At 65.3% G+C, this 112,764-nt stretch carries 104 protein-coding genes, 5 tRNA genes, 1 other RNA gene and 2 pseudogenes (1 of these 112 cut by a window edge); 61 read left to right on the forward strand and 51 right to left on the reverse strand.

The window, feature by feature from the left end; all coding sequences use genetic code 11:
• Positions 1 to 207 precede the first annotated feature (207 nt).
• Positions 208 to 1,782: a hypothetical protein gene (locus E5554_RS11315; protein ID WP_247594445.1), complete on the forward strand. Its 1,575-nt coding sequence runs from the start codon at positions 208 to 210 to the stop codon at positions 1,780 to 1,782.
• A gap of 340 nt (positions 1,783 to 2,122) precedes the next feature.
• A complete protein-coding gene (locus tag E5554_RS11320; RefSeq protein WP_136188320.1) occupies positions 2,123 to 2,911 on the forward strand; it encodes a LytTR family DNA-binding domain-containing protein in 789 nt (262 codons plus the stop codon).
• 10 nt (positions 2,912 to 2,921) lie between these two features.
• Here E5554_RS11320 and E5554_RS11325 read toward each other — a convergent pair whose 3' ends face one another.
• A complete protein-coding gene (locus tag E5554_RS11325) occupies positions 2,922 to 3,698 on the reverse strand; it encodes a sulfite exporter TauE/SafE family protein (RefSeq protein WP_136186840.1) in 777 nt (258 codons plus the stop codon).
• Positions 3,699 to 4,052: 354 nt separating this feature from the next.
• On the opposite strand from E5554_RS11325, the pseudogene E5554_RS23480 reads away from it, so the two are divergent.
• Together E5554_RS23480 and E5554_RS23485 are read left to right on the forward strand one after the other, a co-directional pair.
• Positions 4,053 to 4,211 (forward strand): annotated as a pseudogene (locus E5554_RS23480) (short-chain dehydrogenase); the annotation flags it as partial.
• Between the two features lie 151 nt (positions 4,212 to 4,362).
• Complete coding sequence (locus E5554_RS23485; protein ID WP_281729020.1) at positions 4,363 to 4,848, forward strand: hypothetical protein; 486 nt, start codon at positions 4,363 to 4,365, stop codon at positions 4,846 to 4,848.
• 66 nt (positions 4,849 to 4,914) lie between these two features.
• Here the strand turns inward: E5554_RS23485 and E5554_RS11335 are convergent, their stop codons facing one another.
• Entirely contained in the window at positions 4,915 to 6,192 is a 1,278-nt protein-coding gene (locus E5554_RS11335) for an MFS transporter (RefSeq protein WP_136186841.1), read from the reverse strand.
• Positions 6,193 to 6,223: 31 nt separating this feature from the next.
• Complete coding sequence (locus tag E5554_RS11340) at positions 6,224 to 7,021, reverse strand: 2-keto-4-pentenoate hydratase (RefSeq protein ID WP_136186842.1); 798 nt, start codon at positions 7,019 to 7,021, stop codon at positions 6,224 to 6,226.
• Positions 7,022 to 7,141: 120 nt separating this feature from the next.
• Here E5554_RS11340 and E5554_RS11345 point away from each other — a divergent pair, with 120 nt between their 5' ends.
• The 5 genes from E5554_RS11345 to E5554_RS23035 all read left to right on the forward strand — a co-directional run bounded on the left by E5554_RS11345 (position 7,142) and on the right by E5554_RS23035 (position 11,819).
• Positions 7,142 to 8,191, forward strand: coding sequence for a LacI family DNA-binding transcriptional regulator (locus E5554_RS11345; protein ID WP_004207757.1), 1,050 nt, complete (start codon positions 7,142 to 7,144; stop codon positions 8,189 to 8,191).
• Positions 8,192 to 8,266: 75 nt separating this feature from the next.
• Entirely contained in the window at positions 8,267 to 9,106 is an 840-nt protein-coding gene (gene kduI / locus E5554_RS11350; protein ID WP_017500956.1) for a 5-dehydro-4-deoxy-D-glucuronate isomerase, read from the forward strand.
• A gap of 49 nt (positions 9,107 to 9,155) precedes the next feature.
• Positions 9,156 to 9,911: a 2-dehydro-3-deoxy-D-gluconate 5-dehydrogenase KduD gene (gene kduD, locus E5554_RS11355; protein ID WP_136186843.1), complete on the forward strand. Its 756-nt coding sequence runs from the start codon at positions 9,156 to 9,158 to the stop codon at positions 9,909 to 9,911.
• A gap of 88 nt (positions 9,912 to 9,999) precedes the next feature.
• A complete protein-coding gene (locus E5554_RS11360; RefSeq protein ID WP_136186844.1) occupies positions 10,000 to 11,568 on the forward strand; it encodes a carboxylesterase/lipase family protein in 1,569 nt (522 codons plus the stop codon).
• 74 nt (positions 11,569 to 11,642) lie between these two features.
• The gene (locus E5554_RS23035) at positions 11,643 to 11,819 is read left to right on the forward strand and encodes a hypothetical protein (protein WP_164488846.1); all 177 of its coding nucleotides are present in this window, start codon (positions 11,643 to 11,645) and stop codon (positions 11,817 to 11,819) included.
• Between the two features lie 9 nt (positions 11,820 to 11,828).
• Here E5554_RS23035 and E5554_RS11365 read toward each other — a convergent pair whose 3' ends face one another.
• Positions 11,829 to 12,215: a cupin domain-containing protein gene (locus E5554_RS11365; protein ID WP_136186845.1), complete on the reverse strand. Its 387-nt coding sequence runs from the start codon at positions 12,213 to 12,215 to the stop codon at positions 11,829 to 11,831.
• Entirely contained in the window at positions 12,212 to 13,615 is a 1,404-nt protein-coding gene (locus E5554_RS11370) for a pectate lyase (RefSeq protein WP_136186846.1), read from the reverse strand. The genes E5554_RS11365 and E5554_RS11370 overlap by 4 nt, the downstream gene beginning before the upstream one ends.
• Before the next feature lie 367 nt (positions 13,616 to 13,982).
• On the opposite strand from E5554_RS11370, the gene E5554_RS11375 reads away from it, so the two are divergent.
• From E5554_RS11375 to E5554_RS11390, 4 genes are all read left to right on the forward strand, one after another.
• Positions 13,983 to 16,865: a TonB-dependent receptor gene (locus E5554_RS11375; RefSeq protein WP_136186847.1), complete on the forward strand. Its 2,883-nt coding sequence runs from the start codon at positions 13,983 to 13,985 to the stop codon at positions 16,863 to 16,865.
• 188 nt (positions 16,866 to 17,053) lie between these two features.
• Positions 17,054 to 19,351, forward strand: coding sequence for a TonB-dependent receptor (locus E5554_RS11380; RefSeq protein WP_136186848.1), 2,298 nt, complete (start codon positions 17,054 to 17,056; stop codon positions 19,349 to 19,351).
• The gene (locus E5554_RS11385; RefSeq protein WP_136186849.1) at positions 19,345 to 19,911 is read left to right on the forward strand and encodes a hypothetical protein; all 567 of its coding nucleotides are present in this window, start codon (positions 19,345 to 19,347) and stop codon (positions 19,909 to 19,911) included. The genes E5554_RS11380 and E5554_RS11385 overlap by 7 nt, the downstream gene beginning before the upstream one ends.
• The gene (locus tag E5554_RS11390) at positions 19,908 to 21,401 is read left to right on the forward strand and encodes a PepSY-associated TM helix domain-containing protein (RefSeq protein WP_136186850.1); all 1,494 of its coding nucleotides are present in this window, start codon (positions 19,908 to 19,910) and stop codon (positions 21,399 to 21,401) included. Before E5554_RS11385 ends, E5554_RS11390 begins: the two co-directional genes overlap by 4 nt.
• A 375-nt stretch (positions 21,402 to 21,776) precedes the next feature.
• On the opposite strand, the gene E5554_RS11395 is transcribed toward E5554_RS11390, so the two are convergent.
• The 9 genes from E5554_RS11395 to E5554_RS11435 all read right to left on the reverse strand — a co-directional run bounded on the left by E5554_RS11395 (position 21,777) and on the right by E5554_RS11435 (position 31,942).
• Entirely contained in the window at positions 21,777 to 23,381 is a 1,605-nt protein-coding gene (locus E5554_RS11395; protein ID WP_136186851.1) for a family 43 glycosylhydrolase, read from the reverse strand.
• 53 nt (positions 23,382 to 23,434) lie between these two features.
• Positions 23,435 to 23,827: a VOC family protein gene (locus E5554_RS11400; RefSeq protein WP_136186852.1), complete on the reverse strand. Its 393-nt coding sequence runs from the start codon at positions 23,825 to 23,827 to the stop codon at positions 23,435 to 23,437.
• 39 nt (positions 23,828 to 23,866) lie between these two features.
• A complete protein-coding gene (gene mprF, locus E5554_RS11405; RefSeq protein ID WP_136186853.1) occupies positions 23,867 to 26,410 on the reverse strand; it encodes a bifunctional lysylphosphatidylglycerol flippase/synthetase MprF in 2,544 nt (847 codons plus the stop codon).
• A gap of 6 nt (positions 26,411 to 26,416) precedes the next feature.
• Entirely contained in the window at positions 26,417 to 26,827 is a 411-nt protein-coding gene (locus tag E5554_RS11410; RefSeq protein WP_125988174.1) for a DUF2147 domain-containing protein, read from the reverse strand.
• A gap of 3 nt (positions 26,828 to 26,830) precedes the next feature.
• Positions 26,831 to 27,568 (reverse strand): AcvB/VirJ family lysyl-phosphatidylglycerol hydrolase, encoded by a 738-nt coding sequence (locus tag E5554_RS11415; protein WP_136186854.1) that lies wholly within the window; start codon positions 27,566 to 27,568, stop codon positions 26,831 to 26,833.
• A 224-nt stretch (positions 27,569 to 27,792) separates the two neighbouring features.
• Positions 27,793 to 28,551 (reverse strand): TIGR02186 family protein, encoded by a 759-nt coding sequence (locus E5554_RS11420; protein WP_136186855.1) that lies wholly within the window; start codon positions 28,549 to 28,551, stop codon positions 27,793 to 27,795.
• Entirely contained in the window at positions 28,548 to 29,462 is a 915-nt protein-coding gene (locus E5554_RS11425) for a sulfite exporter TauE/SafE family protein (protein ID WP_004207740.1), read from the reverse strand. The genes E5554_RS11420 and E5554_RS11425 overlap by 4 nt, the downstream gene beginning before the upstream one ends.
• A gap of 57 nt (positions 29,463 to 29,519) precedes the next feature.
• Positions 29,520 to 30,560: a hypothetical protein gene (locus E5554_RS11430; protein WP_247594432.1), complete on the reverse strand. Its 1,041-nt coding sequence runs from the start codon at positions 30,558 to 30,560 to the stop codon at positions 29,520 to 29,522.
• The gene (locus tag E5554_RS11435) at positions 30,557 to 31,942 is read right to left on the reverse strand and encodes a glycosyl transferase family protein (RefSeq protein ID WP_136188322.1); all 1,386 of its coding nucleotides are present in this window, start codon (positions 31,940 to 31,942) and stop codon (positions 30,557 to 30,559) included. Before E5554_RS11435 ends, E5554_RS11430 begins: the two co-directional genes overlap by 4 nt.
• A 195-nt stretch (positions 31,943 to 32,137) precedes the next feature.
• Here E5554_RS11435 and nhaA point away from each other — a divergent pair, with 195 nt between their 5' ends.
• Together nhaA and E5554_RS11445 are read left to right on the forward strand one after the other, a co-directional pair.
• On the forward strand, positions 32,138 to 33,352 hold the full coding sequence (nhaA, locus tag E5554_RS11440) for a Na+/H+ antiporter NhaA (protein ID WP_136186856.1): 1,215 nt from the start codon (positions 32,138 to 32,140) through the stop codon (positions 33,350 to 33,352).
• Positions 33,353 to 33,465: 113 nt separating this feature from the next.
• Positions 33,466 to 33,648 (forward strand): hypothetical protein, encoded by a 183-nt coding sequence (locus tag E5554_RS11445; protein ID WP_010336659.1) that lies wholly within the window; start codon positions 33,466 to 33,468, stop codon positions 33,646 to 33,648.
• Between the two features lie 24 nt (positions 33,649 to 33,672).
• Here the strand turns inward: E5554_RS11445 and E5554_RS11450 are convergent, their stop codons facing one another.
• Positions 33,673 to 34,071, reverse strand: a complete 399-nt coding sequence (locus tag E5554_RS11450; RefSeq protein ID WP_097384051.1) for a low affinity iron permease family protein — start codon at positions 34,069 to 34,071, stop codon at positions 33,673 to 33,675.
• A gap of 38 nt (positions 34,072 to 34,109) precedes the next feature.
• Positions 34,110 to 34,280 carry a hypothetical protein gene (locus E5554_RS23335; protein WP_247594462.1) on the reverse strand — a complete coding sequence of 57 codons (171 nt, stop codon included), beginning with the start codon at positions 34,278 to 34,280 and terminating at the stop codon, positions 34,110 to 34,112.
• Between E5554_RS23335 and E5554_RS11455 the strand changes: the two genes are divergently transcribed.
• From E5554_RS11455 to E5554_RS11470, 4 genes are all read left to right on the forward strand, one after another.
• Entirely contained in the window at positions 34,228 to 34,464 is a 237-nt protein-coding gene (locus E5554_RS11455; protein WP_235682112.1) for a hypothetical protein, read from the forward strand. The genes E5554_RS23335 and E5554_RS11455 overlap by 53 nt on opposite strands.
• Positions 34,465 to 34,611: 147 nt before the next feature.
• On the forward strand, positions 34,612 to 35,811 hold the full coding sequence (gene sucC / locus E5554_RS11460; protein ID WP_099233848.1) for an ADP-forming succinate--CoA ligase subunit beta: 1,200 nt from the start codon (positions 34,612 to 34,614) through the stop codon (positions 35,809 to 35,811).
• Positions 35,812 to 35,923: 112 nt separating this feature from the next.
• A complete protein-coding gene (locus tag E5554_RS11465) occupies positions 35,924 to 36,673 on the forward strand; it encodes an electron transfer flavoprotein subunit beta/FixA family protein (protein ID WP_004207731.1) in 750 nt (249 codons plus the stop codon).
• Positions 36,670 to 37,602, forward strand: a complete 933-nt coding sequence (locus tag E5554_RS11470; RefSeq protein WP_136186857.1) for an FAD-binding protein — start codon at positions 36,670 to 36,672, stop codon at positions 37,600 to 37,602. Before E5554_RS11465 ends, E5554_RS11470 begins: the two co-directional genes overlap by 4 nt.
• Before the next feature lie 56 nt (positions 37,603 to 37,658).
• Here the strand turns inward: E5554_RS11470 and E5554_RS11475 are convergent, their stop codons facing one another.
• Positions 37,659 to 38,042 carry a glycine zipper 2TM domain-containing protein gene (locus E5554_RS11475; protein WP_029547555.1) on the reverse strand — a complete coding sequence of 128 codons (384 nt, stop codon included), beginning with the start codon at positions 38,040 to 38,042 and terminating at the stop codon, positions 37,659 to 37,661.
• 179 nt (positions 38,043 to 38,221) lie between these two features.
• Positions 38,222 to 38,428 (reverse strand): hypothetical protein, encoded by a 207-nt coding sequence (locus E5554_RS11480; protein ID WP_136186858.1) that lies wholly within the window; start codon positions 38,426 to 38,428, stop codon positions 38,222 to 38,224.
• 136 nt (positions 38,429 to 38,564) lie between these two features.
• On the opposite strand from E5554_RS11480, the gene E5554_RS11485 reads away from it, so the two are divergent.
• The gene (locus tag E5554_RS11485) at positions 38,565 to 39,167 is read left to right on the forward strand and encodes a hypothetical protein (protein WP_037491660.1); all 603 of its coding nucleotides are present in this window, start codon (positions 38,565 to 38,567) and stop codon (positions 39,165 to 39,167) included.
• A gap of 61 nt (positions 39,168 to 39,228) precedes the next feature.
• Here E5554_RS11485 and E5554_RS11490 read toward each other — a convergent pair whose 3' ends face one another.
• From E5554_RS11490 to E5554_RS11500, 3 genes and pseudogenes are all read right to left on the reverse strand, one after another.
• Complete coding sequence (locus E5554_RS11490) at positions 39,229 to 39,444, reverse strand: cold-shock protein (RefSeq protein WP_136186859.1); 216 nt, start codon at positions 39,442 to 39,444, stop codon at positions 39,229 to 39,231.
• Positions 39,445 to 39,555: 111 nt separating this feature from the next.
• Positions 39,556 to 40,753 (reverse strand): annotated as a pseudogene (locus E5554_RS11495) (hypothetical protein).
• A 242-nt stretch (positions 40,754 to 40,995) separates the two neighbouring features.
• Positions 40,996 to 41,247 carry an addiction module antitoxin gene (locus E5554_RS11500; protein WP_348769749.1) on the reverse strand — a complete coding sequence of 84 codons (252 nt, stop codon included), beginning with the start codon at positions 41,245 to 41,247 and terminating at the stop codon, positions 40,996 to 40,998.
• Here E5554_RS11500 and E5554_RS11505 point away from each other — a divergent pair.
• Positions 41,246 to 41,479: a DUF433 domain-containing protein gene (locus tag E5554_RS11505; protein WP_210729820.1), complete on the forward strand. Its 234-nt coding sequence runs from the start codon at positions 41,246 to 41,248 to the stop codon at positions 41,477 to 41,479. The two genes, E5554_RS11500 and E5554_RS11505, sit on opposite strands and share 2 nt — an antisense overlap.
• Before the next feature lie 140 nt (positions 41,480 to 41,619).
• Here E5554_RS11505 and E5554_RS11510 read toward each other — a convergent pair whose 3' ends face one another.
• The 4 genes from E5554_RS11510 to uvrA form a co-directional block, all read right to left on the reverse strand.
• Complete coding sequence (locus E5554_RS11510; RefSeq protein ID WP_099233843.1) at positions 41,620 to 41,799, reverse strand: hypothetical protein; 180 nt, start codon at positions 41,797 to 41,799, stop codon at positions 41,620 to 41,622.
• Between the two features lie 3 nt (positions 41,800 to 41,802).
• The gene (locus E5554_RS11515; RefSeq protein ID WP_168708702.1) at positions 41,803 to 42,369 is read right to left on the reverse strand and encodes a hypothetical protein; all 567 of its coding nucleotides are present in this window, start codon (positions 42,367 to 42,369) and stop codon (positions 41,803 to 41,805) included.
• Between the two features lie 107 nt (positions 42,370 to 42,476).
• Positions 42,477 to 43,118, reverse strand: a complete 642-nt coding sequence (locus E5554_RS11520) for a hypothetical protein (protein ID WP_136186861.1) — start codon at positions 43,116 to 43,118, stop codon at positions 42,477 to 42,479.
• Positions 43,119 to 43,175: 57 nt separating this feature from the next.
• Positions 43,176 to 46,091 carry an excinuclease ABC subunit UvrA gene (gene uvrA, locus E5554_RS11525; protein WP_136186862.1) on the reverse strand — a complete coding sequence of 972 codons (2,916 nt, stop codon included), beginning with the start codon at positions 46,089 to 46,091 and terminating at the stop codon, positions 43,176 to 43,178.
• Between the two features lie 219 nt (positions 46,092 to 46,310).
• Here uvrA and E5554_RS11530 point away from each other — a divergent pair, with 219 nt between their 5' ends.
• From E5554_RS11530 to E5554_RS11545, 4 genes are all read left to right on the forward strand, one after another.
• Positions 46,311 to 49,589, forward strand: coding sequence for an autotransporter domain-containing protein (locus E5554_RS11530; RefSeq protein ID WP_136186863.1), 3,279 nt, complete (start codon positions 46,311 to 46,313; stop codon positions 49,587 to 49,589).
• Between the two features lie 123 nt (positions 49,590 to 49,712).
• Positions 49,713 to 50,528: an aminoglycoside phosphotransferase family protein gene (locus E5554_RS11535; protein WP_136186864.1), complete on the forward strand. Its 816-nt coding sequence runs from the start codon at positions 49,713 to 49,715 to the stop codon at positions 50,526 to 50,528.
• Between the two features lie 566 nt (positions 50,529 to 51,094).
• Complete coding sequence (locus tag E5554_RS11540) at positions 51,095 to 51,439, forward strand: UrcA family protein (RefSeq protein WP_004207717.1); 345 nt, start codon at positions 51,095 to 51,097, stop codon at positions 51,437 to 51,439.
• Positions 51,440 to 51,600: 161 nt separating this feature from the next.
• Positions 51,601 to 52,899 (forward strand): porin, encoded by a 1,299-nt coding sequence (locus E5554_RS11545; protein ID WP_247594433.1) that lies wholly within the window; start codon positions 51,601 to 51,603, stop codon positions 52,897 to 52,899.
• Positions 52,900 to 53,063: 164 nt separating this feature from the next.
• On the opposite strand, the gene E5554_RS11550 is transcribed toward E5554_RS11545, so the two are convergent.
• Together E5554_RS11550 and E5554_RS11555 are read right to left on the reverse strand one after the other, a co-directional pair.
• Positions 53,064 to 53,813: a LytTR family DNA-binding domain-containing protein gene (locus tag E5554_RS11550; RefSeq protein WP_136186866.1), complete on the reverse strand. Its 750-nt coding sequence runs from the start codon at positions 53,811 to 53,813 to the stop codon at positions 53,064 to 53,066.
• 5 nt (positions 53,814 to 53,818) lie between these two features.
• Complete coding sequence (locus E5554_RS11555; RefSeq protein ID WP_069338686.1) at positions 53,819 to 54,928, reverse strand: histidine kinase; 1,110 nt, start codon at positions 54,926 to 54,928, stop codon at positions 53,819 to 53,821.
• A gap of 158 nt (positions 54,929 to 55,086) precedes the next feature.
• Here E5554_RS11555 and E5554_RS23040 point away from each other — a divergent pair, with 158 nt between their 5' ends.
• From E5554_RS23040 to E5554_RS11570, 4 genes are all read left to right on the forward strand, one after another.
• Positions 55,087 to 55,251, forward strand: a complete 165-nt coding sequence (locus tag E5554_RS23040) for a hypothetical protein (protein WP_164522474.1) — start codon at positions 55,087 to 55,089, stop codon at positions 55,249 to 55,251.
• Between the two features lie 104 nt (positions 55,252 to 55,355).
• Positions 55,356 to 55,607 (forward strand): hypothetical protein, encoded by a 252-nt coding sequence (locus E5554_RS11560; protein WP_004207712.1) that lies wholly within the window; start codon positions 55,356 to 55,358, stop codon positions 55,605 to 55,607.
• Positions 55,608 to 55,666: 59 nt separating this feature from the next.
• Positions 55,667 to 56,041, forward strand: a complete 375-nt coding sequence (locus tag E5554_RS11565; protein ID WP_136186867.1) for an STAS/SEC14 domain-containing protein — start codon at positions 55,667 to 55,669, stop codon at positions 56,039 to 56,041.
• 156 nt (positions 56,042 to 56,197) lie between these two features.
• Complete coding sequence (locus E5554_RS11570) at positions 56,198 to 56,746, forward strand: hypothetical protein (protein ID WP_004207710.1); 549 nt, start codon at positions 56,198 to 56,200, stop codon at positions 56,744 to 56,746.
• 863 nt (positions 56,747 to 57,609) lie between these two features.
• Here E5554_RS11570 and E5554_RS11580 read toward each other — a convergent pair.
• Positions 57,610 to 58,266 (reverse strand): alpha/beta hydrolase, encoded by a 657-nt coding sequence (locus tag E5554_RS11580; protein ID WP_004207708.1) that lies wholly within the window; start codon positions 58,264 to 58,266, stop codon positions 57,610 to 57,612.
• A 152-nt stretch (positions 58,267 to 58,418) separates the two neighbouring features.
• On the opposite strand from E5554_RS11580, the gene E5554_RS11585 reads away from it, so the two are divergent.
• The 11 genes from E5554_RS11585 (at position 58,419) to E5554_RS11635 (ending at position 68,066) form a co-directional block, all read left to right on the forward strand.
• Positions 58,419 to 59,453, forward strand: coding sequence for an aminotransferase class V-fold PLP-dependent enzyme (locus E5554_RS11585; RefSeq protein ID WP_136186868.1), 1,035 nt, complete (start codon positions 58,419 to 58,421; stop codon positions 59,451 to 59,453).
• Complete coding sequence (locus E5554_RS11590) at positions 59,420 to 60,538, forward strand: cysteine desulfurase family protein (protein ID WP_136186869.1); 1,119 nt, start codon at positions 59,420 to 59,422, stop codon at positions 60,536 to 60,538. The genes E5554_RS11585 and E5554_RS11590 overlap by 34 nt, the downstream gene beginning before the upstream one ends.
• A gap of 19 nt (positions 60,539 to 60,557) precedes the next feature.
• Positions 60,558 to 60,893 (forward strand): 2Fe-2S iron-sulfur cluster-binding protein, encoded by a 336-nt coding sequence (locus tag E5554_RS11595; RefSeq protein ID WP_010337134.1) that lies wholly within the window; start codon positions 60,558 to 60,560, stop codon positions 60,891 to 60,893.
• Positions 60,894 to 60,896: 3 nt separating this feature from the next.
• Positions 60,897 to 61,877, forward strand: coding sequence for an SGM family class A beta-lactamase (gene blaSGM / locus E5554_RS11600; RefSeq protein WP_136186870.1), 981 nt, complete (start codon positions 60,897 to 60,899; stop codon positions 61,875 to 61,877).
• Positions 61,878 to 61,940: 63 nt separating this feature from the next.
• Positions 61,941 to 62,038: signal recognition particle sRNA small type (gene ffs / locus E5554_RS11605), an RNA gene on the forward strand.
• Positions 62,039 to 62,145: 107 nt separating this feature from the next.
• Entirely contained in the window at positions 62,146 to 63,771 is a 1,626-nt protein-coding gene (locus E5554_RS11610) for a DNA polymerase III subunit gamma/tau (protein ID WP_136186871.1), read from the forward strand.
• Positions 63,768 to 64,091, forward strand: coding sequence for a YbaB/EbfC family nucleoid-associated protein (locus E5554_RS11615; protein ID WP_004207701.1), 324 nt, complete (start codon positions 63,768 to 63,770; stop codon positions 64,089 to 64,091). The genes E5554_RS11610 and E5554_RS11615 overlap by 4 nt, the downstream gene beginning before the upstream one ends.
• Before the next feature lie 155 nt (positions 64,092 to 64,246).
• Positions 64,247 to 66,646, forward strand: a complete 2,400-nt coding sequence (lon, locus tag E5554_RS11620) for an endopeptidase La (protein WP_136186872.1) — start codon at positions 64,247 to 64,249, stop codon at positions 66,644 to 66,646.
• Positions 66,647 to 66,808: 162 nt separating this feature from the next.
• Entirely contained in the window at positions 66,809 to 67,081 is a 273-nt protein-coding gene (locus tag E5554_RS11625; RefSeq protein WP_004207699.1) for an HU family DNA-binding protein, read from the forward strand.
• A 241-nt stretch (positions 67,082 to 67,322) separates the two neighbouring features.
• Positions 67,323 to 67,907: a septal ring lytic transglycosylase RlpA family protein gene (locus tag E5554_RS11630; protein ID WP_210729821.1), complete on the forward strand. Its 585-nt coding sequence runs from the start codon at positions 67,323 to 67,325 to the stop codon at positions 67,905 to 67,907.
• An 82-nt stretch (positions 67,908 to 67,989) separates the two neighbouring features.
• A tRNA-His gene (locus E5554_RS11635) sits at positions 67,990 to 68,066 on the forward strand.
• A gap of 192 nt (positions 68,067 to 68,258) precedes the next feature.
• Here the strand turns inward: E5554_RS11635 and E5554_RS11640 are convergent.
• The gene (locus tag E5554_RS11640) at positions 68,259 to 70,535 is read right to left on the reverse strand and encodes a TonB-dependent receptor (RefSeq protein ID WP_136186873.1); all 2,277 of its coding nucleotides are present in this window, start codon (positions 70,533 to 70,535) and stop codon (positions 68,259 to 68,261) included.
• Between the two features lie 240 nt (positions 70,536 to 70,775).
• Here E5554_RS11640 and hisI point away from each other — a divergent pair, with 240 nt between their 5' ends.
• Together hisI and E5554_RS11650 are read left to right on the forward strand one after the other, a co-directional pair.
• Entirely contained in the window at positions 70,776 to 71,162 is a 387-nt protein-coding gene (hisI, locus tag E5554_RS11645; RefSeq protein WP_004207696.1) for a phosphoribosyl-AMP cyclohydrolase, read from the forward strand.
• Positions 71,149 to 71,682 carry a hypothetical protein gene (locus E5554_RS11650; RefSeq protein ID WP_017500916.1) on the forward strand — a complete coding sequence of 178 codons (534 nt, stop codon included), beginning with the start codon at positions 71,149 to 71,151 and terminating at the stop codon, positions 71,680 to 71,682. The genes hisI and E5554_RS11650 overlap by 14 nt, the downstream gene beginning before the upstream one ends.
• A 50-nt stretch (positions 71,683 to 71,732) precedes the next feature.
• Here E5554_RS11650 and E5554_RS11655 read toward each other — a convergent pair whose 3' ends face one another.
• The 4 genes from E5554_RS11655 to E5554_RS11670 form a co-directional block, all read right to left on the reverse strand.
• Complete coding sequence (locus E5554_RS11655) at positions 71,733 to 73,037, reverse strand: M20/M25/M40 family metallo-hydrolase (RefSeq protein WP_136186874.1); 1,305 nt, start codon at positions 73,035 to 73,037, stop codon at positions 71,733 to 71,735.
• A 72-nt stretch (positions 73,038 to 73,109) separates the two neighbouring features.
• Positions 73,110 to 73,769: a YitT family protein gene (locus tag E5554_RS11660; RefSeq protein ID WP_004207693.1), complete on the reverse strand. Its 660-nt coding sequence runs from the start codon at positions 73,767 to 73,769 to the stop codon at positions 73,110 to 73,112.
• A gap of 93 nt (positions 73,770 to 73,862) precedes the next feature.
• Positions 73,863 to 74,999 (reverse strand): aspartyl/asparaginyl beta-hydroxylase domain-containing protein, encoded by a 1,137-nt coding sequence (locus E5554_RS11665; RefSeq protein WP_136186875.1) that lies wholly within the window; start codon positions 74,997 to 74,999, stop codon positions 73,863 to 73,865.
• Positions 75,000 to 75,039: 40 nt separating this feature from the next.
• Complete coding sequence (locus E5554_RS11670; protein WP_037521766.1) at positions 75,040 to 76,236, reverse strand: MFS transporter; 1,197 nt, start codon at positions 76,234 to 76,236, stop codon at positions 75,040 to 75,042.
• Positions 76,237 to 76,420: 184 nt separating this feature from the next.
• Between E5554_RS11670 and E5554_RS11675 the strand changes: the two genes are divergently transcribed.
• Positions 76,421 to 77,293 (forward strand): EamA family transporter, encoded by an 873-nt coding sequence (locus E5554_RS11675; protein ID WP_136188326.1) that lies wholly within the window; start codon positions 76,421 to 76,423, stop codon positions 77,291 to 77,293.
• A gap of 9 nt (positions 77,294 to 77,302) precedes the next feature.
• On the opposite strand, the gene E5554_RS11680 is transcribed toward E5554_RS11675, so the two are convergent.
• From E5554_RS11680 to E5554_RS11690, 3 genes are read right to left on the reverse strand one after another with little or no spacing between them, the layout of a single operon-like run.
• Positions 77,303 to 77,983, reverse strand: coding sequence for a L,D-transpeptidase family protein (locus E5554_RS11680; protein ID WP_010337124.1), 681 nt, complete (start codon positions 77,981 to 77,983; stop codon positions 77,303 to 77,305).
• 60 nt (positions 77,984 to 78,043) lie between these two features.
• The gene (locus E5554_RS11685; RefSeq protein WP_004207688.1) at positions 78,044 to 80,311 is read right to left on the reverse strand and encodes an NADP-dependent malic enzyme; all 2,268 of its coding nucleotides are present in this window, start codon (positions 80,309 to 80,311) and stop codon (positions 78,044 to 78,046) included.
• Positions 80,312 to 80,338: 27 nt separating this feature from the next.
• Positions 80,339 to 81,256 carry a LysR family transcriptional regulator gene (locus E5554_RS11690; protein WP_136186876.1) on the reverse strand — a complete coding sequence of 306 codons (918 nt, stop codon included), beginning with the start codon at positions 81,254 to 81,256 and terminating at the stop codon, positions 80,339 to 80,341.
• A gap of 96 nt (positions 81,257 to 81,352) precedes the next feature.
• Here E5554_RS11690 and E5554_RS11695 point away from each other — a divergent pair, with 96 nt between their 5' ends.
• The 7 genes from E5554_RS11695 (at position 81,353) to E5554_RS11725 (ending at position 90,503) form a co-directional block, all read left to right on the forward strand.
• Positions 81,353 to 83,467: a malate synthase G gene (locus E5554_RS11695; RefSeq protein WP_136186877.1), complete on the forward strand. Its 2,115-nt coding sequence runs from the start codon at positions 81,353 to 81,355 to the stop codon at positions 83,465 to 83,467.
• 65 nt (positions 83,468 to 83,532) lie between these two features.
• Positions 83,533 to 84,159 (forward strand): glutathione S-transferase, encoded by a 627-nt coding sequence (locus tag E5554_RS11700; RefSeq protein WP_136186878.1) that lies wholly within the window; start codon positions 83,533 to 83,535, stop codon positions 84,157 to 84,159.
• The gene (locus E5554_RS11705; protein WP_136186879.1) at positions 84,146 to 85,405 is read left to right on the forward strand and encodes a Xaa-Pro peptidase family protein; all 1,260 of its coding nucleotides are present in this window, start codon (positions 84,146 to 84,148) and stop codon (positions 85,403 to 85,405) included. The genes E5554_RS11700 and E5554_RS11705 overlap by 14 nt, the downstream gene beginning before the upstream one ends.
• A gap of 204 nt (positions 85,406 to 85,609) precedes the next feature.
• Positions 85,610 to 88,264 carry an alanine--tRNA ligase gene (alaS, locus tag E5554_RS11710; RefSeq protein ID WP_136186880.1) on the forward strand — a complete coding sequence of 885 codons (2,655 nt, stop codon included), beginning with the start codon at positions 85,610 to 85,612 and terminating at the stop codon, positions 88,262 to 88,264.
• Between the two features lie 40 nt (positions 88,265 to 88,304).
• Positions 88,305 to 88,859 carry a nucleoside 2-deoxyribosyltransferase domain-containing protein gene (locus E5554_RS11715; protein ID WP_136186881.1) on the forward strand — a complete coding sequence of 185 codons (555 nt, stop codon included), beginning with the start codon at positions 88,305 to 88,307 and terminating at the stop codon, positions 88,857 to 88,859.
• Positions 88,860 to 88,901: 42 nt separating this feature from the next.
• Complete coding sequence (locus tag E5554_RS11720; RefSeq protein ID WP_136186882.1) at positions 88,902 to 89,408, forward strand: hypothetical protein; 507 nt, start codon at positions 88,902 to 88,904, stop codon at positions 89,406 to 89,408.
• A 153-nt stretch (positions 89,409 to 89,561) separates the two neighbouring features.
• The gene (locus E5554_RS11725) at positions 89,562 to 90,503 is read left to right on the forward strand and encodes a glutaminase (protein WP_136186883.1); all 942 of its coding nucleotides are present in this window, start codon (positions 89,562 to 89,564) and stop codon (positions 90,501 to 90,503) included.
• 259 nt (positions 90,504 to 90,762) lie between these two features.
• Here E5554_RS11725 and E5554_RS11730 read toward each other — a convergent pair whose 3' ends face one another.
• Positions 90,763 to 92,547: a cation:proton antiporter gene (locus E5554_RS11730; RefSeq protein ID WP_004207677.1), complete on the reverse strand. Its 1,785-nt coding sequence runs from the start codon at positions 92,545 to 92,547 to the stop codon at positions 90,763 to 90,765.
• A gap of 186 nt (positions 92,548 to 92,733) precedes the next feature.
• On the opposite strand from E5554_RS11730, the gene E5554_RS11735 reads away from it, so the two are divergent.
• Positions 92,734 to 93,033: a hypothetical protein gene (locus tag E5554_RS11735; protein ID WP_099233156.1), complete on the forward strand. Its 300-nt coding sequence runs from the start codon at positions 92,734 to 92,736 to the stop codon at positions 93,031 to 93,033.
• 18 nt (positions 93,034 to 93,051) lie between these two features.
• Here E5554_RS11735 and E5554_RS11740 read toward each other — a convergent pair.
• The 5 genes from E5554_RS11740 to aroA form a co-directional block, all read right to left on the reverse strand.
• Positions 93,052 to 93,137, reverse strand: a tRNA-Leu gene (locus E5554_RS11740).
• Positions 93,138 to 93,184: 47 nt separating this feature from the next.
• Complete coding sequence (locus E5554_RS11745; protein WP_004207675.1) at positions 93,185 to 93,475, reverse strand: integration host factor subunit beta; 291 nt, start codon at positions 93,473 to 93,475, stop codon at positions 93,185 to 93,187.
• A gap of 181 nt (positions 93,476 to 93,656) precedes the next feature.
• Positions 93,657 to 95,369 (reverse strand): 30S ribosomal protein S1, encoded by a 1,713-nt coding sequence (gene rpsA / locus E5554_RS11750; RefSeq protein ID WP_004207674.1) that lies wholly within the window; start codon positions 95,367 to 95,369, stop codon positions 93,657 to 93,659.
• 175 nt (positions 95,370 to 95,544) lie between these two features.
• Positions 95,545 to 96,174 (reverse strand): d(CMP) kinase, encoded by a 630-nt coding sequence (locus E5554_RS11755; RefSeq protein WP_136186884.1) that lies wholly within the window; start codon positions 96,172 to 96,174, stop codon positions 95,545 to 95,547.
• Complete coding sequence (gene aroA / locus E5554_RS11760) at positions 96,171 to 97,565, reverse strand: 3-phosphoshikimate 1-carboxyvinyltransferase (protein WP_136186885.1); 1,395 nt, start codon at positions 97,563 to 97,565, stop codon at positions 96,171 to 96,173. Before aroA ends, E5554_RS11755 begins: the two co-directional genes overlap by 4 nt.
• Before the next feature lie 146 nt (positions 97,566 to 97,711).
• Here aroA and E5554_RS11765 point away from each other — a divergent pair, with 146 nt between their 5' ends.
• The 4 genes from E5554_RS11765 (at position 97,712) to E5554_RS11780 (ending at position 98,508) form a co-directional block, all read left to right on the forward strand.
• Complete coding sequence (locus E5554_RS11765; protein WP_004207671.1) at positions 97,712 to 98,050, forward strand: TIGR02300 family protein; 339 nt, start codon at positions 97,712 to 97,714, stop codon at positions 98,048 to 98,050.
• An 88-nt stretch (positions 98,051 to 98,138) separates the two neighbouring features.
• A tRNA-Ala gene (locus tag E5554_RS11770) sits at positions 98,139 to 98,214 on the forward strand.
• 71 nt (positions 98,215 to 98,285) lie between these two features.
• A tRNA-Ala gene (locus E5554_RS11775) sits at positions 98,286 to 98,361 on the forward strand.
• A gap of 71 nt (positions 98,362 to 98,432) precedes the next feature.
• Positions 98,433 to 98,508, forward strand: a tRNA-Ala gene (locus E5554_RS11780).
• 348 nt (positions 98,509 to 98,856) lie between these two features.
• Here E5554_RS11780 and E5554_RS11785 read toward each other — a convergent pair.
• Positions 98,857 to 101,133 carry a UvrD-helicase domain-containing protein gene (locus tag E5554_RS11785; protein WP_136186886.1) on the reverse strand — a complete coding sequence of 759 codons (2,277 nt, stop codon included), beginning with the start codon at positions 101,131 to 101,133 and terminating at the stop codon, positions 98,857 to 98,859.
• Positions 101,134 to 101,246: 113 nt separating this feature from the next.
• Here E5554_RS11785 and E5554_RS11790 point away from each other — a divergent pair, with 113 nt between their 5' ends.
• Positions 101,247 to 101,642 carry a GFA family protein gene (locus tag E5554_RS11790; protein WP_136188327.1) on the forward strand — a complete coding sequence of 132 codons (396 nt, stop codon included), beginning with the start codon at positions 101,247 to 101,249 and terminating at the stop codon, positions 101,640 to 101,642.
• A gap of 108 nt (positions 101,643 to 101,750) precedes the next feature.
• Complete coding sequence (locus E5554_RS11795; RefSeq protein ID WP_010336087.1) at positions 101,751 to 102,092, forward strand: hypothetical protein; 342 nt, start codon at positions 101,751 to 101,753, stop codon at positions 102,090 to 102,092.
• On the opposite strand, the gene E5554_RS11800 is transcribed toward E5554_RS11795, so the two are convergent.
• Entirely contained in the window at positions 102,049 to 102,543 is a 495-nt protein-coding gene (locus tag E5554_RS11800; RefSeq protein ID WP_136186887.1) for an Rrf2 family transcriptional regulator, read from the reverse strand. The two genes, E5554_RS11795 and E5554_RS11800, sit on opposite strands and share 44 nt — an antisense overlap.
• 107 nt (positions 102,544 to 102,650) lie before the next feature.
• Here E5554_RS11800 and E5554_RS11805 point away from each other — a divergent pair, with 107 nt between their 5' ends.
• On the forward strand, positions 102,651 to 103,097 hold the full coding sequence (locus E5554_RS11805; protein ID WP_010336090.1) for a globin domain-containing protein: 447 nt from the start codon (positions 102,651 to 102,653) through the stop codon (positions 103,095 to 103,097).
• Between the two features lie 15 nt (positions 103,098 to 103,112).
• Here E5554_RS11805 and rsmD read toward each other — a convergent pair whose 3' ends face one another.
• Together rsmD and E5554_RS11815 are read right to left on the reverse strand one after the other, a co-directional pair.
• Positions 103,113 to 103,667 (reverse strand): 16S rRNA (guanine(966)-N(2))-methyltransferase RsmD, encoded by a 555-nt coding sequence (rsmD, locus tag E5554_RS11810; protein ID WP_004207665.1) that lies wholly within the window; start codon positions 103,665 to 103,667, stop codon positions 103,113 to 103,115.
• The gene (locus E5554_RS11815; RefSeq protein WP_136186888.1) at positions 103,664 to 105,091 is read right to left on the reverse strand and encodes a pseudouridine synthase; all 1,428 of its coding nucleotides are present in this window, start codon (positions 105,089 to 105,091) and stop codon (positions 103,664 to 103,666) included. Before E5554_RS11815 ends, rsmD begins: the two co-directional genes overlap by 4 nt.
• A 174-nt stretch (positions 105,092 to 105,265) precedes the next feature.
• On the opposite strand from E5554_RS11815, the gene E5554_RS11820 reads away from it, so the two are divergent.
• The 3 genes from E5554_RS11820 (at position 105,266) to E5554_RS11830 (ending at position 107,977) form a co-directional block, all read left to right on the forward strand.
• Positions 105,266 to 105,748, forward strand: a complete 483-nt coding sequence (locus E5554_RS11820) for a response regulator (protein ID WP_026109123.1) — start codon at positions 105,266 to 105,268, stop codon at positions 105,746 to 105,748.
• Between the two features lie 141 nt (positions 105,749 to 105,889).
• On the forward strand, positions 105,890 to 107,182 hold the full coding sequence (locus E5554_RS11825) for an MFS transporter (protein ID WP_136186889.1): 1,293 nt from the start codon (positions 105,890 to 105,892) through the stop codon (positions 107,180 to 107,182).
• A 39-nt stretch (positions 107,183 to 107,221) separates the two neighbouring features.
• On the forward strand, positions 107,222 to 107,977 hold the full coding sequence (locus E5554_RS11830) for a tetratricopeptide repeat protein (RefSeq protein WP_136186890.1): 756 nt from the start codon (positions 107,222 to 107,224) through the stop codon (positions 107,975 to 107,977).
• On the opposite strand, the gene E5554_RS11835 is transcribed toward E5554_RS11830, so the two are convergent.
• From E5554_RS11835 to trpB, 5 genes are all read right to left on the reverse strand, one after another.
• Positions 107,974 to 108,414, reverse strand: coding sequence for a DUF6628 family protein (locus tag E5554_RS11835; protein ID WP_069338132.1), 441 nt, complete (start codon positions 108,412 to 108,414; stop codon positions 107,974 to 107,976). The two genes, E5554_RS11830 and E5554_RS11835, sit on opposite strands and share 4 nt — an antisense overlap.
• Positions 108,415 to 108,482: 68 nt before the next feature.
• Positions 108,483 to 109,817 (reverse strand): folylpolyglutamate synthase/dihydrofolate synthase family protein, encoded by a 1,335-nt coding sequence (locus E5554_RS11840; protein WP_136186891.1) that lies wholly within the window; start codon positions 109,815 to 109,817, stop codon positions 108,483 to 108,485.
• 33 nt (positions 109,818 to 109,850) lie between these two features.
• Positions 109,851 to 110,699, reverse strand: coding sequence for an acetyl-CoA carboxylase, carboxyltransferase subunit beta (accD, locus tag E5554_RS11845; protein ID WP_004207658.1), 849 nt, complete (start codon positions 110,697 to 110,699; stop codon positions 109,851 to 109,853).
• A complete protein-coding gene (gene trpA, locus E5554_RS11850) occupies positions 110,696 to 111,517 on the reverse strand; it encodes a tryptophan synthase subunit alpha (protein ID WP_136186892.1) in 822 nt (273 codons plus the stop codon). The genes accD and trpA overlap by 4 nt, the downstream gene beginning before the upstream one ends.
• Before the next feature lie 8 nt (positions 111,518 to 111,525).
• On the reverse strand, positions 111,526 to 112,764 hold the 3' portion of the coding sequence (gene trpB / locus E5554_RS11855) for a tryptophan synthase subunit beta (RefSeq protein WP_004207656.1). 3 nt of this gene lie beyond the right edge of the window; 1,239 of the gene's 1,242 nt are visible here — the last part of the coding sequence; the start codon falls outside the window, past its right edge; it ends in the stop codon at positions 111,526 to 111,528.

Raw genomic sequence — 112,764 nt, forward strand, 5'->3', positions numbered from 1 at the left:
ATTTTCGGGATATTTTGTCGGATTGGATATTATTGCAGCCTTGAAATGCAAATTCACAAGTGCCCCTTTTGTTCCTAAGGAAAATCGCAAAATTGGCATGGTTTGAGTGCATCGCTGGTGTGATTGGTTTGTCCAAATTGGTCATGCCAACTTGTGAGGTTACAGTCGCCGGGTTAGCCTCCCTCAAAATCGAGGGAGGATGCCGTGATGAAGGGCCGCATGTTGATGCTGGGAAGCCTGTCCCTGCTGGCAATGACGGGCGTGATGCTGGGCGCTGCCACGCCTCCCGTCGACCCGGGCCGCTTTGCTCAGGTCGTAAAGGTCGATGACCAGTATCAGGCCTATAATGTCGAGATGGTGGAGGTGGTCGGCGGCCGTTTCTGGGCGCCCTATCCCAAGCCGGGCGAGGCGCCGCCCCAGCCGGCGGCCGGCGGCAGCGGCGGCGTCGATATCGCGGCCGTCATGTTCCGCAAGCGCGAGCCGATCGACCTGACCGGTGACACGCGGCTGCGCAATCTCGCCCGCGCGCTCGGGCCGACCTATGTGCGCGTGAGTGGCGGCTGGGCCAATGCCGTCTATTTCCATGACAGCGATACGCCGCCGCCCGCCACGCCGCCCAAGGGCTATCAGAGCGTCCTGACCCGTGCCCAATGGGCCGGCGTCGTCGACTTCGTGAAGACCGTCGGCGGCAAGCTGGTCGTGTCCTTTCCGGTAAGCGACGGCGCGCGCGACGCGTCGGGTCTGTGGGATCCCGATCAGGCGCGCCGGCTCAACGCCTATACCAAGAAGTTGGGCGGCCATATCTACGCCGCCGAACTCATCAACGAACCCAATGCGGGGTCTATGGTCGGCCTGCCCAAGGGCTATGACGCGGCCGCCTTCGCCCGCGACACGGCCGTCTTCCGCGCCTTCCGCGATGCCGATGCGCCGCAGATGAAGATCGTCGGGCCGGGCAGCACGGGGGAGGCCGGCTTCGTCATCATGCCGCGCAATATCGGCGTGGTGCCGACCGATGCGCTGATGAGCGCCGAGCCGCGCCCCAGGGTCGATATCTTCTCCTATCATTTCTACGGCACCGTCTCGAAACGCTGCGCCGCGATGGACAAGAGCGCGGGGATCAGCCCGGACCGGGCGCTGGACGAGGACTGGCTGGCGCGCGCCGACAGCACGGCGACCTATTACAAGGAACGGCAGCTACGTTTCGCGCCCGGCACCGATATCTGGATCACGGAAACGGCGCAGGCGGCCTGCGGCGGCGACGCCTGGGCAGCGACCTGGCGCGACAGTTTCCGCTATGTCGATCAGTTGGGGCGGCAGGCGAAGCAGGGCGTGACCGTGGTCTTCCACAATACGCTGGCGGCCAGCGACTATGCGCTGATCGACGAGGCGACGATGATGCCGCGGCCGAGCTATTGGGCGGCGGTCCTATGGGCGCGGCTGATGGGCAATGTCGTGCTGGATGCGGGGCAGAACGCGGGCAAGCTGCATCTCTACAGCCAGTGTCTGCGCGGGACACCGGGCGGCGTCGCGCTGGTCGCGATCAATCTCGATACCGCCAATCCCGCCAGCCTGTCGCTCGCCGGTAAGGCGACCCGCTACACCCTGACCGCCGACAATCTGGACGCGGGCAGCGTGAAGCTCAACGGCCGGACGCTGGCGGTGGGGCAGGACGGGGTCTTGCCCAATCTCGAGGGCGTCGCCGCGCACGGCCTGCAGTCGCTACCAGCGGCGAGCATCAGCTATCTCGCCTATCCCGATGCCCGCAACCCGGCCTGTCCCTGACGCCTGGTACGGCGCCGGGCGGGCCGGGAAGGGGCTGTCCGGCGCATCAGGCCAGGGCCAGGGCAAAGGCGCCCATATGGGCGATGATGGCGCAGCACATGATGGCGATCGCGCCCTTGGTGCTCAGAAAATCGGTCATGGTCGGTCTCCTTGGCCGGTCGGGGCGGATGATCCATTCATCGGCCCGCCGGTATGAGAGGGAGCGATGGCAGGCCGCGATTGACGGGCAAGCGGCTTTTCGTCACGCAGGGAGAACAGAAGAAAAAGCGCGGAAAACCGGGCCATTCGCGGTTCGCGTTTCGCGAATGGAGAGGGGGATTGCGTGAAACGTCTCCGCCGTGTGCTGCTCGAACTCTGGGCGATGCTGCCGGTCGCGGCGGTGGTCGGCTTTCTTGGCCCCTTTGGCACCTATTTGTCGGGCGACTTCCTGCTGCGTGCCGGGCGTTGGTGGATCATGCTGATGGGCGCCTATATCCTCGCGCGGCCGACGCTGATCGCCTGGCGGGCGATTGCGCGGGCGACGCGGTTGCCGCGCGGGTCTCTGGTCTTCTGGGGCATGGTCGCCTCCAGCTTTCCCATGGCGCTGATCTGGCGGCTGGTCGGGCGGGACGAGGTGCGACTGCTGGGTGGCTATGCAGGTCTCCTGCCCTTCACCTTGCTCTGTTGCCTGCTGGTGATGACCATCGCCTGGTGGGCGGAGCGGGCGGACGCGCATCTGCTGCGCTATTATGATGAGCATATGGGGCCGACCACGGTCTTCGCGTCGGTGCGGGAAGAGGCCGTGCCGATGGACGCACCAGCGAAAGAGGCGGATGTTCGCCTCCATCGCCGGCTGAGCCCCGCCTTCGCCGGTCCCATAGTCGCGCTGGAGAGCGAGGATCATTATGTCCGCGTCCATGGGCAGCGCGGCAGCGAGCTCATCCTGATGCGGCTGCGCGACGCCATCGCGGAGATGGACGATGTGCCCGGCGCGCAGACCCATCGCAGCTGGTGGGTCGCCAGGGCGGCGATCGCGGATGGCGCGGGCCTGGGCAAGAGCCGGGAAATCCCCCTGACCAACGGTCTGTCCGCGCCGATCGCGCGCGATTCCGTCGATCGGCTGCGTCAGTCCGGTTTCCTGCCGGACTGACGCGGCAGGATCAGAGGATCAGGTTCAGCGCGACGATGATCAGAATCGTCGCCAGGATCGTGCGGAGCACCGCTTCGCGCACATGCGAGGCGAGCAGGCTGCCGACGATGATGCCGGGGATCGACCCGATCAGCAGCGATGCCAGCAGCGACATGTCGACCGTGCCCAGCCACCAATGGCCGATGCCCGCCACCAGCGTCAGCGGCACGGCATGGGCGACGTCGCTGCCGACGATCCGGGCGAGCGGCGTGCGCGGATAGAGGATCAGCAGCGCCGTCGCGCCGATCGCGCCGGCCCCGACCGAAGTGATGGTCACCGCCACGCCCACGACCACGCCCAGCAATATGGTGAGGTTGCGGGTGGTGGCGGGACTGCGATCCTGGCCATGGGTGCGCGACCAGGCCGTGATCCGATCGCGGAACAGCAGCACCAGACCGGTGAGGAACAGCATCACGCCCAGCGTCACCTTGATCGTATCGACCACGGCGGCCGACGGCGGCCCCATTGCCTTGAGCGCCATCAGCGCGCCGATCGCGGCTGGCATCGACCCCAGCGCCAGCCAGCCGACGATCGCCCAGTCGACCGACCGCTTCCAGCCATGGACCAGGCTGCCCACGCTCTTGGTGACGCAGGCATAGAGAAGGTCGGTGCCGACGGCCGCAGCCGGGTGGAAATTGAACAGCAGCACCAGGATCGGCGTCATCAGCGATCCGCCGCCAACGCCGGTCAGCCCGACCAGCGTGCCGACGATGAAGCCCGTCAGGGAATAGAGCGGATTGATCGTCACGGCCGCTCCTGCGGTGCATGACGACAGGCGGTGCGACCCATCATGGCGTCACCTAAGGGCGTTTGCGCTGCCCATGCAAGTCCTTGCACTCGATCCATATCCCTGCGTCCCCCTTATGTTTCGCGGTGGGACATAGCGGACGCCATGGCGGGGTGAAACCCGCCCCTTGCTTGAGGGGGGTGATAGCTTTGCTATGGACGGCGCGCGCCACATATCGCTCCCGCGGCTGTCTGGCCTGCGTTCGAGCGCCTAGCGTGCCGGGATAAGCGACAGGAGCAGGATATGGTGGAACGGGCACGGGTGGCGGTGGTGACTGGCGCGAGTTCGGGCATCGGCAAGGCGATCGCCAAGGCCATGGCGCGGCAGGACTGGCGGGTGATCGGCACCGGCCGCGATCTCAAACGGCTTGCGGTTGCAGAGGCGGAGATAGCGGCGGATGCGGCCGGCGCGCCGGTCACCATGCTGCGCGCCGACCTGTCGCTGCTCGGCGGCGCGGCCCAACTGGCGCAGGATATCGCTGCGCTGACCGACCGGGTCGACCTGCTGTTCAACAATGCCGGCGGCATGACCGATAAGCTGGTGATGACGGACGAGGGGGCTGGAGGCGAATTTCGCCGGCAATCATCTGGGGCCGTTCCTGCTGACCCAGCGCCTGCTGCCGCTGTTGCGCAAGGCGGCGCAGGATCAGCCGGCGGGCGCCGTGCGCATCCTCAACACCGCCTCCGACGCCAGCGAGATGATCCCGGCGATCAACCTGGACGACATGCAGAATCTGGAACGGTTCAGCCCCGGCATGGCCTATTGCACCGGCAAGCTCGCCAATGTGCTGTTCGCCCGCGCGCTGGCGGATCGGCTGGCGGGGGAGGGGATCGTCGCCCATGCGGTCCATCCCGGCGCGGTCGACTCGAACTTCTTTTCGCATGCGCCGGCCGATACGCAGGCGCGCTCGCGCGGGCTCGACAAGGCGAGCGAGGTGGAGGGAGCGGACACGCTGGTCTGGCTGGCGACTGCCCCCGAAGGGGCGGCCAGCAATGGCGGCTATTGGTATCGCCGCGCACCGCGCACGCCCAACAAGCTGGTTGAGGATGCAGCGATCGTCGATCGCTTCTGGCAGGAAAGCGAAAAGCTGATCGCGGCGCATGGGGGCTGAGGATGCAAGGCGCCCCGGACCGGCAATCCCCATCGCCGGTCCGGGGCAGTCCCTCCCCCAGGGAACTTATTCCGGCACCTTCACCTGCGCCAGGCGGGGCGAAAGCAGGTGGATCGCCAGCAGGGCGATGAAATAGGCGCTGCCTGCGACCGCGAAGAGCGGCGCATAGCTGCCGATGCTGTCGAGGATATAGCCGGCATATTTGGCCATCAGCATGCCGCCGATCGCGCCGGCCGTGCCGCCGATGCCGACCACCGATCCGACCGCCGCGCGTGGGAACATGTCCGACGGCAGGGTGTAGAGATTGGCGGAAAAGGCCTGATGCGCGGCGGTGGCGATGCCGATCACGAGGACGGCGACCCACAGATTGTCGATCGACTGGGCAAAGAAGACCGGAGTCACTGCCGCAGCGCAGACCAGCATGGTCAGCTTGCGCGCGGCGTTGACGCTGTGCCCGGCCTTCATCAGCCGTCCCGACAGCCAGCCACCGGCCACGCTGCCAAGGTCCGACAGCAGATAGATGGCGACCAGCGGCGGGCCGAAGCTGATGAGGTCGAGGCCATAGCGCTCGCCCAGATAGCCCGGCAGCCAGAAGAGGAAGAACCACCAGATCGGGTCGATGCAGAATTTGCCGATGGCAAAGGCCCAGCATTCGCGGACGGTGATCAGGCGACGCCAGCCGATCGGCGTGACCGGGTCGGCCGGATCCTGCTGGATATAGGCAAGTTCGGCGGCGCCGACGCGCGGATGTTCCTGGGGCCGGCGATAGAAGATCAGCCAGGCGGCGAGCCAGACGACGCCGAATATGCCGGTCGCGATGAAGGCGAAGCGCCAGCCATATTGGATGGTCAGCCATGGCACCAGCAGCGGCGTGATGATCGCGCCGACATTGGCGCCGGCGTTGAACAGGCCGATCGCGAAGGCGCGCTCCTTCTGCGGGAACCATTCGGCCACCGCCTTGATGCCCGCGGGAAAATTGCCGGATTCGCCGACGCCCAGGCCAAAGCGGGCGAAGGCGAACTGGGTCACGCTATGCACGCCGCCATGGGCGACATGGGCGATCGTCCAGATGATGATCGCGACGGTATAGCCCAGCCGCGCGCCGATCGCGTCGACTAACCGGCCAAAGCCCAGATAGCCGATCGCATAGGCCGTCTGGAACCAGAAGACGATATTGGCATAGTCGGTTTCCGACCAGTGCATCTCGGCCGCCAAAGTGGGCTTCAGCACGCCGATCATCTGCCGGTCGACATAGTTGATCGCGGTGGCGGCGAACAACAGCCCGACGATTACCCAGCGATAGCGCCCGACCCTCTGGGTTGCTCCGGCGACGGCCTCGTTCATTCTCTTCCTCTCCTCTTGCCCTGCGGCCTTGTCAGGCGGCCGCTTGGGGGCGGATGACGCAATGTGCGGTGCCGAGCGGTCCGAAGTCCGCAACCACCGTCTGTCCGACGCGCACTTCATGCACGCCGGTGACGGCGCCTGTCGATATCCATGCGCCCGGTTGCAGCCTTATGCCGCGCGCCGCGAGATTTTCGAGCAGGAAACGCACGGAGCCGATCGGCCCGTCGGGAAAGCTGACGGCGCGGCCGGTGCCGGCGACGACGCCATCGATACTGAGGCTGATGTCGATCTCGGCGAAGGCCAGGTTCTGCCAGTCGGGCACCGCCGCGCCGATCAGCAGGCCGTTATTATTGCCGAAATCCGAAACGGTCACGGCCGGGCCATGCTCGTTGATGCCGGTGAAGGGCGAACTGGCGATTTCCAGGCCGATATGCACGGCGTCGACCAGCGCGGCGGCTTCTTCCAGCGTGAAACTGGTCTGGGCCGGATCGGGCGCCTGGCCGATGCGCAGCAGGAATTCCGCCTCCGCCGCACCAAAGCCCTGGGCAAAGACCAGCCCGGTGGCATCGGGGGTCAGGGCATGGATGGTCGGGGTGAAGATCGGTCCGGCCAGCCGATCGGCGCCGAAACGCTCGACCAGCGGGGCGGGCACGCGGCCGACCTTCCAGCCGCCGACCGGCGCATCGACCAGCGCCAGTGCCTCCGCCTGGATTGCATAGCCGTCGGCCAGGCTGGGCGGGATCGGGCCGGGATAGTCGGAAAAGCCCGTCGCCTGCTGTCGGGCGGTGACGAAGGCGCGCGCAATGGCGGCAGGGGAAGCGGCGGTCACGATGATCCTCTCGGCTGGTTCTACCTCTCGGGATGCCTGCAAGAGTAACCGGTGTCAATAGATTTGCCGAGCGACACATATTGCGCTGGTTGCGGGCCATAAGCGCGCTATAAAAGGGCCATGACAAAGACACCTAGGGACGAGGGCGCCACCGCCAAGCTGACGATCAACGACATTGCCCGCATGGCCGGCGTGTCGAAGAAGACGGTCAGCCGCGTCATCAACCGATCGCCGCTGCTGAACCAGGAAACCCGCGGCAAGGTGGAGGAAATCATCCGCCAGACCGGCTATGTCCCCAATCCGCAGGCGCGCGCGCTGGCGCTGGGGCGCAATTTCCTGATCGGCCTGATCTACGACAATCCCAATGCCCAGATGGTGCTGAGCATGCAGAAGGGGATATTGGAAGCGCTGCACGGCACCGAGTTTGAACTGGTGGTACGCCCGGTGGACAGGGGCGCGGCGATGGTGATGGAGGATATCCATAATTTCGTGACGCGCCAGCGCCTGTTCGGCGTTGTGGTGCTGCCGCCGCTCTCCGAAAATGACAGTCTTTCCAAGCTGTTCGACGATGCTGGCTGTCGCTATGTGCGCATGGGTTCGGCCCTGCTCGACGATCCTGAACATATGGTCGCCTCCAATGACCGGGACGCGGTGGCCGATGCGGTGCGCTATCTGATCGCGCAGGGGCATCGGCGGATCGGCCTGATCGCCGGGCCGCATGGCTTCCGTTCCGCCAAGGAGCGGCGCGAGGGCTTTGAAATGGCGCTGGCGGAAGCCGGCATCAGTCTGCCGCGCAGCCTGGTTGCGGACGGACAATATACTTTTGAATCAGGGGTTTCGGCGTCCGAAAACCTGTTCGATCTGACTTCGCCGCCCACCGCGATCTTTGCCAGCAATGACGAGATGGCGGCCGGCGTTCTCTATGCCGCCCGGCTGCGCGGGATTGAAGTGCCGGAGCAATTGTCGATCATCGGCTTCGACGATACGCCGCTCACCACCCGCGTCTGGCCGCCGCTGACCACGGTGCGCTGGCCGATCGCCGCCATGGGCCGCGCCGCCGCGCTCAAGCTGATCGGCACCGCCATCGGCGAGGAGGCGGAAGTCAGCGAGCCCTCGCTGTTCAGTTCGACTCTGATCCGGCGCAGTTCGGTGGCGCCTGCTTCGGGCTGATCCACGCCAGGGTTGACACCGGTTTCCAAATTTGCTTCCCAAGGGAGAAATTTTAGACAAACGGGCGAGGATATCATGTTCGACAAGACCTATTATGCGACCCACCCCGACATGATGGAGTGCGTGTCGAACGAGGAGCTGCGGGATCGCTATCTGATCGGCGGGCTGTTCCGTGACGGCGAATGCGTGCTGAACTATACCCATGCCGAGCGTTTCGTGATCGGCGGCGTGGCGGTGGCCGATGCCCCGGTGAAGCTGCCGGCGCAGACCGAGCCGGCCTCGGCGGCGGGCCATCCCTTCCTGGAGCGGCGCGAACTGGCGATCGTCAATGTCTCGGGCGTGGAAGGCACCGTGACCGTGGACGGCGAAGTCTTCACGCTGGGCAACAAGGATTGCCTCTATGTGACGATGGGCGCGAAGGACGTGGAGTTCGCCGGCGCCGGCGCGCGTTTCTATCTCGCCTCCTGCCCGGCCCACAAGGCGTTCACCACGCGCAAGCTGGGCATCGCCGACGCCAATGCGCTGGAGCGCGGCAGTCTGGAAGAATCCAACGAGCGCACCATCTTCCAGCTCGTCATCCCCGGCATCTGCGACAGCGCACAGCTGGTGATGGGCCTGACCGTGCTCAAGCCCGGTTCGGTGTGGAACACCATGCCCCCGCACATCCATGAGCGCCGCAGCGAAATCTACTTCTATTTCGAGCTGGATGGCGATGCCGACCGCGTCTTCCACTATATGGGCGAGGGCGACGCGATGCGTCACATCGTCATGGCCAATGAGGAAGCCGTGATCTCACCGCCCTGGTCGATCCATATGGGATCGGGCACCAAGGCCTATGCCTTCATCTGGGCGATGGCCGGCGAGAACCAGGACTATACCGACATGAACGTGCTGGATATCTGCCAGCTGGCCTGACGGTTTTTCGCCCCTTCCGCTCTGGCGGGAGGGGCCAGGGAGTCCTGACATGAGCACTATCTTCGATCTTGGCGGCAAGGTCGCCATCGTCACCGGCGCCAATACCGGCATTGGCCAGGCGATCGCGCTGTCGCTGGCTGCAGCGGGCGCCGACATTGCGGCGGTCGGCCGCACCCCGGCGGGAGAGACCGTCGAGAAGGTTCGCGCGCTCGGCCGCAAGGCCGAGATCGTCTCGGCCGATCTTTCCAGCATCGAACCGGTGCAGCGCGTTGTCGACGAGACGATCGCAAAACTGGGCGGGCTCGACATCCTGATCAACAATGCCGGCATCATCCGCCGCGCCGACAGCGTCGACTTCACCGAGGAAGACTGGGACGCGGTGATCGACACCAATTTGAAGTCCACCTTCTTCCTCGCCCAGGCGGCCGGGCGGCATATGCTGGCACAGGGCAGCGGCAAGATCGTCAACATCGCCTCGCTGCTCTCCTTCCAGGGCGGCATCCGGGTGCCGAGCTATACCGCGTCCAAGAGTGGCGTCGCCGGCCTCACCAAGCTGCTGGCGAACGAATGGGCGGCCAGGGGCGTCAACGTCAACGCGATCGCGCCGGGCTATATCGCGACCAACAACACCGCTGCGCTGCAGGCCGACGAGACCCGCAACCGCCAGATCCAGGAACGCATCCCGGCCGGCCGCTGGGGCGACCCAAGCGACATTGGCGGCGCCGCCGTGTTCCTGGCCTCGCCGGCGGCAAACTATATCCATGGCCATGTCCTCGCCGTCGATGGCGGCTGGCTGGCCCGCTGAACTGAATGACCTCCGTTCGCGATTCCAACGCGAACGGAGGAAAATCCAAGAGGAGGGCTCAGCCTCCCGACCCAGCACAGGAGGACGGATGCCCGATATCGACCGGCGGAGCGCGTTGACCGGGGCTGCGGCCCTGTTGGGCGCCAGTCTCGCTCGCCCGGCCCATGCCGCCACCGCCAGCATCGTGACGACCCGCAAGGGCCGGGTTGCCGGCACCCGCGAGGGCGGCCTCCATGTCTTTCGCGGCCTGCGCTATGGTCAGGATACCGCGCCCCGCCGCTTTCAGGCGCCGCTTGCGCCCGACGACTGGACCGGCACGGCCGATGCCGGCGCCTTCGCGCCGTCCTGCCCGCAACAGGGCAAGCAGGAGCCGGAGAGCGAGGATTGTCTGTTCCTCAATATCTGGACCCCCGGCCCGGACCCGCGTGCCAAGCGGCCGGTGATGCTCTACATCCATGGCGGCGCCTATTCCAACGGTAGCGTGGTTGATCCGCTGACCCATGGCGATCGGCTGGCGGCGCAGGGCGATGTCGTGGTCGTGACGGTCAACCACCGGCTCAACATTTTCGGCTATCTCTATCTCGCCCGGCTCGATCCGCGCTTCGCCGACAGCGGCAATGCAGGCCAGCTCGACCTCATCCTCGCGCTGCAATGGGTGCGCGACAATATCGCGGCCTTTGGCGGCGATCCCGGCAATATCTTGGTCTTCGGCCAGTCGGGCGGCGGCGCCAAGATCGCGACGATGATGGCGATGCCCGCCGCCGCCGGCCTGTTCCATCGCGCCATCACCATGAGCGGGCAGCAGGTGACGGCGTCGGGCCCGCTCAACGCGACGAAGCGGGCGCAGGCCTATCTCGCCCGACTGGGCGTAGAGGCCGATGACCTGTCATCTTTGCTGTCAATTTCGACCGCGCAACTGGTGGAGGGGCTGGCAGCGCAAGACCCGATCCTGGGCGGCGGTCTCTACATGGGCCCGGTGCTCGACATGACGCATCTTGCGCGCCACCCCTTCTGGCCCGATGCGCCGCCCCAGTCGCAGGCGATCCCGATGATGCTGGGCAACACCCATGACGAGACCCGCGCCTTCATCGATCTCCATGGCCCCAAGCTCCAGGGGCTCGAATGGTCCAACCTCGCCGCCCGGATCGCGCCGGAACTGCGCATGGACCTCTCGCCCGAATGGATCGTCGCCCAATATCGCGCGCGCTATCCCGACTGGTCGGCGGAGCGCATCTTCTATGCCGCGACCACGGCTGGGCGCAGCTGGCCGGGTCAGGTGCTTGAGGCGGAGGCGCGGGCCCGCGCCGATGCGCCGACCTGGGTCTATCAGGTGGATTTCGCCTCGCCGACCCAGCCCGAACGCGGCGCGCCGCACACCATGGATATCGCGCTCGCCTTCGGCACGCTCGATGCGCCGGGCAGCTTCACCGGCACGGGCGCAGGTGCCCAGGCTGCGTCGCGCGCGCTGATGCAGCGTTTCCTGGCCTTCGCTCGGCGCGGTGATCCCAATGGCAGCGGAATGGCGCCCTGGCCGCAATATCGGCTGGACCGGCGCCAGACGATGATCGTCGATCTCGACAGCCATGTGGAAAGCGATCCGCGCGGCTGGGAGCGGGAACTCTTCGCTCGCGTCCCCTATATCCAGCCCGGCAGTTGAACGCCGTTCGTTGCCGGGCCGCAACCAAAAGGGGGTGGGCGCGTTGAGTCCGCCCATGCAGTTGGAGGAACCGCATGGATACGCAGGATGTGGATTATGTCTCGGAACGCGGCGAGCTGCATTTTCTCGCTGCCCTTGTCGATGAACTGATGCGCCGGCTGATGCTGTCGGGTGTGCTCAGCCAGGCCGAACTCAACGCGATCGAGGCCGATGTCGCCAAGCGCATCGGCAATGTGCCGCGCGCCTGGTAACATGTCGGGTCAGTGAGCCACCGGATAGCTGATGATCAGCGCCAGCGGTTCCTTGCCGATCTGCCGGATGCCGACCTTGGCATCCTTGTAGAGATAGGCGGCCATGCCCGGTGTCAGCGGCTTTTCCACGCCGTCGGATGTCACCACGCCTTCGCCCGACAGGACATAATAGACCTCGTCATGGGCGATTAGATGGACGCCGATCGCCGCGCCGACATGCAGTACGCGCTTGCGGAATTCCATGCTGCGCGGCTGCGGCACGGCGTCGCTGATGCGATAGGCGGTCGACATGCCGATCTCGCCATGGGGCGGCGGCTCGTCGCGCATCACCTCGCGCTCGTCGACGACCACCATCGGCGGGGCAGCAGCGGCCGCCAGCAACAGCATCAGGCTCATGGCTTTGGCTCCTGTCGCATCATCTTGTCGCGGTCCGACAGATGTTCGGTTGTCTCGTCCTTCTGGCCGGGATAGCGGCCCGATTTCGGCTCCATCGTGTCGAGGTTCCAGTCGCCCTCGACAAAGGGCGCGCGGGTCGGCGCGAACTTGGGATAGCCGCCCACCTGCTTCTCATTGTCGATGATCTCGCCGCGCCCTTCGGCGACGAAGAACAGCACCCGCAGATCATCGGCATCCCGGTCCCAGGGGCGGGCGCCCGCGCGCCATAGCACATGGGTCTCGACATCGCGCACCGGTAGAACGTCCAGCCCCTGCCACCAGGTCGGCGGCGTCTGCGTCTCGATCAGCCTGGCCTTGGTCTCGCCATAGCGGCCGAACATCGGCAATGGCTTGCCGAACTTGTCGACGGCCAGATTGTCCTTGCCATAATATTCCAGGTCGCCGTCGCCGCCCAAGGTCAGGAAGGGCAGGCCGGTCGCCGTCGATACGCCGCCGCGCATGACATTGCCGACCGCCGCCAGCTTGCCATTCTGATAGGGATGTTCGCCCCATTCCAGCGCCATCAGGTTGTAATGCACGCCGCGCTCGCCCGGATCGTAGATGATGTTGTTGACCACGGCGGCATGGACGCCGCCCTTCAGCAGCGGGTTGCGCTCGACATTATGGGCGTAGATGTTGCGATAAATCAGGATGTTGGTCGCATTGTCGTGGATCAACGTGCCCTTGCTATGCTCGCCCTTGGGATGGCTGGCATTGGCCAGCCCCTCGGCCGCCAGATTATAGGAAAAGGTTATGTTGTGCGCCGTGTTGGCGCGCCATTCGTCGGGCGTCTTGCCGTTGAAGCGCGGGCCGGATGCCGACATATTCTCGTCGATTGCCCAGGTGAAGCTGCAATGGTCGACGATGATGTCATGGCCGCCGACCACCGACATGGCATCCGCCTCCCATCCGCTCAGCAGCGGCTGGTCGTCCACCCCGGTGCGCACGCGGATATGGCGCATGATCACGTCATGGGTGGCGATGTCGATGCCCGACCGGATCAGGGTGATGCCGGGGGAGGGGGCGGTCTGGCCGGCAATGGTCAGATAGGGTTCGCGGATGGTGATGGTCTGGCGCGCCATGTCGATGACGCCGCCGACCTCGAACACGACGATGCGCGGGCCCTTTGCTTCCAGCGCCGCCTTCAGGCTGCCGGGGCCATCGGCCGCCAGCGTGGTCACGCGGATGATGCGGCCGCCCCGGCCGCCGGGCGTGGTCGATGCCCAGCCGACGGCGTCCGGAAACGCGGCCTGTGCGTTGGATGTGCTGGTCCGGGCCGGGGTGGCGGATAGAGTTGCGGGCAGGGGGATCAGGGCAAGGCCGGCAAGCGGCAGGGCGATCAGTCTGGCGGCTATTTTCATGCTTCCGAAAGCTCCTCTCCTGGCCAGACTTGCACCGTGACGGCGATGATGCAAGCAATTTGACACCGGTGTCGAATCTGTTTGCAGTCATTGTGGCAACGAGGCGAAGGCGCGGGCTGCGCTCCGCCATTATGCGCCATGTGGCCCATATTGCGGTGCAAAATGGCTCGATATGGACGCTTTTTCGACAGGAGGGCGCGGAAAATCGCCGCGAGCGCTGACTCGGCCGCTTCAGACATAATTGCCGCAATGATCATTGACATTGATCCGCAGTCGGGTCACAAGTTTCTGACACCGGTGTCTTCAAGGGGACAACATCGGGCCGCACCCCCAAAGAGGCGTGGCGGAAATATGGAGGGATGTTTCTATGATTGCGTTCGTACAGGCTTCGTCCGCCCGGAAATGGCTGTCCGCAGCCTCGACCCTGGCATGCGCCATCGCCTGCGTTTCCGCCGCTCAGGCCCAAAATGCCCAGGCCCAGTCCGTGCAGGGCGACGCCACGGTTGCGCCGGATCAGGGGCAGGCGGGTGCCGCAGCCCAGGAATCCGACATCATCGTCACCGGTTTCCGCCAGTCGCTGGGCGCGGCGATCAACCTCAAGCGTCAGTCGGTCAGTTCGGTCGACGCGATCGTGGCGGAGGATATCGCCAAGTTCCCCGACCAGAATCTCGCCGAATCCCTGCAGCGTATCCCCGGCATCTCGATCCAGCGTGACGGCGGCGAAGGGCGCGCGATCACCGTGCGCGGCCTAGGCGCGCAGTTCACCCGCGTGCGCGTCAACGGGCTGGAAACGGTCGCCACCTCGACCGATGGTGCCAGCTCGAACCGCGATCGCTCCTTCGATTTCAACGTCTTCGCGTCCGAGCTGTTCAGCTCGCTGGTCGTCCACAAGACCGCCGAAGCCTCGCTGGACGAAGGCTCGCTTGGCGCCGTGGTCGATCTCAACACCGGCAATCCGCTCGGTGGCAAGGAGGGGCTGACCCTCGTCGGTTCGGCGACCGCTTCCTACAATGACCTGGCCAAGAATTGGGGGCCGCGTCTGGCCGGCATCGCATCCTGGAAATCGGCCGACGGCCGCTTCGGCGTCGCCCTGTCGGCCGCCTATTCGACGCTCGATACCAAGGAACTGGGCAATAACAGCGTGCGCTGGGCCCAGGCCCGCTTCGACAATGTCGATGGCACGGCCTGCTTCACCCAGCCCAATTCGGGCGGTTCCTATATCCCAAGCGCAGCCTGTAACGATGCCGCGCTGTCCTTCCACCCGCGCATCCCGCGCTATGGCGAGGTGCGCCATGATCGCGAGCGGCTGGGCCTGACCGGATCGGTCCAGTTCGCGCCGACCGACGCGACCAAGATCTCGATCGACGGCCTCTATTCGCGCTTCAAGGAAACCCGCGAGGAGAAGTGGGGCGAAGTGCTGCTGCGCTCCAACGAGCGGTCGATCAATGTCGTCAATCCGGTCTATGACGATAATGGCAACATGATCTCGGCCACGCTCAACGATGCCTGGGTCCGCACCGAACATTATCTGCGCAAGTCCAGCACCGAATTTTATCAGGTCGGCGGCACCTGGGACCAGGATGTGACGGACAAGTTCCGCTTCACCCTGCTGGGCGGCCTGTCCAAGTCCAACGCCGACATTCCGGTCGAAACCACGGTGGTCTTCGATGATCGCGACGCCCAGGGCTATAGCTATGACTATAGCGACATGAAGCATCCCAAGCTGACCTTCGGCACCAGCGTGACCGATCCGGCCAATTTCCAGCTCGCCGAAATCCGCGACCGTCCGTCCAACACCACCAACCGCTTCAAGACCGCGCAGTTGCGCACCGAATGGGACGCGGCGGAGGGGCTGACCGTGAAGGTCGGTTCGATGTGGCGCCGGTTCGACTTCAAGACCGTCGGCTATCAGCGCGATACCGCCGTCTGCGGCAATGGCGGCAAGGATCTGGTGCTGGGCACCATCACCTGCTCGCCGACCAGCCTGTTCGGCCCGAGCGCGGTCTATGGCTTCCAGGCCACGCCGGAATTGAGCGAACTCTTCACCCTGGGCAAGGCGGGCCAGCCGTCAGGCACCACCACCCAGTGGCTGATCCCCAATCTGGACGCGGCGACCGCCTATACCAAACTCTATGACCGCGCGCTGGCGCTCGACGTCGGCAACAACCGGTCGGTGCGCGAGGAAGTGACCGGCGGCTATTTCCAGTTCGATGCCAAGGGCGACCTGTTCGGCCTCGAATATGCGCTGAACGCGGGCATGCGCTATGCCAAGACCGACCAGCGCTCGACCGGCCTCAATGGCGGCATCCCGGTGACGATCAAGCGCAGCTATGAGGATTGGCTGCCGGCCGCCAACCTGGCCCTGTTCCCGACCGACAAGCTGGTCATTCGCGCGGCGGTGGCCGATGTGATGACCCGCCCGACGCTGGGCAGCCTGACGCCGGGTGGTTCGGCCGACGGCTTCCAGTATCGCGTCAGCTACGGCAACCCCTATCTCAATCCCTATCGCGCGACCGCCTATGACCTCGCGGTCGAATGGTATTACGCGCCCCAGTCGCTCTTCTCGGTCGCCCTGTTCAAGAAGGATGTGCAGAGTTTCCCGGTCGCCGCGACCATTTCCAACGCGACCTTCGCGGAAACCGGCCTGCCGGCTTCGGTGCTGGTCAGTTCCTCGCCCGCCGCGCTCAATCCGGCGCTGCAGGCGGAACCGATCTGGACCATCGCGACCACCGTCAACGGCACCGGCGCTTCGCTGAAGGGGGCGGAAATCGCGCTGCAACTGCCCTTCACCTTCCTGCCGGGGATCTTCAAGCATTTCGGCATCCTGGCCAACGCGACCTTCATCGACTCCAACGCCACCTATAATGTGTCGGGGCCGGCGGTCGTGCCGGGTGGCGGCCTGGTCAATGTCGCGCGGGAGAACACGTTGTTCGGTGTGTCGAAGCGGGCCTATAACGGCACCCTCTATTATGACGACAACCGCTTCAGCGCGCGCGTCTCGGCCAGCTATCGCGGGCCTTATAGCGACCAGAACAGCGGCACCGGCAACGTCTTCGAAGGCTATAATTCGACCGTCAATGTCGATGCCTCGGTCCGTTACAAGGCGACCGACTGGCTGGAATTCACTCTCGACGGCATCAACCTGACCGATGAATATCGCGGCCGCTACACCGACCTCGATGCCAATCGCAACTATGAGTACAACCATTTCGGCCGCACCTTCCAGTTCGGCGCGCGCGTGAAAATGTAATCCTCCCTTCGGGTCGCGCCGTCACGGGCCAGCCGCCTTCTGCACGAGGTGGCTGGCCCTTTTTCTTGGGCCGGCGGTGGGGCAGGGGCGGTGCCGGGCAGACGACAGCAATAGTCCATTCATATAATGACATTGACTCGCGTTAGCGTTCTCAAATATGGCGCCGCCAAGAATATTTGGGGGATTATATGGTGCGGTCGTCTTTCTTCTTTTCCGGGGCGGCGATCGTCGCACTGGCCGGTGCTGCCCTGGCCAGCCCAGCGCTGGCGGGGCAGGCGCCGGATGCCGATATGGACCAGGCTCGCGCCGACATCATCGTCACCGGCGAAAAGAGCGCCCGCACCCTGCAGCAGACCCCGACCAGCATCGCCGTTGTCACGCCCGAGACGATCGAGCGCGAGGCGCTGATCACCATCCAGGACGTCTATAACCGCACCGCCAACCTGTCCGAAACCTATGGTTCGTCGGGCTTCACCATCCGCGGCATCAGCAACAGCGGCGTCGGCGCGGGCGGGCAGGCAGACGCCGCCAGCGTCTATGTCGATGGCGCGCCGGTGCCCAAATGGGCGCTTTATGGCGGCCCGACCGACCTGTGGGATGTGCAGCAGGTGGAAGTGCTGCGTGGCCCGCAATCGACCATCCAGGGCCTCAATGCGCTGGCCGGCGGCATCGTCATCACCAGCAAGGATCCCTCGCTGACCCGCTGGGGCGGTGACGCGCGCGTGCTGTGGAGCGAATATGATGATCGCACCTTCTCCGCCGCGATCGGCGGGCCGATCATCAAGGATGAACTGGGCATCCGCCTGTCGGCCGAGCGCCGCAACGATCGCGGCCTCATCTACAATGTCACCCGCGACGAATATAGCGACGCGCTGGAATCGCTCAATCTGCGCGGCAAGATCAAATGGACGCCCCAGGCCATTCCGGGGCTGGAGGCAGTCGCCAGCTATAATCGCGTCCGGCGCGACGGCGGCTATCTCTACGAATATGCCCGCACCGACGTGCCCAATTATTTCAATCACCGTATCGCCACGGGCGACCAGCCCAGCCGGGGCAAGATCGACAGCGACCTTGCCGTCTTCAACATCAGCTATCCGCTGGCCCAGGGGCTGAAACTGTCGAGCGTCACCTCCTGGAACCGCTCGCGCGTCCATTCGGTGATCGATACCGACGGCACGCCGCAGGATATCCAGGCGATCGACAATCGCTATAATTACCGCACCCTGACCCAGGAAATGCGCCTCAACTATGATGGCGAACGGCTGAGCGGCCTGCTCGGCGCCTGGTATTATCGCCGCACCGGCAGCATCGACCAGAATAGCCGAGTGAACATCGATACGCCGACCGCCACCATCGCCGCCCTGCTGCGCGCCAATGGCGCGACTGCGGCGCAGGCGACTTTCCTCAGCAATGCCTATGCGGCACAACTGCCGGTCATCCCGGTCGCCTATTCGGCCGACCAGCCCGAAAAGGTGGAGACGATGGCGCTGTTCGGCGACGCCCGTTTCAAGCTGACCGACCGGCTGACCCTGATCGGCGGCTTCCGCTACGATCATGAGCGCAACCGCTATGCTGCGCAAACCGTGGCGACCTTCAACGGCACGCTGCCGGATGCCAATTTCCTCGGCGCGGCCTATGCCCCGATCATTTCGCTGATCAACCAGGGCGTTCTGGGGCTGGTCGATGATGCTTCTTCGCCGCTGGCGTCCAACAGCCGCAGCTTCAACGCCTTCCTGCCCAAGGCCGGGATCAGCATGGACTGGACGCCGGACCTCACCACCGCCTTCACCGTCCAGCGCGCCTATCGCTCGGGCGGCTCCAGCCAGAACCCGGCCCGCGCCCTGCTGGTCGCCTATGACCCGGAATATAGCTGGAATTATGAAGGCTCGCTGCGCTCCAAATGGCTCGACGGGCGCCTGACGCTCAATGCCAATGCCTTCTACATGACGTGGAAGGACCAGCAGGTCACCGCCTATTTCGGCCAGAATGCCTATGATTACAACACGGTGAACGCGGCAGGATCGCATCTTTACGGGTTCGAGGTGGAAGCGAATGCCACTATCGCGCGCGGCATTGATCTCTATGGCTCGGTCGGCCATGTCCGCACCAAATTCACCGACTTCGTCCTGCCCGCCGGGGCGACCAGCACGGTTGATCTTACCGACACCCAATTCCCCTATGCGCCGCGCTGGACCCTGTCGGGCGGCGTCAATGCGCAGTTCGGGCCGGGCTTCGTCGCCAATCTCAACGCCAATTACCGGTCGTCGGTCTTCACCGGCGTCGGTCAGGATCAGGGCCAGTACAAGGTCGGCGGCCGCACGGTCGTCAATGGCAAGATCGGTTATGAGACCGATCATTGGTCGCTGTTCGTCTTCGCCCGCAACATCCTCAACGAGGATTATATGCAGTACCAATATGCCGCGATTCATCAGGCGATCCTGGGCGAACCCCAGACCGTCGGCGTCGGCGCGAGCGTCCATTGGTGATCACGCTCGCCAGCCTGCTGCTCATCGCCGGCGGCGCCCTGGGCGCTGCCCTGTTGCGCCGCTCCTGGGTGCGGCGGGACCGCTCCGTGCTTGGCCTGCTGCTGGCGGGATGGGGCGTATTGATCGGCCTGCTGGTCGCTGCCTTCCTGCTGATCGGGCCGGTCAAGGGGCTGGCCTTGGGACTGGCGATGGAGGGGATCGGCGCGCTCGCCATCATCTGGTTCGGCCGGGTCCGGCGCAAGGCGGCACGGGTGCGCGATGGCGATGTCGCGCCCGAGCCGCTGGAGGAACCGGGCCGCTTCTGGCGCGGGGTGCTCCGCGCCTTGCTCGCCGGGCCGCTCGGCATGACGGCGGCGATGGGGGTCGCCTTTTGCGTTACGGTCTATCTGCCCGGTGATCCGCGCACCCGGATCGTGCTCGGCGGCCTGTTGCTTCCGATCCTCTGGGGGCTGGCCATGACCTGGACCCTGGCGGACCGTCGCCTGCTCCGCGCGACCGCCGTGCTGGTCGGCACCAGCATCATCGGCTTCGGCCTCGCCGCCTTGGGAGGGGCCGCATGAACGACCAGAGCGTCCAGACCAACAGCCGGGCAAAGAAATGGCGTTGGCCCTTGTCGCCCGAAACGGTGCGATCTGTGCTCAGCAGCCATTCGGTGCTGGGCCTCGCCTTTGCCGCGATCATCTATATCGTCTGCCTGACCGGCACGGTCGCGGTGTTCGCACCCGATCTGGAGCGATGGGAAGTGCCGGCGACGCCGGTGGTGACCAGCCTGTCGGATGCCTCTGCCGCCCGCGCCATCGCCGAAGCGGCCAGACGCGCGCCGGCCGACACCACCCTCTATCTGTCGCTGCCCACTGCGAAACAGGATGGCGCCAGCCTCACGGCCTTCAGCGCGACCTATGAACATAAATGGGGCGTGGCGGCCGATGGTGCGCTGTCCGATCTCGAAGCGGTCTGGACCGAATTCCTGATCCACCTCCATATCAACCTGCATCTGCCGCGCAGTTGGGGGCAGTTCATCGTCGGCCTGACCGGCGTGGCGCTGCTCTCCTCTTTGGTGTCGGGCATATTGGCGCATCCGCGCGTCCTGCGCGATGCCTTCCATCTGCGGTTGGGCGGTTCGCGCCGGCTGCAGGAGGCGGATCTGCACAATCGCCTCGGCATCTGGGCCTTGCCCTTTCACTTCACCCTGGCGCTAACCGGCGCGCTGCTGGGCCTCAGCACCATCATCGTCGCGATGCTGGCCATGCTGCTCTATCGCGGCGACATGGGGAAGGTCTATGAACTCTTCCTCGATCCGCCGCCCAAGGTTGATGCGCGCGCCATGCCCATTCCCGATATCGCCCGGCTGATCGCCGATGCCCGCGCCCGCGCGCCGGCGGCCGTTGCTGACAATATCATGGTCGAACGGCCCGGCCGCGCCGACATGCGCATCTCGATCCACAGCGGCCGGTCGCACTTGCTGACACAGCAGGATGAGGTGCAATATGATGCGCGCGGGCAACTGCTCCATCAGGAACAGCCGCAGGATCTGGTCGCCGGCACCCGGATGCTGAGCGGCATCGGCCAGCTGCATTTCGGCTGGTTCGGCGGGCTGCCCGTGCGGATCGCCTATGGCCTGCTCGGCATTGCGCTGTGCATCGTTACCTCCAGCGGCGTGACCATCTGGCTGGCCCGCCGCCGCGATCGCGGCCGGCCCGTGCCGCAATGGGAACGGATCTGGGCGGCGATCTGCTGGGGCCAGCCGGTCATCCTCGTCCTCACCGCCGTTCTGGCCTTCGCCCTGCCGCAAGCGCCGCTGCCGCTGGTCTGGCTGGGCCTCACCATCCTGTCGGTGCTGGCCGCAGGTATGGCGAAGGCGCTGCCCGGTCCGCGTCTGTCTCGCGGTCTGCAATGGGCGCTGGTCGCTGGCCTGCTGGCGGTGGCGCTGCTTCACGGCGCCCCACTGCTGGCGGGCAGGCAGGGGCTGCTGGTCGACCTGCTGCTGCTTGCCGGTGGCATCGGCCTGCTGCTCGCGCTGCTGCGCAGCCGCGCGCCAGCCAAGGCCTAGGGCCGGGGCTTGTCGTTCCCCTCCCGCTGGCGGGAGGGGAAGCGAGACTGGCGCGCGCAGCGCGCCAATCGCAGCGGGGTGAGCTTTCGCGCAACTGCCCCGGCTTTCCTACTCGCCCCTTCTCTGATTTACCCTTGGGGATGCAAGAGCCGCCCCATCTCCTCGCCAGACCACCCGCCTGTCGCGTGGCTGTCGCTTCACTGTCGCCTTGGTGTCGCGTCGAAGGCGCGCGGGCGTGACCCGTTTCCCCCGCCACTGTCGCGTCACAGGCGCATGACCGGCGCGTCGTGGGTGCATCACAGGCGCATTGGCCCGAAATAGCCCGCACGACACTGTGAACTTCGACTGTCGCGTCCCGTGTCGGCCCCAATCGGCCTAGAGTGCGCGAAAACGGAAGTCGGTGAAGCGCGCTTCACCCGCACCGGCAGAATAGAGGCCGGGGCGCAGCATCAGGAAGCCGCCGCGCACATTATGGTGATAGCCCGACACTTCCATCCCCCGGTCGAAGCGTGTCCAGCTCCTGCCGTCATCGCCGCTGATGTGAAAGCGGATGATGTGCCGGTCGTTGGTGACGCGCATCCGCATCCGGCGGCCATGGGGATTGGCGGGGCGGCCGCGCTCTATACCATATTGATGGGTGACGAACCGCTCCTGGTCGAAGCCCAGCCCGCAATACAACTGTTCGTCATAGAAGAGGAGAAGGCCGGCGACGCCACCCGGCGCGATCTCGATCGTGCATTCGAACTGATAGGCCTGGTCGCCGGCCACCAGCAGCAGTGGCGACGAACTGGACGGCGCGGTGCCGCTGGCCTTCAGGATCAGCGATCCGTTCTCGACCCGCGCCCGCTGCGCCTCCTGCGGCGCCGGTTTGAAGAAATTCCAGCGCGATCCCAGGTGCAGCGAACTGAAATCATCCGACAGCGTCTGGCCATGCGGCCCGGCCTGGCCGCCCCTCGGCTTGGCGATCGGTTGCGACAGGTCGCCGCCGGTCATGCGGAACCAGCCATCCGCCGTCCATTCGACCGGGTCGAGCAACGTCTGCCGCCCCAATGTCCAATAGCCATTTTCATAGCCATGATAGACCGACCACCAGCTGCCATCCGGTCCCTCGACCAGGGTGGCATGGCCGCGCGACCACCATTTTTCGGCGCGGTCGACGGTGCGCACGATCGGGTTGGCCGGGCAATTTTCCCACGGTCCATGGATCGACCGCGACCGGGCGGCGATCACCATATGGCCGGTCGGTGGCCCGGCGGTGCCGCCAACGGCGGTCACCAGATAGAACCAGTCCTTATGGCGCAAAATCTTGGGGCCTTCGGGCGAGAAACCCTCGACATCCCAGTCGTCGGGATAGTGCCAGGGGTCATAGACATGTTCGGGCTGGCCGACGGTCGCCAGGCCATCGTCGGTCAGGCGCACCCGGTCGCCGCCCGACAGGAACAGCCAGCGCGATCCATCCTCGCCCACCGCATGGCCCGGATCGATATGGTTGGGCAGATGCAGGTCGATCGGATCGCTCCACGGCCCCTCGATCCGGTCGGCCCAGATCACATAGCTGGTGTTGGGAGACGCCTTGACCGGGATGTAGAGATAATAGCGGCCCTTGTGCTTGCACAGTTCAGGCGCCCAGACCGATCCGATATTCTTGTGCAGCGCCGGGCCGACCGGCCGCCAGTTCACCAGGTCGCGCGAATGCCAGATGATGAGGCCCGGATAGGAATCGAAGGTCGAGAAGGTCATGTAATAATCCGCGCCATCCTTCAGGATGGTGGGATCGGGATGGTCGCCCGCGATCAGCGGATTGAGGAAGCGGCCGTCGCCCAGGTCGGCGACGCGCTGATTGTCGAAGCCGCGCCGCCAGTCGGGCGCGGGGGCAGGCGTGGCCGGTGGGGCAGGGGGCGCCGCCCGCGCCTCGCTCAAACCACCCGCCAGCGCCGCCGAAGCCGTCGCCAGCAATGCGTCCCGTCGGCTGACTGCCATGACCCTCTCCCGATTATTGATACCGGTTACCTAAGGGCCATGGCCTGATGCTGTCAAATGGCGCGGACCTCTTCTTCGTAAAGCTCCAGCGGCAGTCCGTCGGGGTCGGCGAAGAAGGTGAAGCGCCGGTCGGTATATTCGTCCATCCGCACGGGCTCGCACGCCACGCCATGGCTTTCGAGCCGGGCGACCTCCGCATCCAGGTCGCTGACGGCAAAGGCAAGGTGGCGCAGGCCACAGGCTTCCGGGCGCGAGGGGCGCGGTGGCGGATTGGGGAAGGAGAAAAGCTCGATCTGCGCGCCGCCGACGGCCAGATCGCATTTCCAGCTGTCCCGCTCGGCGCGATAGACCTCGTTGAGCACGGCAAAGCCGAGAATGTCGACATAGAAATAGCGGGACCGGGCATAGTCGGACCCGATGATGGCGATATGATGGATGGCGTGCATCGCCCAGCGCTATCGCGGGATGCATCCACCGCGCAATGGCTATCCGGCGATCAGTGCCTGAAGATCGAGCAGCGCCCGGCCGAAGGACAGGCCCTGCGGCCCGGCGACGAAGCGGGGTTCCCACTCCGGCCCGAACTTGTCCTTGTAGGCACGCAGCCCCTCAAAGCCATAGAGCGCATTGCCATGCTGGTAGAGCAGGGCGCCCAGCTTCGACCAGAGCGGGGCGAGGCGACGAGCTTCGAGGCCGGACAAGGGCGCAAGTCCCAGGTTGAACCAGCGATAGCCCTGTTCCTTGCCCCACAGCATCAGGTGGATGAAGAGGAAATCCATCGTGCCATAAGGGGCGTCCTCGTCATGGCGCATCAGGTCGACCGACAGTTCGGATCGGTCGGCCGCGGCCCAGATATTGGCGAAGGCGACGATCTTGCCCTCCTGCCGCACCACGGCGCAGTCGAACCGCGCCATATAGGCGCGATCGAACCGGCCGACGCTGAAGCATTTTTCCTTGTGCCCCTTGGCCTGGAGCCAATGGGCCGAAATCTCGGCCAGCCGGTCCATTTCCTTGTCCAGCATGGCGGCGGGGATGATCTCGAAACTGGCACCCTCCCGCGCCGCGCGCCGCTCGGCATAGCGCAGCGGCTTGGCATCCGGGCCGTCCAGCGTAAAACCGGCCAGATCGACATGCGCCTCCTCGCCATATTTGACGATCTGCAGACCCAGTTCGATCGCCAGCGGCAGCATGTCCTGACTGATCTGGTAGAGCAGCAGCCGCCCCTGCGCGGCGTCGGCCTGTTCGCGCAGCCGCCAGAGCAGGTCGGCCCATTCGCTCCGGGTGCCGATCGGATCGCCCATGACGATCCAGCTATGCCCCCTGATCTGGTACATCAGGCAACAGGTGCCGCCATCCGACACCAGGAAGCGCTTGTCGCCGATATAGGCAAGATTGGCGTCGGTGCGTTCGGCCAGCGCCAGCGCAGCCTCCGGCGGGACGGCGGCATTGCTGGCCAAGGCGGGAATGGTCGCGGCCGGGCGCAGCAGGCGCCAGAGCGCCACGCCGATCAGCAGGACGGCAACGGCCAGGCTGGCGCGCAGGAAACGCGAGGCATCGGCGCGGGCGGCAAAATGCCACCAGAGGTCGTTCTGATATTCGACATGCTTGTAGGCGAAGAAGCCGATCCAGACCGACAGGGCCAGAACCACCGCGACCGTCGCCAGCCAGCCAGGGGTGAAGGCGTCGGCGATGAGCTGGGTCCGACGATAGAAGGCCGGGCGCGCCCATTGCAGCAGCGCGGCGATCAGCAGCATCGCCGCCGCTTCCTCATAATCCAGCCCCTTGAGCAGCGAGAAGATTGCGCCGGCCAGCAGCAGGATGCGGGTCAGCCAGAAGGCCCCGTCCAGCCGCCGATAGAGGCCGGCCGACAGGATCAGCAGCGCCGCGCCGACCAGGCTGCCGGCCATGTGGGAGGCTTCGAGGAAGGGGAGGGGTACGACGCTGTTGAGGGCCGCGACCCGGTGCGGGATGGCCGGGAGCGAACCCGATACCAGCAGGATGGCGCCGCCCAGGAAGACGAGCGCTGCCGTCATGATCGGTGCCAGGCCGGTCGTGACGGCCTGCAGGCCGCGCAGGGTACGCCGCAACGGCTGCCGCCAGCGCCAGCCCTCCTGCGCAACGATGATGCCGACCGCGATCAGCAGCGGCAGGATATAATAGACCAGTCGATAGGCGAGCAGCGCGGCGACCAGTTGCGGCCGGTCCACGCCGGGCAGGGCGGCGAGCATCACCAGTTCGAACACGCCGACGCCGCCGGGCACATGGGTCAGCAGCACGGCGACGATGGCGAGCGCATAGCCCAGGAAGAAGGCAGGCCAGGCGTGCAGGCCGACGCCGGGCACCAGGACGAACAGCGCAGCGCTGGCCGCGGCGAGATCGATCACACCGATGCCGATCTGCCAGAATATGCGCGAGGCAGGCGGCAGCGGCAGCGACATGCGGCCAAAATGCAGCATCCGTCCCTGCCGGCCGGCAAAGAGGATCAGGCCGATGATGGCCGTGAGGGTCAGGCTGCCCGCTAAACGCAGCATTGGCGCGGACAGGCGGACATCGCCCATCGACAGCGTCTCCGGCCGCCAGACCAGCATGGCCGCCGCCAGCGTCAGGACGCCGCCCCAGAAGGTGGCGCCAGCGATCGCGACCACCCGCGCTACATCGGCAACACCCAGCCCCGCCGCGCTGTAGATGCGGTAGCGCGCCGATCCGCCGGTCAGCAGCGACAGGCCCAGATTATGGCTGAGCGTATAGCTGGTGAAGGAAGCGAGCGCCGCCGTGCCATAGGGCAAGGGGCGGCCGATCGAGCGCAGCGCCAGCACGTCGTAGAAGGTAAGCGTGACATAGCTGATCCCGGTCAGCAGCAGGGCGGGGATCAGGGCTGTCGGGCCAAGTGCATGAAAGGCCGCGCGGATGTCGCGCACATGCACATCGTGCAGCAGATGGTAGAGCGCGACGAAGCCGAGCGCGGCGAGCAGCACCACAAGCCCGACCGACAAGGGCGTCTGGTAACGGCGCAAATATGTCATGGCCCCCATCTGTCGCTACCCCGTCTTGACCCGGTGCCAGAGCTGGCTGCGGCAGAAAAGCCCACCCAGGATGCAGCCGGAAATCTTCAGCTGGTCCGGCCCCTGCTGGTCGATGGTGGAATAGAAGGTGCGGCCCATGTCGGGCACATAGACCCGCCCGGCCCAATGGCCCGGTCCCTTGGGGCGATAATCCTGCAACAGGGTGGTGCCGACCAGATGCGGGATGCCGGCATCGCTGGCATCGGCCAGCGCCTCGGCATTGGCGTGGCTGACCCAGCCGCACAATCTGTCCTGACAGGCGCCGGTCGTGACCGTGACGCTGCCGCGCGGATTGATCCAGGAACCCAGCACCGGATCGGCCGCCATCGCCGGAACGGCGATGATCAGGCTGATGCCGGCAAGGAACAGGCGCAGGGCGTGATGCATGGGTCAGGTCTTCCGGATCAATCCCTGCCGGGCGAAGGCCGCGTGCAGGACATGGTAGAGCGCATCGACATCATGGTGCAATGGATGCCCGCCCGGCAGCGCGACGGTCTGCACATTGGGCTGGTGCAGCAATGGGCACAGGCTAGCCGCTTCCTCCTGTCCATGGACGCAGAGCAAAGGCGCCCAGTCGAGCTTGCGCGCGGTCGGCAGGGCGTCCGCCTCCGTCATGGCAAAGGTGAACATCTCACCGGGTGAAGCGCGATATTCGACCGTGGCGCCTGGCACGACCAGTGCGACCATGGCGATGGCATGGCGTTGCGCGGGGGGCAGCGCGGCAAGGCCGACATGCGCCATGTCGGCGCCGAAGGACTGGCCGATCAGGATGACCGGCGCGGCGGGATCGATGCCGTGGGCCAGGGCCTGGGCCTGGCTGATCAGTGCGGTGGCCTCTGCCGGACTGCGGGTCTTGCGAAAATAGGTCAGCGAATTGACGCCGACGGTCGGCAGGCCGTCTCGCGTCAGGCGTGCCATGATGCCCGGCCCCATGCCGACCTTCATGCCCATGTCACCCGACAGGATGATCGCGACCGGGGTGCCATGGCCCGGCCGATAGCCCTGTGGGCGGGAGAGGGAAAAGGGGTCGCCACCCAGATAGCCGAGCCATTGGAAGGCCGCTGCCAGCAGAGCGAGGATCAGGATGGGCAGGATATATCGGATGCTCTTGCCGCTGCGCGCCATCATGCCGTCTCCTCGATAGACCCGAGCGCCCGGCACGTCGGGAGGAGACCGACGTGCCGGGCTGTGAGCGGTCGGAACAAGACCCACGCGTTCCGACCGTTCGGCCAGCTGGTCCAAGCTGGCCTGTTTCGTGCCACCCAAGGGGGAGGGGAGGTGGCACGACCGATATGGTCCATGACGGCCTGCGGTAGCGTGGCTGGAAGATGAACTTTTAGAGAGGCGGCCGATCAGATCCGGCGGGCGACTGCGCCGGCGGCCCAGCCCATGCCGACGGCCAGGGCGATGGCGGTCAGGCCATAGAGGAACGACCAGCGTTCGGCCGCGACGGCCATGAACTGTTCGAAGCCCGATTTGCGAATATGGATGTCGCGCACGGCCGCTGCCACGACGCGGCCATCCTGCACCAGGAAGGTTTCGGCGGTATAATCGCCCACGATCACACGGGCCGAAAGCGGCAGACGGGCGCGATAGAGCACGCCGTCGCTGATCTCCACTGTGCCGGGGCGTTCAACGAACAGGCCGTTGCGCTGGCGCAGATCGACCAGGCCAGCCTGGAATCGGTCCAGCTCCGCGCTGTCGTTGAGCGATGAGGGGGAGAGTTGCAGCTTGTCGACGCCCAGTTCGTAAATCGCCGCCGTGCGTTCATCGACGATCTGGGCGATCGGTCGGGAGGAGGCCATGGCGTAGAAGCTGGGCGCAGAGCGAAAGCGGGCGCGGTCGGCATTGACCCAGATGCCGGCGACCTTCTGCTTCTCGCGCATGGTGATCGACTGTTCGGGGCCCTTCAGCACGACGACGATGTCCGCCGGCTTGTCCGGACGCCGACCGTCGGGATAGACGATCGCGCCGAACAGCAGCAGGTCCGCGCCGGTGAAGCTGTACTGGATCTCGACCTCGCGCTGCGACACATCGGGCACCAGTTGCGGTTCGTCCGCGGCACTCAGCAGCAGCGCCAGGGCCGGCAGGATGAGGCGGGATATCCTCATTTCACGTCGATCGTGAAGATTTCGTCGGGCCGCCAGCCCAGCCCCAGCGCCATGCGCGCGGCGACCAGCAGCACGATCGCGGCGAGCAGGATGCGCAGATATTCGGGGCGGATCGTCATCGACAGCCGGGTGCCGACCTGCGCGCCGGTGACGCTGCCGATCAGCAGCAGCATGGCCAGCACCAGATCGACCGCCTTGGTCGTCATCGCGTGCATCATCGTCGTCGCCATGGTGACGAACAGGATCTGAAACAGCGACGTGCCGACCACCGACTGGGTGTTCATGCCGAGCAGATAGAGCATCGCCGGCACCAGGATGAAGCCGCCACCCACGCCCAGCAACATGGTCAGGATGCCGGTTGCCATGCCCAGCAGCAGCGGCGCCAGCGGCGAGATATAGAGGCCCGAGCGATAGAAGCGCCAGCGCATCGGCAGTGCGGCGACCAGCGGATGGTGGCGGCGCTTGCGCGCCTGCATGCGCTTGCCTGTCTTGAGCGCGATCAGTGCCTGGATCGACTCCTTCGCCATCAGCGATCCGATGCCGCCCAGCATCAGCACATAGAGAATGCCGATCACCGTATCGATCTGCCCCAGCGACTGGAGCAGGCGGAAGATGAGGACGCCAAGGCCCGCGCCGACCACGCCGCCGGCGATCAGTACGCCGCCCATGCGGAAATCGACGGTGCCACGGGACATATGGGTAACGACGCCCGATACGCTGGCGCCGGTCACTTGGCTGGCGGCAGAGGCGGCCGCGACCGTGGGTGGGATGCCATAGAAGATCAGCAACGGCGTGGTGAGGAAGCCGCCACCCACGCCGAACATGCCCGACAACAGGCCGACGACGCCACCCAGTCCGATGATGACCAGGGCGTTCACCGACAGATTGGCGATGGGCAGGTATAGATCCATGCCCCATCGGGTTAGAGACAAAAGACTCCGAGCGAAAGCCGGGAGATGGCCGGCAGGTTAAAAATCGGCGGCGAGTGTGACCGCCAAGCCGGAAGCCGGTTTGGCTTGACCGGCGACACGTTCACGCCATTCGATCCCGATGCGTGCGGCGATCGCTGGAAGGGGCAGACGAAACTGGATTTCGGGGCCGATATCCAGTCGTTCGACATCGGGTTGCGCACCACCAGAAAGGCTGAGGCCAACGCGCAGAGGGCTGTCCTTGACCGGCGCGAGCAGCGAGAATTTTCCGTCGATGAAAAGGTCGCGCTTGTGCAGCCCGACCATGCCGGTCTGCGCATAAAGGCTGGCCTCGATCGGTCCTGCCACGGGTTTGGGGCCAAAACCGCCGACGAGCAGCAGCGCGAAGGCGTCGCGCGCCTGGGTATCGAGCGCGATCCGTCGTTCGACGGCGAGGCTGACGGCAATATGGCGTACTGGCTGATAGGACAGGCCGATCGCGGTTTCGGGCGCTTCTGGCGACTGGAGGGCCGTCGTGGCCCGACCATAAGCGGCAAGGCGCCCCGAGGATCGGGGCATCAGGTCGAAGTCGATCCGTGCCCCGGCCTGCGACCCGCCGAGGCGCCCCACCGTGGCGAGGTCTGCCGAAGAACCACCGCCGGAGCGCCAGAGCAGCCAGACGCTGCCTTGCCAGCGATCATGACCGACGGGCGATATGGTCGATACCGAAATGGCAAGCGGTTCCATGGCTTTGGGCCGGGCTAGGGGAGGTCTTTGTCTGGAGGCGCCAGAGTTCAACGACCATGCGTTCGATAGTGGCGCGATGGCATAAGCGGTCCGGACTGGCTTGAAGGGCGAACTCGCACGGATGGGTTGCCACTTATTGCCAGAATAAATTGCTGTCTCTGCTCTGTGGATGATCGGGATCATGCGCTCCTGACGAGTGGGGGAGCCGATCCGACTGCCTTTTGCCGGGGTTGGTACTGTCGCTGGTAGTGGTGCTGTCGACGCGATCGTGCCGAACAGGCGCATGCCGGTCCAGCCGATGCACAGCATGAAAAAGAAGCGCACCGGCCGTCCATCGGCCGATGATCCGATCATGCCTGCTCCTCCATGTCGGGGAAGCGATGTTGCGTCTTGTCCCACACCAGCGGCTTGCCCAGCAGCGACTGGACATAGAGGATCACGGCGCGCCGGGCGGCCAGGATAGCGATCGCGTTGCCGACGAACATGCGCGGCACGGCCGCCAGTCCATGCCGCCAGCCATAGGCATGGCCTGCAAAGACTGCGCGCATTGTGATGCGCCATGCCATGAGCCAGAGATTGAGCGTCAGCAAGCTGTCGATCAGCGGCGTCGACGGGCGCATTTGCGGCGGCAGGAATGGGCGCGCCAGTTCCAATATGCTCCAGAGCAGCAGCGTGGCGTAGGCGGCGACGATGATCAGGGCCGCAAGGGTGGCGCGTCGGTCCCTGATCCGCATCCACCATTCGGCCGGGCCACCCTGCCAGCCCATCCGATCCCATCCGGCAAGCGAAATGCCGATGATCCAGCGTGCCTTCTGGCGGATGGCGGCCGGGGCGCTGTCGGGAAAATATTCGCGGGTCGCGACAAGACGGCCCTGTGCATCACGGATGCGCAGGAAGATGCCCCGGCCGCCCATGTCGGCGATCCGCAACCCCGCTTCATAATCTTCGGTCAATGACCCCGGATCGAATGGCCCCGCGCCAGCATGAGGGGCGAGAGCGGCCAATATATTTCTTTCAAAGGCGCAGGCGACGCCAGCAGAGGGAATGGATGCACCAAGAAATTCCCTCACTGTCAGGGACTTCCCATGGGCTTCCGCAAACTCATCACAATAATGATTGGCGATGGCACGGGAAAGCCAGGTGCCGCGACCCGGTAGTGGCAGTACCGGCAATTGCACCAGCGCGAACCGGTCGATCATATGATCGAACAGCCGGATTTCATCGGGATGCACGACGTCTTCGGCATCATGCATGACGACGGCCTTGAACCGGATGCCGTTTCGACCTTCCTCCGCCAGCATGCTGCGCCAGTTGATGTTCAGGCAATCGGCCTTGGTAGTCGGGCCGGGGCGGTCATTCAGGCACAATATGATATGGGGTTGATCGATGGCGGCTGATGCGATCGCGTCGATCGTCGCCGGATCATTGGGATAGGCGCCGACGAATATGCGATAATCGGCATCGCCCCAGCAATGTACGGCATGGCGCAACATTGCGCCTATGACGTCCGCTTCCTGCCAGGCGGGAATGAAGATGGCGATACGGCCGGGCGTCGATGAAGGTGGCAATGTCGCCATCGTCATGCGGAGGCGTCGCGGGTACCGGACCGCCCGCCACCCGCGACGCATCAAGAACAGAAGGTCGATCGCCAGATCATCCAGCCCGCCCAAGGCGAAGCCGATGACTGCGAACAACAATATCTCATAATGCAGCGCCTGTAGCGCGCCAAAGAGCATGTCCCCCACGATCCCGGATTTCCCCTGTCCCGATCGCCATGCGGCAGGGCGAATTTATGTCATGAGAACAGCGGTCTTCCAAGTATTTTGGAGAAAGTCTGTCAACATTGGCCGGCGGATCTGGGTTGGACCTGAGCGGAAATTTCCCTAAGGGGGAAGAATGGCAATACCGGCAAGCACTTATGGAGAAAAGACGTGACCGAACGGCCCGTGTCCGCCCTCAGGAATTTCCTGAAGGGAGAAGCAGGCAGTGGCGTCTTGCTGATGATTTCGGCCGCGATCGCGATGATCATGGCGAATCTTCCAGGTGCTGCCGGTCATGTCTATCATGACATCTTCCATATGGTGACGGGGCCGGTGCTTGCTCCTGCACTCGGTCCCATGACGATCCATTTGTGGGTCAATGACGGACTGATGGCGATCTTCTTCCTGCTCGTCGGGTTGGAGATCAAACGTGAGTTCGTCGATGGCGGCCTGTCCACTTGGGAGAGGCGGCGCCTCCCTTTCATCGCGGCGGGGGCGGGCATGATCGCGCCGGCGCTGGTCTATCTGGCCGTTACGGCTGGGGAGCCTGCCCTGGCGCGCGGCTGGGCGATCCCGGCGGCCACCGATATTGCCTTTGCGATCGGGGTTCTGGCGCTGCTGGGATCGCGGGCTCCCGCATCGATCAAGCTGTTCCTGACCGCGGTTGCGATCGTCGACGATATGGGCGCGGTCGCGATCATTGCGCTGGCCTATAGCCAGGGGCTGGATGTCATGGCTTTGGCCGGCGCCTTTGTCGTCCTGCTGGTCATGTTCGGGATGAACCGTGTCGGTGTACGGGCCTTGGCACCTTATCTCATCGGCTTCTTGCTGCTCTGGTATCTGATGCTGCTGTCGGGCGTCCATGCCACGATCGCGGGCGTGCTCGCCGCCATCACCATCCCGGTCAATCGCACGCCGGGTGCGCCGGATGCGGTGGACAGTCCGCTCCATCGCCTGGAACATCTGATCCATCCTTGGAGCGCCTATCTGATCGTGCCGCTCTTCGGCTTCGCCAATGCCGGCATCACGCTGAATGGCGAGGCGATCGGCGCTTTGCTCAGCCCCTTGCCGATCGGCGTGGCGCTGGGGCTGCTGCTTGGCAAGCAACTGGGGGTGTTCGGCAGCATCTGGCTGGCGCAGAAGCTGGGCATCGCGGCGCGGCCTTCGGGGGCGACCTGGGTGCAGATTTACGGCATGGCGTTACTGTGCGGCATTGGCTTCACCATGAGCCTATTCATTGGCGCCCTCGCCTTTCCGGGGCAGCCATTGCTGGTCGAGGAGGCCAAGATCGGCATCCTTGGCGGATCCTTGCTGTCCGCGCTGTGCGGTTATGCGGTCCTCCGTTTCGCGCCAACGCCGCGATCGGTCGAGCGGGGCGCAGGGTGAGGGGAATCGCGTAGCATTAACCTTCATGCTACTATCGCCCTGCCGTTGCCGCGACTCGCTTCGCGTCAGCGCGCCGACCGCACTTTCGAAAAATACGGGAGGAGGGCGAACCGATGGAGACGGACGTCAACTATCTGCTGCATCGCCAGCAGATGTCGCTGATAAACGCGCAGGCAACAGCATCGCCCGAGGGGCGCGCTGCCTATGAAGGGCTGGCACGCGGTTATATCGATCAGGTAGAAGCCTATCGCAGGCGCAATGAGCAGCAGGAGAGGCTGATCATTCCGGCGCATTGATCCTCCGACCGTTGCGCCATCGCGCTATCGACGGGAAATCAGGCGATCGATCACGTCCTGATGCGGGCCATCGGCACCGCATTCGCGTTCCAGTATCTTCTTGATCTTCTCCAGTTCGGCTTCGGTCAGATGTTCGATGCCGATGAAGTCGTTGCGCGCGGTCTCGATCGAACGGATCAGTTCGTCGAGCTTGGCCTGGATCGCGGCGCCATCGCGGTTCTGGGCATTCTGGATCAGGAAGACCATCAGGAAGGTGACGATGGTCGTGCCGGTATTGATCACCAGTTGCCAAGTGTCGGAATAGTGGAAGAGCGGACCAGTCACGCCCCAGATCAATACCACGCCGACCGCCAGGATGAAGGCGAGCGGCTGGCCGGTCCAACTGGCGATCCGTGCCGACAGGGCGGAAAATAACCGATCCATGCAAACTCCTTCGGGCGTCCTGCGCATTTAGGCTCTGTTCAGCCATCTGCTGCCATGGCCATGTCCATGGCAACCATATCTTTTCGTGCAACGATCGGCGCGCTCGCCGGCTCCCTTCTGCTGGCCTCCTGCGCCAGTGTTTCTCCCGAATCACGTGTGCGTGCCGGGTTGATCGACGCCGGTCTTTCACCGCGAATGGCCGGCTGCATGGCCGAACGCATGGTCGATCGGCTCAGCCTGGTGCAGTTGCGACGGCTTCAGTCGATCGCATCGCTCCACAAGTCGCACATGGGCAAGATGAGCATGGACGAACTCCTCTATAAGGTCCGTGCGCTGGAGGATCCGGAGATATTCCTCGTGACCAGCAAGGCCGCTATCCACTGCTCCTTCTGACGCCGATTTCACAATAAAGCAGGGTCGGGCTTCGCAAGGGTTTTGCAATTTTGCAAAGTCGTTTTGCGAAATGGCTCTGGCCCTGCTTCTTCGCCTGTGCTTAACCCGCCTCAACAGTTTTCCTGTGAACAAAGGACGGGCTAGCCCATGAACATTCACGAATATCAGGCGAAGGAACTGCTCGCCAAGTATGGCGCGCCGATCGCCGCCGGTCACGCTGCCTTCACTGTCGAGGAAGCCGTCGAGGCCGCCAAGAAGCTGCCCGGACCGCTCTATGTCGTGAAGTCGCAGATCCACGCCGGTGGCCGCGGCAAGGGCAAGTTCAAGGAACTGGCCCCCGAAGCCAAGGGCGGCGTCCGCCTGGCCTTCAACCTGGACGAGGTTAAGGCGCACGCCACCGACATGCTGGGCAACACGCTGGTCACCATCCAGACCGGCGAAGCGGGCAAGCAGGTCAACCGTCTGTACATCACCGACGGTGCCGACATCGCCAAGGAATTCTACCTGGCGCTGCTGGTCGATCGCGCCACCAGCCGCATCGCCTTCGTCGTTTCGACCGAAGGCGGCATGGACATTGAAGAGGTCGCCCACTCGACCCCCGAAAAGATCCACAGCTTCTCGGTTGATCCGGCCACCGGCTTCCAGCCGCACCACGGCCGCGCCGTTGCTGCTGCCCTGGGCCTGACCGGTGATCTCGCCAAGCAGGCTTCGAAGGTTGCTTCGTCGCTCTACGCCGCGTTCCTCGACACCGACGCCGAGCAGATCGAAGTCAACCCGCTGGCGCTGACCGAGCAGGGCAACCTCCTCGTCCTCGACGCCAAGGTCGGTTTCGACGGCAACGCCATGTTCCGTCACAAGGACATCGCCGAACTGCGCGACCTGACCGAGGAAGATGCAGCCGAAGTCGAAGCGTCGAAGTACGACCTCGCCTACATCAAGCTGGACGGCAACATCGGCTGCATGGTGAACGGCGCTGGCCTCGCCATGGCGACCATGGACATCATCAAGCTGAATGGCGAATTCCCCGCCAACTTCCTGGACGTGGGTGGCGGCGCCACCACCGAAAAGGTGACCGCCGCGTTCAAGATCATCCTGAAGGACCCGGCCGTTAAGGGCATTCTGGTCAACATCTTCGGCGGCATCATGAAGTGCGACATCATTGCCAATGGCATCGTCGAGGCTGCCAAGGAAGTGAACCTGTCGGTTCCGCTGGTTGTCCGCCTGGAAGGCACCAACGTCCAGCAGGGCAAGGACATTCTGGCCAATTCGGGTCTGCCGATCGTCCCCGCGGACGATCTGGGCGATGCGGCCAAGAAGATCGTGGCAGAAGTGAGGAAGGCGGCCTGAGCCCCCTAATCACCTGAGAAGATACGCCATAGGGCGTGGGTGACCTGGAAACGGGTCGCCCACGTCCGTGTTCGCGTTGGCGGGCGATGGCGTGAAAATGGAGGATGTTGAAATGAAGATCCTTGTGCCCGTGAAGCGGGTTATCGACTATAACGTAAAGCCGCGCGTGAAGGCGGATGGCACGGGCGTGGACCTGGCCAACGTCAAGATGAGCATGAACCCGTTCGACGAGATCGCCGTCGAAGAAGCCATTCGCCTGAAGGAAAAGGGCGCGGCGACCGAGGTCGTGGCGGTATCGATCGGCGTCGCCAAGGCGCAGGAAACGCTGCGCACGGCGCTGGCGATGGGCGCTGACCGCGCTATCCTGATCCAGACCGATGATGAGGTCGAACCGCTGGGCGTCGCCAAGTTGCTCGCCAAGGTGCAGGAAGAGGAAGGCGCTGGCCTGATCATCCTGGGCAAGCAGGCGATCGACGATGATAGCAACCAGACCGGCCAGATGCTCGCCGCGCTACTGAACCTGCCGCAGGGCACATTTGCCAGCAAGGTTGAGGTCGAGGGCGACAAGGTCAACGTCACCCGCGAAGTCGATGGCGGTCTGGAGACGGTGAAGCTCAACACTCCGGCGATCATCACCACCGACCTGCGCCTCAACGAGCCGCGCTATGCGTCGCTGCCGAACATCATGAAGGCCAAGTCCAAGCCGCTGGCTAACAAGACCCCGGCTGATTATGGCGTCGACATCGCCGCCCGTCTGGAGACGCTCAAGGTCTCCGAACCGCCCAAGCGCTCGGCCGGCATCAAGGTTGCCGATGTCGATGAACTGGTGGCCAAGCTCAAGGCTCTGGGAGTTGCAGCATGACGAAGACGCTCGTTTGGGTTGAACATGAGGGCGGCGCCGTCAAGGACGCGACCCTTTCCGCCGTGACCGCTGCAGCCAAGCTGGGCGAAGTCCATCTGCTGGTCGCAGGCCAGGGCGTCGACGGCGTTGCCGCCGAAGCCGCCAAGATCGCCGGCGTGGGCAAGGTCCATGTCGCCGATGACGCGGCCTTTGGCCATGCTCTGGCAGAGAATGTCGCGCCGCTGATCGTCGAACTGATGGGCCATCATGATGCGTTCGTCGCGCCGGCCACCAGCAACGGCAAGAATATCGCGCCGCGCGTCGCCGCCCTGCTGGACGTGATGCAGATCAGCGACATCCTGTCGGTCGAAAGCGAAGATACCTTCACCCGCCCGATCTATGCCGGCAATGCGATCGCCACCGTCAAGTCGAAGGACGCCAAGAAGGTCATCACCGTTCGCGGCACGGCCTTTGAAAAGGCGGCCAAGGACGGCGGCAATGGCGCGGTGGAAGCCGTGGCCTCGACCGGCGACAAGGGCATTTCCGCCTTCGTCGGCGCCGAGATCGCCAAGCTGGAACGCCCCGAGCTGACCAGCGCCAAGATCATCGTGTCGGGTGGCCGCGCGCTGAAGGACGGTCCGACCTTCGAAGAATATATCATGCCGCTGGCCGACAAGCTGGGCGCGGCCGTTGGTGCCTCGCGCGCGGCGGTCGACGCGGGCTATGTCCCCAACGACTATCAGGTCGGCCAGACCGGCAAGATCGTCGCGCCGGAAGTCTATATCGCCGTCGGCATTTCCGGTGCGATCCAGCACCTCGCCGGCATGAAGGACAGCAAGACCATCGTCGCCATCAACAAGGACGAGGATGCGCCGATCTTCCAGGTGGCCGACATCGGCCTGGTCGGTGATCTGTTCAAGGTGGTGCCGGAACTGACCGGCAAGCTGTAAGCCGAATTGGCTTGAGTAGGAAAGGGCGTGGGGAACGATCCCCACGCCCTTTTTTGTCATTCGCAGTTGATGTCGTTCTTGTCGATGGCTCGGCCGGCGAGCGCGCCGCCGGCGCCGCCCAGGATGGTGCCGAGCGTCTTGGAGCCGCCGGGAGCGATGACATTGCCGAGCACGCCGCCGGCAAGGGCGCCGACGATGGTGCCGGTGGTGCCGTCATCGCGCTTGCAATAATAGCGGCCGTCGCGGTCGCGGTAGATCTGGTCATTGTCGCCGAGATGGCGGCGCGGCGGGCGGCGATCGCGGTCGCGGTCACGGCCGCCGGGCGGGCGATTGTAGCCGCCGGGGCGGTCATAGCCATAGCCGCCGCCATAATTGTCCGAGGCGCAGGCGCCGAGCGGGAGCATGGCAAGGGCGGCAAGCGCCATTATGGGGGTACGCACGGGATAGTCTCCTCTTCTTTTCCCTGTCGGGAGGAGAACCCGCAAGCGGCGCGAAGGTTGCGCCAAGATACTGATCAGAAACGCGAAACCGCCCGCCGCTGCCATCGAGAGGGGAGTGCGGCAGCGAGCGGACGGCATCAACGGCGCGTCGAGGAGGCGCGCCGCCGAGAGGATGGGGCTTAATGCGCCAGGGGCGAGGCGCCGCTGGCCGTGGCCGGGGTGACGACCGGGGCCGGGCTGTCCTGGATGCGCTGGTCCTCCCGCTTGGCCTTGGCTTCGCTGTAGCGGGCGACGAGGTCGTCCTTGAACTCGGTCAGCTTGCCGTCGTCATAGAGCTTCTTGCCGACATAGCCGGCGATGGCGCCGAAAATCAGGGTGCGGATCATGGGGAACTCCTTGGTTGCCAGTCGGGGAAAAGAACCGGCGTCGGCGACAAGGGTTCCGAGCATGATTGCGTCCGCGACGGGCCTTGCTAGTCTTGCGACGGACGGTGGCGGGGGCTGCCGTGACTAGGGGGTGGCAATGTCGGCATTCGATCTGGTGTTCGCGGTGTTCGGGTTGCTGCTGGGGCTGGCGATCGCCGAGGTGCTGGGCGGCTTTGCCCGTGCGCTGAAGCTCAAGCGGACCGCCAAGCCGGTGCGGATCGGCTGGCTGACGCCGCTGCTGGGGCTGTTCGTGCTGCTGGACCTCACCAGCTTTTGGGGCAGCGCCTATATCATGCGGGACCAGATGGATGCGAGCTATCTGACGCTGGTCGTGGTGCTCGCGATCGTGGGCGTCTATCATCTTGCCGCGTCGCTGATCTTTCCCGACGAGCCGGAGCAATGGCCCGATTTCGACGACTGGTATGACCGGCAGAAGCGGATGGTGATCGGCGGGCTGCTGCTGGCCAATGTCGCGGTCACGATCGGCCAGGGCGTGCTGGAAGAGGTGAGGCCGGTGGCCGATGCCCCCGCCGGGCCGCTCGCCCCCTATGCCGCGCCGATCCTGCTGGGCGGGCTGGTGGGGTTGCTGACCCTGCTGGTCGCGCTGCTGCGGGTGCGGAGCCGCCGCGCGAACATGGCGATGCTGATCGCGGCGAACCTGATCCTGCTCGGCGCCAGCATTGCCGAGGATTATATCTGACCGGGCCGGATAAATCGGGACCAAGCGCCACCGCGCGGCGGCGCCCGGCCTGATCGGCCGATTATTCGGCGTGGGCGATGTTCACCGCGGCCATCTTGCCGCGCTTGTCCTGCTCCAGGTCATAGGTGACGCGGTCCTTCTCGCGCAGGGTGGCGAGGCCGGCGCGCTCGACGGCGCTGATGTGGACGAACGCGTCCTGGCCGCCATTGTCGGGCTCGATGAAGCCATAGCCCTTGTCGGCGTTGAAGAACTTCACGGTTCCGGTGATGCTGCTCATGATATTTCCTTCTTTCATGCGGCGGACCCATGGCGGGCACGCCGGGTCGCTAGAGGGGCAGGGAAAGAGGGAGATAGGTGCCGCAAAGCGCCGAAGACCGTCGATTTGCGACTATAGCAGCGCCCTTGTACGGCATTGCGGGCCTCCTGGCAAATCACTGGCCGTTTCGGCGGGGTCTGCCGCCGCGTCCTCCTCTTCCTCCTCGTCTTCCTCATCCTCGCTCAGCAGCTCGTAACCGGCGGCTTCCAGGACGGCGATTTCCTCGTCACTGCCCGGCGCGAAGCCGAAACGGGCGTCGCGGGCGCGGGTGGCGGCTTCCTCATAGGGGCGGGCCTCCGCTTCCAACTCCGCGGCATAGGCGGCCTCCTCGGCTTGCGTCAGGGTGCGGTCATAATCGTCGATATCGTAATAATCCCCGCTCTGGTCGCCGGTGAAGTCGGGCGGGGCGGGGTAATCGGTGCGCAATTGCTCGCGATCCTCATCCCACCAGACGCCGCGCAAACGGGTCGCGGCCTCCTCCGGCGGCAGGTCGGCGCGGTGGATATGGCGGCGAAGTTCACACCGTTCATTCCGGTCGGAAAAGGGCGAGATTCCGGGCTGCACGGGCGCGCGCTTGGCACCGGGCTGGAGCGCCAGCCGAGCGGCGATGAACAGCGCGACCGAGGCAGCGGGGGCGAGGGCGGTTGCCGCCTCCGGCGCGACGGGTTCGGGCGTCTCGGGCTGGTCGCCGCTGAGCAAGCGGGCGTCCGCCATGTCGCGGGCCATGCGCTCCATGCCGGTGCGCGGCAGGCCGATCAATTCGGATTCCTTGTCGGCTTCTTCGGCCGGGCAGATCAGGTCGAGATAGGCGGTGAAATCCTGCGCGACGACGCGGGCGAGCGCGGCGTCCGACCCTTCGGGCGGGCTGTCGGCCATGCGATCGAGCCGCGCGAGCATCGACATGGCGAGGCGATTGTCATGCCGGTGCGCGGCGGACCTCGTAATTGTCGGGATCCTTGCGGATGACCTCCTCGCTGCCCATGATCGCGCGCGACAGGAGATCGTCGGCAAGGCGGGCGCGGGCGATCAGGATCGCGGCGTCCCAGCCGAGGCGAAAGGCGGCGCCGTCATGGCGGATGCGCAGCGTATAGGCCGAGCGCGCGGTGATGCGCACCCCTTCGCAGGCGAGCATGATGACGCCGGTGGCGGCGAGTATCTCCAGGAAGCGCCGCTGGCGCGCCGGGCTCCAGCCATCGACCCGCCGTTGCGGATCGGGCGTGGGGATGGTGTCCGGCAGGGGCGGCGTGATCGGCGGAAATGCGCAGGACATGGCAAGGCCCTTTCAGGGAAAGAGGACGCGTTGCCGGGAGGGTAGGCAGAAAGACGGGGTGTAGGACAGCGGAATAGGAATTGGCCACCAATGCGCCCATAGGGGCCTGCAAAGCGCGCCTTTCTGCGTTCCGGTGCTCACGTACTTTGAGTACGCTGCGCTCCGGTACTCGAAAGATCACACTTTTCGGCTCCGTCTGGACGCTCTGGAGGCCAATTCCTGCGTAGCGGTTGCCACGGCGATCAGGAACATTGCTGGCCTTTGCGCCGGTCGATGATCGCCTGCATCCTGCGCATTACCTCTTCGTGCGGGATGCGCGGCTTGTCGCTGGTGAGGGTGGCTTCGACCTTGGCCCGGAACCATATATCATAGGCGACCGGGTCTTCCGGCCCGCGCAGGTCGGGCGGGACCAGATCGTCGTCGGAGAAGGCGTCATCCTCGGGCATCGTCGCACTATAGCAGGGCGGCGGCTTGTCTGATAGCTTGTCGGTCATGACGCTGGCAGGCTTTCCCCGTATCGCCGTCGATCCCGCCATTTGCGGCGGGCGGCCGATCGTGGCCGGAACACGGTTGCGGGTGAGCGATATATTGGAGATGCTGGCCGGTGGCGCGAGCGTGGGCGAGATTGCCTCCGATTTTCCCTATCTCAGCGAGGATGATGTGCGTGCGGCGCTGGCTTATGCCGCTGCCATGGCCGATCACCCTGTGGTGCTCGCTGCCGAATGAATTCCTGATCGAAGCGCAACTGCCACCGGCCCTGTGCCGGTGGTTCCGCGATCATTGGTCCGCCTGCATGCTTATCTAAGCATTGAGTGGTTCCCCACTTAAAGGCGTATTCCGGTCTGAAACCATGCCAGTCAAACGCGCTAAGCGCGTAGACGCGCTCGAACTTTGCTCTGTTGGGCAAAGGCAGCTTCAATCTTGGAGCAGGTATCGTCGATAGCTTCCTGAAGGGCTTCGTTAACTTCGGGGTGCTTGCGAGCGGTGCGATCACGCAAATCTTTCAGGCCTGCGAGCATGTCCATCGTGCAGCTAAGATCGTTCATCGCTCATCCCTCCATGATTCGCTCTGCGCGCTTACGTTCGAAGAACCGAGAGTTCAACTCAGCCGGGAAATAATGTTTCCGTTTTACCCATACAAAGCCCTCGGAACGGGATATCACCGCGACGTCAATCGGCCCTCCGACCGTTTCCATACCTCGGGATACACGCCGTTTAATTGACGTTAAATTTACGAGCGCTTCGGCCATGCGCGCCATCTCTGGTTTCGGCATGAACTCAACCATGTCTTCAATCTCCTCCTGAGATTGTTGACGAATGGCTTCAAAGCTATCGTTCGTTAGTCCGTCGAAAAATGCCTTCTCCGCTTCTTCTGCATCTCGAGTCAGGCTCGCTTCATCCTCCTCGCTCATTTCCAACTTTTCAAGGATTTTCTTCCTGATATTAGGCACCGCAGTTCGGCAGAAACTTGCGACATTCCGTCGGATGCCCTCATCTAGGCCATACAGGAAACGCTCCACCATTTCTTTCTGTGCAAATGGTATCACCTTAGCTTTATCACCGGAGCGATCTATGTCGACTTCATCGCTCTTCCAGTATTTTAGACGGTCTCCCACAACTCCGTAAACTTCATACGGCACAAGAGTCGGAAATAAATCATCTTTGCCAAAGCCAGCGACGATGACGCCCGTATGAGTAGGCCCTGTGCCTTTTTTTACTAAAATTAGTTGGCAAACATCAAGAATTGCAGAGTTTTTATATCGTCATTCGTATCGTCAAAAACGTCGGATATGTACGATGCGACAGTGTCTATATCGATTTGAGATAGAGAGAATTCTCCCTCTCCTACGAACATGGCATCGGGAACTCGGGATAGAGCTGAACGTAAAACTTCAATTTGTTCTTTGAGGAGAGATAGGCGTAGATCTTCGACTTTTTTACGAAAATCATCTCCGCCATTGTTTTCAACATTGAAAATTCTATTTAAAAATGCGTCGTTGGCCCGTTCCTTTGCGCGCTCTAACCAAGGTCTAATGGCCATTATTATGTAAGTTGATTTTATCGCCGCGGGCGCTTGTGTTCCCCATTCTGCTAGATATCTTAAAAATGCTTCTGCCGCAGACGTAACTCGATCAAATTTGGGGCAGTCATCTCGATATTTTTTTACTAATACAGCGATAGGAATTTGCATGAAATTCATATCGCCATTCACCATGACGCCTATTGGATCGCATAGCGATAATTCGAACAATTTGTCTGCGGAATCATATGTTTTCTGTTGGTCGCTACCAGCAGATATGGTGACGGCACTATCTGCAGCTAGAGCAACCGCAGATTTGTTCAAGATTGCGACCTCGGCTGTCATGTAATCCCCCCTTTTACGGGTAAGGAATATGTATTGAATTATAGAAAACGCAAGATATTACTCCGCCGCCACAGTCTCCAGCCCCAACAACGGCGCCAGATAGTGTCCGGTAAAGCTGCGCTTCTCCTTCACCACCTGTTCCGGCGTGCCCTGTGCGACGACTTCGCCGCCTTTCACGCCGCCTTCCGGTCCCATGTCGATGATATAATCCGCCGTCTTGATGACATCCAGATTATGCTCGATCACCACGACGCTGTTGCCCTGTTCGACCAGGGCGTGGAGGACTTCCAGCAGCTTGCGGACATCCTCGAAATGCAGGCCGGTGGTGGGTTCGTCTAGGATATACAATGTGTTGCCGGTGGCGCGGCGCGACAATTCCTTGGCGAGCTTGACGCGCTGGGCCTCGCCGCCCGACAGGGTGGTGGCCTGCTGGCCGACCTTGATATAGCCAAGGCCCACTTCGGCGAGCATCGCCATCTTGTCGCGGATCGGCGGCACGGCCTTGAAGAATTCGACCGCATCCTCGACCGTCATGTCGAGTACGTCGGCGATGCTCATCCCCTTGAACTTGACCTCCAGCGTCTCGCGATTGTAGCGGGCGCCGTGGCAGACGTCGCAGGTGACATAGACGTCGGGGAGGAAGTGCATCTCGATCTTGAGCACGCCGTCGCCCTGGCAGGCTTCGCAGCGGCCGCCCTTGACGTTGAAGGAGAAGCGGCCCGGCTTGTAGCCGCGCGCCTGTGCTTCGGGCAGGCCGGCGAACCAGTCGCGGATATTGGTGAAGGCGCCGGTGTAGGTGGCCGGGTTGGAGCGCGGGGTGCGGCCGATCGGCGACTGGTCGATGTCGATCACCTTGTCGCAATTTTCGAGGCCGGTGATCTTGTCATGCGGGCCGGCGACGATGCGGGCACCGTTGAGGGTGCGGGCGCTGGCGGCATAGAGGGTGTCGATGGTGAAGCTGGACTTGCCCGATCCCGACACGCCGGTGATGCAGGTGAAGGTGCCGAGCGGGATCGACGCGGTGACGCCGGTGAGGTTGTTGGCGCGGGCATTGTGGACGGTGAGCTTCTTGCCCGAGCCCTTGCGGCGCTTGGCCGGGACTTCGATGCGGCGGGTGCCGTTGAGATAGTCCGCGGTCAGGCTGTCCTTGTGCGCCAAGAGTTCGGGCAGGGTGCCCTGGGCGACGATGGTGCCGCCATGGACGCCGGCGCCCGGCCCCATGTCGACAATATAGTCGGCGGCGCGGATCGCATCCTCGTCATGCTCGACGACGATGACGCTGTTGCCGAGGTCGCGCAGGCGCTTGAGGGTGACGAGCAGCCGGTCATTGTCGCGCTGGTGCAGGCCGATCGAGGGTTCGTCGAGGACGTAGAGGACGCCCGAGAGGCCCGAGCCGATCTGGCTGGCGAGGCGGATGCGCTGGCTTTCGCCGCCCGACAGGGTGCCTGACGTGCGGTCGAGGTTCAGATAGTCGAGGCCGACATTGTTGAGGAAGCCGAGGCGCTCGACAATTTCCTTGAGGATGGCGCGGGCGATCTGGTTCTGCTGCTCATTGAGCGCGTCGGGCATCGCGGTGAAGAAGGCGAGCGCGTCCACCACCGAGCGGCGGGTGGAGACGGAGATGTCCTCGCCGGCGATCTTGACCGCGAGCGCCTCGGGCTTGAGGCGCGCGCCGTGGCAGGTCTCGCAGGGCATGGCGGTCTGGTACTTGCTTAGTTCCTCGCGCATCCAGGCGCTTTCGGTCTGGAGCAGGCGGCGGTTGAGGTTGCCGATCACGCCCTCGAACGGCTTCTTGACCTCATAGCTCTTCTTGCCGTCGACGAAGCGCAGGGTGACGGGCTTGCCGCCGGTGCCGTGGAGGATGATGAGCTTCACTTCGCCCGGCAGCTCGGCCCAGGGGGTGTCGAGGCTGAAGCCGAATTCCTTGGCGAGGGAGCCCAAGACCTGCATATAGTAGGGGCTGGGCGGGTTGGACTTGGCCCAGGGGACGACGGCGCCCTTCTTGAGCGAAAGGGCTTCGTTGGGGACGACCAGTTCGGGGTCGAACTCCTGCCGCTCGCCCAGGCCGTCGCAGGCCGGGCAGGCGCCCATGGGGGCGTTGAAGGAGAAGAGGCGCGGTTCTATCTCGGGAATGGTGAAGCCGCTGACCGGGCAGGCGAATTTCTCGGAAAAGACGATGCGGTTGGCGGGGATGCCGGCATTCTTCATCTTGCCCGCGGACTGGGCTTCATCCTCGCGGCCGGGGACGACGCCCTCGGCCAGGTCGACGAAGGCGAGACCGTCGGCGAGTTTGAGCGCCTGCTCGAAACTGTCGGCGAGGCGGGTGGCCATGTCGGCATTGACCGCCAGGCGATCGACCACGACCTCGATGTCATGCTTGTATTTCTTGTCGAGGGCGGGGGCATCTTCGATCAGATACAACTCGCCGTCGATGCGGACGCGGGTGTAGCCCGCCTTCTGCCACTCGGCCAGTTCCTTGCGATATTCGCCCTTGCGGCCGCGCACCACGGGGGCGAGCAGGTAGAAACGGGTGCCTTCGGGCAGGAGCATGACGCGGTCGACCATCTGGCTGACGGTCTGGGCGCTGATCGGCTCGCCGGTGGCGGGCGAATAGGGGATGCCGACGCGCGCCCAGAGCAGGCGCATATAGTCGTATATCTCGGTGACGGTCGCGACCGTGGAGCGCGGGTTGCGGCTGGTGGTCTTCTGCTCGATCGAGATGGCGGGGGAGAGGCCCTCGATATGCTCGACATCGGGCTTCTGCATCATCTCCAGGAACTGGCGCGCATAGGCGGAGAGCGACTCCACATAGCGGCGCTGCCCCTCGGCATAGATGGTGTCGAAGGCGAGGGAGGATTTGCCCGAGCCCGACAGGCCGGTGATGACGATCAGGCTGTCGCGGGGCAGATCGACATCCACGCCCTTGAGATTATGCTCGCGCGCGCCGCGTACGGAGATGTGGGTCAGACTCATGGGGGCGTTGTTCCAGATTTGTTCCGTGGGGGCAAGGGGGCGTTGCCCGGCGGGAGGCAAGATAGGAAGGGGGAGCGGCCAGGGGAAGATGGCTGGGCGTGGACGATGGCGCGCTGCGCCGGCCGGAGGGCGTTTCTGGTTCGGCTGCGGGCGCGTCTCGGCCTGTCTCGGGGTTTCCATGGATGGCCGCGGCTATGGGATCGCACGTAGAAACGGGGCATGACCTATTGGTGGCTCCATTGGCATGCGGGCGTCCTGAGCGTGGCGGGCAGCGTCGCGGGCATGACATTGCCGACGACGGGGGCCATGGCCCAGAGCGAGACGCCCGCGGGGCGGATCATCTTCCTGGGCTGGACCGAGGGCAAGGACCATTCGGTGTGGCTGTCCGGCGTCGATCCGGGCGAGTTTTTCGTCGTCTTTCCCGAGACCGGGGAGCGGGTGGACAGTTGGACCCAGCCCGATACCGGACTGCACCTGACGGTATCGCCCATCGTGCGGGAAAATGGCGGCACCCATAATCTGTTCGCCCATATTCGCACCGAATATGCGGAATATGACAATTTCGTCGATTCCGCCGACCAGCATCCGGGTGGCATCAATTTCCCCGATCACTGGAACCGGCCCGACCCGGAACTGCCCGATCTGATCACGCCGGAATTGCGGCCGAACCCGGATACGGTGACGCCGGGCCTGCGCCCCTTGCCGGATACGGTAACGCCGGGGTTGCGCCCCAATCCGGATTTGATCACGCCCGGCCTGCGGCCCTTGCCCGAGACCGTGACGCCGGAACTGCGCCCGAACCCCGATACAGTGACGCCGGGGCTGCGGCCTGATCCGGATACGGTGACGCCGGAGCTGCGCCCGAACCCCGACACGGTAACGCCGGGTCTGCGGCCTGATCCGGATACGGTGACGCCCGAACTGCACCCCGATCCCGAAATCGTCACGCCCGAACTGCGGCCGGTGCCCGTTCCCATCACGCCGGAGGCGCGACCAGACCCCGATACGGTGACACCGGAAGTCCGCCCGGACCCTGATACGCCAACACCCGAAATACGGCCTGACCCGGATACGGTGACGCCGGGTCTGCGACCTGATCCGGATACGGTGACGCCGGGCTTGCGTCCTGATCCGGACACGGTGACGCCGGGGCTGCGTCCTGACCCGGACACGGTGACGCCGGGCTTGCGTCCTGATCCGGACACGGTGACGCCGGGCTTGCGGCCTGATCCGGATACGGTGACACCGGGCTTGCGTCCTGACCCGGACACGGTGACGCCGGGCCTGCGCCCTGATCCTGACACGGTGACGCCGGGCTTGCGGCCTGATCCGGATACGGTGACGCCGGGTCTGCGTCCTGATCCGGATACGGTGACGCCGGGTCTGCGTCCTGACCCGGACACGGTGACGCCGGGTCTGCGGCCTGATCCGGATACGGTGACGCCGGGGCTGCGTCCTGATCCGGATACGGTGACGCCGGGTCTGCGTCCTGATCCTGATACGGTGACGCCGGGCTTGCGTCCTGATCCTGACACGGTGACACCGGGACTGCGACCTGATCCGAATACGGTGACGCCGGGCCTGCGGCCTGACCCGGACACGGTGACGCCGGGTCTGCGTCCTGATCCGGACACGGTGACGCCGGGCTTGCGGCCTGATCCGGACACGGTGACGCCGGGTCTGCGTCCTGATCCGGACACGGTGACGCCGGGTCTGCGGCCTGACCCGGATACGGTGACACCGGGCCTGCGGCCTGATCCCGATACGGTGACGCCGGGGCTGCGGCCTGATCCGGATACGGTAACGCCGGGTCTGCGGCCTGACCCGGATACGGTGACGCCGGGCTTGCGGCCTGATCCGGATACGGTGACGCCGGGTTTGCGGCCTGATCCGGACACGGTGACGCCGGGTCTGCGTCCTGGTCCGGGAACGGTGACGCCAGGGTTGCAGCCCGACCCGGACACGGTGACACCGGGCTTGCGGCCTGATCCGGATACGGTGACGCCGGGCCTGCGCCCTGATCCGGATACGGTGACGCCGGGTCTGCGGCCTGACCCGGATACGGTGACGCCGGGTCTGCGGCCTGACCCGGATACGGTGACGCCGGGCTTGCGACCTGATCCGGATACGGTGACGCCGGGCCTGCGCCCTGATCCGGATACGGTGACGCCGGGTCTGCGGCCTGACCCGGATACGGTGACGCCGGGTCTGCGGCCTGACCCGGATACGGTGACGCCGGGCTTGCGACCTGACCCGGATACGGTGACGCCGGGCCTGCGTCCTGATCCGGATACGGTGACGCCGGGTCTGCGGCCTGACCCGGATACGGTGACGCCGGGACTGCGGCCCGATCCTGACACGGTGACGCCGGGTCTGCGGCCTGACCCGGATACGGTGACGCCGGGACTGCGGCCCGATCCTGACACGGTGACGCCGGGTCTGCGGCCTGATCCGGATACGGTGACGCCGGGCTTGCGTCCTGGCCCGGACGTGGGCGGGCCGACCGTGCGGCCGTTGCAGCGGCCGCGCCCCGAGACGCTGCCGCCGATCGCGCCGACCGGTGTCGCGCCGGGCCGCGATGAGCGGCGCCCAATGCTGATGACTGCCGATGAAGTCTGCCGGGCCGGGCGTGAAGGCCGGCTGCGGGGCGATCCGCAACTGGTCGAGAAGGCCTGCCGGATTGCGGCCAATGCCCGCCGGCGCTGGACCGCCTGGGGGGAATGGAGCTATTCGACGCTGAAGGATGACCGTTCCGGCGCCCGGACCAGGGGCAGCGCTAACCAGTATAATATTGGCCTCGATCGCTGGATCGACAAGCGCACCGTTGCCGGCCTGGCCATCCAGTTCGGCAATTCGGATTATAAATCCTTCAATGGCGGCATGCGCCAGCAGGCCGATTCCATCACGGTGAAGCCATACATGGTGCATCGGATGGCAGATTCGGACGTGGTGCTGGATGCCAGCATCGGCTTCAATTTCGGCGAATATGAACAGCATGTGCTGATGCTGTCGGGCAAGCATGACAGCTTCACCCTGTCGGGCACGGTCGGGATGAGCGCGCAGCGCCCGCTGGGCAGCTTCCTGCTGCGGCCCCGCCTGTCGTGGAGCTATGCCAGCATCTGGCACGATAATTATGTGCTGCAGGGGCAGGTGGGCAATATCGACCTGCGCGTGCTGCAGGGCGATGCGCGCTATGATTATGGCGCGGTGGCGACGTCGCTGGAGATCAGCCGGCCATTCCGATCGGATGACATGGTCATCACCCCCTATGTCGAGGGTGGCGTCGATTTTGCCTATCTGCGCCCCAATGGCGGCCGTGTCCTGGGGCCGGACCTGCGCCTGATCGCGACCACGCCGGCGACCGGATCGGTCCGGTTCGGCACGCGTATCCAGTTGCGCGGCAATGTCGCGCTGATCGGATCGGGCGAATATTACGGGATCGGATCGGGCGGCCTGTCGAGCTGGCAGTGGCGGGGGAATCTGTCCTTCCGCTTCTAGCGCGGCGGGACGGGGGCGAGCGGAGCGCAGGCGAGGGGGCGGACTGACTGTCGCGCCGCTGATGGCGCGTATCGGCGCAAAAACACTGGTCAAGCCTGTTCGGGTGCGGCACAGGCGAGGGGCATGAGCCTGCCCGATCCTTCCACCTTCATTGCCGAGGGCGCTTCCGCTGCGGTCTATCGGCTGGAGGGGGGCAAGGTGCTCAAGCTGTTTCACGACGGCGTCGATGCCGGGATCATCGCCCGCGAACATGCGACGGCGCAGGCGATCCAGGCGACCGGGCTGCCCGTGCCGCGCGTGTTCGGGCGCGCGGAGGCTGGCGGGCGGCAGGGCATCATCTATAGCGAGATAGAGGGGCCGAACCTGCTCCATCATATCGTCCGCCATCCCCATCGGATCGGCTGGGCGATGGGCGCGATGGCGGCGTTGCAGCGGGCCATCCATGGGCATGACCTGCCCGCGCTGCGCAGCCGCAAGGCGATATTGGCCGAGGATATCGAGATGGCGCCGATCGGCGATCGGCTGCGTGCGGCGGCGATCGACCGGCTGGATCAGTTGATCGAGGGTGACCGGCTGTCGCATGGCGACCTGCATCCGGCCAATCTGATCGTCAGCGGCGACGGGCTGGCGGTGATCGACTGGTCCAAGGCGGCGCGATCGGCCCCGGCGGCCGATGTGGTGCGCAGCGAGATGCTGATGCGGTTCGGGCCGGGGCAGTCGGGCGGCCGGCTGGAGGGCATGCTGCGCGATGCGACGACGGCCTATTATGTCGGGCGCTATCGCAAGCTGGCGGGGATGGAGCCGGATGCGCTCAATGCCTGGCGGGGGCTGGTGGGGCTGGCCTGGCTGCGGCATCGGCTGCCGGGGCGGGACGCGGCCTTTGCCGCCTATCTGACCGATGCGTTGCGCCGCGCCGGACTGCCGCCGCTGGAAGGCTGATGTCGTTGGTGGATGGCGGTGGGCGGTTCGTCCGCGTCCGATGCCGCCCGGCGGATGCTGTGCCCCGGTTATCGAAGCGGCGTGCGCAGCATCGGTCCTGTCGCTATTCTGACATCGAAACAGGCCAGAGAGCAGCGCGTTAAGCGACGGTTCACGGCCGATGGTGCCGTGTTGACGGTAACAGTTGAGACAAGATCTGGAGTGCCCGACAGCATCCGGATACGCCCCCGGCATTCCCTTGCGCCGGGGGCGTTTTCATGTCCGCTTTCCTTGAATCTCCGTAATTTCCCTTAGGGAATAGGCTGTCGTTTCGCAGACGAATGCCATTCGTCCGGTCGTTCGTCCCCGCAAATCCGCTCTTGGTCGATGGATCGGTCGTTGGCCGATGACGAGGGGTGCCGGTCGAAGCGGACGGGCGGCGAGAGGGCCGGGCGCGTACACAGGATGGGCGAACGGGATATGGCGCAACGCCCCCACAAGACCCCCGCCGAACCGTTCGCATCCGGCGCGTCGACGCCCCCTGACGACGCAGGCCGGATGCCATGACAGTTTTGAGGAGACACGCCATGTTCGCCACCGCCAAGATCATCACTGCCCTGAGTGCTGCCGCCGCCCTGCTGGCCGGTTCCGGCATCGCTTCGGCCGAGGAGTTCACGTCCAACGGCCGCACCACCGAGGTCCGCTTCGGTGACCTGGACCTCACGCGCCACGCCGACCAGCAGGAACTGCGCACCCGCATCTCCCGTGCGGCCAGCCGGGTCTGCTTCAGCACCGACATCAACACCATGAGCGCGTGCCGCGCGGCGGCGATCGCCCAGGTCGAGGCGCCGATCGCGACCGCCATCGCCCGCGCCCAGACCAACGAACGCTATGCCGATGCCAAGGATGCCCGGCCTGTCGTCGGCAACTGACGCCCATCATCCCGCCAAGGGAGGGAGAGGGCCTGGCGCGAGCCGGGCCCTTTTTTGCGTGGGAAAAGGCCCGTCGCCCCGGCCATTCTCGGTATTTCTCCCGATGGCGGAGCCCCGGATTTGCGACGATCAGAAGGGACAGGTTCAAGGGGAAATTGGTCATGCGCGCGCGTCTTCCCGGCACTTCGCCCGTCATCATGGCAATGCTGATGGCCGGGGGGCTGTGTGTGCCCGATGTCTGGGCGCAGAGCACGGAATCGCTCTACGAACCGCTCGGCCATCATAGCGGCGGCGACGTGCATGCGGTGGACGAGACGCCGAGCTATGTCGTCCCCGATTTCGCGCCGGCCAAGCCCGCCGACCCGAACAAGGAACTGCCCTTCTTCAAGATCCGCCTAGGCCTGTCGCTGATCGGCGACTGGACCGATTTCAGCCAGGACGCGGTCAATGAAAGCCAGATCGGCCGGCAGGAGAATGAGTTTCAGGTGCGATCGGCGCGGCTCAGCCTGATCGGATCGGTCGGTGGCGACTATCGGGTGAGCTATCAGGTCAGCGGCGAATATAAGGGGTTCGACACCAACCCCGAGCAGAAATGGAAGCTGACCGACGCGTCGCTGACCTTTCCGCTGGGCAGCCGCACCAAGATGACGCTGGGCAAGACCAAGGAGACATTCTCGTACGAAATGGTCGGGGATTCGGCGAACCTGCCGCATAGCGAGCGCGTGCTGACGCCCTTTTTCACGTCGCGCAATTTCGGCGTCCGCTTCGTCCAGGTGCTGGGCGCGAACAAGGCGGCGACCTTTTCGGCGGGGGCCTACAAGGATAGCTGGGATTTCGGCAGCTCGACCGATCGTGGCTGGGACTATTCGGCGCGCATGACCGGGCTGATCTGGGACGTGCCGGACCGCAACGAGTTCCTGCATGTCGGCGTGGCCTATCGCCATGCGGCGGCGGACGGCACGATCCGCTATAGCGGCCGGGCGGAAACCAATGTCGGCGATGTCGCGATCGACACCGGGAAATTCGCGGCGCAGAGCAGCGACGGCTTTGCCGGCGAGGCGCTGCTGAATGTCGGGCCGGTGTCGTTCCTGGGCGAATATATATTGAACCGGACCAATTCGCGCGAATTTCGCGATCCGGTCTTCCATGGCTGGTATGTCACCGGCAGCTGGATATTGACCGGTGAGACCCGGCCCTATGACCGCAATGTCGGCTACGCCCGGCGCGTCATCCCCAAGGGCCGCTGGGGCGCGCCCGAACTGGTGGCGCGCTATTCGGAAATGGACCTGGACGATAATGGCATCGAGGGTGGCCGCTTCAAGAAGACGATGTTGGGGCTCAATTGGTGGGCGACGACGCGCTGGAAATTCGGCGCGACCTGGGGCCATACCTGGCTCGACCGGTTCGGCGAGCGCGGCGAGAGCGACACGGTGCTGACCCGTATCCAGTGGATCTATTGAGCGCGGAAGAGCGTGTCTGTTTTGGAAAATGCGCGGAAGGGCGCATTTTCAGTTCGGCACCGGCCCGCACCCCCACCCGACCGCCCAGGCATTCTACCCTGATGGGTGGTCGGGTGGAGGTGCGGACCCGTCAGGACATTCCTAAAAGAACACTCAGCGCCTGATTAGCGTCCCGTCATCGCCCGCGCATTGGCGAGATAGGTGCGGCCGATGCGGATTTCATTGCCGTCGGCCAGCGCCGCGAACCAGACGCCGCTGCCGTCGTGGCGCAGTCGCGCGATATGCGGGCGGCGGACGATGTGCGAGCGGTGCAGGCGGACGAACGCCTGCGGATCGAGCCGTTCCTCCAGCGAACTGATGGTCTGGTGCAGCAAATAGCTATGGGCGCCGACATGGAGGCGCATATAGTCGCGCTCCGCCTCGATCCGGTCGATCTGGTCGGCGGCGATGCGGACCAGTTCGGAGCGGTGCGGCACCCAGAATTCCTCAGCCCATTCGGGCGCAGGTTCGGCCGGGGCGAGGGGGGCGTCCTCCTCGCCATCGCGGCTGCGCAGCGCCTGTTCGACCCGGTCGACCGCACGGGTCAGGCGGTCATGGGCGACGGGCTTGAGCAGATAATCGACCGCGGCAAGATCGAACGCCTCGACCGCGAAGCTTTCGAAGGCGGTGACGAAGATGATCGCCGGGCGGATGCCCATCTGGCTGATCGCGCGGGCGACGCCGATGCCGTCGAGCAGCGGCATGGCGATGTCGAGCAGCAGCAGGTCGGGCTTGAGCCCTTCGACCAGGCGCAACGCCGCCTCGCCATCATTGGCGGTGCCGACCAGCGCGATGCGCGGTTCGCGCGCGCACAACATCTGCAATCGCTCGACCGCGAGCGGCTCATCATCGACGATCATGGTGCGGATGGACATGGGCGTCAGCACCCCCGGCGGTTGAGCGGAAGGAAGAGATTGACGGCAAAGCCGCCATCGGCCTGTGGACCATAGTCGATCCGGCCCTGATCGCCAAAGCGGGCGGACAGGCGGTCCCGCACATTGGCGAGGCCGATGCCACTGCCGCCATCGCCGGGGCTGGGCGGCTTGTCGCCATTGTCGGCGACGGTGAGGTGCAGCAGGCCATGCTCCTCGCGCGCGCGGATGGTGATGGCGACCGGGCTGGAGGTGCGCGAGACGCCATATTTGATCGCATTTTCGACCAAGGGCTGGAGGATCAGGCCCGGCACGCAGGCGGTCAGCAGGTCGGCGGGAATGTCGATCCGGGTGGCCAGCCGGTCGGGGAAGCGCACCGCCTCGATATCCAGATAGAGTTTCTGGAGATGGACTTCCTCTTCCAGTTGCACGTCATCGAGCGGATCGCCGGTGAGGCTGGTGCGGTAGAAATTGGAGAGCGACATGATCATCTGTTCGGCCTCGTCGCGCCGGTCCTTCATCACCAGGGACGAGAGCGAGTTCAGCGTGTTGAACAGGAAATGCGGGTTCACCTGATAGCGCAGCGAGCGCAGTTCGGCCTGCTGCGCGGCGCGTTCGAGGCGCGCGGCGCGGCGTTCGGTGCGATGCGCCTCGCTGGCATAGGAGAGGCCGAGATAGAGGCCGGCCCAGGCAGACAGGAAGAAATAGCGGCTGACGGCGTCATCGACGATATAGATCAGCGCATGGGACTGGGCCTCATATTTCTGCTGGTCCATGTCGGGAAACATGCCCATCGGGTCATAGATGTTGAAGACATAATAGTTGGCAACCGCCATCGCGAGCGCGAAGGGCGCGGCGAGCGAAAAGGCGGCGACGATGCGGACCGCCAGCGGCTTTGCATCGAACCGGCGTATCGCCAGATAGAGAATCCAGGTCACGATGATGCCGATCAATGTCACCACGGCGCGGCGGGCGGCCATTTCGCCCTGATAGTCGAAGCCCACAACCAGGGCCCGCACGCTGATGAGGATCGCGTAGAAGAACCAGAAGCCGATGATGGAATAGAGGGCGGCGGTCGGCGAAACGCCGCGCGGCCCCTCTTCGGTGGGAAGTGTCATGGATGATATCTACGCCAGCTTGCCGGCGCTGTCGCCCCCTGCGCGCGATGCTGGTCGAAGCGGCTTGGCGGTTGGTCGAAGCGGCGGCGTGGGGCACTGGCGGGGAACCGGCGCTGGCTCCTGTCGGTTGATCCAGCAGGAGAAAAGGAGACGCGCAGATGAGCGATACGAAGCGCGAGAGCGAGAAGAAGCTGGACGAGGCGCTGGAAGACAGCATGGACGCGTCGGACCCGCCCGCGACCAGCCGGCCGGACGATGACGGCGAACCGGTGCCGTCTTCGGGGTTTCCCGAAAAGCCCCGGCCCGAAAAGCCCGAGCGCTGACCGATAGCGGACCGCGAAAATCCATGTTATTCCAGTCGGGCAAGCGCGGCCCCGACCGCCATCAGGCGGCAGGCCGGCTTCCCGCGCGAGAGGAGCAGACGACGATGCCGACTTCCACCACCCCCGCGATCGAACGCATTGCCCGCGTGCTGGCCGGGCGCCAGCTCAGCCTGAATGGCGGCGGCCAGGATCCCCATGCGGCGGGCGCGGTGGATGCGGCCTGGCCCGACCATGTCGACGATGCCTATGCGATATTGCACACGCTGCGCGAGCCCGATGCCGACATGGCGCGGGCCGGCGACGTGGCGGTGTGGCGCAGCATGATCGGCGCGGTGCTGGAGCGGCGTGCGGGCTGAACCGGCGACACGCGAAATATTAACCCGGTCATGGCAGGGAGCGCGCAGGAGACTGCGCCATGTACCATATCGAATTTCGCCATGATCTGAACCTGCTGGACATCAAATGGTCCAAGCTGTTCACTGCGGAGGAAGTCGCGGCCTATGCCCGCGAGTGCAAGGCCCGCTTCCTGGCCGAGGGGTTCAAGCCGGGCTATCTGCTGCGCATGGACATGAGCGCCAGCAGCGCCCAGCCGCAGGAGGCGGTCGCGTCCTTCCGCGCGAATCTGGGCGATTTTCCCAAGGCCCGGCGGATCGCCATCATCACCGGCAGCGCGATCACCCGGTTGCAGGTGAAGCGCGAAATGACGCAGCCCTATCTGCGGATCTTCGATGATGCGACGGCGGGGCTGGCCTGGCTGCTGGCACCCGAAGCGGTTGAAGCGGAGGCATAATCCTCCATCCGTCGCATTTCACAAAAATATCATGTTGCACTGCAAAACGAAATCTGGTCCCTTGTGACAATCGGTGGGACAGGTGCCCGTTAAGCCTTTGCTAACCATGTGAGGCGCATGTTCTGCTGATCGACTTCAAGTCGGAGGGCATGAGCAATGGGCACGAGTGCAAGACCGGCGGACGGGGCCATTACCCTGGCGGAATTGCGGGAATTCGCCAGTTTCCCGTCGGCCACGCAAAGATATATTCGCAGATCGCTGGACATCGGGCTGCATCGCCGCGACGCGATGAAGCTATGGTCGCGCGACATGGTCGAGGAAGCCAGCATCCGCGCCCAGGCGCGCATCTATGGCCGGCTGGACGAGATCAAGGCGCATGTTCCCGACGATAGCGGGCTGGACCAGGTGGAGCCGTTCATGGCGCCGCTGGTGACGGTGTCCGCCTTCGACCTGGGGCAGGACCGTCTGGCGAGCTTCTCGGCCTATCGCTTCCTCTATGAGCGGCTGCTGGGGGCGGGGGCGCGGCCCTGGCTGCCGGGCGCCTTCTGCGCGGCGGCGAGCCTGCCGCATCTTCACCCGGAAAAGCGCCGGCTGCTGTTGCAGTCGATCAGCGAGGCGGCCGCCACGGCGGTCGGCTGGTCCAACCGCGAGCCGACCTTCTACCCCGAATGGGTCGAGAAGGTGGACCTGTCCAAGGCCAACTGATCCGGCCTGATCCTGCCGGCGCCCCTGGGGAGGGCGCGGGCGGGATGACGGCTTGGTTGCTGGTCTGGCGCCGTTCGGCCTGTCCTTCCTCCGCCTTCTTCACGGCGCCGCGCGCATGAACCGCGCGGCGCTCGACCGTCCTCCATCATCTCTTGCTCTCGAAGAACAGGAAAATCACAGCCTTCACCGGGTGGGATTTGGGTGGGAAGCTGGCCACCTGTTTCACAGCGTCATCCCCGCGCAGGCGGGGATCCATCTCACCAGCTTCGGACCAGATGCGAGGTCAGGAGATGGATTCCCGCCTGCGCGGGAATGACGGATTTGGGTGGTTTCCTGCCATTCCACTAACGTCATGCTGAACTTGTTTCAGCATCTATCAGGCCCAACAAGCCATTGGTCTGCTGGGAGGAATGGACCCTGAAACAAGTTCAGGGTGACGATGATGGTGAGGACAGCTTATGGTCGCAAACCTGCCAATCGTCACGGGCGTCATCCTGAAGGAGGTCAGGATCCATTGTGCACTACGCCAGATAGGGAGTGCTGAATGGATCCCGGATCAAGTCCGGGATGACGGATATGCCAAGGTCAGCTTTTGGGAGAAGCCGTCGAGTAAGTGGAGGGCGCTCTTTCTGGGCGTGAGCCATCAAGGCTTCATGGCGGGAGACGGGGGGGGGCGTCCCGCTGCAAAAGGCCAGAGGCGGGGCCTGGAGATCACGAAGGTCAGGCTGATCGACATGCGCTCGCGGATCGGTGCTGGATGCGGCTCGGCATGGTTCCGGTCCTGGCCGGCAGGCGGATTGTGCAGGCAAAGAAAAAGGGGCTGCGCGGCGGCAGCCCCTCCATGATCCCGATCGGGCCGGTCCTCAGCGGATCGGCGAGTCCGGCGACAGGCGCATGTCGAGATAATTGTCGACCGACTTCATCAGCTGGTCCAGCTCATGCTCGAAGAAGTGGTTGGCCCCCTTGATCTCGTCATGATGGATGGTGATGCCCTTCTGGGTGCGCAGCTTGTCGACCAGCTTCTGCACCGCGCTGGCGGTCACCACTTCGTCCGCCGTGCCCTGGACGATGATGCCCGACGAGGGGCAGGGCGCCAGGAACGAGAAATCATACATGTTGGCCGGCGGCGCGACCGAGATGAAGCCGCGGATTTCCGGGCGGCGCATCAGCAGCTGCATGCCGATCCAGGCGCCAAAGGAGAAACCGGCGATCCAGGTGGTCTGCGCTTCGGGGTGGAAGCTCTGCACCCAGTCGAGCGCCGCTGCGGCATCGCTGAGTTCGCCAATGCCATTGTCGAACGTGCCCTGGCTGCGGCCGACGCCACGGAAGTTGAAGCGCAGCACGGCAAAGCCACGCTTCACGAAGGTCTTGTAGAGTGCCTGGGTGATGCGGTCGTTCATCGTGCCGCCGCCCTGCGGATGCGGGTGCAGGATCATGGCGACCGGCGCGCGCGGGCGGGGCGGGGGGCTGAAGCGGCCTTCGAGGCGACCTTCGGGTCCGGGGAAAATGACGTCGGGCATGGCACCTGTTATGGTCTGGGCTGCCACGGGGCAGCGGGGAAAGGGTCCGTGCGCGCGCCGGGGCTTGGCCATATGGCCTTCACGCTGGCGCAGCGCGGCAATCCGCCTATATAGATGCCGCCGCCATTTCCGCAATCAATGAGTAGTTCCGCTTGGCCGCCGACCGCCTTTATCTCGATCATGCCGCGACCACCCCGATGCTGCCGCAGGCGCAGGCCGCGATGGTCGCCGCGATGGCGGGCTGGGCCAACCCGTCCAGCCCGCACAGCGACGGGCGCGCGGCGCGGGCGATGCTGGAGGATGCGCGGCGGCGGATCGCGGCGGCGCTGGGATGGGATGGCCATGTCCTGTTCACCTCCGGCGCGAGCGAGGCGATCGCCATCGCGCTGACCCGCGCCAAGGCGGCGCGAATCGTCACCTCGCTGGTCGAGCATGATGCGGTGCTGCGCGTGACCAAGGATGCCGAGCGGCTGGCGGTGGATGGCGATGGCCGGGTGCTGTTGCCGGAACTGGCGGCGGGCAGTCTGGTCGCGATCCAGCATGTGAACAACGAGACGGGCGTGATCCAGCCGCTGACGGATTTCCGGCGCGCGGGGTTGCTGCTGTTTGCCGATTGCGCCCAGAGTGCGGGCAAGCTGGCCCTGCCCGAGGCCGACATGATCGCGATCAGCGCGCACAAGTTCGGCGGGCCGCCGGGGATCGGCGCGCTGCTGATCCGCGACCTGGCGCTGGTCGAGCCCAGCGGCGGGCAGGAACAGGGCTATCGCGCCGGCACCGAAAATCTGCCGGCGATCATGGCGATGGCGGCGGCGCTGGAGGCACGGGGCGAATGGATGCCGGTGGCCGCCGCGCTGCGGGCACGGCTGGACGCCGGGATCGAGGCGGCGGGCGGGCAGATCGTCGCGCGCGACGCGCCGCGTTTGCCGGCGATCGCTAGCTATCGCATGCCCGGCCTGTCGGCGCGGGCGCAGCTGATCCAGTTCGACCTTGCCGGCATGTCCGTGTCGGCGGGCAGCGCCTGTTCGTCCGGATCGCTCAAGACCAGCCATGTGCTGGGCGCGATGGGCTGGGACGCGGCGGCGGCGGGCGAAGTGGTGCGGGTGAGTTTCGGCCCGCAGACCAGCGCGGGCGATGTCGATCGCTTCCTAGCCACATGGACCGCCATGGCGGAGCGGGCGGGCCGGTGATCTATCTCGACTATCAGGCGACGACGCCGCTGGCGCCCGAAGCTTTCGAGACGATGGTGCCGCTGCTGCGCGACCAGTTCGCCAATCCGCACAGCGCGCATCGCGCCGGGCGCATGGTCGCCGCGCAGGTGGAACTGGCGCGCGATGCGATCGGCCAGTTGCTGCCGCCGGGCGGAAAGCTGCTCTTCACCTCCGGCGCGACCGAGGCGCTGAACATCGCGATCCAGGGCGCGCCGGCGGGCGGCATCGTCACCATCGCGACCGAACATGCCGCCGTGCTGGATACGGTGGCGGCGATGCGGCGGATGGGGCGGGCGGTGACAGTCCTGCCGGTGGATGGCGACGGGCTGGTCGATCTGGCTGCGGCGGCGCGGGCGATCGTGTCGGGGGTGGCGCTGGTCGTCGCGATGCTGGTCAATAACGAGATCGGCGTGATCCAGCCGGTCGGCGCGCTGGCGGAACTGGCCCATGGCGCGGGCGCGCTGTTCCTGTGCGACGCGGTGCAGGGCTATGGCCGTGTGCCGATCCCCGACCCGTGCGACATGGTGGCGATCAGCGCGCACAAGATCCATGGGCCAAAAGGCATCGGCGCGCTGTGGCTGCGCGACGGGGTGAAGATCGACCCGCTGATCCATGGCGGCGGGCAGGAAGGCGGGCTGCGGTCGGGCACCTTGTCGCCCGCCTTGTGCGCGGGCTTTGGCGTGGCGGCGCGCCTGATGCGGGAGCAGGCGGAGGCCGATCAAGCGCATTTGGCGGCGCTGTCTGCGCAGGCGCGCGCGCTGTTTGCCGACTGGACGCTGAACGGCAGCGCCGACGCGCGTTATCCCGGCAATCTCAACATTCGTCGCGCCGGGATCGACGGCGCGCGATTGTTGTCCGATTGCCGCAATGTGTCTTTTTCGCTCGGCAGCGCTTGCGCGAGCGGGGCCGGGCGGCCTAGCCATGTGCTGCGCGCCTTGGGTCTTTCAGACAGTCAGGCGCGCGGATCGGTGCGGATCGGCTTTGGCCGATACACGACACCGGCCGAACTGGAGGAGGCTGCGAAGGTGATTAACGGGGCGGCGACCGCACAAGCGGCGCCGTGAGCAGGGAGCATCGCATAGCATGACCATGGTCACCTTCATCAGCGCCGACGGCGAAAATCGACTGGAGGTCGATGCGCCTGCCGGGTCCGTCCTGCTGGAGGTTGCACAGGCGGCGGGTCAGCCGCTGGAAGGAACATGCGAAGGGCAGATGGCCTGTTCGACCTGTCATGTCATCGTCGATGCCGCCGATTTCGACCGCCTGCCGCGCGCGAGCGAGGATGAGGAGGATATGCTGGACCTGGCCGCTGCGGCGACCCGCACCAGCCGCCTGGCCTGCCAGATCATTCTGTCCGAGCAACTGGACGCGCTGACTGTCCGTATCCCTGGCGAATTCAACAATATGCAAGGTATGTAAGCCATGGCGCTGCGCAAATCCCTCTCGCTCGCGGCGCTGACCGCCTGTCTCGTCGTGGCCTTGCCGCTGTCGGCCGCGCCCAAGAAGAAGGCGCCGGCCAAGAAGGCCGAAGAGGTGCCGACCCTGCCGACATTGATGCCGCCCGCACCACGCTATCTGGTGCCGCAATCCGCGCTCACCTCCGTCCGCAATCCCAAGGAGATCGAGGAGGAGACAGGCGGGCGCATGGGCATCGCGCTGGTCGATCGCGACGGTGCGCTGATCCTGGGCTTCAACCGCGATGATCGCTTTGCCATGTGCTCGACCTTCAAGGCGCCGCTGGCCGCTGCCGTGCTGATCGGTGCGCAGGGCGGCAAGTTCGGGCTGGAGGGGGAGATACCCTTCACCAAGGACGATATTCTCGATTACGCGCCGGTGGTGAAGAAGAACAAGAAGCGCGGCCGCATGTCGATGGCCGAGCTGGCCGAGGCGGCGGTCGAGGTGAGCGACAACAGTGCCGCCAACCTGTTGCTGCCGATGCTGGGCGGGCCGGAGGGGCTGACCTCCTTCATCCGCGCCCATGGCGACAAGATCACGCGGCTCGATCGCATCGAGCCGGACCTCAACGAGAATGTCGCCGGCGATCCGCGCGACACGACCAGTCCGGCGGCGATGGCGGGGCTGATGGGACGGTTGTTGTTCCGCGACATGGCTGCGGCCGATGCCGACAGGCTGCGCGGCTGGCTCAATGCCAGCACCACCGGCGACAAAAGGATCAAGGCGGGCCTGCCCGAAGGCTGGACGTCGGGCAGCAAGACCGGCAGTTGCGGCACCGCCTATAATGACGTCGCGCTGGTGAAGTCGCCGGCCGGCGAGGAATATATATTGGCCATCTATCTCGACCGGCCGACCGTGGACGACAAGAAGGCCGAGGCGGCGATCGCCGAGGCCGCCCATTCGGCGCTGGAATTCGTCAGCAAGGCGCAGAAGAGCGGGCTGAACTAGGCTTATGGCATGGCAAGGGCATGGAAGCCCTTGCCTTCCTGTCATGAGTTCGCCATATGCCCGGCCGGGAGTCGGGCGGACGTAGTCGTCGCCAACCTGGTCAGGTCCTGACGGAAGCAGCCACAACGATTTTTCTGCGGGTCGTTCCGGCTCCCACCTTTCCACGCAGCCTTGTCACCATTGGGGTCCCTTCGGGATCGTGGCCCAGCGCACGGCGACGGCGCGCAAAGCGCTTCCACCGCCAACGATCAGGCTTTAGGAAACAGGCATGTCCGATTCCCCTCAGCCCTATCGCGTGCTTGCGCGCAAATATCGTCCGCGCAACTTTCGCGAGCTGATCGGGCAGGACGCCATGGTCCAGACGCTGGGCAATGCGATCCGGCGCGGCCGCCTCGCCCATGCCTTTCTGATGACCGGCGTGCGCGGGGTCGGCAAGACGTCGACCGCGCGGCTGATCGCCAAGGCGCTGAACTGCATCGGCCCGGATGGGCAGGGCGGGCCGACGATCGACCCGTGCGGCGTGTGCGAACCCTGCATGGCGATCGCCGAGGGCCGGCATATCGACGTGGTCGAGATGGACGCCGCCAGCCATACCGGCGTCGACGACGTGCGCGAGATCATCGAGGCGGTGCGCTATGCCGCCGTGTCGGCGCGCTACAAGATCTACATCATCGACGAAGTCCATATGCTTTCGAAGAACGCGTTCAACGCGCTTCTGAAGACTTTGGAGGAGCCGCCGGCCCATGTGAAATTCCTGTTCGCCACGACCGAGGTGAACAAGGTGCCGGTGACGGTGCTGTCGCGCTGCCAGCGGTTCGACCTGCGCCGCATCCCGGCCGAGATGCTGGCCGGCCATTTCGCCCATGTGGTCGAGGCCGAACAGGTCGCGGCCGAGCCGGATGCGCTATCGCTGATCGCGCAGGCGGCCGAAGGCTCCGCGCGTGACGGCCTGTCGATCCTGGACCAGGCGATCGCCCATGCCGAAATGGGCGAGGGCGAGCCGATGGTTACGGCCGCGCAGGTGCGCGAGATGCTGGGCCTGTCGGATCGCGGCTCGACGCGCCGGCTGCTCGGCCTGCTGCTGGAAGGCGATACCGCCGCGCTGCTGGGCGGGGTGCGCGATCAATATGCGCTGGGGGTCGAGCCGCTGTCGCTGATGCGCGGCCTGCTGGAGCTGGTGCATGCGGTCACGCTGGTGAAGGCCGGGCGCGACATTGCAACGCCGGGCCAGTCCGACGAGGAGCGCGGCGCGCTGGCCGACTGGGCATCGCAGATCGGCTTCGGCCCGCTGCATCGGCTGTGGCAGCTGATGCTCAAGGGCCATGACGAGGTGGCGACCGCCGCCCTGCCGATCGAGGCGTGCGAGATGGCGCTGCTGCGCGTGATGCATGCCGCGACCATGCCCGATCCCAGCGACCTTGCCCGGATGCTGCAGGGCGGGGTGCCGATGACCGCGCCGGCGCTGCCGGGCCAGGCGCCCGCCGCCGCCGCGCCCGCGCCGGAACCCGCGTCCAGCCTGCCTGCCACATTCGAGGATCTGATCGAGGCCTTCTGGCAGAAGAGCAAGGGGCATCTGGCGCAGGAAATGCATGATTGCGTGGGGATCATCCGCTATGATCCGCCAATGCTGGAGTATCGCGGCACGGCCAGCCTGTCGCCCGACTTTGCCACCCGGATCATCCCGGCGCTGCGCGAGGTGACCGGCGTTGCCTGGACGGTGACGCAGGGCGAGGGGGAGGCCAAGCCGACCCTGCTGGCCAATGAACAGCGCCAGCTGGCCGACAGCCGCGCCGCAATTTTGGAAACCCCGGTGGTCAAGGCGGCAATGGACGCCTTCCCCGATGCCGAGCTGGTCCATTCGGATGAGCCGGAACAATGGAGTGCTGAAGCATGAAGGATCTGAACGAAATATTGGGGATGGCCAGCCGCGTGCAGGAAGAGCTGCAGCGCGCGCAGGACAATCTCGACAAGCTGGAAGTCGAGGGCGCGGCCGGTGGCGGCCTGGTCAAGGTGAAGGCATCGGCCAAGGGCCGCATCCTGGGCGTGTCGATCGACGACAGCCTGCTGGCGCCGTCGGAAAAGCAGATGCTGGAAGACCTTATCACCGCCGCGTTCAACGATGCGCGCAAGAAGGCGGACGAGGTCAGCAACACCGAAATGGGCAAGATGACCGCCGGCCTGCCGCTGCCGCCGGGCTTCAAGCTGCCGTTCTGAGCCGGCGCGCATTGCCGTTCCAGGGCTGCCGCTGGCGGATAAGCCCTTGTTCATCGTTGCAGCAATATGGTGATCGCTGATTGATTGACGCGACGGGCATCCCCATAAAGGCGATGAACCGCATGACGGGCCGCAAGTCCGGCCCTGGAGAGTGAATGACTACGCAATATCCCCTTCTGCCGCTGCGCGACATCGTCGTCTTCCCGCAGATGATCGTCCCGCTCTTCGTCGGTCGCGACAAGAGCGTCGCCGCGCTGGAAGCGGCGATGGAGGGCAATAAGGAAATCTTCCTGGTGTCCCAGCTCGACCCGGCCGAGGATGATCCGGGCAAGGACGCGCTGTATGACACCGGCGTGGTGTCGGTGGTGCTGCAACTGCTTAAGCTGCCGGACGGCACGGTGCGCGTGCTGGTCGAGGGCAAGCATCGTGCCCAGCTGGCCGATCTGGCGCCGGCCGAGGCGGGCTATCTGGTCGCCGAGGTCGCGCCGGTCGAGGAGATCGTCGCCGAAGGTCCGGAAGCCTCTGCGCTGATGCGCTCGGTGGCCGAGCAGTTCGAGAATTACGCCAAGCTCAACAAGAAGCTGCCGGCCGAAACGCCGGTGCAGCTGCGCGAGATCGACGATGCCGGTCGCCTGGCCGATTCCGTTGCCGCCAACATCAACGTCAAGGTCGCCGACAAGCAGTCGCTGCTGGTCGAGCCCGATCCGGTCAAGCGGCTGGAGATGGTCTTTGCCTTCATGGAAGGCGAGCTGGGCGTGCTGCAGGTCGAGAAGAAGATCCGTGGCCGCGTGAAGCGCCAGATGGAAAAGACCCAGCGCGAATATTATCTGAACGAGCAGCTCAAGGCGATCCAGCGCGAGCTGGGCAATGGCGAGGGCGAGGAAGGCGACGAGCTTGCCGAACTGGCCGACAAGATCGCCAAGGCGAAGCTGAGCAAGGAAGCGCGCGCCAAGGCGACCGCCGAGCTGAAGAAGCTCAAGGGCATGCAGCCCATGTCGGCCGAAGCGACGGTGGTGCGCAACTATCTCGACGTGCTGCTGGGCCTGCCCTGGGGCAAGAAGGGCCGGGTCAAGACCGACCTCAAGAAGGCGCAGGCGATCCTGGACGAGGATCATTTCGCGCTGGAAAAGGTCAAGGACCGGATCATCGAATATCTGGCGGTGCAGGCGCGCACCAACAAGCTGAAGGGGCCGATCCTGTGCCTCGTCGGCCCGCCGGGCGTCGGCAAGACCTCGTTGGGCCGTTCGATCGCCAAGGCGACGGGCCGTGAGTTCGTGCGCCAGTCGCTGGGCGGCGTGCGCGACGAAGCCGAGATCCGTGGCCATCGCCGCACCTATATCGGCTCGCTGCCGGGCAAGGTCGTGTCGAACCTGAAGAAGGCGGGCACCATGAACCCGCTGTTCCTGCTCGACGAGATTGACAAGCTGGGCCAGGATTTCCGCGGCGATCCGGCATCGGCGCTGCTGGAAGTGCTGGACCCCGAACAGAACAGCAAGTTCCAGGATCATTATCTGGAGATCGACGTCGACCTGTCCGACGTGATGTTCGTGACGACGGCCAACTCGCTGAACCTGCCGCAGCCGCTGCTCGACCGCATGGAGATCATCCGGCTCGAAGGCTATACCGAGGACGAGAAGGTCGAGATCGCCCAGCGCCATCTGGTGCCCAAGCAGATCGACGCCCATGGCCTGAAGAATGGCGAGTTCGAGGTGACCGAGGCCGCGGTGCGCGACCTGATCCGTTACTATACCCGTGAAGCCGGCGTCCGCACGCTGGAGCGGGAAGTGGCGCGTCTGGCCCGCAAGGCGCTGCGCAAGATCCTGGAAGGCGCGTTCGACAAGGTCGAGATCACGCCCGAAAACCTGGCCGACTATGCCGGCGTGCGGAAATTCCGTCACGGCGTGGGTGAGGAAGAGAATCAGATCGGCGCCGTCACCGGCCTGGCCTGGACCGAGGTCGGCGGTGAACTGCTGACGATCGAGGCGGTGACCGTGCCCGGCAAGGGCCTCATCAAGACGACCGGCAAGCTGGGCGAAGTGATGAACGAATCGGTGCAGGCCGCCTTCTCCTATGTGAAGGCGCGCTCGCCCGGCTATGGCATCAAGCCGAGCCTGTTCAACCGCAAGGACATCCATATCCACCTGCCCGAGGGCGCGGTGCCCAAGGATGGTCCGTCGGCCGGTATCGGCATGGTCACGACCATCGTGTCGACCCTGACCGGCATTCCCGTCCACAAGGATGTGGCGATGACCGGCGAGGTGACGCTGCGCGGCCGGGTGCTGCCGATCGGCGGCCTCAAGGAGAAGCTGCTGGCGGCGCTGCGTGGTGGCATCAAGACGGTGCTGATCCCGCAGGAAAACGAGAAAGACCTAGCGGAAATTCCGGCCAACATTCGTGAGGGGCTGGAGATTGTTCCGGTGTCCCATGTCGACGAGGTGCTGGCGCGCGCGCTGGTGTCCAAGCCCGAAGCGATCACCTGGACCGAGGAAGATGATCTGGCGGCGCAGCCCAGCGCCGGTCAGGGTCGCGACGGCGATCCCGCTATCCGTCACTAAAAGCCCGGTTTTCGGCGCGTTTATGCCCATGGGGGCAAAAACGCGCCGGAGCCGGCTTTTTTGACGCTTTCCCTTTGACACCACTTGAAAGCTGGGCCTTATTGCCCCGCCTACGCCGCGATTCCTTGACTATCCAACATCTATAAAGGGGGTTCCCAAGGCATGAACAAGCAGGATCTTATCAGCGCGGTCGCTGAAAGCAGCGGTCTCAGCAAGAGCGACGCCAGCAAGGCGGTCGAGGGCGTGTTCGACGCCATCACCGGCGCGCTGAAGAAGGGCGACGAAGTGCGCCTGGTTGGTTTTGGCACTTTCTCCGTGTCGCAGCGCAAGGCTTCGACCGGTCGCAACCCGCGCACCGGCGAGACGATGACGATCAAGGCGTCGTCGCAGCCGAAGTTCAAGGCCGGCAAGGGCCTGAAGGATTCGGTCAACTAAGGATGCAGGCGCGCCCGATCGGGCGCGTTTACGTCTGATGATCTGCCGGCGTCGCGGTCGGAAGTAGGTTTGCGGGAGAGTAGCGCTGCGGCAGGGGAAACCCGCCCGGCGCATGCATGTCGAAAGGAAGGGGTAGGGGCCGGGGGCCTCTGCCCCTTTTTTCATGGCCTTGTGCGGCGGATCGCGGCGATGACCGGTCCGCTGCCCTCGACCTGCTCCGCCTGCGGGGGTAGGAGGGGGCATGAGAGCGATCAGACGGGGTATCGGGACTTCGGGGGCGGCCTTGGCGCTGCTAGGGACATTGTCGGCCTGTGGCGGGGGGAATTTCCGTCCGGTGAGCGACATGCCGGTGCGCATCGGCAAGCCCTATACGGTGCGCGGCACCACCTATGTGCCGGCCGACCAGCCGGGCTATGACCTGGTCGGCTATGCCAGCTGGTATGGATCGGAATCGGGCAATCGCACTGCCAATGGCGAGCGCTTCCGGCCCAGCTGGATCACGGCGGCACATACCAGCCTGCCCTTGCCCGCCTATGTCGAGGTGACGGCGCTGGATACCGGGCGCACGATCCTGGTGCGGATCAACGATCGTGGCCCCTTTTCTCGTGGGCGGATCATCGACCTGTCGCGCGGCGCGGCGGAGGAACTGGGGATTCGCGGGCAGGGCCATGCGGCGGTCCGGGTTCGTGCCGTCGATCCCCCGGAAAAGGATCGCAAGAAGCTGCGCAAGGGCAAGCCGGCGGAGGGTCGGCCGCGCGTCGGGGCGGACGAACTGGCCGTGCTGCGCGCCCGTCTGGCGGCGTCCGGCAATGATGCGGGGCGATAATTTTCATCCTTTGACATAAGCTGCTTGACGGGGGAGGGGCGGCCGCATATGTGGCCCTTCTCGCGGGGCAACAGCCCCTGTGGCGATCGTAGCTCAGTTGGTTAGAGCGCCGGTTTGTGGTACCGGAGGTCGCGGGTTCGGATCCCGTCGATCGCCCCATTTCCTTCGGGAATGCGCGAAATGAAACCCCGTCCTGCCTCGGCAGGATGGGGTTTTCGCGTTTCTGGCTTCGATCATTTTCCTGGCGCGTGGCGGCGGCTTTCCGCTGCCCTGGGCGCAACAAGAAAGGGCGCCCCTTGCGGGACGCCCTTCCTCTGCCGACTAACGCCTATGGGGCGTTGAGACCCAGGTTTAGAAGCTGGCCTTGATCATGCCGCCGATGATGCGCGGTTCGTTGATCATGCCGGTCAGGTTGTTGAAGTCGATCGCGCTGACGGCGCGGATCTGGTTGGTGATGTTGCGGGCGAAGGCCGCGATCTCATAACCATGGTTCGACTTGTAACCGACCTTGAGGCCGCCCTCCAGCGACGAACGGCCGCGGAATTCGGCTGCCGAGTAGAGGAAATAGTTGATTTTGCTACGATAGGCCCAGTCGGTATAGGCGAAGACTTCGCCCGCGTCACCGACCGGGATGGCATAGCGCAGGGTCGCATTGGCGATGTAGCGCGGCGCCTGGGGCAGGTCATTGCCGTCCAGATAGCTGTAGGTGGTGCCGCCATCGACGAAGGTGTTGCCGGTGGGCGTACACATGCCCGAGCCGCAGACCGCCACGAAGGCGTTCTTGTCGCGGATTTCGGTGAAGTTGTAGCTGCCGCCCACGGTCAGGTTCAGGTGATCGAGCGGCTGCGCCTCCAGATTGCCTTCCAGGCCATAGCCGACCGCCTTGTTCACGTTGATCAGGCGGGCCGAGTTGCCGACGCCGCCGACAGCCGTCAGCTGCAGATCGTCGGTGTTCCAGTAATAGGCGGACAGGTCGAAGCGGACCATGTTGGCGATCGCGCCCTTGATGCCGCCTTCATAGGAGATGGTGGTCTGCTTCTTGGCGACCGAGGGGACGCTGAAGAAGGTCACGCGATCCTGGATTGCCGGGCCCTGATAGCCGGTGGCGACGCGGCCATAGAGGTTGACGTCGGGGCTGAGCGCATAGGTGGCGCTGACGTCCCAGGACAGGTTGCTGCCCTGCGCGGTGTTGCTGAGCGGCAGGTCGACGCCGATCAGCTGCGACGAGATGCTGCTGGCTGCGAGCGCCGGATCGAGCGTGATCGTGTCGCGCTTGTCGTCGTGCGAATAACGCACGCCGGCACGCAGCGTCAGGGCCGACGTCACCTTGGCTTCGCCCGAGGCGAACAGGCCGATATTCTCGTTGGTGTTGTTGTGCAGGATCGCACTCACCCGGTTGCCCGCGAGATCATAGGCATATTCGTTATATTTCAGGCGCTGGTGGAAGAAGTAGGTGCCCGCCTGCAGGCGGATGCCGTTCATGTCGTCCGTCGCGAAGCGGAATTCCTGGCTGAATTCCTCCGGCTTGGTCACGCCGCCGGTGTTGGAGTCGAACGAGCCGACGCCGAGCTGGCCGGCGGTGCAGCCGGTATAGGGGTAGCAGCCGCCACCATCGATGTCGCCGGTGCTTTCGACGCTGGCCTTCTCATAGCCGGTGGTCGAGAAGAAGGTGCCCAGGCCGTCGACATGGAGTTGCATGCGCAGATTGCCGCCGCCCTGCTTCATCGACTGGCTGGTATAGCCGTCCAGGTTCACATGATCCTTGTCGAAGCCGTCGACGAAATGGTTGCTGCCCTGCTTGAAGATGTTGGCGCGGAACACGCGCGGGCTGCCGTCCAGGTCACGATAATGACCGCTCAGAACCGCCTTGAAGTCGCCGGCTTCATAAGCCAGCTGCACGCGGCCGGCCATGTCGCGATAGCCTTCCAGCTCGCTGGCGGCGTTGCCGCCTTCATTGTCGTTCTTGACCCAGTCGTCGCGGCGCTGGAGCAGGCCCGACACGCGGAAGCTGAGGCCGTCGGCGATCGGGCCGCCGATCGCGGCTTCGGCATTGACGGTGTTGTAGGTTGCCCGGGAGGCGCTGGCATAGCCGGTGAAATGATCGGTCGGCGCGGCCGAGGTCATCTTGACGACGCCCGCCGGGGTGTTGCGGCCGAACAGCGTGCCCTGCGGGCCGCGCAGCACTTCAACGCTGGCAAGATCGAACACCGGGAAGCTCTTGAGCATCGGATTTTCGAGCGCGACATCGTCGAGCACGACCGAGACCGGCTGGGCGGCGTTGGGATCGAAATCGGTGTTGCCAAGGCCGCGGATGTAGAAGCGCGGGAAGGTGCGGCCGAACGAGCTTTCGACCTGAAGGCTGGGCGTGCGCGCGGCGAGGAAGCGAACGTCGAGGCCGCTGCTGTTGAGCGCGTCGAGCTTTTCGCCGCCGATGGCGGTCACGGCGACCGGCACGTCCTTGGCATTTTCAGCCCGGCGCGACGCGGTGACGACGATTTCACCCAGGCCTTCGCCCGATGCGGCGGGCGCTTCGGTCTGGGCGTGGGCGGCACCGATCGGCGCCAGAGCGGTGAGAGCGACGGCGAGCGCGCCGCGCGAAATGCTGGTGAAGATATGCGAAGATGTCATATTTGGCCCCCTTGATTGGCCTGGCATCCGTTTCCCTGCTGGTGTCCGCTGTTGCGGATCGCGCGCGACGCTATGCGCGCGCGGGCCTGGGAGCAAGCAAGACTGTCGCCATTCTGTAGCATCCGTGCAACAGATTTGCCAAAATGCGACAGTCTGACCCCATGGCGCTGTCAGGCCGTGCCCCAATGCAAAGCGCCGAAGGGACTTCGCACGGGCCGCATTGCCGATTATAGCGCGCGGATGGATGACGCACGCGACCGGGGGCTGACCCTCAACCCCAAATATGACGATCATGGCCTTATCACTGCGGTGGTGACCCATGTCACCTCCGGGGAAGTGCTGATGGTGGCGCATATGAATGCGCAGGCGCTGGCGCTGACGGTCGAGACCGGCCTGGCCCATTTCTGGTCGCGCAGCCGCCAATCACTGTGGAAGAAGGGCGAAAGCTCCGGCCATATGCTTGGCGTGCGCGACATCCGGATCGACTGTGACCAGGATGCCGTCTGGGTGCTGGCCGAGCCGGCGGGGCCGACCTGCCACACCGGCGCGCGGTCCTGCTTCTTCCGCCGGATCGGACCCGATGGGCTGAGCGCGGTCGATGAACCGGGTGTCGATGCGGCGCACTAGCCTTTTCCTTGCATGTCTTCTTGCCGGGTGTCAGCAGGCCGCGACGCCGGGCGCAGCCGCGCCCGATCGCGCCGGGGCTGCAGCTTCGGGGCTGGAGCGCGCGGCGATCGCGACCGGCGCCATTGCCGACGCGTCGCGGATCGCGCCGGTCGGGCTGTTCCAGCGGCGGCATGAGGCGGGGCGGGATTCGCTCTGCGTCCTTCCCGCCAAGTCGGGCGACTATCGTTTCGGGCTGGAGGCGATCTTCGGCACCGAACAGAGCTGCCATGGCGCGGGTACGGCGCGGCGGGCCGGCGACAAGCTGATCCTGAGCTTTTCCGGCGGCAGGAAGTGCATCATCGTCGCCCAATATGATGGCGACCAGGTGGCGCTGCCCGGCGTGGTCGACATGGCCTGTGACCGGCTGTGCGACGGGCGCGGCAATCTGGAAGGGGTGACCTTCCCGCGCATCGCCAATGATGCGGGCGCGGCCCTGCGTGCGCGCGATCGCGAGGATGAACCGCTGTGCGAGGCGGACTGAACGGGACGGACTGAACAGGGCCGGCATTTTGGCCGGCCCCATCAGGTTGATCAGCGATAGCCGGCTGCGGCGAGCAGGGCGACCAGATCCATCCGCTTGACCTTGAGCGATTCCGGCGCCGACACGTCGATCCATTCGTCGGGCGAGTGACCCCGGCCGCCGGTCGCCGCGCGCGGGATGGTGATGGCCGGGATGCCCAGGCTCATCGGCACATTGGCGTCGGTCGAGCTGAAGCTCATCCGCGCGGTGACGCCTTCGGCGGCATAGGCGGCGGCGGTCTGGCGGACCAGCGCCGTATCGGCGGCAGTGCTGCCGGCCGGACGATCGCCCACCACCTTCTTGTCGACGCGGATCGGGCCTTCCTTGATCGAGCGGGCGCCATTTTCGGTCGCGACGGCCTTGTCCACCGTGGCGAGGAACGCCTGTTCCAGCTTGGCCAGTTCGGCAGCACTTTCCGATCGCATGTCGACCTGCAGCCAGACTTCCTGCGGGATGGCGTTGACCGAGGAGCCGCCGCCCACGACGCTGGCGCTGTAGGTCGTCTTGGGCGACTGGGGCACCGGGATCTTGTAGAGGTCGATGATCGCCTGGCTCATCGCCGTCATCGGATTGACCAGGCCAAAGGCGCCGAAGCTGTGGCCGCCGGGGCCGGTGAAGGTCAGGCGATAGCGCTTCGATCCGACGCCGCCATTGATCAGGCCATCGACCGAGCCATCGTCGATCGAGAAGAAGCTGGCGATGCGGTCCTTATATTTGCCCTTGTGGAAGAGCTGCTTCATGCCGCGCAGATCGCCCAGGCCTTCTTCGCCGACATCGCCGACGAACAATATGTCCATCGGCGCGCTGATGTTGGCGCCAACGATCGCCTTGATGAGGCTCAATTGGGTGGCGAGGCCGGCGACATCGTCCCCGACACCGGGCGCGTGGAGCTTGTTGCCCTCGCGCCGGACCGTGACCGGCGTGCCTTCGGGAAAGACGGTGTCGAGATGGGCGGACACGACGATCAGCTTGCCGCCCGGCTTGCCGCTGCCACGGCGCAGGCCCAGCACATTGCCGCCCTCGTCAATCTCCACATCGGTAAGGCCGGCGGCGCGGAACATGTCGGCATAGGCCTTGGCCCGCGCCTCTTCCTTGAAGGGGGGCGCCGGAATCTGGGTCAGGGTGACGATATTGTCGACCCACTGGTCATGTTCGGCCTCCAGCGCGGCGAAGGCGGCCTTGACCGCCGGGCGCGCGCGGATCGCGGCAATGGCGCGGGCATCGGCCGGTGCGGTTGCGCTGGTGGGCATGGCGGCACTGGCCGGAACCGATAGGGCCGTGCTGGCCAATATTATACAGAGCGCGAACCGCTTCATTCTGGACCCCTTTTATGATGGGCGCACCGGCGTGGGCGCCGGGGTCCGTCTAGCCGGGGAGGCAGGCGCGCATCAATGGCCGATATAGCGGCCGGGGCGGTGGTTGACGAACAGCACGGCGTTGATCGCGGCGGCCGACAGGACGGACAGGCCAAAACGCTCGGCATTGAGGATCGGCAGCGAGGCGAGCAGGATCAGCACGTCGCAGGCCATCTGGGTGCGGCCGGCATTCCAGCCGCGCGATTTCTGCAGGATCAGCGCGACCACGCCGACACCGCCCACGCCAGCGCCATGGCGCGCGATGGCCAGGATGCCGAAGCCGATGATCGAGCCGCCGAACAGCGCGGCAAAGAAGGGGCTGATCCGGGCGATCTCCATCGCATAGGGCATGGCAAGGCCGACCCCCATGATCGCGATATTGGCGAACAGGGTCTTGAGGCCGAAGGCCATGCCCATCGCCCGCCCGGCGAACAGGAAGAAGGGGATGTTGATCAGCAGGAACAAAGTCGCGGGCGACAGATGGATCAGATAGGACAGCAGCAGCGCGATGCCGGCCATGCCGCCGGTCACCAGCTTTGCCTGTTTCAGCAGCATCAGCCCCATGGCGATGAAGGCGCAGCCGATGGCGATCGCATAGAAATCCTCGGCAGGACTATGCGGCCGCGCGACATGGGCGGGCGGAACGGGCAGGGCAGGCGACGGCGCCGGGGGCGTCGGGTCGATCGAGGTCATGGCATGTCCGAAAAGCGTGAGCGCCCCGTGCCATCCTCTCTTGTCGTCTTTGTCCGCGCCCATAGTCGCAGACGGGCAGTCTGAAAAGGGGCGTTAACCGGCGTCGACCTGTTTCGGGCCGAACTGGTCGATCGCTTCGAACAGGCGTGTGAGCGCGATCCGTTCCTCCGCGTGGATTTCCGGGCGCCAGACTTCGAACAGCAGGACGACGCGGGTGTCTTTGCCCCGGTTCCAGGCCTCATGTTCGATGCTGTCGTCGAAGATCAGCATTTCGCCCGGTACCCAGGCGCGGGTTTCGGCGCCGACCCGCAACGCGCAATTGTCGGCCACGATCAGCGGCAGGTGACAGATCAGGCGGGTGTTGAGCAGGCCATGATGGGGCTGGATATGGGTGCCGGGCTTGAGCAGCGACCAGAGCGCCATGGGCGAACGGCCGGTGATCATCGGGCGATCGGCATGGTCGAGCGCGGCCATGACGGCGGGGCAGCGGGCGGCATGGTCCGCCACGATCTCGCCCTGTTGCCAGAAATAATAGGCGCCCCAGGAGGGATCGTCGCGCAGCGGGTTGTTGGGCGCCGGGCGATCGGTGGGCGTCTGGACATAGGGCGCGAAATCGGGGGCGCCGGCACGGACGTCGTTGAGTTCGGCGATGATGGCGTCGGTTGCCGCCTCTATTGCTGGCACCCAGGCAAATTCGTCGCGCTCGTAAAAGGCGCGCTGCGGCAGGCCGGGGAAATAGAACATGCTGGGTTGTTGCAGATAGAGTTCGCTCTTGCCCAGCAACAGGTCGGTCGCCTGCGCAATCCGGGGCAGGGCGGGCAGGTCGGCGATGGCGGCGCTCAGATGATCCTCGAACTTGCGGCCGGACTGGGCGATGCTGGCCTGCGCCTGTTGCAGCAGCGGTTGCAGCGCGGGGGGCGCGCCGGTGGCCGCCGCCTGCGCCAGAGCACCGCGGAACCAGATCGATGCACCGCGCTCGTCGCCGCGCCGGATCAGATTCTGGCCCATTGCCAGCATGGCGGGCAGGTTGCGCATATCCTGTTGCAGGATGCGGTTGAGCGCGGCCTGTTCGCCGTCCAGATCACCCAGCCGATTGCAGGCCTGGGCCAGCAGCATGGCCGGGGGATCGGCCATTTCGTAGAGGGTGGCGCGCGCCACTGCCGCGTCGCCGCGGCGCAATGCGGCGATCGCCGCGTCCTGTAAGGTCTGTTCGCGTGCCCGATCCGTCATCCGCCCGCCTTAGCCAGCGGAACGGATGGAAGGAAGCGGCTTATTCGCAGGGCACCAGCGCGGGCTGGGTGCTGCGCCGTGCGGTGGCGATGGCGACCAGATAGATGGCCAGGCCGCCCAGCGACAAGGCGCAGCCAATCCAGCCGGTCGACACCAGGCCATAGCCCGCCGCGATCGACAGGCCGCCGAGCCAGGGGCCGAGCGCATTGGCGATGTTGAAGGCGCTGTGGTGCAGTGCGGCGGCCAGCGTCTGGGCGTCGCCCGCAACGTCCATCAGTCGCGCCTGCAACGGCGTGCCCATGCCGCCGCCAATACCGATCAGGAAGACGATGAGGCTGAGGCTCCAGATATTGCCGGCCATGAAGGGGAAGAGTGCCAGCGCAACCGCGCTCCAAACGAGGATGCCGATGACGGTACGGTTGAGCGCGCGATCGGCGAGCCAGGCGACGGCGAGATTGCCGACCGTCATGCCCAGGCCAAAGACGATCAGGATCAGCGGCACCAGGGTTTCGGACACATGGGTCACTTCGATCATGGTCGAGGCGACATAGGTGTAGACCGCGAACAGGCCGCCAAAGCCAATCGCGCCGGTCAGCAGGGTCAGCCAGACCTGCGACTTGCCGAGCGCGCTCAGCTCGCGCATCGGGCTGGCCTTCGGATCACCGGCGTCGCGCGGGGCGTAGAGGGCAACGAGGCTCATGGTCAGCACGGCGAGCGCGCAGACCACGAAGAAGCCCGAGCGCCAGCCCAGTATCTGGCCCATCCAGTTGGCGACCGGAACGCCCAGCACCGTGGCGATGGTGAGGCCCGACATCACCTTGGCGATCGCCAAGGTGCGCTTCTCGATCGGCACCAGGCTGGCCGCGACCAGGGCGGCGACGCCGAAATAGGCGCCATGGGGCAGGCCCGAAAGGAAGCGGAACAGCAGCATCCAGTGATAGCTGGGCGACAGCGCCGACAGGCCGTTGCCGACCGCGAACATCGCCATCAACGCGATCAGCAGCGTGCGGCGCGGCAGGCGCGCGGCAAAGGCGGCAATCAGCGGCGCGCCGACCACTACGCCCAACGCATAGGCGCTGATCGCATGGCCGGCGGTCGGCAGGTCGATGTGGAGGTCGCGCGCGAAGAAGGGCAGCAGGCTCATGGAGGCGAATTCGGTCGTGCCGATCGCAAAGGCGCCCACGGACAGCGCGAAAAGGACGAGCGCGGGGTGCGCCTTGTGGGACTGGCTGCCCATGACAAGCTCCATGCTGCAATGCAAAATGACGGAAGTCCGCCAGATGGGCCGAGTGACAGCGATGGTCAAGGCTGCATACGTATGAGATTCTTGCAACTGGCAACGCATCTGGTGCAACGCGGCATCGAATGACGCTTTTCCAATTAATCGTATATGGTATTCATTGAACATGAGCAGGATTGAGATGAACGGGCAGGGCGCCGTGCTGGCGGGGGCGGGCGCCGTGCTGGCGTCGCTGCTGTCGATGAACATGGGCGCGGCCTTTGCCAAGACGCTATTCCCGATCGTCGGTGCCTATGGCATTGCGGCGCTGCGCATCTTCCTGGCGGCGATCCTGCTGATGCTGTTCCGGCGGCCATGGCGCCGACCGATCCCGGCCGATGTGCGCTGGCCGCTGTTGATCTATGGCGCGACCCTCGCGCTGATGAACCTGCTTATCTATCAGGCGTTCGCCCGCATTCCGCTGGGCATCGCCATGGCCATCGAGGTGACGGGGCCGCTGGCGATCGTGCTGTTCGGGTCGCGCCGGCCGCGTGATTTCCTGTGGCTGGGGGCGGCGGTGATCGGCCTGCTGCTGCTCTTGCCGCTGCGCAGCGACGCCGCGCTTGATCCTTTGGGTGTCATCTTCGCTGTCGGGGCGGCGGCCTGCTGGGCGCTGTATATCCTGACCGGCAAGCGGGTGTCGGGCGCGCTGCGCGGCGATGCGGTCGCCTGGGGCATGCTGGCGGCGGCGATCCTGGTGCTGCCGGTCGGGCTGACCCATGCCGGCGCGTCGCTCTTTTCGCCCTGGGTGCTGACGGTCGGGCTGGCGATCGCCCTGTTGTCGAGCGCCTTGCCCTATTCGCTGGAGATGGAGGCGATGCGGCGCCTGCCCGCGCCGGTGTTCGGCCTGTTGCTGAGCGCGGCGCCGGCGATCGGCGCACTGGCGGGCTTCGTCGTGCTGGGTGAGCGGCTGACGGCGCTGCAGGGCGTGGCGATATTCTGCATCATCGCGGCATCAGGCGGCAGCGCGCTGACGGTGCGTCATGCACCCGCAATCGAGGATGCGCCGCAATAGGGGGGCCGGTCAGCCGCTGACGACGGCCTTGCTGGTGTCCAGCATCTTGCCGTTGGTGATTATGACCATGTCGCCGACCTTGGTGACGCCGAACAGCTTCTGCGCAAATTCCTTGGGCACGCCGATGCAGCCATGGGTGGCATAGCCCCATTTGACGTCGCTGCCGTGGATGGCGACGCCGTCGCTGGTCAGCCGCTGCATATAGGGCATGGGCGCGTTGTTGTAGGTGCTGGAATAATGGTCGGCGTCCTTCTGCATGATCGGGAAGGCGCCCAAGGGGCTCTGCTTGTCGGTCGCGCCATAGAGGATGACGGCGGCGCCGATTTCATAGCCGTCGCGGAAGACGGAAAGGGTCTGGGCTTTCAGGTCGACGGTGATGATGACCGGCCCCTTGGCCGGTGCGCCTTCCTCGTCCCAGGCATAGTCGCCATGCTCGAAAGGCCCCTCGATCTTGAGCACGCGCTTGACCGCCAGCGCATGGGGATCGACCTTCATGCCCTGGTCGCTGCGCCGTTCGACCAGCGGCAGCGGCTTGGGCGCGGCGGCGGCCTCGGCCGGTTTGGCCTGGGTCGCGTTGCCGGCGTTCCGATCAATCTTGTCGGTCAGCAGCAGCGCACCGCCGCCCAGGACGGCGCCGATCAGCAGTTTCGGGCCAAGGCTGCGAGCCAATGTGCCGATGACGCCTGCCATGATCTTCCTCGCTTCATCCTTTGCCGGTCAAGCTAACAGCCTAACCGGCAAAGGTTAAGGTCAGCCTTCGCGCGCCACTTCGGCGGCGGCGATGGCGGTCAGGTTGAGGATGCCGCGCGCGGTGACGCCGGGCGTCAGCACATGGATCGGCTGGGCGGTGCCGATCAGCATCGGCCCGACCGTGGGCGAGCTGGACGAGGCGCCGAGCGCCGTCAGCGTGATATTGGCCGCGTCGAGGTTCGGCATCACCAGCAGGTTGGCCGGCCCCTCGAACCGGGAGTCGGGGATCAGCCGTTCGCGCAGCGCCTGGCTGAGCGCGGCGTCGGCGTGCATTTCGCCATCGACCGCCAGCTCCGGTGCGGCCTGGCGCACCAGGTCGAGCGCGGCCCGCATCTTGCGGGCGCTGGGGCTGTTGGACGCACCGAAATTGGAGTGCGACAGCAGCGCGACGCGCGGCTTCAGGCCGAAATGCTGCAACTCGGTCGACGCCAGCAGCGTCATTTCCGCAATCTGGTCGGGCGTCGGGTCCGGCACCATATGGGTGTCGGTGATGAACAGCGCGCCCGCGTCCAGGATCAGGCCCGACAGCGCATAGATGCGGCTGTGGTTGGGCGCGCGATCGATGATGCGCAGCACATGTTCGACCTGGCCCCAATATTCGGAACGGCCACCGACCAGCGCGGCGTCGACCCGGCCGGTGCGCAGCAGCATGGCGGCGGTGACGGTCGGGCGGCGATAGACATGGCGCAGGATTTCGTCTGGCGGCACGCCCTTGCGCGCGGCGATGGCGCGATAGGCCTCGACCAGTTCGCGCATGATGTCATGATCCGTCTCGGGATCGATCACCTCGACATCACGGTCGAGCTGGAAGCTGAGGCCCATGTCGGCCAGCTTCTGTTCCAGCAGGCGGCGGCGCGCGACGATGGTCGGCTTGACGATGCCTTCGTCCAGACCGTCCTGGATCGCGCGCAGCACGCGCTCATCCTCGCCCTCGCCATAGACGATGCGGCACTGGCTGCCGCGCGCGGCATGGAAGACCGGCAGCATCAGCTGACCCGAGCGGGTGTTCTGGTGCGACAGGGCGCGCTTATATTCTTCGAGGTCCAGCGTCTTGGTGGCGACGCCGCTGTCCATCGCCGCCTTGGCCACGGCACCGGCAATCTCGCCGATCAGGCGCGGATCGAACGGGGTCGGGATGATGTAATCGGCGCCGAACACCAGCTTGCGACCGCCATAGGCCTGCGCCACGCTGTCATGTGCGGGCATGCGGGCCAGGGCGGCGATCGCGTCGGCCGCGGCGACCTTCATGGCCTCGTTGATCTGGGTCGCGCCACAATCCAGCGCGCCGCGGAAGATATAGGGGAAGCACAGGACATTGTTGACCTGGTTCGGATAGTCCGACCGGCCGGTGGCGATGATCGCGTCCGGGCGCACTTCGCGCGCGGCTTCCGGGCGGATTTCCGGCTCCGGATTGGCGAGCGCGAAGATCAGCGGATTGGGCGCCATCAGCGGCAGCCATTCCGGCTTCAGCACGCCCGGCGCCGACAGGCCCAGGAACAGGTTGGCGCCTGGCAGCACGTCGGGCAGGGTGCGCGCGTTGGTGTCGCGGGCATAGCGCGCCATGTTGGGCAGCATGCCTTCGCGGCCCGAATGGATGACGCCGTCCTTGTCGGTCATCGTCACATTGTCGATCGGCAGGCCCATCGAGACGAGCAGGTCGACGCAGGCGAGCGCGGCGGCGCCGGCGCCCGAAGTGACCAGCTTTGCGTCAGCCAGGGTCTTGCCCTGCAGAACCAGCGCGTTGCGCACGGCCGCGGCGACGACGATGGCGGTGCCATGCTGATCGTCATGGAAGACCGGAATGTTCATCCGTTCCTTCAGGCGCCGTTCGATCTCGAAACATTCGGGCGCCTTGATGTCTTCCAGATTGATGCCGCCAAAGGTCGGCTCCAGCAGGGCGACGGCTTCGACGAACTTGTCCGTGTCGGTGGTGTCGACTTCGATGTCGAACACATCGATGTCGGCGAACTTCTTGAAGAGGACAGCCTTGCCTTCCATCACCGGCTTCGACGCCAGCGCGCCGATCGCGCCGAGGCCGAGGACGGCGGTGCCGTTGGAGATGACCGCGACCAGATTGCCACGCGCGGTATAGTCCAGCGCCTTGGCGGGATCGGCAGCGATCTCCTCGCAAGGGGCGGCCACCCCCGGCGAATAGGCCAGCGCCAGATCGCGCTGATTCACCATGCGCTTGGTCGGCTCGATCGCGAGCTTACCGGGCTGGGGAAGGCGGTGATAGTCTAGGGCGGCGCGGCGGGTGTTATCGTCCATGCGATGCGCCTTAGAGACTGTGTTCCGCTAGGGCAAGCCAGTGCGGTCCGTCCGCGACTCCCACGGCGGCGCAAGGGCATATTGCGCAGCAAGAAAGTCGACGAAGGCGGTGATGGCCAGCGGCGGATTGGCCTGTGGCAGTTGCACGGCATAGAGGGCGACGTCGCTCGACCCTTCATGATCGGGCAGGATCTGGCGCACGTCGCCCTGCGCCAGCGCGTCGCTGATGTCCCACAGCGAGCGCAGCGCGATGCCGCTGCCCGACAGCGCCAGTTCGCGCACGACTTCGCTGCTGTTGGTGCGGATATGGCTGTGGCCGTCGATCGCGACCGGCCCCTTGGGACCGATCAGCCGCCAGGGCAGTTGGCCGTCGGCGGCGAGCAGGCGGTGCTGCTTGAGGTCGGCGATGCGGCGCGGCGTGCCGAAGCGCTCAAGATAGGCGGGCGCGGCGCACATGATGCGGCGATTGGGCGCCAGCCGCCGGGCGGTGAGGCCGGCACCCGGATCTGCGGCGATACGGATGGCCAGGTCCGCCCGGCTTTCGATCAGGTCGACATAATCGTCCGACAGGTCGAGCCGCAGGTCGACGCGAGGATGGTCGTCCAGGAAAGGCTGAAGATAGGGGGCAAGATGCATGCGGCCGAAGGAGGTCGGGGCGGTGATTCGCAGCGGGCCGGATGCGATCGCCGACACGCCCGATACGCGACGTTCGGCTTCGTCGAGGGAGGCGAGGATCGCGCGCAGGTCGCCATGGAGCCGCTCGCCCGCCGGGGTCAGCGCCAGCCGGCGGGTGGTGCGGTGGATCAGCCGGGCGCCGAGCCTGTCCTCCAGCCGGGCCAGCCGCTTGGACATCATCGCCGGCGATATGTGGAGCCGCCGTCCAGCGGCCGCCAGCCCGCCTTCATCGACGATGCTCACGAACAATTCATGGTCCGGGTCCATCATATTCGTTCACCACAGGAAAGTCTCTATTCGAATAATAGCGTCTACACGGCATAATTGGAAAGGCGTAAAAGGACGGCATAGCAAGGAGTGGATTGCATGACCGACCGTATGACCGACCGCGCCGGCCTGAAGGTCGCCGCAACGCTGGCCGACTTCATCGAACAGCGCGCGCTGCCGGGCACGGGCATCGATGCCGACGCCTTCTGGGCGGGCACTGCCAACATATTGGCGCGCTTCACCCCCGATAATGCGGCGCTGCTGCGCACGCGCGACGACCTGCAGACGCAGATCGATGCCTGGCATCAGGTGCGCCGGGGACAGGCGCACAACGCCGCTGCCTATCAGGCCTTCCTGCGCGAGATCGGCTATCTGGTCGAGGAACCGGCGCCGTTCGGGATCGGCAGCGAGAATGTCGATGCCGAAGTCGCCCGCATGGCCGGGCCGCAACTGGTCGTCCCGATCCTCAACGCCCGTTTCCTGCTGAACGCCGCCAATGCGCGCTGGGGCAGCCTGTATGATGCGCTCTATGGCACCGATGCCATTGCGGGCGCGGCTTCGGGCAAGGGTTATGATGCGGCGCGCGGGGCGCAGGTCATCGCCTGGGCCAAGGCGTTTCTGGACGATGCCGTTCCGCTGGCAATGGGAAGCTGGGCCGATCTGGCGGGCGAGGAAATCGTCCTGGCCGATCCGGCGCAGTTCGTCGGCACGAGTGCGAAGGGCAGGTTGTTCCGCCATAATGGCCTGCATATCGAGGTCGTCTTCGACCCGGCCCATCCGATCGGCGCGACCGATCCGGCCGGCATATCCGACGTCATCCTGGAATCCGCGCTGACCACCATCTGCGATCTGGAGGACTCGGTCGCGGCGGTCGATGCGGCGGACAAGGTCACCGCCTATGCCAACTGGCTGGGGCTGATGCAGGGCGACCTGACCGAGACGTTCGAGAAGGGCGGGAAGTCGATGACCCGCGCGCTCAATCCCGATCGCGCTTATGTTGCACCCGATGGCAGCGCCTTCACGCTGCCGGGCCGCAGCCTGTTGTTCGTCCGCAATGTCGGTCATCTGATGACCACGCCGGCGATCGCGCTGCCCGATGGGCAGGACGCGCCCGAGGGGATCATCGACGGCATCGTCACCAGCCTGATCGCGCTGCATGATCTGGCCAAGGCGGATGGCAACAGCCGCGCGGGCAGCGTCTATATCGTCAAGCCCAAGATGCACGGGCCGCAGGAAGCGGCCTTCACCAACCGCCTGTTCGACGCGATCGAGGACATGCTGGGCATGGCGCGCCACACGATCAAGGTCGGCGTCATGGACGAGGAGCGGCGCACATCGGCCAATCTGGCAGCCTGCATCCATGCCGTCCGCGACCGGATCGTCTTCATCAATACCGGCTTCCTCGACCGCACCGGGGACGAGATGCACACGTCGATGCAGGCCGGGCCGATGATCCGCAAGGGCGAGATGAAGGCGAGCGACTGGATCACGGCCTATGAGGATCGCAATGTCCAGATCGGCCTGGCCTGTGGACTGTCGGGCCGCGCGCAGATCGGCAAGGGCATGTGGGCGGCGCCCGATCGCATGGCCGACATGCTGGAGCAGAAGATCGGCCATCCGATGAGCGGCGCCAACACCGCCTGGGTTCCGTCCCCGACGGCGGCGACGTTGCACGCGACCCATTATCACCGCATCGACGTCTTTGCCCGTCAGGAAGAACGCAAGGCCGAGGGCATCGCGTCGCTCGACAAGTTGCTGACCATTCCCGTCGCGGTCGGCCGCAATTTCTCCGAACAAGAGATCGCGCAGGAACTGGACAATAATGCGCAGGGCATATTGGGCTATGTCGTCCGCTGGATCGACCAGGGTGTCGGCTGTTCCAAGGTTCCCGATATCCATGATGTTGGCCTGATGGAGGATCGCGCGACCTTGCGCATTTCTTCGCAGCATATGGCCAACTGGCTGCTGCACGGCGTCTGCACGGGGAGCCAAGTCGATGCCGCGCTGGTTCGCATGGCGGCCAAGGTTGATGCGCAGAATGAAGCCGATCCGCTCTATCAGCCGATGAGCGGGCGGGAGGGCGAAAGCCTGGCCTTCCAGGCGGCGCGCGCGCTGGTGTTCGAGGGTGTCGCGCAGCCCAATGGCTATACCGAGCCGCTGCTGCACGCCTATCGCGCCCGCGCCAAGGCGGAGGAAGTCCTCGAGATAGCGTAAACTTCGCTGTCACTCTTTCCCATGCTGCGTTAGCCCTGATTGGGTCGCAGCATGGGAGAGGCGCCATGACCATCATCGTCCATCATCTGAACAATAGTCGTTCGCAGCGCATCCTGTGGCTGCTAGAGGAACTGGGCGAGGCTTATGACGTGCGCCGCTATGAGCGGGACCGCAAGACGATGCGGGCGCCCGCCGCCCTGCGCGCCGTCCATCCGCTCGGCCGGTCGCCGGTGGTGGAGGTGGATGGCCATCGGCTGATCGAGACCGGGGCGATCATGGAATATCTGGTCGCTCGGGCCGGTGGTCGGTTCGGCGCGCCGACCGATGCAGAGGGCGCGATCCGCTGGCGCCAGTTTCTCCATTATGCCGAAGGATCGATGATGCCGCCGCTGCTGGCCCTGCTGGTGGTCGGCAAGCTGGGCCTGCTCGGCCGGCCGGCACGGCCAACGGTGCAGGGGATGCTGGACGATCATCTCGACTGGCTGGAAAGCGAACTGGCAAGCCGCCCCTATTTTGCCGGGCCGGACTTCTCCGCCGCCGACATGATGATGAGCTTCCCGATCGAGGCGTCGCGGGCGCGCGGCGGGCTTGACGAATCGCGTCCGCATCTGATCGGGTGGCTGGAGAGAATACAGGCGCGGCCCGCCTATCAGGCTGCGCTTCGCACCGGGGGACATTATGCTTACGCCTGATCGCCGCACCTTGCTTCGCTATGCCGCTGCCGGGGTCGCCACCGCGCTGGTCAGTCCGCGCCTGTTCGCGCAGGAAAAGGCGGGTGAGGCGCTCCAGTCGATCACGGGCGATATCACGCCGATCGGCAAGGCCGAGCGTGCCGACCGGCTGGCGCGGGCGCAGAAGATGATGCAGGCACAGGGCATCGACGCGCTGCTGGTCGAGCCGGGCGCGAGCCTTATCTATTACAGCGGCATCCGCTGGTGGCGTTCCGAGCGGCTGACCGCGCTGGTCATTCCGGCCAGCGGCACGCCTCTGGTCGTCTGCCCCTTTTTCGAGAAGCCCTCGATCGACGAATCGCTCGCCATTCCGGCCGAGGTCCGCGTCTGGCAGGAGCATGAAAGCCCCTATGCGTCGATCGCCGATTATCTGAAGGCGCGGGGCCTGGACAAGGGGCGGATCGGCATCGAGGAGACGGTCCGCTATTTCGCGGTCGATGGGCTGAAGGCCGCGCTGCCCGCCGCGACTTTGGTGAAAGACCCGGTGACCCGCGCCATCCGCATGCGCAAGACGGCGGCCGAGATCGCGCTGATGCAGAAGGCGGCGGATGTCACCATGGGCGCCTATCGCTGGACCCATCCGCAGGTGAAGGCGGGCATGACCCCTGCCGATATCGGCGCGCTGATGACGGCCGCGACCAGTGCGCTGGGCGGCAAGGGCGAGTTCAACCTGATCCTGCTCGGCGAAGCGGCCGCCTATCCGCATGGTTCCGGGAAGCCGCAGTCGGTGCGCGCGGGCGAGGTGGTGCTGATGGATTGCGGCTGCACGGTCGAGGATTATCAGTCCGACATCAGTCGCACCTTCGTCTACGGCGCGGCACCCACGGCGCAGCAGCGCAAGCTGTGGGACGAAGTGGCGCAGGGGCAGCAGGTCGCGATCCGGGCGGCGAAGCTGGGCGTGGCGGCCGGTACGGTCGACGATGCGGTCCGCGCTTATTATGAGAAACTGGGCTACGGCCCCGGTTACAAGCTGCCCGGCCTGTCTCACCGCACGGGCCATGGCATCGGCATGGAGGGGCATGAGCCGGTCAACCTCGTCCATGGCGAAACGACGAAGCTGGACGTCGGCATGTGCTTTTCCAACGAACCGGGCCTCTACCTGCCCGGCACGATGGGCGTGCGCATGGAGGATTGCTTCCACATGACCGCACAGGGGCCGCAATGGTTCTCCAGACCGCCGATGTCGATCGAAGAGCCGATGGGGTAATTCCTCCCCGGAACGGGGAGGGGGACCGCGCCCGCAGGGCGTGGTGGAGGGGCAGGCGCCATGAGCGCTTTGCGTGACTGAAAGTCTCCGACTGCCCGTCGGTGCCCCTCCGTCGGCGCTTCGCGCCGCCACCTCCCCGTGCCGGGGAGGAATAGACCAAATCCCCCGCTTGTGCGGCGGGCCGCTTCCCACTAAATCGCGCGCATGACCTCGACCAACGACATTCGCCGCAGCTTCCTCGATTATTTCGGGGCCAATGGCCACACCATCGTTCCGTCCGCGCCGCTGGTGCCGCACAACGACCCGACGCTGATGTTCGTGAACGCCGGCATGGTGCCGTTCAAGAATGTCTTCACCGGTCTGGAAACGCGCCCCTACAAGACCGCGACGTCGAGCCAGAAGTCGGTCCGCGCCGGCGGCAAGCACAACGATCTGGACAATGTCGGCTATACCGCGCGCCACCACACCTTCTTTGAAATGCTGGGCAATTTCAGCTTCGGCGACTATTTCAAGGAACAGGCGATCCATCACGCCTGGACCCTGCTGACCAAGGAATGGGGCCTGCCCGCGGAAAAGCTGACCACGACCGTCTACCACACGGACGACGAGGCGTTCGACCTGTGGAAGAAGATTGCCGGCCTGCCCGATCACAAGATCATCCGCATCCCGACCAAGGATAATTTCTGGGCGATGGGCGACAGCGGCCCGTGCGGTCCCTGCTCGGAAATCTTCTACGACCATGGCGATCATATCTGGGGTGGCCCTCCCGGATCGCCGGAAGAGGATGGCGACCGCTTCGTCGAGATCTGGAACCTGGTCTTCATGCAATATGAGCAGGAAGCCAACGAGATCGTTTCGGAACTGCCCAAGCCCTCGATCGACACCGGCATGGGGCTGGAGCGCATCGCCGCGGTGATGCAGGGCGTCCATAACAATTATGACATCGACACGTTCAAGGCGCTGATCGCCGAGAGCGGGGCGCTGACCCGCACCGCGACCGACGGCGAGTTCCAGGCCAGCCACCGCGTCATCGCCGACCATCTGCGCTCGACCAGCTTCCTGATCGCCGACGGCGTGCTGCCGGCGAATGAAGGCCGTGGCTATGTGCTGCGCCGGATCATGCGCCGCGCCATGCGCCATGCGCACATCATCGGTGCCAAGGATCCGCTGATGTATCGCCTGGTGTCGAGCCTGGTGTCGGAAATGGGCGGTGCCTATCCCGAACTGGTCCGCGCCCAGCCGCTGATCGAGGAAACGCTGCTGCGCGAGGAAACCCGGTTCCGCAAGACGCTGGAAAACGGCCTCAAGCTGCTGGACGAGGCGACCGCCGATCTGGCCGAGGGCGCGACCCTGCCCGGCGAGACCGCGTTCAAGCTCTATGACACCTATGGCTTCCCCTATGACCTGACCGAGGATGCGCTGCGCACCCAGGGCCTGTCTGTCGACCGGGCTGGCTTCGACGCCGCCATGGCCGAGCAGAAGGCCGCGGCGCGCGCCGCCTGGAAGGGATCGGGCGAGAAGGCGTCGGACGAGATCTGGTACGACATCGCCGAAACGCTCGGCAGCACCGAGTTCATCGGCTACGCCTCGACCAAGGGCGAGGGCGAAGTGCTGGCCATCATCAAGGATGGCGCGCGCGTCGATGCGGCGTCGGTCGGCGACAAGGTGACGATCATCACCAACCAGACGCCCTTCTATGGCGAGAGCGGCGGCCAGAATGGCGACGCCGGCACGATCACCACGCTGGGCGGCCTGGTGGCCGAGGTGGCCGACACGTCCAAGCCGCTTGGCCGCCTGCATGCCCATCAGGCGACGATCAGCGCGGGCAGCGTCAAGGTCGGCGATACCGTCAACCTGACGGTGGATGTCGAGCGTCGCGATCGCATTCGCGCCAATCACAGCGCCACTCACCTGCTCCATGCCGCGCTGCGCAAGGAACTGGGCGGCCATGTCACCCAGAAGGGCAGCATGGTCGCGGCCGACCGCCTGCGCTTCGACTTCTCGCATCCCGAGGCACTGACCCAGGCGCAGATCGCCAAGGTCGAGGCCGATGTGAACGCGCAGATCCGTCATAATGACGAGGTCATGACCCGGCTGATGACCCCGGACGACGCGATCGCCGCTGGCGCGATGGCGCTGTTCGGCGAGAAATATGGCGACGAGGTTCGCGTCCTCTCGATGGGTAAGGGCGACGACCACAGCTATTCGGTCGAACTGTGCGGCGGCACCCATGTTCGCGCGCTGGGCGACATCGCCTTGTTCAAGATCGTGTCGGAAAGCGCCGTGTCTTCGGGCGTGCGCCGGATTGAGGCGCTGACCGGCGAGGCGGCGCGCCTGTGGCTGGTCGAGCGTGACGAGAAGCTGCGCCAGACCGCAGCCGCGCTCAAGACCACGCCGGAAGAGGTGCCCGCGCGCATCGCCGCGCTGGTCGAGCAGAGCCGCAAGCTGGAACGGGAACTGGCCGAAGCCAAGAAGGCGCTTGCGCTGGGCGGTGGCGGTTCGGCCAAGCCGGCCGGTCCCGAGAAGGTCGGCAGCGTCGACTTCCTGGGCCAGGTGATCGACGGCCTCGACCCCAAGGAACTGCGCGGCATTGTCGACGGCAACAAGAAGACGCTTGGCAGCGGCGTGTCGGCCGTACTGGCTGTGGTCGATGGCCGCGCGACCATTGCCGTGGGCGTGACCGACGACCTGACCGGTAGCTTCAGCGCGGTCGATCTGGTCCGTGCGGGCGTCGAGGCGCTGGGCGGCAAGGGCGGCGGCGGCCGTGCCGACATGGCCCAGGGCGGCGGCCCCGATGGCGACAAGGCGCAGGCCGCGATCGACGCGGTCAAGGCCGCACTCGCCAGCGTTCCGGCCTGACAGGATGGGGAGGCGCGCCGCCGGTGCGCCTTTCGTCCCTATGCTGCGCCTGATCCTTGCATCCTGTCTGCTCGCCCTGCCGATGACGGCGCGGGCGAGCGAGGCGGTGACCATCACCTCGCCCGAGCCGTTGCCGGCCGCGCATGATCGCGCGCGTCTGTTCCTGGGCGGCAGCATCGACATGGGCAAGGCGACCGACTGGCAGCGCGACATGATTGCGGCGCTGGCCGACGAAAAGGTGACGATCCTGAACCCGCGCCGGGCGGACTGGAACCCGGCCTGGAAGCCCGAAGCGAGCGATCCCCATTTCCGTGGCCAGGTGGAATGGGAACTGGCCGCACTGGACAGCGCCGACATCATCATCCTCTATCTGGCGCCGGGCACGCAGAGCCCGGTCAGCCTGCTGGAAATGGGGCTGCATGCGCGCGGCGGGAAACTGGTCGTGCTGTGTCCCGACGGCTTCTGGCGCAAGGGCAATGTCGACATCACTGCCGCCCGCTATAGCGTGGAACAGGTGTCGACGATCGAGGAACTGACCGCCGTGGTCCGCCGGCGCATCGGCGCGGTCAACAAGGCGCTGCCCGCAGCCAATTGACCCGACCCTGCATGGCTGACAAGTTGCGATGCAGGGGGATATATGGCCAGCATTGCAAGCACATCGTCGCAGCCCAAGGGGATTGCGCCCGACCGTTATGAACGCGTACTGGCGGTGGCGTCCGTCATCCTGCTCGCCGTGGTGCTGACCGCGATCGGGCGGGGGCATGGGCAGTGGGGGCAGGTGCCGGGCCTCGTCTGGTTCCATCTGCTGACGATCCTGGTCGCGTTGGCGCTGACGCCGGTGATGCTGTTGCGGCAGCGCGGCGACGGGCGGCATCGCTGGCTGGGCTGGGTGTGGAGCGGCGCGCTGTTCCTGACCGCGCTTGACAGTTTCCTGCTGCACGGGCCGGGCAGTCGGTTCAGCATCATCCATATCCTGTCGATCTTCACCCTGATCCAGGTGCCGATCATCGTGCTGTCTGCGCGGCGCCATGACCTCAAGCGCCACCGTCGGTCGGTGCGCGGCATGGTGACGGGCGCGCTGCTGATCGCCGGCTTCTTCACCTTCCCGTTCGACCGGATGCTGGGCCACTGGCTGTTTGGCTGAATCTCCGTTTGAGAAAGCCGGTACCAGCCCGCGCCCCCGCCCAACCACCCGACAGGATGACACTGGATCGGGCGGTTGGGCGGGGGCGCGGGCTGGTACCGTAGCGAAAAATCGCCCTTTCGCGATTTTTGAAACAGGCTCTAAGAGGCTGCCATGGATCTGACAGCGTTGATCGACGATATCGTGGCCGCCATGGCCAGGGAGACGGAGCGGGGCACTGTTGCCAGCTATATTCCCGAACTGGCGAAGGTGGATGCCGGCCAGTTCGGGATCGCAATCGCTACTGCCGACGGGCGGCTGCTGACCGGCGGCGACGCTGACACCGGCTTTTCGATCCAGTCCATTTCCAAGGTGTTCGCGCTGACGCTGGCGCTGGGCAAGGTCGGCGACCAGTTGTGGGATCGGGTCGGGCGTGAGCCGTCGGGCAATGCCTTCAACTCCATTGTCCAGCTGGAGCAGGAACATGGCATCCCGCGCAATCCCTTCATCAATGCCGGGGCGATCGTGGTCGCCGACGTCAATCTGGGCGGGCATCAGCCGCGCGTGGCGATCGGCGAGATGCTGCGCTTCGTCCGCTATCTGGCCGGCGACGACGCGATCCGCATCAATGAGGAGGTTGCCGCGTCGGAAACGGCGACCGGCTATCGCAACATGGCGCTCGCCAATTATATGCGCGCCTTCAACAATGTCCGTCATCCGGTCGATCTGGTGCTGGGCAGCTATTTCCATCAATGCGCGATCGAGATGAGCTGCCGGCAACTGGCGCTGGCGGGCCGTTACCTGATGCTCGACGGACGCCACCCCGAGGGCGGACGGGTCGTGTCGCCCAGCCGGGCACGGCGCATCAATGCGCTGATGTTGACCTGCGGCCATTATGATGCGTCGGGCGATTTTGCGTTCCGGGTCGGCATCCCCGGCAAGTCGGGCGTGGGCGGTGGCATATTGGCGATCGTGCCCGGCCGCGCGGCGATCGCGGTCTGGTCGCCCGGTCTTAACGCCAGCGGCAACAGCGCGCTGGGCACCAAAGCGCTGGAGATGCTGGCGCGGCGGACCGGCTGGTCGGTGTTCAGCCCGCCCGAAGTGCATCAGGGCTGACGCGGCGACGCGACAGTCGAAGTTCACAGTGTCGTCAGCATAGATTTGGGCCATTTGCACCGGAAACGCGCCTGCCACGCGCCACCGACGCGACAGTGACGTGACAATCGGGGCACGGCCACGCGCCTTCGACGCGACAGTGAAGCGACAGCCAGGCGACAGCGACGCAACAGTCACTGCCGATCAGTCGCGATGTAGTGAGTGCGTTCCATCGGCAAGGATAGAACAGAGACAGGCGCAATAGGAAAGCCCTAGCGCCTCAGGGCACTTCGTCCTGACGCAGGCGGCGCAGGCGGGGGGCGGATTGTAGCTGGGCGGCTTCCTTGATGCCGACGCGCAGATCCTCGCGCGCCTGGTGGATCGAGGCGATCACCGGCCCCATGGCGACGCCGAGGTCGACCAGCGCGGTTTCGGCCAGTTGCAGCGAGCTTTCGAGCGTTTCGGGCACGGCGTCGCTGGCCCCGGCCTTATAGAGTTGCGCGGCATGATCGGCGTCGCGGGCGCGGGCGATGATCGGCAGGTCAGGCACCCAGCCACGCACCCGCTTGGTGACGCGCACCGACAGGACCGGATCGTCCATCGTCAGGATGAGCGCGCGGGCATGACCAAGGCGCAGGCGGTCGAGCATTTCCGCCCGCGCGACGTCACCGAAGAGGATCGGATAGCCCAGGCGGCGGGCCTCGGCGACGACATCGGGATCGGATTCGACGACGATGAAGCGCTGGCCATGGGTCTTGAGCAGGTCGCAGACCATCTGGCCGACCCGGCCGAAACCGATGACGACGGCCGCCGCCTCGGTCTGGTCCGGTTCGGTCTCGACCCGTTCCTCGCCAATGGCATTTTCCAGCCGCTGGGCGATGTCATGGCCGAAGCGCGCGAGCAGCGGCGTGATGGTGAGGCCGATGGCGGTGACGATCTGCCAGAAGGCGGCGGTAGAAGGCAGGATCAGCTTCGCCGCGGCAGCCGCCGATAGCACAATCAGCGTGGTTTCCGACGGGCTGGACATCAGCACGCCGACTTCCAGCGCAACGCCCTTGCGCACGCCCGAGAAATAGAGAAGCAGGCCGGTGACCAATGTCTTGGCGACGACGACGCCCAGCACGGCCAGCAGCAGGCTGGGCCAGTTGGCGAGGATGACGCGCAGGTCGAGGCTCATGCCCACGGTGATGAGGAAGACGCCGAGCGCGAGGCCCTTGAACGGCGCGGTCATCACCTCGACCTCGCCATGATAGTCGGTCTCTGCGATCAGCAGGCCCGCGAGCAGGGCGCCGACGATCGGCGACAGGCCAGCGATGGAGGTGGCAAGGCTGGAGAGGATGACGACCAGCAGGCTGGCGGCGAGGAAGACTTCCGGGCTCTTGGTGCGCGCTGCCTGGCGGAAGATATGGGGCAGGAAGATGCGGCCGAATACCAGCATCACCGCGATGGTGAGGCCGCCCTTGAGCAGGGTGGTCGCCAGTTCGTTCCAGGCGGCGTCGGGGCTCGTCGCGACCGATGGCGCCAGCGCGCCGAGCATGAAGATGATCGGCACCAGCGCCAGATCCTCGAACAGCAGCATCGAGAAGGCGGAGCGGCCTACGGCGCTCTGGGTGCCGACCATCGGTAGCACCACGGCGGTGGAGGACAGGGCAAGGGCAAGGCCGAGACCGATCGCGCCGGCGGTCGGCTGTCCCAGCAGATAGAGGCCCATGGCAATGAGCGCGGCGCTGCCCAGCAATTCGGTCGCGCCGACGCCGAACACCTGCGCGCGCATGCTCCACAATCGCCGGAAGCTCAGTTCCAGACCTATGGAGAAGAGCAATAATATGACGCCCAGTTCGGCAAATGGCTCAATCGCCGCCCGATTGGAGATGGTGACATGATAGAGCCAGGGATATTGGCCGACCAGCGAGCCAAGTCCTGCCGGACCGACGGCAAGTCCCACCAGGATGAAACCGATGACGGGACTGATGCGGAAGCGGGCGAAACCGGGAATGACCAATCCCGCTGCGCCCAGGATGACGAGGGAGTCGCTGAAGCTCTGGGGATTGATTGCATCGGTCATGGGGCATCATTGCGGGTGACGCACGGAAATGCCAGCCTTTTGCCAAAAGAATTCCGGGCAAATCGCCAGCGCAGGCGGGGGCGGTGCGATGTGACATTTGCGTTACCGGCCTGTAATTTTCCGGACATCCCGACGCAAAACCGGCGGCGCTAGAAGGGCGGTCGGATTTGCTATGGACGAATGGTGATGGGAATGATGGCTGCGCCGCTGCAAGATGCGCCGATCAGTGCCGGGGATATCCTGATCTGGGCAAGGGTCGAACAGGCCCTGGCCGGCAAGAATGCGGCCCTTGCGGCGCAGATCAATGCCCGCGCATGCGGCCGCAGCATGAGCCCCACCGCCGATGTCGAGATTGCGTCCGAACTGGCACGGATGGAAGAGGGGCAACTGGTCAGGCTGTGGCTGGGCGCCGACGATCCCGAACATCCGACCCGCCGGGAAATGCTGGCGCTCGATCGCCTGGCGCTGATCAGCGCCGATTTCTGATTGTCGAGAAAAGCCGCCTGGTGCGGACGATGGGACTTGAACCCATATTCCCAGGGGGAGGCGGATTTTAAGTCCGCTGCGTCTACCGATTTCGCCACGTCCGCGCTGCGCCTTCCCCTGAAGGCTCAGGCGCGGCAGGTCAAGGGGCTGATCAGTCGGCGGCCTTGCCGTTCAGCCGTTCGCGCATTTCCTTGCCCGGCTTGAAATAGGGCACGCGCTTGGCCGAGACCGGCACCTGTTCGCCAGTGCGGGGATTGCGGCCGGTGCGGGCATCGCGGGCGCGGGTGGTGAAGGCGCCGAAGCCGCGCAGTTCGACCCGGCCGCCGCTCGACAGGCGATCGACAATCTCGCGGAAGAAAAGATCGACGATCCTTTCCACTTCCTGCAGGCTGAGGCCCGGATTTTCTTCGCCGAGTTTCTGGATCAGTTCAGAACGGATCATAGTTCCTCCAGCACCCCTAATTTCCCCTGCCGACATTTATAAACAATTGGAAAGCTGTTGACAATCGGGGAGCAACGAAATCGTTTCGATAGGGCAAGGAAGTGGTGGAAGGGCATGAAAAAGCCCGCCGGAACATGGGTTCCGGCGGGCTTTTCTTTGCCTGTTGGCAGGAAGGAAGGGATTAGCCTTCGTTCTTGGCCTTGAGCGCTTCGCCCAGGATGTCGCCCAGCGACGCGCCGCTGTCCGACGAGCCATACTGTGCAACAGCCTGCTTTTCTTCGGCAATCTGCATCGCCTTGACCGAGAAGGTCGGCTTCTTGGCGCGGTCGAAACCGGTCACCATGGCGTCGAACTTCTGACCGATCTGGAAGCGTTCCGAACGCTGTTCGTCGCGGTCGCGGCCCAGGTCGCTGCGCTTGATGAAGCCGGTGGCGCCATCTTCGCCAGCCTGGACTTCCAGGCCGCCGTCGCGAACTTCCAGAACGGTCACGGTGACGATCGCGTTCTTGTTCAGGCCAGCAGCAGCGGCGGTGGTGCCGCCAGCGGCCGGACCGCCACGCTCAAGCTGCTTCATGCCGAGGCTGATGCGCTCCTTCTCGACGTCGATGTCGAGAACGACGGCCTGAACCGTCTCGCCCTTGCGGTGCAGCGCCAGCGCGTCTTCGCCCGAGATGCCCCAGGCGATGTCCGACATATGGACCATGCCGTCGACGTCGCCGTCCAGGCCGATGAACAGGCCGAATTCGGTCGCGTTCTTGACTTCGCCTTCGACGGTCGAACCGATCGGGTGACGTTCTGCGAACGAATCCCACGGGTTCGACTGGGCCTGCTTGAGGCCGAGCGAGATGCGGCGCTTCTCGGGATCGACTTCGAGAACGATGACTTCCACTTCCTGGCTCGTCGAAACGATCTTGCCGGGGTGGACGTTCTTCTTGGTCCAGGACATTTCCGAAACATGGACCAGGCCTTCGATGCCCGGCTCCAGTTCGACGAACGCACCATATTCGGTGATGTTCGTGACGCGGCCCGACAGCTTTGCACCGACCGGGTACTTGGCGGCGGCGCCTTCCCACGGATCATTTTCCAGCTGCTTCATGCCGAGGCTGATGCGCTGGGTTTCGCGGTTGATGCGGATGATCTGGACACGGACGGTATCGCCGATGTTGATCATCTCGTTCGGGTGGTTGATGCGCTTGTACGACAGGTCGGTGACGTGCAGCAGGCCATCGATACCGCCCAGGTCAACGAACGCACCATAGTCGGTGATGTTCTTGACGACGCCTTCGATGATCTGGCCTTCGGCCAGGGTCTGGATCAGGCCCGAGCGCTGTTCGGCGCGGGTTTCTTCCAGGATGGCGCGACGCGACACGACGATGTTGCCACGACGGCGATCCATCTTGAGGATCTGGAAGGGCTGCGGGATGTCCATGAGCGGGGTGACGTCGCGAACCGGGCGGATGTCGACCTGCGAGCCGGGCAGGAAGGCGACGGCGCCGTCGAGGTCGACGGTGAAGCCACCCTTGACGCGGCCGAAGATGACGCCTTCGACGCGGGCGCTTTCGGTGAACTCGGCTTCGAGCTTGTCCCAGGCGGCTTCGCGGCGAGCGCGGTCGCGCGACAGCATGGCTTCGCCATGGGCGTTTTCGACGCGGTCGACATAGACTTCGACTTCGTCGCCGACCTTGAGGTCAGCCTTCTGGCCGGGAGCGGCGAATTCGCGCAGCGGCACGCGGCCTTCCGACTTCAGGCCGACGTCGATCAGCGCCATGTCGTTTTCGATGCCGGTGACGGTGCCCTTTACGACGCGGCCTTCAAAGCCGCCGTCTTCGCCACCGAGAGAATCATTGAGAAGCGCGGCGAAATCGTCGCGCGAGGGGAATGCCGTAGAGGCCATGGTTGGTCCTTCACTCATCATTGCTGGCCAATCGGTTGTGTCCGATGGTCTTTGGCCAAACCACGCATGCGGCCGAATACCGCCTGCGTATCCAAGGAGTTGGGCGTTGGAACGCCAAGCCTGGAAAAGCGAAAAGGGCGCCCGGAATTTCCGCGCGCCTTATCGGGTCACACGGCTACGGGCGACCTTCAAGCTGGGCGTCCACAAGCGCGATGGCCCGCTGGACGGCGGCGTCTATAGTCAAATTGCTGGTATCTAGCAAGTCAGCGCCGTCGGCCACCTTGAGCGGGGCATGGTCGCGGCTCATATCGCGGGTGTCACGCGCCTGGATGTCGGCGATCAGGCTGTCCATGTCGGGCGCGCCGCCATGGGCCTGGGCATCCTTGAAACGGCGTTCGGCGCGGACATGGACGCTGGCGGTGACGAAGATCTTGGCATCGGCGTCCGGCGCGATGACGGTGCCGATGTCGCGCCCGTCGAGGATGGCGCCGCCCGGCTGGGTGGCGAAGTCGCGCTGGCGCTGGACCAGCGCGTCGCGCACGCTCTGATGCACCGACACGCGCGAGGCGAGGCTGCCGACCGCTTCGCTGCGCAGCGCCGGATCGGCCAGGATGGCGTCGTCAAAGCCGCAGGCGGCCAGCGCGTCGGCCTGATGATCCGGGTCGCCGCCCTTTTTCAGCACGGAGAGGCCCACGGCGCGATAGAGCAGGCCGGTGTCGAGCACCGGCAGGCTGTAATGGCGGCCCAGCGCCTTGGCGATCGTGCCCTTGCCCGATGCGGCGGGGCCGTCGACGGCGATGATCATGCGATGGCTCCCAGCGTCTGGAGCAGGGCGGTGAAGGTCGGGAAGCTGGTCGCGACCGGGCGCATGTCGTCGATGGTGACCCCATCGCGCGAAACCAGGCCGGCGACGGCGAAGCTCATGGCGATGCGGTGATCGAGCCTGGTGGCGATCGGGCCGCCGCCGGGCAGGGGCTGGCCGCCGCTGCCTTCGATGATGATGCCGTCCTCCAGTTCCTCGACCGTGACACCGATCGCGCGCAGGCCGGTGGCCATGGTGGCGATGCGGTCCGATTCCTTGACGCGCAGTTCGTCGAGGCCGCGGAAGATGCTGCGGCCATGCGCGAAGGCTGCCGCGACGAAGGCGACGGGATATTCGTCGATCATGCTGGGCGCGCGGGCGGGATCGGGCTCGACGCCGTTCAGGGCAGAGGCGGTGACGACCAGGTCGCCGACCGGCTCGCCGCCGACCTCGCGGGCATTGATGATCTCGATCGACCCGCCCATTTCGCGCAGCAGGTCGATGAGGCCCGCGCGGGTGGCATTGAGGCCGACATTGGCGATCGTCACCTGCGACCCCGGCACCAGCAGTGCCGCGACCATCGGGAAGGCGGCCGACGAGGGGTCGCCGGGCACGACGATATTCTGCGGCTTGAGTTCGGCCTCGCCCTTGAGCGTGATGATGCGGGTGCCGTCGGCCTGGACCTCGACCTCAAGGTCGGCGCCGAAGCCCTTGAGCATGCGTTCGCTATGGTCGCGGGTCGGGATCGGCTCGACCACGCGGGTGATGCCGGGGGTGTTGAGGCCAGCGAGCAGGATTGCCGACTTCACCTGGGCCGAGGCGACCGGCAGGGTGTAGTCGAGTGGCACGGCCGGGCAGGCGCCGGTCATGGTCAGCGGCAAGCGATCACCGGGGCTGGTGGTGAAGCTGGCGCCGACGCGGGAGAGCGGTTCGGTGACGCGCGCCATCGGGCGCTTGCTGAGGGACGCGTCGCCCACGAAGGTGGCGGTGATGCCATGGCTGGCGACCAGGCCCATCAGCAGGCGGGTCGATGTGCCGCTATTGCCCATGTCGAGCGCTTCCTGCGGCTGGAGCAGGCCGCCGACGCCGACGCCATGAATATGCCAGATGCCGTCATCGTCACGGCGGATGTCGGCGCCCATGGCGCGCCCACCGCCGCCATCGGCGGCGGATACTTTGGTAATTTTCGCGCCCATGGCGCGAAGGGCGGCCGCGGTGGCCAGCACATCCTCGCCTTCCAGCAGGCCTTCGACCCGGCTTTCGCCCACGGCCAGGGCGGACAGCATCAGCGAACGGTGGGAAATGCTCTTGTCGCCCGGAACCGCGACGCTGCCGGACAGGGCAGGGGCGGCGGTGAAGGTCATCGGGCTGGGTTGGTCATTATGGCTGGTCACGGGGTATCCATCATCTTGGAACCGAAAAAATGCGCCCGGCTTTTGACAGCGCGGTTTCGCTATGGCAAGGCGCCCGACGTTTCGTGGCCGACTTCTGTCGTGCCGCGTGATTTCTGTTTGAGCATCGAAGAAGGAACAGGCCGGACATGGTGAAGGCTGAATGGGGCACGAAGCGGACCTGCCCGAAATGCGCGACTCGCTTCTATGACCTGGGCAAGGACGACCCGGTGACCTGCATCAACTGCGGCGCCGCCTGGGAGCCCGAACCGGTGCTGAAGTCGAAGCAGCCGCTGCCCTATGAAGAGGCCGCGCCCAAGAAGGTCGTGGAAACGGCCGATGGTGAGCTGGAGACGGCGGACGATGATCTGGACATCGATCTGGACGTCGATGATGATGGCGATTCGCCGGATAATGACGTCGATCTGGGCGGCGATGACGACCTGGGCGTCGATGCCGGCAACGATGACGGCGACGACGACAATTAAGTGAAAATTCTGCTTGCCAACGGGATCGCCTGATCCTAGAGGCAGCGACCTCCGAGGCGCCGGACCCAACGGCGCCTCAAGATGGTACGGGGCCTTAGCTCAGCTGGGAGAGCGCCTGCATGGCATGCAGGAGGTCAGCGGTTCGATCCCGCTAGGCTCCACCAATTTTTTCGGCCGACGGCTTGTGCCGGACATGGTTTGATCCATCGGGACGCGGTTCGCACCGTATCAGGATGGGGCCTTAGCTCAGCTGGGAGAGCGCCTGCATGGCATGCAGGAGGTCAGCGGTTCGATCCCGCTAGGCTCCACCAATTTTTTCGGCCGACGGCTTTTGCCGGACATGGTCTGATCCATCGGGACGCGGTTTGCGCCGTATCAGGATGGGGCCTTAGCTCAGCTGGGAGAGCGCCTGCATGGCATGCAGGAGGTCAGCGGTTCGATCCCGCTAGGCTCCACCATTTTTCTTCACATAGCATCATGCACACGCGCCCCATGGGATTGCGTTGATGGCCTTCGGATTCGGTCGGGCTGGCTGCGGTGTCGTTGCCGATTGGCGGCAAATTTCACTACATTCGCAATAACGATGTCGGGCTTTGACGGCTGACGACCAATTCCAGACCTGTTCCCCCTCCCGCAGGCGGGAGGGGGTTAGGGGGTGGGCTGGGCGTCGCACAAGCCCACCCCGCTGCGACTAATGCGCTTCGCGCATAAGTCTCGCAGCCCCTCCCGCGTGCGGGAGGGGAATGGCGGAAAACCACCCTCTTAGGCCATTCCTGCCTTCGCGAATGAGGACGGGGCAACGCCGTTCAGGCCAGCGTGATGAAGCTGTCCATCACCCGCTTGCGGCCGGCGGTTTCGAAGTCGATTTCCAGCTTGTTGCCCTCGATCGCGGCGATCGTGCCATAGCCGAATTTCTGGTGGAAGACGCGCTGGCCGACGGACACATCGTCGCGGCCCTTGTTGCCGAGCGACACGGCGGAGGTGCGGGCTTCGACGATTCGCACGGGTTCGCGACTGAACTGGCCGCTGGTCTGGGCGCGTTGCCAGCCGGGGCCGCGCGACGAGCCGCGCGCGACATTGGCGAAGGGATCGTCCCGTTCGGACCAGTTGGCGCGCCAGAGCGAGGCGCCGCCGGACATGCTGCTTTCCTCGTCCACATGTTCGGGTGGCAATTCTCCGACGAAGCGGGAGGGGATGCTACTGGTCCACTGGCCATAGATGCGGCGGTTGGCGGCATGAAGGATGGTACAGCGTTTGCGCGCACGGGTGATCGCCACATAGGCGAGGCGCCGTTCCTCCTCCAGGCTGTTGAGCCCGCCTTCGTCGAGTGCGCGCTGCGAGGGGAAGATGCCTTCCTCCCAGCCGGCGAGGAAGACATTGTCGAATTCCAGCCCCTTGGCGGCGTGGATGGTCATGATGGTGAGCTTCTGCTCATCCTGCTGCGCCTCATTGTCCATGACCAGGCTGACATGTTCGAGGAAGGCGCCCAGCGTCTCATATTCCTCCATCGCGCGGGTGAGTTCGCTCAGATTTTCGAGCCGCCCGGCGCTCTCGGTCGAACGTTCGGCCTGGAGCGTGGCGGTATAGCCGCTTTCGTCCAGGATCTGGCGCGCCAGTTCGGCATGGGGCAGTTGTGCGGCGCGATCGCGCCAGCGGGCGAAGTCGCCGATGAAGGCGCCGAGCGAACGGCGCGCCTGGGGTGTCAGTTCGTCGGTGTCGAGGATGCGGGCGGCGGCAAGGGCGAGGGGAATGCCCTCCGCGCGCGCCAGCCGGTGCAGCTTCTCGACCGCCTTGTCGCCCAGGCCGCGCTTCGGCACGTTGACGATGCGTTCGAAGGCCAGGTCGTCGGCCGGCTGGTTGACGAGGCGCAGATAGGCGAGCGCGTCGCGGATTTCGGCGCGCTCATAGAAGCGGAAGCCACCGACGATGCGATAGGGCAGGCCGATCTGGATGAAGCGGTCTTCGAATTCGCGGGTCTGGTGCTGGGCGCGGACGAGGATCGCGACCTCGTCCAGCGAGCCGCCGGCGCGGGCGATCGCCTCGATCTCGTCGCCAACGCGGCGGGCTTCTTCCGGCCCGTCCCACACGCCCAGCACGCGCACCTTTTCGCCGACGTCGATGTCGGTCCACAATGTCTTGCCCAGGCGATTGCCATTTTCCGCGATCACCCCGGAGGCGGCGCCCAGGATATGCGGGGTGGAGCGGTAATTCTGTTCCAGCCGGACGATGACCGCGCCCGGAAAATCCTTTTCGAACCGCAGGATATTGGCGACTTCTGCACCGCGCCATGAATAGATGGACTGATCGTCGTCGCCGACGCAGCAGATATTCTTGCGGGTCTGGGCGAGGAGGCGGAGCCAGAGATACTGGCTGGAGTTGGTGTCCTGATACTCGTCCACCATGATATATTTGAAGCGCTGCTGATATTGTTCCAGCACGTCGCGGTGGCGCTTCAAGATGGTGAGAGAGTGGAGCAGCAAGTCACCGAAATCGCAGGCATTCACCTCGCGCAAACGGGCCTGATAGGCGGCATAGAGCTTTTGCCCCTTGCCATGGGCATAGCCCTCCGCCTCGCCAGCGCCGACTTCCTCCGGGGTGAGGCCCTTATTCTTCCACTGGTCGATCAGACCGGCGAGTTGGCGGGCGGGCCAGCGCTTCTCGTCAATCCCCTCCGCCTGGATCAGCTGCTTCATCAGGCGCAACTGGTCATCGGTGTCGAGGATGGTGAAATTGGACTGAAGGCCCACCAGTTCAGCATGGCGGCGCAGCATCTTGGCCGCGATCGCGTGGAAGGTGCCGAGCCAGGGCATGCCCTCGACCGCCGGGCCGATCATCCGGCCGACGCGCTCGCGCATTTCCCGTGCCGCCTTGTTGGTGAAGGTCACGGCCAGGATTTCCGATGGCCAGGCGCGCTGGGTCGCGACCAGATGGGCGAGGCGGGCGGTGAGCGCCGCGGTCTTGCCCGTGCCCGCGCCGGCCAGCACCAACACCGGCCCCTCCGTAGTCAGCACAGCTTCGCGCTGCGGTTCGTTGAGGCCCTTCAGATAGGGCGGGTCATTGGGAGAGGGGGCAGGCACGGTCATGGGCGATCAACTAGGGATGGGCGGTTGCGGGGGCAAGGGCGGATGGCCTTGCGGCGGGAGGCAATCTATGAGAACAAAAAGAGAATCACGCAAGATGCGAATGGAGCAAGATGATGGTGACGGGGCGGTGCCAGTGCGGGGCGATCCATTATGCGGCGGAGGGCGAGCCGGTTTACAGCGCGCTGTGCCATTGCAGCGATTGTCGGATGAGCGCGGGCGCGCCGATGGTCGGCTGGGCGCTGTTCCCGCATGACAAGGTGACGATAGAGGGCGATCCGGTCACCTATCAGTCGTCGGATAATGCGACCCGCCATTTCTGCGGCACCTGCGGCACCGGGCTGTTCTACACCAACCCGACGGTGTTTCCCGGTATGATCGACATCCAGAGCGCGACGTTGGACGACCAGAGCGCCTTTCCGCCGGCGGTGCATGTCCAATATGCCGAGGCGGCGCCGTGGATGGCGGCGGCGCATGACCTGACCCGGTTCGATCGATACCCGTCGGACTGAGCGCGCGGTCGGCGTCAGCGGCGGCACGGTTCGTCGCTGACGCGGAACAGGCATGCGGGGCGGCCGGTTTTTCCTTTGCTCGGGGCAAGGAGTAGAAGGATCAACCCGATGAAGATCATCATGATCGCCGGCTTTGCCGCTTTGTCGATGGCGGCGCTGCCCGGTCAGGCCGGGGCGCAGGCGATGTCGCCGCCGGCCCAGAACCAGGATCCCAATGCGGCCCAGCCGACCGGCGCGGTGCCGGCCGAGACGGGCATGGTGCCGGCGCCGGCGGACGTGCCGCGCGATCCGGCTGCGCCTGTGGGCACGGCGGCCAATCCTGTGACGGTGGGCGGCAACATGACGCCGCCGCCGACCGAGGCGAAGGCTTATCCGGTCTGCGGCAAGGGCGTGCAGGACGGTTGCGTCAATCCGGGCGAGGCGAAGAAGAGGATGCGCAGGCCGGGCTGACATCCGGATTGGGATCGGCGGCGGCAGGGGTGGGCAGGGCGGCGATGAGCGCCGCGAGGCCAGTCCGGTCGCGCGCCGCGTCGGCCAGGCTATAGCCGTCCAGCACCGTCAGGAAAGCACCGACCGCCTGCGCCAATATGCCTGACAAGCCGCAGGCCGGGCGGATCGCACAGGATGCGCAATCGGCCATCGCCATGTCCGGCTCGCTATGGCGTACGACCGCGCCGATGCGGATATCGACAGGATCGGCGGCAAGGGCGAAGCCGCCGCCCCGACCGCGCTGGGTGCGGATGAAGCCACCCTGGCCCAGGCCATGCACCACCTTCATCAGATGATTGCGCGACAGGCCATAGGCATCGGCAATTTCCGGGATCGTCGCCCGTCCGCCCGGCACGGCGGCGAGATGGATCAGCACGCGCAGCGCATAGTCGGTGTGGCGGGTCAATTGCATCGCGCCCTCCTATCCTGCGGGCAGAGCGTCATAAACATATATTCAATTTACATCTTAAAAGATGCATATTAAATGAACCTTATTGAGTCCCCGATAAGGAGCCTGTCATGCGCGAAAATCTGTCCCCTGAAACCATCGCCATCGTGAAAGCGACCGGCCCGGCGCTGCGCCGTCATGGCGTCGAGATCACCACCCGCATGTATGCGCGGCTGTTCGAGGATGCGTCGATCAAGGACATGTTCGATCAGGCCGCCCAAGCCAGCGGCGAGCAGCCGCGCCGGCTCGCGGCGGCGATCCTGGGCTTTGCCGAGAATGTCGACAAGTTGCAGGCGCTGGACGGCGCGATTGCGCGCATGGTGCAGCGCCATGTCGATACCGGCGTGCAGCCGGACCATTACCCCAAGGTAGCGGCCGCGCTGTTGCCGGCGATCCGCGAGGTGCTGGGCGAAGAAGTGGCGACCGATGAAGTGCTGGCCGCCTGGGCGGAGGCCTATGGCTTCCTGGCCGATATCCTGATCGGCAAGGAACAGGCGGCCTACGCAGAGGCCGCCTGATATTCCGCCTGAGCGTTACGCGGCGGGTGCGCTGTCCTCTGCGCGGAGCAGGGTGAGGCGCGCCTTGCCGACGTCGCGCACGGCGTCGACGATGAAGCCCTTGACCGCCACGTCTTCGCGCCGATCGGTTTCGATGCTGATCCAGGTGGCGGGGCTGGTCCAGCCCAGGCGCGCCAGCTTGTCGAGTGCGACCTGGCCCGCGCCGGTGTCATAGGGCGGGTCCATGAAGATGAGGTCGAGCGGCGTCTTCGTCGGGCCGAGCGACAGCACGCTGGTCTGGCGGATGTCTGGGCGCAGGCCGAGCTTGTCGCCATTGGCGCGGATCGCGTCGATCGCCGCCTTGTCCTGCTCGACGAACAGGCAGGAGCCGGCGCCGCGCGACAGGGCTTCAAAGCCCAGCGCACCCGAGCCGGCGAAGAAGTCGCCCACGGCCAGCCCCTCGAACGATCCCAGCCGGCTCGCCAGCATCGAAAAGAGCGTTTCGCGGGTGCGGTCGCCGGTGGGACGGGTGGCGTCGCCCTTGGGCGCGACCAGCGGACGGCCGCGCCATTGGCCCGAGATGATCCTCATTTCTGTGCTTTCTTCAGGCTGCTGCGGAAGGCGACCAGGTCATGCTGGCGCACTTCCTCGACCGCGCCGCCAGGCAGTTCGCCCAGCTCGAACGGGCCGTAGCTGGTGCGGATCAGGCGATTGACCTTGAGTTCGAAATGTTCGAGCACGCGGCGGACTTCGCGGTTCTTGCCCTCGGTCAGGGTCATTTCGATCCACTGGTTGCGGCCGGTGCGCCGTTCCAGATTGGCCTCGATCGGACCATATTGGATGCCGTCAATCTCGATGCCGTCGAACAGATCCTCCAACTGCTGCTGGCTGACCTCGCCAAAGGCGCGGGCGCGATAGGTACGCGGCACGCCGGTCGAGGGCAATTCCATCTCGCGCTTGAACTCGCCATCGGTGGTGAGCAGCAACAGTCCCTCGGTATTCATGTCGAGGCGGCCGATCGGCATCAGGCGCGGCAGGTCGTCGGGGAGGATGTCGTAGATGGTCGGCCGTCCGGCGGGGTCGCGCTCGGTGGTGAGGAAGCCGGTCGGCTTGTGGAACAGGAACAGGCGTGCGGGGGCGGGCGCGGCGACCGGATCGCCGTCCACGGTGACGCCATGGAGCGAGGTCAGCAGCGTCGCGGGGGTGTCGATCGTGACGCCGTCCCTGGCGATACGGCCTTCCTCGATCATCCGCTCGATCTCGCGGCGCGAGGCGATGCCGGCGCGGGCGAGCAGCTTGGCGATGCGCTGTGGTTCGCCCTTGCCGCTGGTTTCCGCGGCGGCGCGGGCCGGGTGCGGGTTGGCGACATGGGGCGCAGCCGGCTTCTTGTTGCCGGGACGGCGCGGCGGATAGGATGTGCCGGGCGTGCGGATTCCGGGGCGCGGGCGAGCCGGACGGTCACCGAAAGCGGGGCGGGCGGCGCGTTCGCCAAAGGGCGCGCGGGCGGGGCGTTCGGCGCGATCCGGCTGGGCGGCGCGATCGGGGCGGCCACGGGCCGGGCGTTCGCTGCGTTCACCGCGCGCTTCGCCGAAGCGGCCACGGCCTTCGCCGGTGGCGTTGCGATCGGGACGCGCGCCACGGGCGGGCCGTTCGCCACGGCCTTCTTCGCGGTTTCCGGCAAAACGACCAGCACGGCCTTCACCCGAAGCGCTGCGATCGGGGCGGGCGCCGCGACCTTCGCCGCGTTCACCACGACCGTCGCCGAAGCGATTGCCGCGGGCTTCGCCGGGGCCATTGCGATCGGGGCGTTCGCCACGCGGGGCGGGGCGGCCCGGACGGCCTTCGCTGCGGCTGTCAAAACGACCTTCGTTGCGACCATCCGATCGGGCGTCCGATCGGGCGGGGCCACGGCCCGTGCCGCGATCGGCGCCGCCACGCGATCCGGGGCCGGAGGGACGCTTGGGACCGCCCGGACCTGACCGGCGCGGCGGACCAGATTTTTTTGGCGGTTCCACTTGATGCATTCCTTTTCGTGACGGGTGGCCATCCCCATATCAGGGCGGCATGTGCAATATGATGAACGGTGCCATAGCGCCGTCCATGTGAACGGCAAAGCCCCGGCCGGGCGCAACCCGGCGCCGGGGCGCGGCGTTGGTCGGTTGCATGGCGGAAACGGGGCAGGACAGCAAATGTTTTTCGGGCGAATCAGAGGGGACGACACCGCCAGGGACGGGGCCAGAGACGGGGCAGGGGCGCCGCGCAACGCCATCCGCAGCGTGCTGGTGGTGGAGGATGAACCGCTCGTCGCCTTCGACCATGAGCATATCCTGTCCCAGGCAGGCTATCGTATCGCCGCCACCGTCGACAGTCACACTCATGCTGCCCGCGTGATCGATGCCGGATCGGTCGATCTGGTCGTCACCGACATCAATCTGCGCGGTGGGCGCTGCGGCATAGAGGTCGCGCGCCATGCCCATGCGCGCCAATTGCCGGTGCTGTTCGTCACCGGTGCCTGTCCCGCTGATGCGCGATCGCTGGCGGTCGGCTGTCTCGCCAAGCCCTTCGCCCCGCGCGACCTGCTGGCGGCGATCGCGGTGGTCGATGCGGTGCTGGCCGGTCGCGCGCCACCACGCAAGCCGCGCGGCATGAAGCTGTTTGCCGAGATCGCCTGACGCTGGGCTGATCCGGGGCAGGCGGTCGGCCGTGCCGCTTGCCTCTGCTGCATTTGCTCATATGGTGGCGCCCGTAGTGAACGGGCGCGGGGAATATGTGTGATAGATATCGCCGAGGGTAAACGGAACTGGCGGGATGTCATGCGTCCCTATTTCGGGAAAATGCCGTTCGTGGCCTTGTTGATCGGCATATCGAGCGGGTTTCCGCTTATGCTGCTGCTTGGCACGATGGGCTATTGGCTATCCAAAGTGGGTATCCAGAAGTCTACGATCGGTTTCGCTATCGGCCTGACGACACCCTATACGCTCAAATGGCTCTGGGCGCCGTTGGTCGATAAACTCCCGCTTCCGATCCTTACGCGGCTTTTCGGTCAGCGGCGCGCCTGGCTGTTTTTCATTCAGTTGCTGCTGTTCGGCGCGATCTGGATGCTGGGGAGCAGCGATCCTGCCAATCATCTTGGCTATTTCGCCTTTTGCGCGATCCTCGTCTCCTTCCTGGGCGCGACACAGGATATCGTGATCGACGCCTATCGCATCGAGATATTGAGCGATGAAGAGATGCCTTATGGCACGGCGACCAACCAGTTCGGTTATCGGCTTGGCGCCTTCTTTTCCGGGGTCGGGACGATCTTCCTCTATTCACCGCAGACAGGACTCGGCCTTGGCTGGCCGCTTGCATATGGTCTGACCGCCTTGCTGGTGCTGCCGGGCGCGCTTGGCGCGCTCTGGGCGGGGCCGGGCACTTATGTCGATCGCCATGGGGAAATGGCCGGGAAGCAGTTCGGCGCATGGCTAAAGGAAACCGTGCTCAATCCCTTTATCGAATTTCTGGGGCGCAGGGGATCGGTTCTGATCCTGCTGTTCGTGCTGCTCTACAAAATAGGCGACGCGATGGGGCAGGGCATGCTCAATCCGATGATCGTCGATCTTGGGTTCACCGATGCTGAGTTTATCGCCATCAACAAGGTCGTCGGTTTCTGGGGCCTGATCGTCGGCACGGCCTTGGCTGCGCCTTTCATCGCATGGCTCGGCATGGGGCGCGCCCTGTTTATATCGGGGCTGATGATGATGCTCAGCAATTTGACGTTCGTCATCGTTGCGATGCACGGTCATTCGAATTTGTGGCTGACCATAGCGGTGGCGACGGAGCAGGTGACGAGCGGTATCGGTTTGACGGTGTTCGTCACCTATCTGTCCGGCCTTTCCAGCCTTGCCTACACCGCAACCCAATTCGCATTATTGTCATCGTTCGCTGCTGTAGGTCGCACTTGGCTGGCTGCGCCGGCAGGGATCATCGCTGAGAATGTGGGATGGGTCGGATTCTGGCTGACGACGGTCGTCGCGGCATTGCCCGGCATGCTGTTGCTCTGGCTGATCTGGCATAAGGGCTTTGTCGTGGACAGCGTTCGTCAGCCCAGCACGACGGACGACTGAGGTGACGAATAGGTCGAACAATCAGGACTTTTGCATCGCATGATCTTCCTCGTCGCGTCCATCTGTATCCAGATCATCTGTGCGGTCGATGTCGTGCGCAGCGGCCGCAACCAGATCTGGATGCTGTTCATCTTCCTTTTCTCGCTGGCGGGCTGCTTTGCCTATCTGATGCTGGAGGTGCTGCCGGCCTATTGGGGCAATCGCCATCTGCGCACCGCGCGCAGCCAGGTGGTCGGCAAGGTTGATCCCGAACGCGGTCTGCGCAAGGCGCGGGCTGATCTGGATCTGGCGGAGACCGCCGCCAACCGGATTGCGCTGGGCGATGCGCTGCTGGACCTGGGCCGCTTTGCCGAGGCGGAGGCGGCCTATCGCAAGGGGCTGGCGCTGGGACCGGGGCAGGACGCGACGACGCAGGTCAAGCTGGCGCAGACCATGTTCGAACTGGGACGCAGCCGCGAGGGGTTGGCGGAGCTGGACGATGTGCCCGACGTCGGCCGGGGCAGCGAATGGGATCGGCGCGCGCTGCTGCGGGCGCGGATGCTGGCCGATATCGGTGAGGATGCGCAGGCGCGCCTGCTGTTCGAGGATGTGATGAGCCGCTATGCCGGCGAGGAGGCGCGCTGCCATTATGCCGCCTTCCTGCTGGAGCAGGGTGACCGGCTGCGCGCGCGGCAGATATTGGAGGAGGTCGAGCAGCGGGCCAGGCGGCTCGACCGCACCCAGCGTGCCGCCCAGGCCGACATGTATCGCTGGGCCGGCGAGCGGCTGGCGGAGTTGCGGAAGGCGGCGGCTTAAGAGGCGGCGTAGAGGTCCAGCGGCCGGCCAAGGTCGCTATGCGCCTGCGCCACCGCCTGCAGGCAGGTGAGCGCGCCCAGCGCATCGTCATTGCCCAGCAGTCCCGAGACATTGTCGAAGGCGGTATGCGGATCGCGCAGCGCATCGCCCACCGCCTGCATGATCGCCGCCTCGTCCGCGGTCATCCGCGCGCAGCAACAGGGCGCGACCAATATCTTGCGGCTGGCGGCGCGCGCCAGTTCCAGCATCATCGCGCGCATCAGCACCAGGGGCCGGCGATAGCTTTTGCCGAAGGCGCCCAGCATCGCATTGGCGGCATGGGCATCATTGACCCCCGCCGTCGCCATGCGGCGCATGACGAACAGGAACAGCCGATTGCCATAGCCGCCCGGAATGGGCCGGGGCAGTTCGACGGGGTAGCTTTCTCCATATGCCATGCGGGTGCGCCTTTGTGTGACTCGGGGACACACAAGCTACGCTATTGCGAGGCATTCGCAAGTCTAAATCAGTCGGGTAATTGTCCGTTCAACCGCAAAATCTCTCCGGCCATATAGAGCGAGCCGGCGATCAGGATGATGGGTGCCGCATCCTGGGCTTGGGCGGCATCCTGCGCGATGGCGGCGATCGCCGCTTCCGGACCGTCATGGGCGGTGCAGCCTATGCCCCAGCGGGCGGCGACGGCGGCAAAGCGTTCGGGCGGATGATGATCATGCCCCGGCACCGGCAGCGCATGGATATGGGCGATGCGGCCGCCGAACGGGGCGAGATAGGCGTCCATATCCTTGTTGGCGAGCATGCCGATGACGAGCTGGATCTGGCGGCTATGCAGCCGGTCGGCGGTGAAGAAGGCGCTGATCGCCTGGCCGGCGGCTTCGTTATGGCCGCCGTCAAGCCAGGCTTCCGCCGCGTCGGGCAGGGCGGCGAGCAACGGCCCGCGCTCCAGCCGTTGCAGCCGGGCGGGCCAGTGCGCCCAGAGCGGCGCGGCCTTCAGCGCCGCCTCGCTGACCGGCACGGCCTGCTGATGGCGGAGCATGGCGATGGCCAGCGCGACATTCTGGACCTGATGGGCGCCGGGCAGGCGCGGCATCGGCACGTCGACATGGCCCTGTTCGTCGCGATAATGGACCCGGTCGCGATAGACGGCGGCGTCCCAGGCGGTGCCCATGGCGAGCCATCGGGTGCCGGCGCGATCCGCGGCGTCCTGCATCACCGGGGCGAGGGCGGCGTCATAACGCTGCGTCACCAGCGGTGCGCCAGGCTTGGCGATGCCGGCCTTTTCCGCGGCGATCATGGGCAGCGTGTCACCCAGGAAGGCCTGATGATCGATGCCGAGCTGGGCGATGCCGCAGACGACCGGATCGACGATGACGTTGGTGGCATCGAGCCGCCCGCCAAGGCCGACCTCTATGATGCAGGCGTCGGCATCATGTTCGGCAAAGGCGAGGAAGGCAGCGGCGGTCGTCACCTCGAAGAAGCTGGCGCCGATCCCCTCGGCCACATCCAGCACGCGGGCGAGATAGGCGGCGAGCATGGCATCGTCGATCAGCTTGCCGGCGATGCGGATGCGTTCGTTGAAGCGGACCAGATGAGGCGAGGTGAAGACATGGACGGTCTTGCCGTCCGCCTCCAGCGCGGCGCGCAGGAAGGCGCAGGTCGACCCCTTGCCATTGGTGCCGGCGACATGGAAGACCGGCGGCAGGCGAAGGTGCGGATCGTCCAGCCGCTCGAGCAGCCGGGTGATCCGCTCCAATCCCAATATGTCGGCGCCGGGGGACAGCGACCAGAGCCGGTCAAGCTGGGCCTGGACCTGCGGGTCGTCCGAAACGGCATGGTCGGCCATGGCGCGCTGATCCCCCTATCGCGCTTTTGAGGCTCAGGCGGCGGCGCGCGGCGTCAGATAGCCGATCACGCGGGCCAGGGTGTCGCGCAGTTCGCTGCGATGGACCACCATGTCGAGCATGCCATGGTCGAGCAGATATTCGGCGCGCTGGAAGCCTTCGGGCAGCTTTTCGCGGATGGTGCTTTCGATGACGCGCTGGCCGGCGAAGCCGATCAGGGCATTGGGCTCCGAAATCTGGATATCGCCCAGCATCGCATAGCTGGCGGTGACGCCGCCGGTGGTCGGATCGGTCAGCACGACGATATAGGGCAGGCCGGCCGCGTGCAGCTTCTGGATCGCCACGGTGGAGCGCGGCATCTGCATCAGCGAGAGGATGCCTTCCTGCATGCGTGCGCCGCCGGCAGCGGTGAAGATGACATAGGGGCATTTATGCGCGATCGCGTCGTTGATGCCCTGGATGAAGGCCGCACCCACGCCCATGCCCATGGAGCCGCCCATGAAGGCGAAATTCTGCACGCCCATGACCAGCGGCACGTCGTCGATCGCGCCGCGCGCGTTGATGAGCGCATCCTGGTCGCCGGTGGAGGCGCGGGCGGCCTTGATCCGGTCCGGATAGCGCTTGCTATCGCGGAACTTGAGCGGATCCTCCGGCACGCCGGGCGTCGGCAGCAGGATGAAGCCGGCGTCGAGGATCTGCTCGAACCGTTCCGACGGGCCGATGCGGCCATGATGGTCGCAGCGCGGGCAGACCGAGAGATTTTCCTCCCATTCCTTGATGAAAACCATTTCCTTGCACGACGGGCACTGATGCCAGAGCGTTTCGGCGGTGGTTTCCTTCTTGGTGAAGGGCAGGGCGTTACGAACGCGGTTGATCCAGCTCATGCTGCGGTCTCCCGGATAGAAGTGGTGAGGGCGCCGCTGAGCGACGCGACGAATTCCTGGACGAAGGGGCCGGCGGCATCGCCGTGCGAGCCGACGATGTCGACGATCGCCGAACCGACCACCACGCCATCGGCAACGCGGCCGATGGCGGCCGCCTGTTCGGGCGTGCGCACGCCGAAGCCGACCGCGATCGGCAGGTCAGTGGCGGCCTTCAGCCGATCGACCGCCATTTCGATATTGGCCTGTGCCGCCTGCTGCTTGCCGGTGATGCCGGCGACGGCGACATGGTAGAGGAAGCCGCTGGCGCCGTTCAGCACGGCGGGCAGGCGGGCGGCGTCCGTGGTCGGGGTCGCAAGGCGGACGAGGTGGACGCCGACGGTGCGCAGGGCGGGGCCGAGTTCGGCATCTTCCTCCGGCGGGATATCGACGCAGATCACGCCGTCGACACCGGCGGCCTGGCACTGGTCGGCGAACCATGCGGACCCGCGCGCCAGCATCGGATTGGCATAGCCCATCAGGATCAGCGGCGTTTCCGGGTGGCGCGCGCGGAAATCGGCGGCCAGCGCGAACACGTCCTTGGTCTTGGTGCCGGAACCCAGGCTGCGCAGGTTGGCCAGTTCGATCGCCGGGCCATCAGCCATCGGATCGGTGAAGGGCATGCCGAGTTCGATGATGTCGGCGCCGCCCGCGACCAGCGCATCGAGGATGGCAGGCGTGGCGGCGACGTCCGGGTCACCGGCGGTCACGAAGGTGATGAGGGCCGCGCGGCCCTGTGCCTTGCAGGCGGCGAAGCGGGTGGCGAGACGATCCCCAGTCATAGCGGCGCTCACATCTCCACTCCCAGCGCGTCGGCGACGGTGAAGATATCCTTGTCCCCCCGACCCGACAGATTGACGACGATGATCTTGTCCGCGTCCAGCGTCGGCGCGACCTGTTCGGCGGCGGCCACGGCATGGGCGGATTCGAGTGCGGGGATGATGCCTTCCAGGCGCGAGAGGGTCTGGAAGCTTTCCAGTGCCTCGTCATCCTTGATCGGCAGATATTTCACCCGACCGATTTCGTGCAGCCAGCTATGTTCCGGGCCGATGCCGGGATAGTCGAGGCCAGCCGAAATGCTGTGTGCTTCGGTGATCTGGCCGTCCTCGTCCTGAAGCAGATAGGTGCGGTTGCCGTGCAGGATGCCCGATGCGCCGCCAGCCAGCGAGGCTGCATGCTTCTTGTCGAGGCCCTCGCCGGCCGCTTCCACGCCGATCATCGCGACTTCGGGATCGTCCAGGAAGGGGTGGAACATGCCGATGGCGTTGGAGCCACCACCCACCGGGGCGATCAGCATGTCGGGCAGACGGCCTTCGGCCTCCATGATCTGCGAGCGGATTTCCTTGCCGATGATCGACTGGAAATCGCGCACCAGTTCCGGATAGGGGTGCGGACCGGCGGCGGTGCCGATGATGTAGAAGGTGTCATGAACGTTCGACACCCAGTAGCGCAGGGCGTCGTTCATCGAATCCTTGAGCGTCGAGGAGCCGGAATGGACCGGGATCACCTCTGCGCCGAGCAGCTTCATGCGGAAGACGTTGGGCTTCTGCCGCTCGACATCCTTGGCTCCCATGAAGATCTTGCATTCCATGCCGAACAGGGCGGCGACGGTCGCGGTGGCGACGCCATGCTGGCCAGCGCCGGTTTCGGCGATGACCTTCTTCTTGCCCATGCGGCGGGCGAGCAGGGCCTGGCCGATGCAATTGTTGATCTTGTGCGCGCCGGTGTGGTTCAGTTCCTCGCGCTTCAGGTAGATCTTGGCACCCTTGCCCGGTTCGGCCTTGGCGCGCAGCGCTTCGGTCAGCCGTTCGGCATAATAAAGCGGGTTGGGGCGGCCGACATAGGAGCGCAGCAACTCGGCATATTCGGCGTGAAATTCGGGATCGGCCTTGGCCGCCTTGTAGACCTTTTCCAGCTCCAGGATCAGCGGCATCAGGGTTTCGGCGACATAGCGGCCGCCAAAGGCGCCGAAATGGCCATTGTCGTCGGGCTGGCTGCGAAGGCTGTTAGGCAGGGTGATGGTGTCGGT

It is taken from the genome of Sphingobium sp. PAMC28499, from assembly GCF_004795815.1.
GTDB classification, from domain to species: Bacteria; Pseudomonadota; Alphaproteobacteria; order Sphingomonadales; family Sphingomonadaceae; genus Sphingobium; species Sphingobium yanoikuyae.

Bases quoted from the DNA above. Each gene is read 5' to 3' on its own strand.
- E5554_RS11315 (WP_247594445.1), top strand. From the start codon at position 208: ATGAAGGGCCGCATGTTGATGCTGGGAAGCCTGTCCCTGCTGGCAATG.
- E5554_RS11335 (WP_136186841.1), bottom strand. From the start codon at position 6,192: ATGAACGAGGCCGTCGCCGGAGCAACCCAGAGGGTCGGGCGCTATCGC.
- E5554_RS11345 (WP_004207757.1), top strand. From the start codon at position 7,142: ATGACAAAGACACCTAGGGACGAGGGCGCCACCGCCAAGCTGACGATC.
- kduI (WP_017500956.1), top strand. From the start codon at position 8,267: ATGTTCGACAAGACCTATTATGCGACCCACCCCGACATGATGGAGTGC.
- kduD (WP_136186843.1), top strand. From the start codon at position 9,156: ATGAGCACTATCTTCGATCTTGGCGGCAAGGTCGCCATCGTCACCGGC.
- E5554_RS11360 (WP_136186844.1), top strand. From the start codon at position 10,000: ATGCCCGATATCGACCGGCGGAGCGCGTTGACCGGGGCTGCGGCCCTG.
- E5554_RS23035 (WP_164488846.1), top strand. From the start codon at position 11,643: ATGGATACGCAGGATGTGGATTATGTCTCGGAACGCGGCGAGCTGCAT.
- E5554_RS11365 (WP_136186845.1), bottom strand. From the start codon at position 12,215: ATGAGCCTGATGCTGTTGCTGGCGGCCGCTGCTGCCCCGCCGATGGTG.
- E5554_RS11370 (WP_136186846.1), bottom strand. From the start codon at position 13,615: ATGAAAATAGCCGCCAGACTGATCGCCCTGCCGCTTGCCGGCCTTGCC.
- E5554_RS11375 (WP_136186847.1), top strand. From the start codon at position 13,983: ATGATTGCGTTCGTACAGGCTTCGTCCGCCCGGAAATGGCTGTCCGCA.
- E5554_RS11380 (WP_136186848.1), top strand. From the start codon at position 17,054: ATGGTGCGGTCGTCTTTCTTCTTTTCCGGGGCGGCGATCGTCGCACTG.
- E5554_RS11390 (WP_136186850.1), top strand. From the start codon at position 19,908: ATGAACGACCAGAGCGTCCAGACCAACAGCCGGGCAAAGAAATGGCGT.
- E5554_RS11395 (WP_136186851.1), bottom strand. From the start codon at position 23,381: ATGGCAGTCAGCCGACGGGACGCATTGCTGGCGACGGCTTCGGCGGCG.
- E5554_RS11400 (WP_136186852.1), bottom strand. From the start codon at position 23,827: ATGCACGCCATCCATCATATCGCCATCATCGGGTCCGACTATGCCCGG.
- mprF (WP_136186853.1), bottom strand. From the start codon at position 26,410: ATGGGGGCCATGACATATTTGCGCCGTTACCAGACGCCCTTGTCGGTC.
- E5554_RS11410 (WP_125988174.1), bottom strand. From the start codon at position 26,827: ATGCATCACGCCCTGCGCCTGTTCCTTGCCGGCATCAGCCTGATCATC.
- E5554_RS11415 (WP_136186854.1), bottom strand. From the start codon at position 27,568: ATGATGGCGCGCAGCGGCAAGAGCATCCGATATATCCTGCCCATCCTG.
- E5554_RS11420 (WP_136186855.1), bottom strand. From the start codon at position 28,551: ATGAGGATATCCCGCCTCATCCTGCCGGCCCTGGCGCTGCTGCTGAGT.
- E5554_RS11425 (WP_004207740.1), bottom strand. From the start codon at position 29,462: ATGGATCTATACCTGCCCATCGCCAATCTGTCGGTGAACGCCCTGGTC.
- E5554_RS11430 (WP_247594432.1), bottom strand. From the start codon at position 30,560: ATGATCGGATCATCGGCCGATGGACGGCCGGTGCGCTTCTTTTTCATG.
- E5554_RS11435 (WP_136188322.1), bottom strand. From the start codon at position 31,942: ATGCTCTTTGGCGCGCTACAGGCGCTGCATTATGAGATATTGTTGTTC.
- E5554_RS11445 (WP_010336659.1), top strand. From the start codon at position 33,466: ATGGAGACGGACGTCAACTATCTGCTGCATCGCCAGCAGATGTCGCTG.
- E5554_RS11450 (WP_097384051.1), bottom strand. From the start codon at position 34,071: ATGGATCGGTTATTTTCCGCCCTGTCGGCACGGATCGCCAGTTGGACC.
- E5554_RS23335 (WP_247594462.1), bottom strand. From the start codon at position 34,280: ATGCAGCCGGCCATTCGCGGTGAAAGACCGGCGTCGATCAACCCGGCA.
- sucC (WP_099233848.1), top strand. From the start codon at position 34,612: ATGAACATTCACGAATATCAGGCGAAGGAACTGCTCGCCAAGTATGGC.
- E5554_RS11465 (WP_004207731.1), top strand. From the start codon at position 35,924: ATGAAGATCCTTGTGCCCGTGAAGCGGGTTATCGACTATAACGTAAAG.
- E5554_RS11470 (WP_136186857.1), top strand. From the start codon at position 36,670: ATGACGAAGACGCTCGTTTGGGTTGAACATGAGGGCGGCGCCGTCAAG.
- E5554_RS11480 (WP_136186858.1), bottom strand. From the start codon at position 38,428: ATGATCCGCACCCTGATTTTCGGCGCCATCGCCGGCTATGTCGGCAAG.
- E5554_RS11485 (WP_037491660.1), top strand. From the start codon at position 38,565: ATGTCGGCATTCGATCTGGTGTTCGCGGTGTTCGGGTTGCTGCTGGGG.
- E5554_RS11490 (WP_136186859.1), bottom strand. From the start codon at position 39,444: ATGAGCAGCATCACCGGAACCGTGAAGTTCTTCAACGCCGACAAGGGC.
- E5554_RS11505 (WP_210729820.1), top strand. From the start codon at position 41,246: ATGACGCTGGCAGGCTTTCCCCGTATCGCCGTCGATCCCGCCATTTGC.
- E5554_RS11500 (WP_348769749.1), bottom strand. From the start codon at position 41,247: ATGACCGACAAGCTATCAGACAAGCCGCCGCCCTGCTATAGTGCGACG.
- E5554_RS11510 (WP_099233843.1), bottom strand. From the start codon at position 41,799: ATGAACGATCTTAGCTGCACGATGGACATGCTCGCAGGCCTGAAAGAT.
- E5554_RS11520 (WP_136186861.1), bottom strand. From the start codon at position 43,118: ATGACAGCCGAGGTCGCAATCTTGAACAAATCTGCGGTTGCTCTAGCT.
- uvrA (WP_136186862.1), bottom strand. From the start codon at position 46,091: ATGAGTCTGACCCACATCTCCGTACGCGGCGCGCGCGAGCATAATCTC.
- E5554_RS11530 (WP_136186863.1), top strand. From the start codon at position 46,311: ATGACCTATTGGTGGCTCCATTGGCATGCGGGCGTCCTGAGCGTGGCG.
- E5554_RS11535 (WP_136186864.1), top strand. From the start codon at position 49,713: ATGAGCCTGCCCGATCCTTCCACCTTCATTGCCGAGGGCGCTTCCGCT.
- E5554_RS11540 (WP_004207717.1), top strand. From the start codon at position 51,095: ATGTTCGCCACCGCCAAGATCATCACTGCCCTGAGTGCTGCCGCCGCC.
- E5554_RS11545 (WP_247594433.1), top strand. From the start codon at position 51,601: ATGCGCGCGCGTCTTCCCGGCACTTCGCCCGTCATCATGGCAATGCTG.
- E5554_RS11550 (WP_136186866.1), bottom strand. From the start codon at position 53,813: ATGTCCATCCGCACCATGATCGTCGATGATGAGCCGCTCGCGGTCGAG.
- E5554_RS11555 (WP_069338686.1), bottom strand. From the start codon at position 54,928: ATGACACTTCCCACCGAAGAGGGGCCGCGCGGCGTTTCGCCGACCGCC.
- E5554_RS23040 (WP_164522474.1), top strand. From the start codon at position 55,087: ATGAGCGATACGAAGCGCGAGAGCGAGAAGAAGCTGGACGAGGCGCTG.
- E5554_RS11560 (WP_004207712.1), top strand. From the start codon at position 55,356: ATGCCGACTTCCACCACCCCCGCGATCGAACGCATTGCCCGCGTGCTG.
- E5554_RS11565 (WP_136186867.1), top strand. From the start codon at position 55,667: ATGTACCATATCGAATTTCGCCATGATCTGAACCTGCTGGACATCAAA.
- E5554_RS11570 (WP_004207710.1), top strand. From the start codon at position 56,198: ATGGGCACGAGTGCAAGACCGGCGGACGGGGCCATTACCCTGGCGGAA.
- E5554_RS11580 (WP_004207708.1), bottom strand. From the start codon at position 58,266: ATGCCCGACGTCATTTTCCCCGGACCCGAAGGTCGCCTCGAAGGCCGC.
- E5554_RS11590 (WP_136186869.1), top strand. From the start codon at position 59,420: ATGGACCGCCATGGCGGAGCGGGCGGGCCGGTGATCTATCTCGACTAT.
- E5554_RS11595 (WP_010337134.1), top strand. From the start codon at position 60,558: ATGACCATGGTCACCTTCATCAGCGCCGACGGCGAAAATCGACTGGAG.
- blaSGM (WP_136186870.1), top strand. From the start codon at position 60,897: ATGGCGCTGCGCAAATCCCTCTCGCTCGCGGCGCTGACCGCCTGTCTC.
- E5554_RS11610 (WP_136186871.1), top strand. From the start codon at position 62,146: ATGTCCGATTCCCCTCAGCCCTATCGCGTGCTTGCGCGCAAATATCGT.
- E5554_RS11615 (WP_004207701.1), top strand. From the start codon at position 63,768: ATGAAGGATCTGAACGAAATATTGGGGATGGCCAGCCGCGTGCAGGAA.
- lon (WP_136186872.1), top strand. From the start codon at position 64,247: ATGACTACGCAATATCCCCTTCTGCCGCTGCGCGACATCGTCGTCTTC.
- E5554_RS11625 (WP_004207699.1), top strand. From the start codon at position 66,809: ATGAACAAGCAGGATCTTATCAGCGCGGTCGCTGAAAGCAGCGGTCTC.
- E5554_RS11630 (WP_210729821.1), top strand. From the start codon at position 67,323: ATGAGAGCGATCAGACGGGGTATCGGGACTTCGGGGGCGGCCTTGGCG.
- E5554_RS11640 (WP_136186873.1), bottom strand. From the start codon at position 70,535: ATGACATCTTCGCATATCTTCACCAGCATTTCGCGCGGCGCGCTCGCC.
- hisI (WP_004207696.1), top strand. From the start codon at position 70,776: ATGGATGACGCACGCGACCGGGGGCTGACCCTCAACCCCAAATATGAC.
- E5554_RS11650 (WP_017500916.1), top strand. From the start codon at position 71,149: ATGCGGCGCACTAGCCTTTTCCTTGCATGTCTTCTTGCCGGGTGTCAG.
- E5554_RS11655 (WP_136186874.1), bottom strand. From the start codon at position 73,037: ATGAAGCGGTTCGCGCTCTGTATAATATTGGCCAGCACGGCCCTATCG.
- E5554_RS11660 (WP_004207693.1), bottom strand. From the start codon at position 73,769: ATGACCTCGATCGACCCGACGCCCCCGGCGCCGTCGCCTGCCCTGCCC.
- E5554_RS11665 (WP_136186875.1), bottom strand. From the start codon at position 74,999: ATGACGGATCGGGCACGCGAACAGACCTTACAGGACGCGGCGATCGCC.
- E5554_RS11670 (WP_037521766.1), bottom strand. From the start codon at position 76,236: ATGGGCAGCCAGTCCCACAAGGCGCACCCCGCGCTCGTCCTTTTCGCG.
- E5554_RS11675 (WP_136188326.1), top strand. From the start codon at position 76,421: ATGAACGGGCAGGGCGCCGTGCTGGCGGGGGCGGGCGCCGTGCTGGCG.
- E5554_RS11680 (WP_010337124.1), bottom strand. From the start codon at position 77,983: ATGGCAGGCGTCATCGGCACATTGGCTCGCAGCCTTGGCCCGAAACTG.
- E5554_RS11685 (WP_004207688.1), bottom strand. From the start codon at position 80,311: ATGGACGATAACACCCGCCGCGCCGCCCTAGACTATCACCGCCTTCCC.
- E5554_RS11690 (WP_136186876.1), bottom strand. From the start codon at position 81,256: ATGATGGACCCGGACCATGAATTGTTCGTGAGCATCGTCGATGAAGGC.
- E5554_RS11695 (WP_136186877.1), top strand. From the start codon at position 81,353: ATGACCGACCGTATGACCGACCGCGCCGGCCTGAAGGTCGCCGCAACG.
- E5554_RS11700 (WP_136186878.1), top strand. From the start codon at position 83,533: ATGACCATCATCGTCCATCATCTGAACAATAGTCGTTCGCAGCGCATC.
- E5554_RS11705 (WP_136186879.1), top strand. From the start codon at position 84,146: ATGCTTACGCCTGATCGCCGCACCTTGCTTCGCTATGCCGCTGCCGGG.
- alaS (WP_136186880.1), top strand. From the start codon at position 85,610: ATGACCTCGACCAACGACATTCGCCGCAGCTTCCTCGATTATTTCGGG.
- E5554_RS11715 (WP_136186881.1), top strand. From the start codon at position 88,305: ATGCTGCGCCTGATCCTTGCATCCTGTCTGCTCGCCCTGCCGATGACG.
- E5554_RS11720 (WP_136186882.1), top strand. From the start codon at position 88,902: ATGGCCAGCATTGCAAGCACATCGTCGCAGCCCAAGGGGATTGCGCCC.
- E5554_RS11725 (WP_136186883.1), top strand. From the start codon at position 89,562: ATGGATCTGACAGCGTTGATCGACGATATCGTGGCCGCCATGGCCAGG.
- E5554_RS11730 (WP_004207677.1), bottom strand. From the start codon at position 92,547: ATGACCGATGCAATCAATCCCCAGAGCTTCAGCGACTCCCTCGTCATC.
- E5554_RS11735 (WP_099233156.1), top strand. From the start codon at position 92,734: ATGGGAATGATGGCTGCGCCGCTGCAAGATGCGCCGATCAGTGCCGGG.
- E5554_RS11745 (WP_004207675.1), bottom strand. From the start codon at position 93,475: ATGATCCGTTCTGAACTGATCCAGAAACTCGGCGAAGAAAATCCGGGC.
- rpsA (WP_004207674.1), bottom strand. From the start codon at position 95,369: ATGGCCTCTACGGCATTCCCCTCGCGCGACGATTTCGCCGCGCTTCTC.
- E5554_RS11755 (WP_136186884.1), bottom strand. From the start codon at position 96,174: ATGATCATCGCCGTCGACGGCCCCGCCGCATCGGGCAAGGGCACGATC.
- E5554_RS11765 (WP_004207671.1), top strand. From the start codon at position 97,712: ATGGTGAAGGCTGAATGGGGCACGAAGCGGACCTGCCCGAAATGCGCG.
- E5554_RS11785 (WP_136186886.1), bottom strand. From the start codon at position 101,133: ATGACCGTGCCTGCCCCCTCTCCCAATGACCCGCCCTATCTGAAGGGC.
- E5554_RS11790 (WP_136188327.1), top strand. From the start codon at position 101,247: ATGGTGACGGGGCGGTGCCAGTGCGGGGCGATCCATTATGCGGCGGAG.
- E5554_RS11795 (WP_010336087.1), top strand. From the start codon at position 101,751: ATGAAGATCATCATGATCGCCGGCTTTGCCGCTTTGTCGATGGCGGCG.
- E5554_RS11800 (WP_136186887.1), bottom strand. From the start codon at position 102,543: ATGCAATTGACCCGCCACACCGACTATGCGCTGCGCGTGCTGATCCAT.
- E5554_RS11805 (WP_010336090.1), top strand. From the start codon at position 102,651: ATGCGCGAAAATCTGTCCCCTGAAACCATCGCCATCGTGAAAGCGACC.
- rsmD (WP_004207665.1), bottom strand. From the start codon at position 103,667: ATGAGGATCATCTCGGGCCAATGGCGCGGCCGTCCGCTGGTCGCGCCC.
- E5554_RS11820 (WP_026109123.1), top strand. From the start codon at position 105,266: ATGTTTTTCGGGCGAATCAGAGGGGACGACACCGCCAGGGACGGGGCC.
- E5554_RS11825 (WP_136186889.1), top strand. From the start codon at position 105,890: ATGCGTCCCTATTTCGGGAAAATGCCGTTCGTGGCCTTGTTGATCGGC.
- E5554_RS11830 (WP_136186890.1), top strand. From the start codon at position 107,222: ATGATCTTCCTCGTCGCGTCCATCTGTATCCAGATCATCTGTGCGGTC.
- E5554_RS11835 (WP_069338132.1), bottom strand. From the start codon at position 108,414: ATGGCATATGGAGAAAGCTACCCCGTCGAACTGCCCCGGCCCATTCCG.
- E5554_RS11840 (WP_136186891.1), bottom strand. From the start codon at position 109,817: ATGGCCGACCATGCCGTTTCGGACGACCCGCAGGTCCAGGCCCAGCTT.
- accD (WP_004207658.1), bottom strand. From the start codon at position 110,699: ATGAGCTGGATCAACCGCGTTCGTAACGCCCTGCCCTTCACCAAGAAG.
- trpA (WP_136186892.1), bottom strand. From the start codon at position 111,517: ATGACTGGGGATCGTCTCGCCACCCGCTTCGCCGCCTGCAAGGCACAG.